This window comes from Mesorhizobium sp. ISC15 (genome assembly GCF_037162615.1).
Lineage (GTDB): Bacteria > Pseudomonadota > Alphaproteobacteria > Rhizobiales > Rhizobiaceae > Mesorhizobium > Mesorhizobium mediterraneum.
In genome coordinates, this window is sequence record NZ_JAVSPX010000001.1 from 804,785 (window position 1) to 918,925 (window position 114,141).

The 114,141-nt window shown below is 62.9% G+C and carries 101 protein-coding genes, 1 tRNA gene and 3 pseudogenes (2 of these 105 only partly in view); 53 read left to right on the forward strand and 52 right to left on the reverse strand.

What is annotated here, in order from left to right; genetic code table 11:
• The 3 genes in view from RPG13_RS04055 to RPG13_RS04065 are tightly spaced (each overlapping or abutting the next) and all read left to right on the forward strand, a layout consistent with a single transcriptional unit that may run on beyond the window.
• On the forward strand, positions 1 to 168 hold the 3' portion of the coding sequence (locus RPG13_RS04055; protein WP_337124464.1) for a restriction endonuclease subunit S. It extends 969 nt beyond the left edge of the window; only the last 168 of its 1,137 coding nucleotides appear in the window; its start codon lies off the left edge, out of view; the stop codon is at positions 166 to 168.
• A complete protein-coding gene (locus RPG13_RS04060; RefSeq protein ID WP_337124465.1) occupies positions 165 to 3,209 on the forward strand; it encodes a type I restriction endonuclease subunit R in 3,045 nt (1,014 codons plus the stop codon). The genes RPG13_RS04055 and RPG13_RS04060 overlap by 4 nt, the downstream gene beginning before the upstream one ends.
• Positions 3,209 to 3,946 (forward strand): M48 family metallopeptidase, encoded by a 738-nt coding sequence (locus RPG13_RS04065; protein ID WP_337124466.1) that lies wholly within the window; start codon positions 3,209 to 3,211, stop codon positions 3,944 to 3,946. The genes RPG13_RS04060 and RPG13_RS04065 overlap by 1 nt, the downstream gene beginning before the upstream one ends.
• Before the next feature lie 964 nt (positions 3,947 to 4,910).
• On the opposite strand, the gene RPG13_RS04070 is transcribed toward RPG13_RS04065, so the two are convergent.
• From RPG13_RS04070 to RPG13_RS04085, 4 genes are all read right to left on the reverse strand, one after another.
• The gene (locus RPG13_RS04070; RefSeq protein ID WP_337124467.1) at positions 4,911 to 6,128 is read right to left on the reverse strand and encodes a primase C-terminal domain-containing protein; all 1,218 of its coding nucleotides are present in this window, start codon (positions 6,126 to 6,128) and stop codon (positions 4,911 to 4,913) included.
• A 3-nt stretch (positions 6,129 to 6,131) separates the two neighbouring features.
• On the reverse strand, positions 6,132 to 6,425 hold the full coding sequence (locus tag RPG13_RS04075; protein WP_337124468.1) for a helix-turn-helix domain-containing protein: 294 nt from the start codon (positions 6,423 to 6,425) through the stop codon (positions 6,132 to 6,134).
• 115 nt (positions 6,426 to 6,540) lie between these two features.
• Positions 6,541 to 6,972: a hypothetical protein gene (locus RPG13_RS04080; protein WP_337124469.1), complete on the reverse strand. Its 432-nt coding sequence runs from the start codon at positions 6,970 to 6,972 to the stop codon at positions 6,541 to 6,543.
• Between the two features lie 4 nt (positions 6,973 to 6,976).
• Positions 6,977 to 8,173, reverse strand: a complete 1,197-nt coding sequence (locus RPG13_RS04085; protein ID WP_337124470.1) for a tyrosine-type recombinase/integrase — start codon at positions 8,171 to 8,173, stop codon at positions 6,977 to 6,979.
• Positions 8,174 to 8,804: 631 nt separating this feature from the next.
• Here RPG13_RS04085 and RPG13_RS04090 point away from each other — a divergent pair.
• The 3 genes from RPG13_RS04090 to RPG13_RS04100 all read left to right on the forward strand — a co-directional run bounded on the left by RPG13_RS04090 (position 8,805) and on the right by RPG13_RS04100 (position 10,746).
• Positions 8,805 to 9,521 (forward strand): pentapeptide repeat-containing protein, encoded by a 717-nt coding sequence (locus RPG13_RS04090; protein WP_095487528.1) that lies wholly within the window; start codon positions 8,805 to 8,807, stop codon positions 9,519 to 9,521.
• 189 nt (positions 9,522 to 9,710) lie between these two features.
• On the forward strand, positions 9,711 to 9,893 hold the full coding sequence (locus RPG13_RS04095) for a hypothetical protein (RefSeq protein WP_292712646.1): 183 nt from the start codon (positions 9,711 to 9,713) through the stop codon (positions 9,891 to 9,893).
• A gap of 211 nt (positions 9,894 to 10,104) precedes the next feature.
• Positions 10,105 to 10,746, forward strand: a complete 642-nt coding sequence (locus RPG13_RS04100; RefSeq protein ID WP_095487530.1) for a class I SAM-dependent methyltransferase — start codon at positions 10,105 to 10,107, stop codon at positions 10,744 to 10,746.
• A gap of 24 nt (positions 10,747 to 10,770) precedes the next feature.
• On the opposite strand, the gene RPG13_RS04105 is transcribed toward RPG13_RS04100, so the two are convergent.
• Entirely contained in the window at positions 10,771 to 11,745 is a 975-nt protein-coding gene (locus tag RPG13_RS04105; protein ID WP_292712722.1) for a Tim44 domain-containing protein, read from the reverse strand.
• Between the two features lie 184 nt (positions 11,746 to 11,929).
• On the opposite strand from RPG13_RS04105, the gene RPG13_RS04110 reads away from it, so the two are divergent.
• On the forward strand, positions 11,930 to 12,853 hold the full coding sequence (locus tag RPG13_RS04110) for an alpha/beta fold hydrolase (RefSeq protein WP_292712645.1): 924 nt from the start codon (positions 11,930 to 11,932) through the stop codon (positions 12,851 to 12,853).
• A gap of 103 nt (positions 12,854 to 12,956) precedes the next feature.
• Positions 12,957 to 13,280 carry a hypothetical protein gene (locus RPG13_RS04115; protein WP_127288342.1) on the forward strand — a complete coding sequence of 108 codons (324 nt, stop codon included), beginning with the start codon at positions 12,957 to 12,959 and terminating at the stop codon, positions 13,278 to 13,280.
• A gap of 54 nt (positions 13,281 to 13,334) precedes the next feature.
• Here the strand turns inward: RPG13_RS04115 and recQ are convergent, their stop codons facing one another.
• From recQ to uxaC, 9 genes are all read right to left on the reverse strand, one after another.
• Positions 13,335 to 15,173 (reverse strand): DNA helicase RecQ, encoded by a 1,839-nt coding sequence (gene recQ, locus RPG13_RS04120; protein ID WP_292712643.1) that lies wholly within the window; start codon positions 15,171 to 15,173, stop codon positions 13,335 to 13,337.
• A 447-nt stretch (positions 15,174 to 15,620) separates the two neighbouring features.
• Positions 15,621 to 15,959 carry a cupin domain-containing protein gene (locus RPG13_RS04125; RefSeq protein WP_095487715.1) on the reverse strand — a complete coding sequence of 113 codons (339 nt, stop codon included), beginning with the start codon at positions 15,957 to 15,959 and terminating at the stop codon, positions 15,621 to 15,623.
• A 13-nt stretch (positions 15,960 to 15,972) separates the two neighbouring features.
• The gene (gene kduD / locus RPG13_RS04130) at positions 15,973 to 16,740 is read right to left on the reverse strand and encodes a 2-dehydro-3-deoxy-D-gluconate 5-dehydrogenase KduD (RefSeq protein WP_095487547.1); all 768 of its coding nucleotides are present in this window, start codon (positions 16,738 to 16,740) and stop codon (positions 15,973 to 15,975) included.
• On the reverse strand, positions 16,737 to 17,594 hold the full coding sequence (gene kduI, locus RPG13_RS04135; RefSeq protein ID WP_292712641.1) for a 5-dehydro-4-deoxy-D-glucuronate isomerase: 858 nt from the start codon (positions 17,592 to 17,594) through the stop codon (positions 16,737 to 16,739). Before kduI ends, kduD begins: the two co-directional genes overlap by 4 nt.
• 27 nt (positions 17,595 to 17,621) lie before the next feature.
• Positions 17,622 to 18,398 (reverse strand): FadR/GntR family transcriptional regulator, encoded by a 777-nt coding sequence (locus RPG13_RS04140; protein WP_292503683.1) that lies wholly within the window; start codon positions 18,396 to 18,398, stop codon positions 17,622 to 17,624.
• A gap of 9 nt (positions 18,399 to 18,407) precedes the next feature.
• On the reverse strand, positions 18,408 to 19,688 hold the full coding sequence (locus RPG13_RS04145; RefSeq protein ID WP_128241783.1) for a TRAP transporter large permease: 1,281 nt from the start codon (positions 19,686 to 19,688) through the stop codon (positions 18,408 to 18,410).
• Between the two features lie 4 nt (positions 19,689 to 19,692).
• A complete protein-coding gene (locus RPG13_RS04150) occupies positions 19,693 to 20,220 on the reverse strand; it encodes a TRAP transporter small permease (protein WP_128241815.1) in 528 nt (175 codons plus the stop codon).
• 103 nt (positions 20,221 to 20,323) lie between these two features.
• On the reverse strand, positions 20,324 to 21,301 hold the full coding sequence (locus RPG13_RS04155) for a TRAP transporter substrate-binding protein (RefSeq protein ID WP_127206166.1): 978 nt from the start codon (positions 21,299 to 21,301) through the stop codon (positions 20,324 to 20,326).
• A 37-nt stretch (positions 21,302 to 21,338) separates the two neighbouring features.
• Positions 21,339 to 22,748: a glucuronate isomerase gene (gene uxaC / locus RPG13_RS04160; RefSeq protein WP_337124471.1), complete on the reverse strand. Its 1,410-nt coding sequence runs from the start codon at positions 22,746 to 22,748 to the stop codon at positions 21,339 to 21,341.
• Positions 22,749 to 22,908: 160 nt separating this feature from the next.
• Between uxaC and RPG13_RS04165 the strand changes: the two genes are divergently transcribed.
• The gene (locus tag RPG13_RS04165) at positions 22,909 to 24,435 is read left to right on the forward strand and encodes a mannitol dehydrogenase family protein (protein ID WP_128284724.1); all 1,527 of its coding nucleotides are present in this window, start codon (positions 22,909 to 22,911) and stop codon (positions 24,433 to 24,435) included.
• 327 nt (positions 24,436 to 24,762) lie between these two features.
• On the opposite strand, the gene RPG13_RS04170 is transcribed toward RPG13_RS04165, so the two are convergent.
• The 7 genes from RPG13_RS04170 to RPG13_RS04200 form a co-directional block, all read right to left on the reverse strand.
• Positions 24,763 to 25,170, reverse strand: a complete 408-nt coding sequence (locus tag RPG13_RS04170) for a F0F1 ATP synthase subunit epsilon (RefSeq protein ID WP_128284725.1) — start codon at positions 25,168 to 25,170, stop codon at positions 24,763 to 24,765.
• Positions 25,171 to 25,279: 109 nt separating this feature from the next.
• Complete coding sequence (gene atpD, locus RPG13_RS04175) at positions 25,280 to 26,863, reverse strand: F0F1 ATP synthase subunit beta (RefSeq protein ID WP_164897789.1); 1,584 nt, start codon at positions 26,861 to 26,863, stop codon at positions 25,280 to 25,282.
• Between the two features lie 73 nt (positions 26,864 to 26,936).
• The gene (locus RPG13_RS04180) at positions 26,937 to 27,821 is read right to left on the reverse strand and encodes a F0F1 ATP synthase subunit gamma (RefSeq protein WP_095487562.1); all 885 of its coding nucleotides are present in this window, start codon (positions 27,819 to 27,821) and stop codon (positions 26,937 to 26,939) included.
• 33 nt (positions 27,822 to 27,854) lie between these two features.
• Positions 27,855 to 29,384 (reverse strand): F0F1 ATP synthase subunit alpha, encoded by a 1,530-nt coding sequence (atpA, locus tag RPG13_RS04185; RefSeq protein ID WP_127206280.1) that lies wholly within the window; start codon positions 29,382 to 29,384, stop codon positions 27,855 to 27,857.
• Complete coding sequence (locus RPG13_RS04190) at positions 29,384 to 29,944, reverse strand: F0F1 ATP synthase subunit delta (protein WP_292723895.1); 561 nt, start codon at positions 29,942 to 29,944, stop codon at positions 29,384 to 29,386. The genes atpA and RPG13_RS04190 overlap by 1 nt, the downstream gene beginning before the upstream one ends.
• A gap of 245 nt (positions 29,945 to 30,189) precedes the next feature.
• Positions 30,190 to 30,585 (reverse strand): AGROH133_08824 family phage infection protein, encoded by a 396-nt coding sequence (locus RPG13_RS04195; RefSeq protein ID WP_127288338.1) that lies wholly within the window; start codon positions 30,583 to 30,585, stop codon positions 30,190 to 30,192.
• Positions 30,586 to 30,679: 94 nt separating this feature from the next.
• Positions 30,680 to 31,375 (reverse strand): aspartate/glutamate racemase family protein, encoded by a 696-nt coding sequence (locus tag RPG13_RS04200; RefSeq protein ID WP_127288337.1) that lies wholly within the window; start codon positions 31,373 to 31,375, stop codon positions 30,680 to 30,682.
• 67 nt (positions 31,376 to 31,442) lie between these two features.
• On the opposite strand from RPG13_RS04200, the gene RPG13_RS04205 reads away from it, so the two are divergent.
• Entirely contained in the window at positions 31,443 to 31,688 is a 246-nt protein-coding gene (locus RPG13_RS04205) for a type II toxin-antitoxin system Phd/YefM family antitoxin (RefSeq protein ID WP_095487571.1), read from the forward strand.
• The gene (locus tag RPG13_RS04210) at positions 31,685 to 32,140 is read left to right on the forward strand and encodes a type II toxin-antitoxin system VapC family toxin (protein ID WP_127206279.1); all 456 of its coding nucleotides are present in this window, start codon (positions 31,685 to 31,687) and stop codon (positions 32,138 to 32,140) included. The genes RPG13_RS04205 and RPG13_RS04210 overlap by 4 nt, the downstream gene beginning before the upstream one ends.
• An 11-nt stretch (positions 32,141 to 32,151) precedes the next feature.
• Here RPG13_RS04210 and RPG13_RS04215 read toward each other — a convergent pair whose 3' ends face one another.
• On the reverse strand, positions 32,152 to 34,335 hold the full coding sequence (locus tag RPG13_RS04215; RefSeq protein ID WP_337124472.1) for a primosomal protein N': 2,184 nt from the start codon (positions 34,333 to 34,335) through the stop codon (positions 32,152 to 32,154).
• Positions 34,336 to 34,426: 91 nt separating this feature from the next.
• Here RPG13_RS04215 and fsa point away from each other — a divergent pair, with 91 nt between their 5' ends.
• Positions 34,427 to 35,080 carry a fructose-6-phosphate aldolase gene (gene fsa / locus RPG13_RS04220; RefSeq protein WP_126104475.1) on the forward strand — a complete coding sequence of 218 codons (654 nt, stop codon included), beginning with the start codon at positions 34,427 to 34,429 and terminating at the stop codon, positions 35,078 to 35,080.
• Positions 35,081 to 35,186: 106 nt separating this feature from the next.
• Here the strand turns inward: fsa and lptE are convergent, their stop codons facing one another.
• Both lptE and leuS read right to left on the reverse strand, forming a co-directional pair.
• A complete protein-coding gene (gene lptE / locus RPG13_RS04225; protein ID WP_337124473.1) occupies positions 35,187 to 35,774 on the reverse strand; it encodes an LPS assembly lipoprotein LptE in 588 nt (195 codons plus the stop codon).
• Positions 35,761 to 38,412, reverse strand: coding sequence for a leucine--tRNA ligase (leuS, locus tag RPG13_RS04230; protein WP_292646994.1), 2,652 nt, complete (start codon positions 38,410 to 38,412; stop codon positions 35,761 to 35,763). Before leuS ends, lptE begins: the two co-directional genes overlap by 14 nt.
• Positions 38,413 to 38,557: 145 nt before the next feature.
• On the opposite strand from leuS, the gene RPG13_RS04235 reads away from it, so the two are divergent.
• The 3 genes from RPG13_RS04235 (at position 38,558) to RPG13_RS04245 (ending at position 40,901) form a co-directional block, all read left to right on the forward strand.
• Positions 38,558 to 39,220 (forward strand): YggS family pyridoxal phosphate-dependent enzyme, encoded by a 663-nt coding sequence (locus RPG13_RS04235; protein WP_128284730.1) that lies wholly within the window; start codon positions 38,558 to 38,560, stop codon positions 39,218 to 39,220.
• Positions 39,221 to 39,325: 105 nt separating this feature from the next.
• Positions 39,326 to 39,718 carry a hypothetical protein gene (locus RPG13_RS04240; protein ID WP_126104472.1) on the forward strand — a complete coding sequence of 131 codons (393 nt, stop codon included), beginning with the start codon at positions 39,326 to 39,328 and terminating at the stop codon, positions 39,716 to 39,718.
• A gap of 133 nt (positions 39,719 to 39,851) precedes the next feature.
• Positions 39,852 to 40,901, forward strand: a complete 1,050-nt coding sequence (locus RPG13_RS04245; protein ID WP_126104471.1) for an aldo/keto reductase — start codon at positions 39,852 to 39,854, stop codon at positions 40,899 to 40,901.
• A 59-nt stretch (positions 40,902 to 40,960) separates the two neighbouring features.
• On the opposite strand, the gene RPG13_RS04250 is transcribed toward RPG13_RS04245, so the two are convergent.
• Positions 40,961 to 41,869 (reverse strand): LysR family transcriptional regulator, encoded by a 909-nt coding sequence (locus RPG13_RS04250; RefSeq protein ID WP_337124474.1) that lies wholly within the window; start codon positions 41,867 to 41,869, stop codon positions 40,961 to 40,963.
• A 133-nt stretch (positions 41,870 to 42,002) separates the two neighbouring features.
• Here RPG13_RS04250 and RPG13_RS04255 point away from each other — a divergent pair, with 133 nt between their 5' ends.
• Together RPG13_RS04255 and RPG13_RS04260 are read left to right on the forward strand one after the other, a co-directional pair.
• On the forward strand, positions 42,003 to 43,184 hold the full coding sequence (locus RPG13_RS04255; RefSeq protein WP_126104469.1) for an MFS transporter: 1,182 nt from the start codon (positions 42,003 to 42,005) through the stop codon (positions 43,182 to 43,184).
• A 59-nt stretch (positions 43,185 to 43,243) separates the two neighbouring features.
• Positions 43,244 to 44,278 carry an aldo/keto reductase gene (locus RPG13_RS04260; protein ID WP_095487595.1) on the forward strand — a complete coding sequence of 345 codons (1,035 nt, stop codon included), beginning with the start codon at positions 43,244 to 43,246 and terminating at the stop codon, positions 44,276 to 44,278.
• Positions 44,279 to 44,451: 173 nt separating this feature from the next.
• Here the strand turns inward: RPG13_RS04260 and RPG13_RS04265 are convergent, their stop codons facing one another.
• A complete protein-coding gene (locus RPG13_RS04265; protein ID WP_095487597.1) occupies positions 44,452 to 44,724 on the reverse strand; it encodes an usg protein in 273 nt (90 codons plus the stop codon).
• Positions 44,725 to 45,031: 307 nt separating this feature from the next.
• Between RPG13_RS04265 and acs the strand changes: the two are divergent.
• Positions 45,032 to 46,986, forward strand: a pseudogene (acs, locus tag RPG13_RS04270) (acetate--CoA ligase).
• A gap of 318 nt (positions 46,987 to 47,304) precedes the next feature.
• Here the strand turns inward: acs and RPG13_RS04275 are convergent.
• From RPG13_RS04275 to RPG13_RS04285, 3 genes are all read right to left on the reverse strand, one after another.
• Positions 47,305 to 48,573: an SAM-dependent methyltransferase gene (locus tag RPG13_RS04275; RefSeq protein ID WP_337124475.1), complete on the reverse strand. Its 1,269-nt coding sequence runs from the start codon at positions 48,571 to 48,573 to the stop codon at positions 47,305 to 47,307.
• A 384-nt stretch (positions 48,574 to 48,957) separates the two neighbouring features.
• Entirely contained in the window at positions 48,958 to 50,319 is a 1,362-nt protein-coding gene (locus RPG13_RS04280) for a pilus assembly protein (RefSeq protein ID WP_337124476.1), read from the reverse strand.
• Positions 50,320 to 50,663: 344 nt separating this feature from the next.
• Positions 50,664 to 51,533 carry a transglutaminase-like domain-containing protein gene (locus RPG13_RS04285; protein WP_126104464.1) on the reverse strand — a complete coding sequence of 290 codons (870 nt, stop codon included), beginning with the start codon at positions 51,531 to 51,533 and terminating at the stop codon, positions 50,664 to 50,666.
• 176 nt (positions 51,534 to 51,709) lie between these two features.
• Between RPG13_RS04285 and RPG13_RS04290 the strand changes: the two genes are divergently transcribed.
• Positions 51,710 to 52,381, forward strand: coding sequence for an HAD-IA family hydrolase (locus RPG13_RS04290; RefSeq protein WP_337124477.1), 672 nt, complete (start codon positions 51,710 to 51,712; stop codon positions 52,379 to 52,381).
• Between the two features lie 22 nt (positions 52,382 to 52,403).
• Here RPG13_RS04290 and RPG13_RS04295 read toward each other — a convergent pair whose 3' ends face one another.
• Positions 52,404 to 52,643 carry a DUF1674 domain-containing protein gene (locus RPG13_RS04295; RefSeq protein ID WP_292627736.1) on the reverse strand — a complete coding sequence of 80 codons (240 nt, stop codon included), beginning with the start codon at positions 52,641 to 52,643 and terminating at the stop codon, positions 52,404 to 52,406.
• 122 nt (positions 52,644 to 52,765) lie between these two features.
• Here RPG13_RS04295 and htpX point away from each other — a divergent pair, with 122 nt between their 5' ends.
• The 4 genes from htpX to purH all read left to right on the forward strand — a co-directional run bounded on the left by htpX (position 52,766) and on the right by purH (position 58,753).
• Positions 52,766 to 53,797 (forward strand): zinc metalloprotease HtpX, encoded by a 1,032-nt coding sequence (htpX, locus tag RPG13_RS04300; protein ID WP_337124478.1) that lies wholly within the window; start codon positions 52,766 to 52,768, stop codon positions 53,795 to 53,797.
• Positions 53,788 to 55,182, forward strand: a complete 1,395-nt coding sequence (locus RPG13_RS04305; RefSeq protein WP_337124479.1) for an RsmB/NOP family class I SAM-dependent RNA methyltransferase — start codon at positions 53,788 to 53,790, stop codon at positions 55,180 to 55,182. Before htpX ends, RPG13_RS04305 begins: the two co-directional genes overlap by 10 nt.
• Positions 55,183 to 55,320: 138 nt before the next feature.
• Entirely contained in the window at positions 55,321 to 57,045 is a 1,725-nt protein-coding gene (locus tag RPG13_RS04310; protein ID WP_337124480.1) for a heparinase II/III family protein, read from the forward strand.
• 91 nt (positions 57,046 to 57,136) lie between these two features.
• A complete protein-coding gene (gene purH / locus RPG13_RS04315; RefSeq protein WP_292712614.1) occupies positions 57,137 to 58,753 on the forward strand; it encodes a bifunctional phosphoribosylaminoimidazolecarboxamide formyltransferase/IMP cyclohydrolase in 1,617 nt (538 codons plus the stop codon).
• A 206-nt stretch (positions 58,754 to 58,959) separates the two neighbouring features.
• Here the strand turns inward: purH and RPG13_RS04320 are convergent, their stop codons facing one another.
• Positions 58,960 to 60,336: an MFS transporter gene (locus RPG13_RS04320; RefSeq protein WP_292712613.1), complete on the reverse strand. Its 1,377-nt coding sequence runs from the start codon at positions 60,334 to 60,336 to the stop codon at positions 58,960 to 58,962.
• A gap of 91 nt (positions 60,337 to 60,427) precedes the next feature.
• A complete protein-coding gene (locus RPG13_RS04325) occupies positions 60,428 to 65,260 on the reverse strand; it encodes an NAD-glutamate dehydrogenase (protein ID WP_337124481.1) in 4,833 nt (1,610 codons plus the stop codon).
• A gap of 135 nt (positions 65,261 to 65,395) precedes the next feature.
• On the opposite strand from RPG13_RS04325, the gene RPG13_RS04330 reads away from it, so the two are divergent.
• On the forward strand, positions 65,396 to 65,959 hold the full coding sequence (locus tag RPG13_RS04330) for a peroxidase-related enzyme (protein WP_095487619.1): 564 nt from the start codon (positions 65,396 to 65,398) through the stop codon (positions 65,957 to 65,959).
• Between the two features lie 123 nt (positions 65,960 to 66,082).
• Positions 66,083 to 66,406 carry a YciI family protein gene (locus RPG13_RS04335; RefSeq protein ID WP_095487621.1) on the forward strand — a complete coding sequence of 108 codons (324 nt, stop codon included), beginning with the start codon at positions 66,083 to 66,085 and terminating at the stop codon, positions 66,404 to 66,406.
• Between the two features lie 9 nt (positions 66,407 to 66,415).
• On the opposite strand, the gene RPG13_RS04340 is transcribed toward RPG13_RS04335, so the two are convergent.
• Complete coding sequence (locus RPG13_RS04340; RefSeq protein WP_095487623.1) at positions 66,416 to 67,030, reverse strand: LysE family translocator; 615 nt, start codon at positions 67,028 to 67,030, stop codon at positions 66,416 to 66,418.
• 395 nt (positions 67,031 to 67,425) lie between these two features.
• On the opposite strand from RPG13_RS04340, the gene RPG13_RS04345 reads away from it, so the two are divergent.
• Entirely contained in the window at positions 67,426 to 68,052 is a 627-nt protein-coding gene (locus RPG13_RS04345) for a DUF1062 domain-containing protein (protein ID WP_292222636.1), read from the forward strand.
• A gap of 57 nt (positions 68,053 to 68,109) precedes the next feature.
• On the opposite strand, the gene typA is transcribed toward RPG13_RS04345, so the two are convergent.
• Positions 68,110 to 69,939 (reverse strand): translational GTPase TypA, encoded by a 1,830-nt coding sequence (typA, locus tag RPG13_RS04350; RefSeq protein WP_127206483.1) that lies wholly within the window; start codon positions 69,937 to 69,939, stop codon positions 68,110 to 68,112.
• Positions 69,940 to 70,139: 200 nt separating this feature from the next.
• Between typA and RPG13_RS04355 the strand changes: the two genes are divergently transcribed.
• Positions 70,140 to 70,421, forward strand: a complete 282-nt coding sequence (locus RPG13_RS04355; protein WP_095487629.1) for a hypothetical protein — start codon at positions 70,140 to 70,142, stop codon at positions 70,419 to 70,421.
• 103 nt (positions 70,422 to 70,524) lie between these two features.
• On the opposite strand, the gene RPG13_RS04360 is transcribed toward RPG13_RS04355, so the two are convergent.
• Complete coding sequence (locus tag RPG13_RS04360; protein WP_127206484.1) at positions 70,525 to 72,099, reverse strand: alkaline phosphatase D family protein; 1,575 nt, start codon at positions 72,097 to 72,099, stop codon at positions 70,525 to 70,527.
• Between the two features lie 275 nt (positions 72,100 to 72,374).
• Entirely contained in the window at positions 72,375 to 73,658 is a 1,284-nt protein-coding gene (locus RPG13_RS04365; protein WP_126104455.1) for an MFS transporter, read from the reverse strand.
• 82 nt (positions 73,659 to 73,740) lie between these two features.
• Between RPG13_RS04365 and RPG13_RS04370 the strand changes: the two genes are divergently transcribed.
• Together RPG13_RS04370 and RPG13_RS04375 are read left to right on the forward strand one after the other, a co-directional pair.
• Positions 73,741 to 74,346: a TetR/AcrR family transcriptional regulator gene (locus RPG13_RS04370; RefSeq protein ID WP_126104454.1), complete on the forward strand. Its 606-nt coding sequence runs from the start codon at positions 73,741 to 73,743 to the stop codon at positions 74,344 to 74,346.
• A 44-nt stretch (positions 74,347 to 74,390) separates the two neighbouring features.
• Positions 74,391 to 74,984, forward strand: a complete 594-nt coding sequence (locus tag RPG13_RS04375) for a hypothetical protein (protein ID WP_337124482.1) — start codon at positions 74,391 to 74,393, stop codon at positions 74,982 to 74,984.
• Between the two features lie 241 nt (positions 74,985 to 75,225).
• Here the strand turns inward: RPG13_RS04375 and ppa are convergent, their stop codons facing one another.
• The 6 genes from ppa to RPG13_RS04405 all read right to left on the reverse strand — a co-directional run bounded on the left by ppa (position 75,226) and on the right by RPG13_RS04405 (position 79,810).
• The gene (gene ppa, locus RPG13_RS04380; RefSeq protein ID WP_126104453.1) at positions 75,226 to 75,759 is read right to left on the reverse strand and encodes an inorganic diphosphatase; all 534 of its coding nucleotides are present in this window, start codon (positions 75,757 to 75,759) and stop codon (positions 75,226 to 75,228) included.
• Positions 75,760 to 75,871: 112 nt separating this feature from the next.
• Complete coding sequence (locus RPG13_RS04385; RefSeq protein WP_126104452.1) at positions 75,872 to 76,378, reverse strand: GNAT family N-acetyltransferase; 507 nt, start codon at positions 76,376 to 76,378, stop codon at positions 75,872 to 75,874.
• Positions 76,379 to 76,610: 232 nt separating this feature from the next.
• Positions 76,611 to 77,249 carry a TPM domain-containing protein gene (locus RPG13_RS04390; RefSeq protein WP_126104451.1) on the reverse strand — a complete coding sequence of 213 codons (639 nt, stop codon included), beginning with the start codon at positions 77,247 to 77,249 and terminating at the stop codon, positions 76,611 to 76,613.
• 8 nt (positions 77,250 to 77,257) lie between these two features.
• Positions 77,258 to 78,145: a TPM domain-containing protein gene (locus RPG13_RS04395; RefSeq protein WP_337124483.1), complete on the reverse strand. Its 888-nt coding sequence runs from the start codon at positions 78,143 to 78,145 to the stop codon at positions 77,258 to 77,260.
• 4 nt (positions 78,146 to 78,149) lie between these two features.
• Positions 78,150 to 79,004, reverse strand: a complete 855-nt coding sequence (locus tag RPG13_RS04400) for a TPM domain-containing protein (protein ID WP_128284745.1) — start codon at positions 79,002 to 79,004, stop codon at positions 78,150 to 78,152.
• A gap of 167 nt (positions 79,005 to 79,171) precedes the next feature.
• The gene (locus RPG13_RS04405) at positions 79,172 to 79,810 is read right to left on the reverse strand and encodes a LemA family protein (RefSeq protein ID WP_095485036.1); all 639 of its coding nucleotides are present in this window, start codon (positions 79,808 to 79,810) and stop codon (positions 79,172 to 79,174) included.
• Between the two features lie 163 nt (positions 79,811 to 79,973).
• Here RPG13_RS04405 and RPG13_RS04410 point away from each other — a divergent pair, with 163 nt between their 5' ends.
• From RPG13_RS04410 to RPG13_RS04435, 6 genes are all read left to right on the forward strand, one after another.
• Entirely contained in the window at positions 79,974 to 80,222 is a 249-nt protein-coding gene (locus tag RPG13_RS04410) for a hypothetical protein (RefSeq protein ID WP_337124484.1), read from the forward strand.
• Between the two features lie 7 nt (positions 80,223 to 80,229).
• Positions 80,230 to 81,114 (forward strand): pyridoxal kinase PdxY, encoded by an 885-nt coding sequence (gene pdxY / locus RPG13_RS04415; RefSeq protein WP_095485034.1) that lies wholly within the window; start codon positions 80,230 to 80,232, stop codon positions 81,112 to 81,114.
• Positions 81,111 to 81,905 carry a DUF429 domain-containing protein gene (locus RPG13_RS04420; protein ID WP_095485033.1) on the forward strand — a complete coding sequence of 265 codons (795 nt, stop codon included), beginning with the start codon at positions 81,111 to 81,113 and terminating at the stop codon, positions 81,903 to 81,905. The genes pdxY and RPG13_RS04420 overlap by 4 nt, the downstream gene beginning before the upstream one ends.
• Before the next feature lie 295 nt (positions 81,906 to 82,200).
• Entirely contained in the window at positions 82,201 to 82,845 is a 645-nt protein-coding gene (locus RPG13_RS04425) for a carbonic anhydrase (RefSeq protein ID WP_095485032.1), read from the forward strand.
• Between the two features lie 9 nt (positions 82,846 to 82,854).
• Positions 82,855 to 83,265, forward strand: a complete 411-nt coding sequence (locus tag RPG13_RS04430; RefSeq protein WP_095485031.1) for a hypothetical protein — start codon at positions 82,855 to 82,857, stop codon at positions 83,263 to 83,265.
• Between the two features lie 134 nt (positions 83,266 to 83,399).
• On the forward strand, positions 83,400 to 85,454 hold the full coding sequence (locus RPG13_RS04435; protein ID WP_292622676.1) for a M3 family metallopeptidase: 2,055 nt from the start codon (positions 83,400 to 83,402) through the stop codon (positions 85,452 to 85,454).
• Between the two features lie 306 nt (positions 85,455 to 85,760).
• Here RPG13_RS04435 and RPG13_RS04440 read toward each other — a convergent pair whose 3' ends face one another.
• Positions 85,761 to 86,075: a DUF167 family protein gene (locus RPG13_RS04440; protein ID WP_095485028.1), complete on the reverse strand. Its 315-nt coding sequence runs from the start codon at positions 86,073 to 86,075 to the stop codon at positions 85,761 to 85,763.
• 10 nt (positions 86,076 to 86,085) lie between these two features.
• Positions 86,086 to 86,376: a YggT family protein gene (locus RPG13_RS04445; protein WP_023800489.1), complete on the reverse strand. Its 291-nt coding sequence runs from the start codon at positions 86,374 to 86,376 to the stop codon at positions 86,086 to 86,088.
• A gap of 163 nt (positions 86,377 to 86,539) precedes the next feature.
• Here RPG13_RS04445 and RPG13_RS04450 point away from each other — a divergent pair.
• The 12 genes from RPG13_RS04450 (at position 86,540) to RPG13_RS04510 (ending at position 101,471) form a co-directional block, all read left to right on the forward strand.
• Positions 86,540 to 86,615 (forward strand) — tRNA-Ala (locus RPG13_RS04450).
• Positions 86,616 to 86,971: 356 nt separating this feature from the next.
• A complete protein-coding gene (locus RPG13_RS04455) occupies positions 86,972 to 88,417 on the forward strand; it encodes a carotenoid oxygenase family protein (protein ID WP_337124485.1) in 1,446 nt (481 codons plus the stop codon).
• A gap of 358 nt (positions 88,418 to 88,775) precedes the next feature.
• Positions 88,776 to 89,714, forward strand: coding sequence for a hypothetical protein (locus tag RPG13_RS04460; RefSeq protein ID WP_337124486.1), 939 nt, complete (start codon positions 88,776 to 88,778; stop codon positions 89,712 to 89,714).
• 1,192 nt (positions 89,715 to 90,906) lie between these two features.
• On the forward strand, positions 90,907 to 91,806 hold the full coding sequence (locus RPG13_RS04470; RefSeq protein WP_292713762.1) for a MurR/RpiR family transcriptional regulator: 900 nt from the start codon (positions 90,907 to 90,909) through the stop codon (positions 91,804 to 91,806).
• 73 nt (positions 91,807 to 91,879) lie between these two features.
• Complete coding sequence (locus tag RPG13_RS04475; RefSeq protein WP_337124487.1) at positions 91,880 to 92,662, forward strand: SDR family oxidoreductase; 783 nt, start codon at positions 91,880 to 91,882, stop codon at positions 92,660 to 92,662.
• On the forward strand, positions 92,638 to 94,197 hold the full coding sequence (locus tag RPG13_RS04480) for a mannitol dehydrogenase family protein (RefSeq protein ID WP_337124488.1): 1,560 nt from the start codon (positions 92,638 to 92,640) through the stop codon (positions 94,195 to 94,197). Before RPG13_RS04475 ends, RPG13_RS04480 begins: the two co-directional genes overlap by 25 nt.
• A gap of 19 nt (positions 94,198 to 94,216) precedes the next feature.
• Positions 94,217 to 95,131: a sugar phosphate isomerase/epimerase family protein gene (locus RPG13_RS04485; RefSeq protein WP_095485022.1), complete on the forward strand. Its 915-nt coding sequence runs from the start codon at positions 94,217 to 94,219 to the stop codon at positions 95,129 to 95,131.
• An 84-nt stretch (positions 95,132 to 95,215) separates the two neighbouring features.
• Entirely contained in the window at positions 95,216 to 96,250 is a 1,035-nt protein-coding gene (locus tag RPG13_RS04490; protein ID WP_095485021.1) for an ABC transporter substrate-binding protein, read from the forward strand.
• A 104-nt stretch (positions 96,251 to 96,354) separates the two neighbouring features.
• On the forward strand, positions 96,355 to 97,341 hold the full coding sequence (locus RPG13_RS04495; RefSeq protein ID WP_126103272.1) for an IS5 family transposase: 987 nt from the start codon (positions 96,355 to 96,357) through the stop codon (positions 97,339 to 97,341).
• Positions 97,342 to 97,718: 377 nt separating this feature from the next.
• Positions 97,719 to 99,257, forward strand: coding sequence for a sugar ABC transporter ATP-binding protein (locus RPG13_RS04500; protein WP_095485020.1), 1,539 nt, complete (start codon positions 97,719 to 97,721; stop codon positions 99,255 to 99,257).
• Entirely contained in the window at positions 99,254 to 100,225 is a 972-nt protein-coding gene (locus RPG13_RS04505) for an ABC transporter permease (protein ID WP_128243547.1), read from the forward strand. Before RPG13_RS04500 ends, RPG13_RS04505 begins: the two co-directional genes overlap by 4 nt.
• Before the next feature lie 265 nt (positions 100,226 to 100,490).
• The gene (locus RPG13_RS04510) at positions 100,491 to 101,471 is read left to right on the forward strand and encodes an ABC transporter permease (protein ID WP_337124489.1); all 981 of its coding nucleotides are present in this window, start codon (positions 100,491 to 100,493) and stop codon (positions 101,469 to 101,471) included.
• A gap of 264 nt (positions 101,472 to 101,735) precedes the next feature.
• Here the strand turns inward: RPG13_RS04510 and RPG13_RS04515 are convergent, their stop codons facing one another.
• Both RPG13_RS04515 and RPG13_RS04520 read right to left on the reverse strand, forming a co-directional pair.
• Positions 101,736 to 102,470: a class I SAM-dependent DNA methyltransferase gene (locus RPG13_RS04515; RefSeq protein WP_292501865.1), complete on the reverse strand. Its 735-nt coding sequence runs from the start codon at positions 102,468 to 102,470 to the stop codon at positions 101,736 to 101,738.
• Positions 102,471 to 102,513: 43 nt separating this feature from the next.
• Positions 102,514 to 102,885, reverse strand: coding sequence for a DUF1127 domain-containing protein (locus RPG13_RS04520; protein ID WP_292501863.1), 372 nt, complete (start codon positions 102,883 to 102,885; stop codon positions 102,514 to 102,516).
• 95 nt (positions 102,886 to 102,980) lie between these two features.
• Here RPG13_RS04520 and RPG13_RS04525 point away from each other — a divergent pair, with 95 nt between their 5' ends.
• Complete coding sequence (locus RPG13_RS04525; protein ID WP_337124490.1) at positions 102,981 to 103,787, forward strand: AraC family transcriptional regulator; 807 nt, start codon at positions 102,981 to 102,983, stop codon at positions 103,785 to 103,787.
• Between the two features lie 356 nt (positions 103,788 to 104,143).
• On the opposite strand, the gene RPG13_RS04530 is transcribed toward RPG13_RS04525, so the two are convergent.
• Positions 104,144 to 104,578: an FKBP-type peptidyl-prolyl cis-trans isomerase gene (locus RPG13_RS04530; RefSeq protein WP_126104427.1), complete on the reverse strand. Its 435-nt coding sequence runs from the start codon at positions 104,576 to 104,578 to the stop codon at positions 104,144 to 104,146.
• Between the two features lie 322 nt (positions 104,579 to 104,900).
• A pseudogene (locus RPG13_RS04535) lies at positions 104,901 to 105,092 on the reverse strand (ATP-binding protein); the annotation flags it as partial.
• Between RPG13_RS04535 and RPG13_RS04540 the strand changes: the two are divergent.
• Positions 105,088 to 105,515, forward strand: a pseudogene (locus tag RPG13_RS04540) (LysR substrate-binding domain-containing protein); the annotation flags it as partial. The pseudogenes RPG13_RS04535 and RPG13_RS04540 overlap by 5 nt on opposite strands.
• A gap of 94 nt (positions 105,516 to 105,609) precedes the next feature.
• Here the strand turns inward: RPG13_RS04540 and RPG13_RS04545 are convergent.
• Entirely contained in the window at positions 105,610 to 106,527 is a 918-nt protein-coding gene (locus RPG13_RS04545; protein WP_292625137.1) for a LysR family transcriptional regulator, read from the reverse strand.
• A 102-nt stretch (positions 106,528 to 106,629) separates the two neighbouring features.
• Between RPG13_RS04545 and RPG13_RS04550 the strand changes: the two genes are divergently transcribed.
• The gene (locus RPG13_RS04550) at positions 106,630 to 108,090 is read left to right on the forward strand and encodes an LVIVD repeat-containing protein (RefSeq protein WP_206532279.1); all 1,461 of its coding nucleotides are present in this window, start codon (positions 106,630 to 106,632) and stop codon (positions 108,088 to 108,090) included.
• A gap of 13 nt (positions 108,091 to 108,103) precedes the next feature.
• On the opposite strand, the gene ampH is transcribed toward RPG13_RS04550, so the two are convergent.
• The 3 genes from ampH to betI all read right to left on the reverse strand — a co-directional run bounded on the left by ampH (position 108,104) and on the right by betI (position 111,800).
• On the reverse strand, positions 108,104 to 109,516 hold the full coding sequence (ampH, locus tag RPG13_RS04555) for a D-alanyl-D-alanine-carboxypeptidase/endopeptidase AmpH (RefSeq protein ID WP_245461550.1): 1,413 nt from the start codon (positions 109,514 to 109,516) through the stop codon (positions 108,104 to 108,106).
• A 25-nt stretch (positions 109,517 to 109,541) separates the two neighbouring features.
• On the reverse strand, positions 109,542 to 111,041 hold the full coding sequence (locus tag RPG13_RS04560) for an ATP-binding protein (RefSeq protein ID WP_127206150.1): 1,500 nt from the start codon (positions 111,039 to 111,041) through the stop codon (positions 109,542 to 109,544).
• 138 nt (positions 111,042 to 111,179) lie between these two features.
• Complete coding sequence (betI, locus tag RPG13_RS04565; RefSeq protein ID WP_337124491.1) at positions 111,180 to 111,800, reverse strand: choline-binding transcriptional repressor BetI; 621 nt, start codon at positions 111,798 to 111,800, stop codon at positions 111,180 to 111,182.
• 129 nt (positions 111,801 to 111,929) lie between these two features.
• Between betI and choX the strand changes: the two genes are divergently transcribed.
• The 3 genes in view from choX to RPG13_RS04580 are tightly spaced (each overlapping or abutting the next) and all read left to right on the forward strand, a layout consistent with a single transcriptional unit that may run on beyond the window.
• Entirely contained in the window at positions 111,930 to 112,844 is a 915-nt protein-coding gene (gene choX, locus RPG13_RS04570) for a choline ABC transporter substrate-binding protein (RefSeq protein WP_442921383.1), read from the forward strand.
• Positions 112,841 to 113,680 (forward strand): alpha/beta fold hydrolase, encoded by an 840-nt coding sequence (locus RPG13_RS04575; protein ID WP_337124493.1) that lies wholly within the window; start codon positions 112,841 to 112,843, stop codon positions 113,678 to 113,680. Before choX ends, RPG13_RS04575 begins: the two co-directional genes overlap by 4 nt.
• Positions 113,677 to 114,141 carry the start of an amidase gene (locus RPG13_RS04580; protein ID WP_337124494.1) on the forward strand. It continues 978 nt past the right edge of the window, so 465 of the gene's 1,443 nt are visible here — the first part of the coding sequence; its start codon is at positions 113,677 to 113,679; its stop codon lies off the right edge, out of view. The genes RPG13_RS04575 and RPG13_RS04580 overlap by 4 nt, the downstream gene beginning before the upstream one ends.

Below are 114,141 nucleotides of genomic sequence, written 5' to 3' on the forward strand. Positions count from 1 at the left end.
CTTCCTCTCCCATCCATTCCAACTGGCGATCAGCAAAAATGGATCGATGCCCTGTTGATGGTCGAAGGCGTACGCAGGGTAAACCAGCGATCATTGAATGACCTGACCCGTTCAAAAGTACACATTTTGAACGACCTTCTCTCCGGTCGCGTTCGAGCGCCCGAATGAGCGAGTACCGTCTCGCCGAGAACCCCGCGCTGAATGTGCTGGCAGGAATGGGATATCAGCCGCTCTCGCCCGAAGCGGCCCTGGCGATGCGGCAGGAAGAGAACCGCGTCATCCTGAAGCCGGTGCTGATAGAGGCATTGGAGGCCCTGAACGGCATCGGCCTGGACGACGCCGAGGCGATCTACAACGACCTTGCCACCCTGTCGGACAATGAGGACTGGCAGAGAAAGCTGCGCGGCGGCTATTCGCGCCGCCTCGCCGGGAAGAACCGCGACCAACCCATTGCGCTAGTCGACTTCAAGGTTCCGTCAAACAACCGTTTCCACGTCGTCCGCCAGTTTCGCGTTGCCGCCCAGCGACCGCGCGTCGCGGACATCGTGCTGTTCGTGAACGGCATTCCCCTGGTGGTGCTAGAAGCCAAATCGCCGCTGAAGGCCACTGCCAAGGCCGGGGAAGCGTTCGAGCAGATCAAGCAGTATGAGCGCGACATTCCCCGCTTGTTCGCGTCCAATGCCTTCAACATCGTCACCGACGGCCTCGTCACGCTCTATGGGGCGACCGGGGCTTCGTCATCGTTCTATGCGCCGTGGCCCGACGCATGGCCGCGCACCCACTCCGAATTTGCCGACGATCTCGCCAAGGATTTGTGGTGCCTTGCCGAGCCGTCCCGGTTGCTCGACCTGCTCGCCCATTTCATCGTGTTCGAGACCGACCCGGAGACGGGGCGGAAGATGAAGAAGGTCTGCCGCTATCAGCAGTTCCGAGCGGTCAACAAGGCCGTCCAGCGGGTTGCTGAGGGCGTCAACCGCAAGGGGCTGGTCTGGCACACGCAAGGGTCAGGCAAGAGCCTGACGATGGTCTTCCTCGCGCTGAAGCTGAAGACCCATCTGACGCTTGACGCGCCGACGCTCGCCAATCCCAACATTCTCGTGCTGACCGACCGGATCGACCTCGACAGCCAGATCAGCAGCACGTTTGCCGCCTGCGGCCTGCCCAACCCGAAACAGGCCGGATCGGTCGCCGAGTTGCGGGAAGCCGTGGCGCGTGGCGGCAACGGGCAAATCCTGCTGTCGACCATCTTCAAGTTCGCAGGTTCCCGCGATCCGATCCCCAACTCTCAGAACTGGATCGTGCTGGTCGACGAGTGCCACCGCACGCAGGAGAAGGACCTTGGTGCCTATCTTCAGGCGACGCTACCCGACGCCCGCTTCTTTGGCTTCACTGGCACGCCAATCAAAAGCACCGACAAGGACACCTATGCCCGGTTCAGCATCGAGGGCGAGGGCTATCTCGATAAATATGGCATCGACGACGCCGTGCGCGACGGCGCGACCGTGCCAATCCTCTACGAGGGTCGAAAAACAGACTGGGCGATCAATGAGGCCGAGATCGACATATTGTTCGACCGCTGGTTCGTCGATCTGCCCGATGACAAGCGTGAGCAACTGAAGCGTAAGGGGCTGACGCTCGCAACGATCGCCAAGCACCCTGAGCGGGTCGGGCTGATCGCCTTGGACATCTGGGAGCATTTCAAGCAGGTCTGCGCCCCCGACGGCTTCAAGGCGCAGATCGTCGCCGTGGACCGCGAGGCGGTGATCCTCTACCGCGCCGCGCTTGCGAGCGTGATCGCCGCCGATCTGGTGAAGGGCGGAATGGACGAAGACGCGGCCCGGGCCAAGGCCGACGCGATGATTGCCTGCGTCTATTCCAAGAGCCAAGAGGACAACAAACCTTCCGAGGCCCCGGACGTCGCCGCCCTGCGCACTGACCTTGAACGGCACTATCTGGATGACGCCGCCGAAAAGGAGGCGAAAAAGGCGTTCAAGGCGTTTGGGCAGGAACCCAGCTTCCTGATCGTCTGCGACAAGCTGCTCACCGGCTTCGACGCGCCGATTGAGGCGGTGATGTATCTCGACAAGCCGCTTAAGGAGCACGGGCTCTTGCAGGCCATCGCCCGAACCAATCGCACCTGCTCGCTGAAGCGCCCGGACGGGATCGAGATTGCCAAGCCGCATGGCCGGATCGTCGACTATATAGGCGTCACCAGCCATCTCGACGAAGCGCTGCAATCCTATCGATCCGAGGATGTCGAGAATGCGCTGCGCGACATCGCCATCCTGCGCAACGACTTGAAGGAAGCCCACGCCCGCTACCGTTCGCAGAAGCGCGCAATGGGGCTGGAGGGCATGGATGAGAAGGCGGCGGCCTATGCCGTCGGCAAACTCGTGACGGCTGGCCGTGAGGATGAATGGTTCGACTTTCAGCGCCTCGCTCGCAATTTCATCCGCGTCTATGGCGATCTCTCACCCGATCCGGCGATCCTCGATTTCACGAACGAAGTAAAATGGGCCGCTGCCTTCCTCCGACTTGCCACGCAGGTGATCGCCAAGGACGAGAGCCTTGACCATCGCCATTACACCGGCAAGATCAGGGACATGCTGGAAGCACATGTCCATGCGACCGGCCTGTCCACCACGATCCGGCTGCGTTCGATTACCGATCCGAACTTCGCCGACGATTTTGCGACCGAGGAGAAGACGGACGCGGAGTTGCAGGAAGCGTTCGTCCGAAAATCCGCCGAGCTTCGCCGTGTCACCCGCGAACTGGTTGACAAGAACCCCGCCCAATATGGCCGTTTCTCCGAGCGCGTACTGGAGATTATCCGCCGCTTCGAGGAAGGGCAGATCGCTGCCGCTGAGGGTTTGCACGAGTTCGAAAACCTGACCGGCGGCATCAACGCCGAACAGGGCGCTCATGCCGAACTGGGCATGGACGAACGCGCCTTCTCGATCCTGCGCATCATGGAGGCACGGGCACCGGACACCGGCCACGGCACCTTACAGAATGCGGCCATTGCCATCGGAGCGATCTATGCCGGGGCGCAGGCGAGCCAGCCAGCCTTCACCTTCATGCCCCAATACCTGCGCAGTTTACGTCAGCAGGTTCGGCGCATCCTTTCCGAACATGGCATTGGCGAAACCAAGGCCATTCGAGAGGCGGTGGAAGAGTTTGCCGTCCACGCGTATGTCGGAGGCCATTGATGCCGTCGCTACGCATTGGCCGCGCCGAGATCCCCTACGAGCTTCGCCGCTCCGCAACGGCGTCGGAGCGCCGCATCACCGTGACCCCCGGCTGCGTCGAGGTGCTGGCGCTTTCCACCGATGACGATACGGCGATCAACTCATTTCTTAAACGCAAGCGACAATGGGTATTCAACACCGTCCGCGAGATGGAGCGGATCACTGCCGACCGGCATGCCGTGCCGCGCTTCATCACTGGTTCGAAGATACCCTTCCGGGGCCGCCGGATGCGGCTGACCGTCCGACGCAGCGATGGCGAGCGGATCGAGCTTACTTACCACAACGGCTTCATCATCGATCTTCCGTCATGGGTAGACGATGACGCCGACCAACTCGTCGCCAGCGAACTCAAACTGTGGCTGAAGCGGCGCGTTCGGCGTGACGTGACGGAGATCGCCGCAGGCTATAAGACCCGGTTCGGGCTTGCGCCTCGCTCGATCCGCGTCGCCGATTTCGCAAACGGCTGGGGATCATGTGGCCCCGAGGGCAACATCCTCATCAACTGGCATCTCATTTTCGCGCCGAGGAAGGTGCTGGAATATATCGTCGCCCACGAACTTGCCCATCTCCGGCATCGCTCGCACGGACCTGCGTTCTGGGATTTCCTCCGGACGGTTATGCCTGACTTCGAGGCGTCAAAAGCGTGGTTGGAAGCCAATCAGGGCAGTCTGAGTGCCGGGTTTCTGATTGTAGTCTAGTGAACAAACGGTGAAGCGTATTTCGCCGACGGGCCGGATCGTGGCCGCTGTGACGGAAGGAGACCGCATAGCGCTATTCGAACTCGCTCCGGTGACCACCTCATCCAAGTCTTCCGGGAAAGGTGTTCTGTCGAGACGGGGTATCACAACCTAATTCCCAACCTTTGACAGCGCGCAATTTCAGGGTCAGAATTTCTGATAGGGCAAGCGTTGCACCAGAGCAGAGTGAAGTGATCGATCACCCAGCGATACCGCAATGTCTTCCGGCATCGATGCTCAGAGGCTCGAACACGCTGAGAAGGTGATAACCGGGCGCCCGCTTCCGGCCTATAGATCAGGATCAACCTCTACGAAGACAAGAAAACATTGGCAGCGTTGATGGGACCCATGCGATAAGTGCAGGTTTATGAAAGATATTTAGTCGTTGAAAGGCAGTATCGCGCCGAGTGGATAGGAAGCAAACACCGGGTCAGAGTCATTGTCATGCTGACACGACGACCTGAAAGCCGTGGCTCACTAATCGGCGCAAGTTCAAAGGGTTATCGTGCGGTACACTCCGCATGTAGTGGCAAGGCTCTGGCTATCGCAAAAGACACGACGATCACCGCGTCCACCCATAAGACACTCAAAGGAGTGTCGCCGCCTCTGGGTGCCGGAAAGTTATGTGCAGGCGAAGGTCCGTGACGAATCACGGCTTCAACTCGGCCTTTGTTGCGTCCCTGAAACAAGGACGTACTTAACAAGACAAATAAAATATCCCCCAGACGAGGCCAGACAGTTACATGTCGTCAAGGGAAGACGTGGCTGCATGGCGAGTGGAAGTCGGGACAATGCCATTGCACGACGAGGCAGCCAACTACGGAAAGCAGCAGGCTACAAAGACGTCCGCGAAAGACGGTTACCATCCAGTGTCAGACCAAAGGCCGCGTTGGCATTCATTCCGTGTCACCCGATGGGCTATGGTTTAGGCGTTATGGCCCCAGTCATACTCGATCTGTGCATGAAATTCTTGCCGGACGATGCGGATGTAACCGGCACACAGGAGCTCGTCGATGCCCTTCTTGACCCTGTCTGAGCCCCAACGCAGACGCTTCGCCGTGTCTTTCTGCGGGATGGTGAACGTCTTTCTTCTCCGCGTAGTGGTCCGGGTCAACTTCAAGACACCAAGGAGTTTAAAGGCTCTGTCTGACACCTGAAAAATTTCATCCTTGTTGATCGGCAAAACAAGCACCTGCTTGCCCTTGACGAAGAGCCTGCCCTTCCGGCGATAACTCCACACGCTCTCCACAATTCCTTCGACTTCCTTGTCCTCAAGCGGTTGCAGGAAGTAGGAATTTTCACGTTGAACGGCGTCAAGAAGATTGGCTTGCGCCCGAGAATTTACCGCCAGCTTCATGGCCAGACGAAAAAGGGTGTTGTTGCGTTCGCCCTCCCGTACGGGACCAGTCGACGCAGGACGCATGACGGCAGACGAGGCGGCACGAGAAGCTGCTTTTGTCGCAATTGCGGCAAGCTGCCGGCCAAGCGCCTTCTTGCCGGTCCCCAGTTCGTCTTTCAGCCAGCGCAGAAGTTTCTCGACCTCAAGAGCATCGGTTAACGGCACCTCCGAGAGGTCCGCGTCGAAAAGACATCCCTCGGGCCACCGATAGGGTTCGCCGGTATCGGGGTGGTTGCCCCCGACCGTCGCAATTTTCCCTGCGCCAAGGATCTCGACCTTGCCTATCGAAGTGGACGCAATCGGCTCCCGTGACCGGTAAAAGAGCATCTGCCTTGGCCGCCGCCCGACCCGGACAATCGGTGTCTCGCCAAGTGCAGCAAAAGCCAAATGCATTATGCGGCGGCTGGTCGCGTCATCATCGTAATCGACATCGATGGCCACGAGTTCGCCAGTCCGGAATCCGATATTTGCTGCCGCGATTGCCGGGTTGGCAAGGAGATTGGCGATTGCGCGCTTGCCAAGCGGGCGACCTTTCCAGCGGATCATCGGCTGCTTGCCCTCCATCGGAACGGGAAGGAAACCGCTGTCGAGAGCACGCTCCGCCATTTTGCCGAAGGAATGGATTTTGGAAACCGATTGCGGCAACGGCATCGCCGCCTGTTCGATGGTTGCTGTGCGGTCACCGGAGAGCTTTGCAGCCGGACCCGGCGTGCTGTCGTGATGCAGAACAGTATCCATCGCCATGGGCTATGCCCGCCTACCCTTGGCAAGCCGGCTCTGGCTGCTGCTCACGGGGCGCGTGGCGGCCCGCCCGCGCCCCGACGTGTCGCCGGGGTTCCACTTGCCAGTCGGGCGAGTGCGGAAAAATTCTTCGAGATCTGCGCGAAGGAGGAACGTCCGCTTGCCCACTTTTCGGCGGGCAAGGACGCCATCCTTCAGCAGTTTGTAGATGAAACTCGTCGAAAGCCCTGTGGCTTCGGTAGCCTGCCTGATCGTGTAAGCGATGCGCTCAGGATGGGGAATCTCAGTGGTGGAAAACATGACCGTCCTCGATTGCTGGAGACGGTCGCCGATTATTCACACCGAACGCGGGAGGGCACCTCGCGAAAAGCAGATCAAAGCCGAGTTGAATGCAATCAATGAGAGTTCCGTTGCGTCACTTCCCGTCGATATTGTTCGACACTGCAAGGAAGTAGCGTACTGCGGCATCTGTGGATGTTTTCCTTGTTCCAAAATCTTTCATGACCTCATCAAGAGCGAGCTCGTAGGTCATGCCTTGTTGCCGGTATTGTTCAAAAGCCGAGCCAACTTCCATCCAGTCTTTAGGCCTTTCGATAACTTTCCTTCCCCGACTCTTCGTTGCAATTCGGGGATCGATTATGTCTGCAGCCAAGGCTTGCATCGCTGGAGACGCCCGTCCGCCGCGCAACATGTGTGCAACGTATTTTCGAGCGTCATGCTCACGTCCGCTACGCAGCCAGTCTCTCGCGTAAATAACATGGGCATCGGCCTTGCCGGAATGATCAGAGGCAGCGGCCAAAATCTCCTTGGCGGCGTCTGCAGCGGATTGAGATTTGTGTGTCGCCATGTTGTCAGGCCGCAAACTGAACGCCGTGTACTTTGCGCTCGGCACCGCAAAAAGCTGCCCAAGCTGCCATCAACTTCCGGCGCTTCTCCACGGCATCGGCTCGCCGATATGCCTGCTCGGTCGCATTGCCGACGCGGTGGGCAAGAGCGGCTTCGGCAACCTCACGGGGGAAGCCTGTCTCGTCGCCGGCCCAATCCCGGAACGCGGACCGGAACCCGTGAACGGTATACGCATCAGTCTTCATGCGGCGCAGCAGCATTTCCATCGCCGACGACGACAGCGGCGAATTTGGCCGCTGCCCCGGGAAGACAAACTTGGACAGACGAAGCTCATGCAGTGACTTGACGATGGCCAAGGCCGGGCTCGAAAGCGGGATCCGGTGTTCCGTGGCAGCTTTCATCCGCCCTGCCGGAATGGTCCATATCGTTTTATGGAGATCGAACTCTGACCACTCGGCACCATAGACTTCGCCGGACCGGGCAGCGGTCAGAATGAGAAATTCGAGTGCCCTCCCCGCCATGGCTTCGGCATTACGAAGACGCAGCACGAAGGCCGGCACGTCTGCATACGGCATGGCTGCATGGTGCCCTCTGGAGAGGCGCTGGCGGGCCGGGAGGACATTCTTGAGGTGACCACGCCAAAGCGCAGGGTTTGCGCCTCTGCGCCATCCTTTTGCCTTGGCAAAGTCAAGAACCCGCTCAATCCGGCCACGAAGCCGGGACGCCGTCTCGGGCTTGCTGTTCCAGATCGGCGAGAGAATTGTCAGCACGTCGTCGGTGCCAACTTCCGATACCCTTTTCGTGCGGATGGGGCCGCAATATTCGGTTAATGTCATGCGCCATTGAGTGCGGTGTTTGTCGTTCCGCCAAGATGCTTCCATCAATGCGAGAAACTTGTCGGCGCATTCGCCGAAAGTCGGTTCCGCCTCTTTTGCCTTCTCGGCAATCGGATCGCGACCTTCGGCCACTGCGGCCCGGTAGTCCGCAGCCTTTTTACGGGCGCTGGCCAGAGGAACACCGGGGTATGCGCCAAAACCCATTTCCCGCCGTTTGCCGCCTGCCGGCGTCCACATGAACAGCCATGACTTCGAACCGGACGGCGATACGTTGAGATAGAGGCCGCCACCATCGCTGTGACGGCCCGGCTTGAGAGAGTCTGACTTGATCTTGGTGTCGGAGAGTTTTTGGAGAGTTCGGGCCATTGCTTCCCCACTTTCTTCCCCATTTTCGAGTGGGGATAACGAGGGACAATGGTAGACAATGGAAGTCAAGTTGTAAAGAAAATTCACCTATTTTCAATAGGTTGGGAGACAACCCAAGACGTTGGCGGACAATAGTTAGGAGGACTCCCTCTCCGCCATATGGCATTGTTTACATTAATAAAAATCAAAGAATAGGTTGCGCGCCGCCATAAAGCCCGCCTACCGAGAACGGCGTATTCGCGGCACGTCAGCTTACGACACAAATATGCGGGGTTCATGCCTCGACCTGATAGATGGCAGAGATCAACTTCGGCCTCGCTAAGCGAAGTCGTGGGGTTCATGCGACAGCGGAATGAGGGTACGCGACTAGCCCCCGTGCCGGGTCAACCTCGCCGTCGGGAAGTACCGATCGGTGCGGACCCAAGCGGATTCACGCTTGTCGGCAGCGGACGCCGGCGGTGGCGGTCAGCACCCGAGCAGGCTCCCCATTGTTGACGTCCGCTGCGCATCTGCGGCGACCGTCGCCATGTCCTCTGCTCCCGGGTTGACGGTGGTGTAGACGAGGAGCACTCTCGAATGTCAGCAGATGTGGTCAGGTTGAGTGTCGGCGAGTAGCAGAGGTTCAGCAACAATGACTTTGAGGCGAACCAGAGCTTACGCCGCATCCGGCCTGGTTCTAGCGGTTTGCACTATGTTTGCTTGGCAGAACGCCACTGCTGCTCACAATTGCCACGCAGCCGCGACGCCTGGCGTCAATTGGCACGAGTGTGACAAGAAGCTTCTCATCCTAGAAGGACAGGACCTGAGCGGGGCGAACCTGTTCGGTGTTGATTTCACTTCGACCGACCTCAGGAACAGCAATCTCCTTGGGGCAAATCTTGAGAAGGCAACGCTTGTGCGTGCTTCCCTGGCCGACTCGACCGCCAAAGGCGCCCGGTTCGACAGAATCGAGGCCTACAGGACCGACTTCAGCCGTATGGACGCGCAGGGCGCTGTGTTTGCGAGCGCGGAAATGCAGCGCTCGAATTTCCAGGACGCCAATCTGACCAACGTTGATTTCACAAAGGCAGAATTGGGGCGTGCGCAGTTCCATAACGCCGATATCAGCGGCAGCCGCTTCTCGTTTGCCAATCTCGCACGGGCGGATTTCCGAGGAGCGACGTTCACCGCGTCGATAGACTTTGACCGCGCCTTTTTCTTTCTGACCCGTATCGAGGGCGTCGACCTTTCCAATTCGGCGGGTCTGTCCCAGTGGCAGCTCAACATGGCTTGCGGAGACGCCCGGACCGAGTTGCCTTCTGGCTTGACGAGGCCTGAAGATTGGCCCTGTCAATTCCAGCAGGAATAGTTGTCGGCAAGCGAACTGCGGCAATGCTGCACCCGACAGGATTCGAACCTTTCGGCAAGCCGCCTAACCCGAATGCCCTGCCGTTCCCGAGCGGTTGGGTTTTGCGTCTCGACATGCATGAACTCGTGCTTTCCGCATTGTTCGCAGAGGTGGCTAGTCCACCTCCTGCTCAGAAGGAAGGATCATAGCATGAGTGACATACTGATCCGCCGTCCGGATGCGATGGAGCCCGTCACGCGCCCCGGCATTATACGCCATTGGTGCCAGCATCCCGGCTGCGCCAAGAATGCGGGATGGAGCTTTGCCAAGCCGAGGCAGACGCCGCACTGGCTCTGTTTCGAGCACCGCGCCAACGGCGAGCGATATCTGTGAGGAAACCTTAATGCCCAGACAGTTGGACCCCTCCCTCTCCGCCAGTTCCGCCGAGTCTACGCTATTCTGCGAAATAACTGCCCAATCACCGCATCTAGCCGAACGAGCTTCTGCGGGACTTGACTTGAGCGGACACGACTCGCCTCAGATCATTCTTAATGCCGAACTTAATGCGGATTAGGGCGAGGCCGCGATCTGAGGAGCAGCCATCATGAGCATAGCGAGCGACGCCCGCTTCTGGGACCGCAGTTCACGGAAATACGCCATGGGCGCGATTGCGGATCAGGCCGGATATGAGCGCACGCTGGACCGGACCCGCGCCCTGTTGGGACCAGGCGACAGGGTGCTGGAGCTGGGTTGCGGAACAGGAACAACCGCGCTCCGGCTCGCGGGCGATGTTCAAAACTATCTTGCGACGGATATTTCCGCCGGAATGATCGCGATTGCCAACGAGAAACACGCCGCTGGCCCCATCCCGGCGCTTGTCTTCCGCACCGCGACCGTAGACGCGCTTGCGCCTGACGACGAGCAGTTTAACGCGGTTCTGGGATTCAACTATCTCCATATGGTCCGCGACCTGCCTGGCACTCTGCGCCGCATCCACGCCTTACTTGCAGCGGAGGGCTTGTTCATCTCCAAGACACCCTGCGTCGGCGATATGAACCCACTCATCCGGCTTGCCTTGCTGCCCGCAATGCACGCGATCGGCAAAGCACCCTATGCAGGCGTCTTTCGGGCGGCAGACCTGAGCCAGCATATCTGTGCCGCGGGCTTCGACGTTCTTGCCACCGAAAGCCACGCAACGAAGGGCAACGACAACCGTCCCTACATCGTGGCTCGCAAGAGGACGTGAGCGGCCGAGGCTGCAGCGTATCGGTCAGGGCTGCTGGATTGCTGCGAGCTTCCAGTCGCCACCGTTCTGACGTGTGAAGGTCCACAGTTCGGTCGTTTCCGTCGGCTGATCGGCTTCGCCCGCGACGATCTTGCCGCTGGCGCGATCACGCATCACGTCGAGAGACTCGTAGCGCAGCGCAGCCGTCGCGTAGTCGCGATCGTCTTCCCGCCAGCTCTCCGCAATATCGGCCTCCAACAGGCTGACGTCAGACACGTCGTTCCTGATGCCCTTTTTGGCATTATCGGCAAGTTCCTCGGACAGGTACGACACCATCTCGGGGGTCGCCAGCCGGCGCAGGCCAGCATGATCTTCGCGTCCGAACGCTTCCTGAACCTCCGTCAACCGTTGCTGGAATGTGTCGAGGTCGGCCGGCGTCATTGTGATTTCATCGGAGGCTTGAGCCGTCCGGCCAAATCCAGACCCGATGCCTGGAATGGGGAAAGACGACACGTCGCCCGTCTCGGGCTGGCCTGCCGCGTTTCGCCCGAAGTTGCCCATGCTCCGCGGAACACCGGCCATGGCGGGCGCTTGGTTGCGTGCCGATTGCGACCGGAAAAAGCGGATGGCCAACATGATCGCGCCGCCGATCAGCAGACCTTGAAGCAGCAGGCCCAACATGCCAGCCAAGCCGCCGAACCCTTGACCCAAAAGAAGTCCGATCAGACCGCCGAGCAGCAGGCCACGCATCATCGAACCGCCGAGGCCGCTGAAGATCCCTGGTCGTTGGGATGCCGGCGTCTGGCGGGCCGCATTGTTCGTCGCGGGCGTCATCGAGCGCTCGACCGGCGCGGCCGGCTGTGGCGCCGTCCTCGTCGGCGGGACCGACTGGAAAGTGCGCGTGCCGCGGCTGCCGAAGCTGCCGCCACGGCGCGCCTCGGCGTAATCGGCCGTGACCATGGAAAGTGCCAGGAACAGTCCTGCAAACAAAACTGCAAACCGGCTCGAACGCGAAATCATCATAGCAAACCCTTAAGCGACACTCTTGCCGCTCATATGGGGTGCGCCGATCGAAATATCAGTGACCCGCACCAGCCATTGAGGAGAAATTCCGTTACCGCCTCTCCACCAGGCACGGCAGCTGACGTGATCCTTCTGCTAAATTGTGCGTTGTTGCCTGAGGGCACGCCGAGGGAGACGAACAATGTTTGCAGGTTTCAGCGCCACCAGCTTGCAACTGGACGAGACGACCATTTTCGCAAGGGTCGGCGGAACGGGTCCGCCGCTGCTGCTACTTCATGGTTTTCCCGAGACACATCTGATGTGGAGAGATATCGCCACAGCATTGGCGCCCCGCTTTACGGTGATCGCCGCCGATCTTCGAGGCTACGGGCAAAGCGGGTGTCCGATTTCCTCTGCCGATCATAGTCCATACGCCAAACGCGCCATGGCCGGCGACATGGTTCAAGTCATGAAGCGGCTGGGGTTTGAGCAGTTCATGGTTGCCGGACATGATCGCGGCGGGCGGGTCGCCTATCGCCTGGCGCTCGACCATCCCGGCGAAATCTCCAAAGTCGCCGTCCTCGACGTCATCCCCACCGCCGCCGCGTGGGATAGGGCGGACGCCAGGCTGGCTCTGAGCTTCTGGCCCTGGAGCCTTCTTGCGCAACCGGAGCCTCTGCCGGAGCGACTGATAGGCGCGGCGCCCGATGCCATCGTCGACAATGCGATTGTGCAGTGGGGGTCGCCGGCAGAAATGTTCTCTGCGGAGGTCAGGGACGCCTATGTCGATGCGCTTCGCGATGCCGTTCATGTTCATGCGATATGCGAAGAGTATCGGGCCGCTGCCATGATCGATCGTGAACATGACGCGCTGGACCAGGCAAACGGTCGTCGCATCGAGTGTCCGCTCCTGGCGCTATGGAGTAGCGAAGGCGCCGTGGAGAACTGGTATGCGGAGGAAGGCGGGCCGCTGGCTATTTGGAGAAAATGGGCCGACAGCGTTGAAGGAAGCCCTGTCCCAGGCGGGCACTTCTTTCCAGAAGAGCATCCTCACCAGACCGCAGCGGCTCTCTCGAAATTCTTCGAGGATAATAGGGGGAATGACGCGTCGAACAGAGTATTGTAGACGTCATATGCGTCCGTTACTCAGAACCTCGGGAGCGCTCCGCGGCTCGAGATCGAGAACCCTCTGATATTCGCCCGTCGGCGTCAAACCTGCTTGATAAAAAATGAAGGCGATCACTGCAGCCACGCTTCTGATAGGCAGCTTCGTATTTGTCGGAGGTTGCGCATCGCCCTTCCACGCATCTTTCGATGCCGCGAAATACGACAAGATGAGCTGTGTCGAACTCAACGTAGCCATGGGCGAAGTTTCCAAGGAGATGTCGGCGACAGCGATCACCCGGGGCAAAGTCGCGAAAACCAATATTCCGGATTGGCTATGGGGAGCCCGGCGTGTCGCCTCTACCGTCACTGCCCGCCAGAGCGCGAGAATCGAGCGCTTGCGGCAGCAGGAGGCTGCGATCGCGGCGGTGAGACGAAGCAAGTGCTGATTGCGGCGCCGGAGTGGTCTGGTGGCTGTCGGCATGATCGCGTTGATACAGCCCTCAGCCCGATGCCCCGGATTGGTGCGCGGCGATCGCGCTCAGAAAAATCTGACCGAATTCCCTAAGCTTCGCGGCGCCGACACCGTTGACTGCGGCGAAGGCGTCGAGGTCGCGCGGGCAGCGTTCGGCCATGTCGATCAGTGTGCGATCGGAGAAGATCACGAAGGCCGGCACCTGGCGCTCCCGGGCGAGACGCAGCCGTACCGCCTTGAGCGTGGCCAAGAGAGCGGTATCCAGGTCTTCCGTGCCCGCGGCAGCATCGGGACGTGTCTTGCCGCGCGGTGCGCGGTTCCGCACCTCTACGCGATACCGGAACGGGACATCGCCACGGGCCAGCTCACGGCCCTTTTCGGCGATGGCGAGGCCGCCATGGCCGCCTGAGTCCAATGTCAGAAACCCTCCCGCGACGAGCTGGCGGACCAGCGACAGCCACACGTCCTTCTTGTGCGCCACACCGGTCCCGAAGCTGGCAAGCCTGTGATGGTTCTTGGCCAGGACCTTCTCGGTTTCGTGGCCGAGCAGAACATCGACGACATGGGCAGCACCAAAGCGCTCGCCGGTCTGGGCGATGGCCGCGAGGATGATCCGTGCCTCCGCCTCGCCATCCGCATGCGGCGTCTGGTCAAGGCAATTGTCGCAATTGCCGCAAGGCATTGCTGTTTCGCCGAAGTAGCCAAGCAGGATCTGGCGGCGGCACTGGGCCGTTTCGCAATAGCCGATCAGCGTATCGAGGCGGCCATGCGCGCGCCTTTTATGCTCCGCCGGTGCGTCCTCGTCTTCGATGAAAAGCCGGCGCATGCGGATATCGCCGAGACCGAAGAGCATATGTGCCTCGGCAGCCCGCCCGTCGCGGCCCGCGCGCCCAATTTCCTGATAGTACGCTTCGAGGCTGCCGGGCAGATCGGTATGGAAGACATAGGCGACGTCAGGCTTGTCGATCCCCATGCCGAAGGCGATGGTCGCCACCATCACCACGCCGGACAAGGTCATGAAAGCGTTTTGATTTGCTTCACGCGCGTCCTTGCTCATGCCGGCGTGGTAGGCCAGCGCGCGCACGCCGTTCTTCTCGAGGAACGCCGCTATCTCCTCGGTCTTCTTGCGCGACAGGCAATAGACGATCCCGCTACGGCCGGCATGACGCTCTACGAAGCTCAGCAATTGGCGCTTGCCGTCCTGCTTGGGCTCGATGCCAAGCTTGATGTTCGGCCGGTCGAAACCCAGCACCAGGGTTTCGACGCGCCCGGCGAACAGCTGCGCAGCGATGTCGGTGCGTGTCGCCTCGTCCGCTGTCGCCGTCAGCGCAATGATCGGCACGTCAGGGAAAATGTCGCGCAGCCGCGACAACTCCTCGTATTCGCGCCGGAACGCCGGGCCCCATTGCGAGATGCAATGCGCCTCGTCGACGGCGATCAGCCGGATGTCGAGCCTGGCCAGTGCCTCGAGCATCCGCGCGGTCATGAGCCGCTCCGGCGCAAGATAGAGCAGGCGCGTCTGGCCCGCCGCAACGCGGCGCCATGCGGCGACATTGGCATCGCGGTCGAGTGAGGAATTGATCGTATCGGCCGCCACGCCGGCAAGACGCAATGCGGCGACCTGGTCCTGCATCAACGCCACCAGGGGCGAAACGACGATGGTGAGCCCGCCCAGGACCAGCGCCGGGACCTGATAGCAGAGCGATTTGCCAGCGCCGGTCGGCATCACAGCCAGCACATGACGCCCGGCCAGCAGTGCCTCCGTCACAGCGTCCTGGCCGGGACGAAAATCGTCGAAGCCGAACACGTCCTTCAGGACGCGCCGCTTGGGATCCTCCGCCGGGACGCTCGCCGTCGATACGTGCATCAGGGAATTTCTACGATCGGCGCCGCCTGAAAAGGCAAGGTGGGAACGGCCAGGAGCAGCGGCGACGTGACCTGCCGAAGCTCCCCGACGAATCTCCAGGTGACTGCCTTGACCGCGGTTTCGAACACTTGATCCCCCTTCAAGCCCTGTCTCCGTCGGCGCCAACTGAAAGAATATCTCCCTCATTGGCGGATATGGGATCGTGATTCCAGCCCCTATTCGCTTTGGCTGTGAATATCGCGTCGACTCTGGCCGGTTAATCCTATCTTCATCATAATTCGGCAGGTTCAGGTTCTGCGGTGATGTTTTGAGTACCGCGGCGCCACAAGCGCCCAGGCAACACGCCCGCGTCTCTCCGGAGGCGCGGGCTTTTCGTTTGCGGGATATGCTGGAAGCGCCTGCCCCCTCGGCCGGACACACGCCGCGATGACCTGCCTTCGCTCGCCCTCAGTCGATAAAATCGGCGCGGTGCGGCGTAAAGCTGTCGACCAGGCGCCCGGCCTCGAGCGCCCTGACGCCATGAACCAGGTTGGAAGGGACAATGAAGCTGCTTCCCGTCTCCAGGATCTCGGTCCTGCCGTCGATGGTGACCTCGAAGCGGCCTTCGGCGACGTAGCTCGCCTGGACATGCGGGTGCGAATGCAGCGCGCCGACACCGTCCTTGTCGAACCCGAACTCGACCATCATCAGTTCGTCCGTGTGCAGCAGCACACGCCTGCGATTGCCGTCCGGCGTCGGCGTCCATGCGCCCTCGCCGGCGTGCGAGAAGATCTTCGTTCCGGTCATCGCCAAATCCTCCTCATCGCGCCAGCCAGCCGCCGTCCACCGGCACCACCGCGCCATGCATATAGTTGGACGCCGGCGCCAGCAGGAAGACAGCCGCGTCGCCGATGTCTTCCGGACCGCCCCAGCGCCCGGCCGGAATGCGCGCCAGAATGGCGGCGCTGCGGTCTGGATCGGCACGCAGCGCCTCGGTGTTGTTGGTTTCGATATAGCCGGGCGCAATGCCGTTGACGTTGATGCCTTTCGACGCCCATTCGCAGGCGAGCAATCGGGTGATGCCGAGCACGCCGTGTTTCGAGGCGGTATAGGAGGCGACGCGGATGCCGCCCTGAAAGCTGAGCATCGACGCGATGTTGACGATCTTGCCGCGCCGCCCCGGATCGGCAAGCACGCGCCGGGCAAAGCTCTGGCCGAGAAAAAAGACCGTCTTCAGATTGACGTCCGTGACGTCGTCCCAATCGGCTTCCGTCAGATCGACGGCGTCGGCGCGCCGAATGATGCCGGCATTGTTGACCAGCCCATCGAGCGGCCCGGTTTCGTCCCAGACGCGATCGAGCATCGCCTGGGCGGCGGCATGATCGGCAAGATCGCAGCGTTCCGCCTCGAAGCGTCCGCCCACCGCCGCGACCTTTTCCGCCGTCTCGTCCATCGCCGAACGGCCGACGCCGACCACAGCACCACCGGCGCGCGCGATCGACAGGGCGATGCCTTGACCGATGCCGGTGTTGGCGCCGGTGACAAGGATGCGCTTGCCGGCGAGGCTGAAAGCCGAGAGGTCGCTCACCGCAGCTCTTCCATCGCTACCGGATCGACATCGGTATAGTCGACATTGTCGCCGGCCATCGCCCAGATGAAGGCGTAGTTGGAGGTGCCGGCGCCCGAATGGATCGACCATCCCGGCGACAGCACCGCTTCTTCATTGCGCATGACGAGGTGGCGGGTCTCGTCCGGTTCGCCCATGAAATGGAACACGCGCGCCGCTTCCGGTAGGTCGAAATAGAGGTAGGCCTCCATGCGTCGGTCATGCACATGGCACGGCATGGTGTTCCAGACCGAGCCTGACGCAAGCTGGGTCATGCCGACGACGAGCTGGCAGGTCTTCACGCCTCCGGCATGGATGAACTGGAAGATCGAGCGCTCGTTGCAGGTCGCCTGGCTGCCGAGGTCGAGCCGCTTGGCATCGCCGATGCGGATCAGCTGGCTGGGATGGCTCTGATGCGCCGGCGCGCTGAGTAGATAGAACTTGGCCGGCTCGGCCGGATTGACTGAGGCGAACGACACCTCATTGGCGCCCATGCCGAGATACAGCATGTCGCGCGGCTGCAGCTCGTAGGATTGGCCGCTCGCCTTCACCATGCCGGCGCCGCCTATGTTGACGGCGATCATTTCGCGGCGATCGAGAAAGTTCTTGGTCCCGGTCGGCTTGATCGCCTCCAGCGGCAGCGGCGTGCCCGCGGGCATGGCGCCGCCGACGATCATGCGGTCGTAATGCGTGTAGGTCAGGCCGATGCGGCCTAACTGGAACAGGCCTTCGATCAGGAAATTGTGACGAAGTTCGTCCGTCCCCATCGCCGCGGCGGTAACAGGGTCGATGGCGACGCGCGAGGTGAAGTCCGTGTGATTGTCAGTGTGATTCATTGCTGTCCCATTGGGCTGCCTCATTGGTCATTCGGTTGCCGCGGCCTTGACCGACTCGGCATAAAAACTTTGACGTGCGTGCAGCCGCTCACGATAGCGCTGCTGGCTAGCGGTGAGATGCGCGCGCATGGCCTCGCGCGCGGACTCGGCATCGCCTGCCGTGATCGCGTTCAGGATCACCAGATGCTCGCCTTGCAATCCCCGCTGGTAGACGTCGGATTGGGCGAGCTCGGTGGACCACGGTGACGTCACGTCGCAAGGAATGGCGCGCCGGCCGAGCACGTCGAGCATCTCGACATAGAACGGATTGTTGGTGGCGCTGGCGATCGCGCGGTGGAAGGCAAGGTCGGCCGGACCCGTCGGCTCGCTGTTCAAGAGCAGCCTCTCGAACTCGAAGAACGCCTCCTGGATCGCCGCTTCCTGCGCGGCATTGCGACGGATAGCGGCGAGCCCGGCGGATTCGATCTCGATCGCCAGGCGCACCTCGAGCACGTTGAGCGCGATCGAATCCTTGCTGCCCATGTCCGCGGCCAGCGCACCGAACATCGTCGAGATATGCTCGGTGACGAAGACACCGGCGCCCTGGCGCGGCTCAACCAGACCGTCGGCAGCGAGCTTGGCCAGCGCTTCGCGGATGACGGTGCGGCTGACCCCGAAGGTTTCGGTCAGCTGACCCTCGGTCGGCAGCTTTTGGCCTGGCTGGATCTCGCCCGCCTGCAACTGCTTGCGGATCGCCGTTACCACGGTCTCCGACAGCTTGGGCTTGCGTTCGACCTTCAGGCTGATCGCCGTATCCGATGCCATTGCCAACCCCTACTTGAAGACGCTCGGCAGCCATAGCGAGATGGCCGGAATGTAAGTGACGAGCCCCAGCACCACGAGGCCTGCCCCATAGAATGGCCAGATCGAGCGCATCGCTTCCCAGACGGATATCTTGCCGACCGCGCACGCCACGAACTGCACGGCGCCCACCGGCGGCGTGTTCAGCCCGATGCCGAAGTTGAGGATCATGATGACGCCGAAATGCACCGGATCGACGCCGTAGGCCTGTGCCACGGGCAGGAAGATCGGCGTGCAGATGATGATCGTCGGCCCCATGTCCATGAAGGTGCCGAGGAACAGCATCAAGACGTTGAGCAGGAGAAGCACGACCAGCGGATCTTCCGAGATCGCGTTCATCGAGGCTATGAGCGCCGCCGGCACTTTCAGGAAGGCCATCAACCACGAGAACGCCGCCGCCATGCCGATGATGAGCAGCACCATGGCCGTGGTGCGCACGGCGCCATGGGTGGCATGAACGAAACCTTCCCAAGTCATCTGCCGGTAAACGAGGACGGTAACGAGCAGCGCATAGATGACGGCGATGCAGGAACTCTCGGTGGCCGTGAAAATACCCGATCGCACGCCGCCGAAGATGATCGCGATCAGCAGCAGGCCGGGCACCGCGACAGCGAAGAGATGCGCGACGGCGGCGAAACCCGGAAACGGCTCGGTCGGATAGCCGCGGGAGCGCGCCACGAAATAGGCGGTGACCATCAGTGCCAGGGCCAAAAGCAGGCCCGGGATGATGCCGGCCGTGAACAGGTCGGCGATCGAGATCTTTCCGCCTGCCGAGATCGAGTAGATGATCATGTTGTGCGACGGCGGCAGGAGCAACGCGATCAGCGCCGCCATCGACGTGACGTTGACGGCGTAGTCCGCTCCATATCCACGCGCCTTCATCTGCGGGATCATCAAACCGCCGACCGCTGCCGCCTCCGCCACCGCGGAGCCCGAAATGCCGCCGAACAGTGTAGCGGTCGCGATGTTGACCTGCCCGAGACCGCCACGCATGTGGCCGACGAGCGAGCCGGCGAAGGCGACGATCTTGCTGGCGATGCCGCCGCGCACCATCAAGTCGCCGGCGTAGATGAAAAACGGAATGGCCAGCAGCGAAAAGACGCTCATGCCGGAATTCAGGCGCTGGAACACGATGAGCGGCGGCAGGCCCATGTAGAGGACTGTGGCAAAGCTTGCGACGCCGAGGCAGAAAGCGATCGGCGTGCCGATAAGCATCAGAACGGTGAAGACGCCGAAGAGTATCCAGAGTTCCATGGCGTCAGACCTTCACATTCGCTGTGTCGAGTTCGGCTGCGACTTCCGCCGGCGGCAGTTCATCGAGCGCATCGTCGATCGGCGCACCGGAGAGGCGAAGCACGATCCGCTCCAGCGTGAAAAGCACGATGAGCGCGCCTCCCGCGACAAGCGGGACGTAGTCCCAGCCCCCTGATATGCCGAGCGACGGCAAGGTGGCGCCCCAGGTCAAGGCGACCAGCTGGCTGCCATACCAGATCATGCCGATGCCGAAGGCGAGCGCGACGAGGTCCGAGATCATCCTCAGCCAACGCTTGCCGCTTTTCGGCAGCACGTAGAGCAGGACGTCGAAGCCGAGGTGATAGTTCTCGCGCACGCCGACGGCGGCGCCGAGGAAAATGAACCAGCTCATCAGCATCACCGAGCCCTGCTCGGTCCAGCTCGGCGAGCGGTTCAGAACATAGCGGCCGAACACCTGCCAGGCGACGAAGGCGGTCATCAGCACCAGCCCGATGCCGGCGATCCACAGCGCCGCCGTGCTGACGCGCGACATCACGCGCGCGATGCCGGCAAGGGGCGGTCTCTGTTCTGGGCTGAAGGTCACCGGTTCTCTCCGCAAGAGGATGGCGGCGCGGAATGCCCGCGCCGCCGCTTGATCACTGCGCGGCCTTGATGGCCTCGACCATGGCCTTCAGCTTGTCGTCCTTGACGTGCTTCTCGTAGACCGGGCCCATCGCGTCGATGAAGGGCTGCTTGTCCGGCGTCGTGATCTGCGAACCGGCCGCCTCGACCTTGGCACGCGATTCCTTGACCTTGGCGGCCCACAGCTCACGCTGCTTGGCGACGCTTTCCTTGGCCGCCGCCTTGAAGATCGCCTGGTCTTCCGGCGTCAGCTTGTCCCAGCTCGACTTCGCCATGACGAAGGCTTCCGGCACCATCGTGTGCTCGTCGAGCGAATAGAACTTGGCCACTTCCGCATGCTTGGCGGTATCGTAGCTCGGAAAATTATTCTCCGCGCCGTCAATGACCCCGGTCTCGATCGCCGAATACACCTCGCCATACGGCATCGGCGTCGCGTTGGCGCCGAGTGCCGCCACCATGTCGACGAAGATGTCGGACTGGATGACGCGGAACTTCATGCCGGCCAGATCGGCTACAGAGTTGATCGGCTTCTTCGAATTGTAGAAGGAGCGCGCGCCGCCGTCATAGAAGGCAAGCAGCACCAGCCCGACCTGTTCGAACGCCGCCGCGATCTGGTCGCCGACCGCTCCGTCAATGACCTTGTGCATATGGTCTTCCGAGCGGAAGATGTAGGGCAGCGAAGGCACGGTGGTTTCGGGAATAAGCCCGTTGAACGGCGCCATCGAGACGCGGTTGAGGTCGATCACGCCGGAGCGCACCTGCTCGATCGTGTCCTTTTCCTCGCCGAGCTGCGCGGAATGATAAAGCTCGACCGTATAGCGGCCGGCCGTCCGCTCCTTCACAAGCTCGCCGAAATATTTGACCGCCTCGACCGTCGGATAGCCGTCCGGATGCGTGTCGGACGAGCGCAGAACCGTCTGGGCGCTTGCCGTTCCAGCCATCAGTGCGGCGGCAAGCAGCGTAGCTCCCGCCAGTCTAGAAAAATGCAGCATTGGTTTCCTCCCGTTTGAACGATGGCGGCAAGCGCCGTTAGAGCCGGTACGCCTTTTTTGCGAGCGTATAGGCAAGATCCTGCGCCAACTCGTGCGCCTCTTCCTCGCGGAGCCGGTGCTCGGCGACGAGACGCGCAAGAAAGGCGCAATCGACCCGACGCGCCACATCGTGGCGAGCTGGGATGGATGGAAAAGCGCGGGTATCGTCGTTGAAGCCGACGGTGTTGTAGAAGCCGGCCGTCTCGGTCGTCATCTCGCGGAACCGGCGCATGCCCTCCGGGCTGTCGTGGAACCACCAGGCCGGCCCGAGTTTCAGCGCCGGGTAGACGCCGGCGAGCGGCGCCAGCTCGCGCGCATAGCTGGTCTCGTCCAGCGTGAAGAGGATGATGGTAAGGTCGCGCTCCAGCCCGACGCAGTCGAGCAGCGGCTTCAGCGCCGTCACATAGTCGGTTCTGGTCGGGATATCGAAACCCTTGTCCCTGCCGAACCTCTGGAAGACGGCAGGCGAGTGATTGCGAAAGGAGCCGGGATGGATTTGCAAGACAAGCCCATCGTCGCGGCTCATCTTGGCCATCTCGGTCAGCATCTGGGCACGAAACAGTTTTCGCTCGCGCTCGTCATCCGAGCCCCGGCGGATGCGGTTGAACAGCTCCTGCGCGGCGGCATCCGACAGATTGGCGGTCTCCGCCGTTGGATGGCCGTGATCCGACGCGGTCGCGCCGAAACTCTTGAAGAAGGCTCGTCTCTGGCGCTGCGCATCGAGATAGCCGGCCCAGTTACCGGTATCGCAGCCGGTGATTTCTCCGAGCTGGTCGAGATTGGCCGAAAACCCTTCGAAATCGGGATCGACGACCGCGTCCGGCCGATAGGCGGTGACGACGCGCCCATCCCAGCCGCTGTCGCGGATCATCTGGTGCCATTTGAGATCGTCGAGCGCGCCTTCGGTCGTCGCGATGACCTCAATGTTGAAGCGCTCGAACAGCGCTCGGGGGCGAAAATTCTCCCACTGCAGCAAGGTCGCGATCATGTCGTAATGGCGGTCGGCGGTTGCGGCCGTCAGCGGCTCTTCGATGCCGAACAGATGGGCAAGCACATGGTCGAACCACAGCCGCGTCGGCGTGCCGCGGAACAGGTAATAGTGCTCGGCGAACCGCCGCCAGATCGTCCTGCCGTCGGTCTCCACCGGTGAGCCGTCGAGCGTTGGCACTCCGAGATCCTCAAGGCGAACGCCCTGGCTGAACAGCATGCGGAAGATGTAATGGTCCGGCACAACAAGCAATTGCGCCGGATCGGCAAACGCCTCGTTGAGCGCATACCAGCGCGGATCGGTGTGACCATGCGGGCTGACGATCGGCAGGTTCTTCACGCCGGCGTAAAGATCGCGGGCAAGCGAAAGCGGACGCGTCTCCGATGGAAACAGCAAATCCGGATCGGTCAGCACGGCCACATCAATCCTCCCAATACGGCAATCGGTAGGATCGGAAAGAAGTTATGTCAACATACAAAAATCGGGTTGTTATATGATGACTTGATGGCGGTGACCCATTGTGCAGGATGGAAACGGATGTTACGCCGCTGCCAGCCACGCTCCGGACGATCGCCGCACCATGACCAACAGACGCCTTTCCAACAGCACGCTGCAGGCATTGCCGGCCCCCGTCGCGATCCCCCGATACGATCGCGACCAGATCGTGCCAGGTATCGTCCATCTCGGCGTCGGCGCGTTCCACCGCGCTCATCAGGCAGCCTATGTCGACGACTGCCTGGCGGCGGGAGAGACGGATTGGGGCATTGTCGGCGTCTCGCTGCGCAGCGCCGACACACGCGACGCGCTGGCGCCGCAGGACGGGCTCTACACGCTGGCGGTCAGAAGCAGCGACAGTGAAAGCCTGCGCGTCGTCGGCTCGATCCTGTCGATGCTGGTGGCTCCGGAGGATTCCGGCGCGGTGCTGGCCGCGCTGACCGATCCGCGCACCTCGATCGTCACGCTGACGATCACCGAAAAAGCCTATCTCAGGGCGGCGGGCGGCGGGCTGGACACAGCTCATCCCGACATCGTCCATGATTTGGCGAACCCGCAAATGCCGCGAACGGCGCATGGTTTCCTGACCGAGTCGCTTGCGCGCCGCCGTGCCGCCGGCATCCGGCCATTCACCGTGCTCTGCTGCGACAATCTCCCGGCCAATGGCGCCACGCTGCACAGGCTGCTGGTCGAATTCGCCGCGCTACGCGGTACCAGGCTCGCCACTTCAGGCGATGCCAGGCTCGCCACTTCAGGCGATGCCGATCTCGCCCGCCATATCGCCGACGAGGTGGCGTTTCCGTCGAGCATGGTCGATCGCATCGTGCCGGCGACCACCGATGCCGACCGGACACGGATATCAGGCCAGCTCGGCGTCGAAGACGCGTGGCCGGTGATGACCGAGCCATTCTGCCAATGGGTGGTCGAAGACGATTTCCCGGCGGGCAGGCCGGCCTGGGAAAAGTTCGGCGTCACCATGGTCGGTGATGTCGGGCCGTTCGAGGACATGAAGCTCAGGCTGCTCAACGGCTCGCATTCGGCCATCGCCTATCTCGGCCTGCTCAGCGGATATGAGACGGTCGACCGCGCCTTTGCCGATCCGGCGATCCGTCAATTCGTCGACGGATTATGGGCCGAGGCCATCCCGACGCTGCCGCAGGACGCCGGGCTAGACACGACCGACTACACGGCTCAACTCGCTAAGCGCTATTCGAACACCGCGCTTGCCCACCGGACGGCGCAGATCGCCAATGACGGCAGCCAGAAACTGCCGCAGCGCATCGTTGCCTCGGCCACGGAGCGGCTGAGTGCCGGTGCCCCGCCCGCGCATCTGATGCTGGTGGTGGCCGCCTGGATCGCCGCTTGCGAGGCGCGCGGCAAATCCCTGCCGGAAAATCATTTCACCGATCCGCTCGACTTGGCCCTGGCCGCACTCGGCACTCGGCAGCTATCGGCTGGCGAAGCGGTTGCGGCGGTGTTCGACCTGGCCGGCTTCGCCAAGGGCGGTGCTGAGCGCCTGACGCTGATCGACCTGGCGGCCGCCCATCTCGAACGGTTGCGGCAAGGCGGAGTGGCCTTCGCCCTCGCCGCACTCGGCATACGGAGCGAATGAACCTAGGGGACCTAGCGCTGGCTAGGATCGGATTGCGGAGGTCGGCGGGACAGCGCCCCCCTCTGTCCTGCCGGACATCTCCCCCACAAGGGGGGAGATTGGCAGCTCTGATGCCAGCGCCAGTTCTGCAATGTTGGAGATTTGCGAAAGCCGCAGTGACGGCCGATCTCCCCACCCGTGGGGGAGATGTCCGGCAGGACAGAGGGGGCCGCGAAGGAACGCGACGGAAGCTTTATCCTGGGCCGTCCTACTCTTGGCCGATGTCGTAGCATAAATCCCAGGACCTACGCTCCGCTTCGCCCTGAATGGCGAGGGATAGCCCAGCCTCTATGCCGGCAGGATGGCGCCTTCGAGTGTGGTGAGCTGGCTAAGGAACTGCTCGGCCTTGGTACGGGTCTGATCGTCCTTGGCGTCGGCGGCGTCTTCCCTGGCTTCCTGGATGCGGCGGGCAAGGTCGGCGCGGTCGATGTCGCCGACGGCTACCGCCGATTCTGCCAGCAACGTGCAGCCAGCCGGAACGATGTCGGCAAAGCCGCCGAACACGACGTAGCGTTCTTCCTTGCCGGCGGCGGTCTTCACCGTGACGACACCCGGCTTGATCGTGGTCATGACCGGCGCGTGATGCGCCATGACAGTCATTTCGCCTTCGGCGCCCGGAATGACGACGGATTCGACCTGCTCGGAAACCAGCAGGCGCTCCGGCGAGACCAGTTCGAATTTGAAAGCTTCAGCCATGTCAATTTAGTGAGTAGGGAATAGTGAGTAGGGAGTAGGGAGAGGACAATTGTCCCGATCACCCGGCTGCTATTCACTACTGACTACTGACTACTCCCTATTGCCTTGATTACGCCGCTTCAGCCGCCAGGCGCTGAGCCTTCTCGACCGCTTCCTCGATGCCGCCGACCATGTAGAAGGCGGCCTCCGGCAGATGGTCGTAGTCGCCGTTGCAGAGGCCCTTGAAGCCCTTGATGGTGTCGGCGAGATCGACCAGCTTGCCCGGCGCGCCGGTGAACACTTCGGCGACGAAGAAGGGCTGCGACAGGAAGCGCTCGATCTTGCGGGCGCGGGCGACCGTCTGCTTGTCCTCTTCCGACAGCTCGTCCATGCCCAGGATGGCGATGATGTCCTGCAGCGACTTGTAGCGCTGAAGGATCGACTGCACCTGACGGGCCACCTGGTAGTGCTCTTCGCCGACGACCATCGGGTCGAGCATGCGCGAGGTCGAATCGAGCGGATCGACGGCCGGATAGATGCCCTTTTCCGAGATCGCGCGGTTGAGCACGGTCGTCGCGTCGAGGTGGGCGAAAGAGGTCGCCGGCGCCGGGTCGGTCAGATCGTCGGCCGGCACGTAGATCGCCTGCACGGAGGTGATCGAGCCCTTGGTCGTCGTCGTGATGCGTTCCTGCAGCGCGCCCATGTCGGTGGCCAGCGTCGGCTGGTAGCCCACGGCCGAAGGAATACGTCCGAGCAGCGCCGACACTTCCGAACCCGCTTGCGTGAAGCGGAAGATGTTGTCGACAAAGAACAGCACGTCCTGGCCCTGGTCGCGGAAATATTCGGCGACCGTCAGACCGGTCAGACCGACGCGGGCGCGCGCGCCCGGCGGCTCGTTCATCTGGCCATAGACGAGCGCCGCTTTTGAGCCTTCGCCGCCGCCCTTCTTGTTGACGCCGGACTCGATGAACTCATGGTAGAGGTCGTTTCCTTCGCGGGTGCGCTCACCGACGCCGGCGAACACCGAGAAGCCGCCATGCGCCTTGGCGACGTTGTTGATCAGTTCCTGGATCAGCACCGTCTTGCCAACGCCGGCGCCGCCGAACAGGCCGATCTTGCCGCCGCGGGCATAAGGCGCAAGCAGGTCGAGTACCTTGATGCCGGTGACCAGGATCTGCGCTTCCGTCGACTGCTCGACATAGGTCGGGGCCGGCTGGTGGATGGAGCGCATCTCGATGCCGTCGACCGGGCCTGCCTCGTCGACCGGCTCGCCGATGACGTTGATGATGCGGCCGAGCATGCCCGGGCCGACCGGCACGGTGATCGGCGCGCCTGTGTCATAGACGTCCTGGCCGCGAACCAGACCTTCAGTCGAGTCCATGGCGATGCAGCGCACGGTGTTCTCGCCGAGATGCTGGGCCACCTCGAGCACGAGGCGATTGCCGACATTGGATGTTTCCAGCGCGTTCAGGATCGCCGGCAGATGTTCGCCGAACTGCACGTCGACAACGGCGCCGATGACCTGGCGAACCTTGCCGGCCAAGCCAGTCTTCTTGATGGCGACGGTCGGCGCCTTCGCCGCAACAGCCTTGGCGGGCGCGGCCGCCTTCTTGGCCGGAGCCGCCTTTGCTGCCGCTGCCGGAGCCTTTGCCGGTGCTGCCGCCTTCGCGGCGGTCTTCGGGGCCGCCTTCTGGGGGGTCGCTGCTTTCGCCATCGTCTTTACCCTTTTCGTCTCTTTGTTTCTCACGCGATCCGCTTGAAGGTCACAGACCTTCGTGGGAGCACGCCTAGAGCGCCTCGGCGCCCGAAATGATTTCGATCAATTCCTTGGTGATCTGCGCCTGCCGCTGGCGGTTGTAGGTGATCGACAACTTGTTGATCATGTCGCCGGCGTTGCGTGTCGCATTATCCATGGCGCTCATCTTGGCACCCATCTCGCCGGCCGCATTTTCGAGCAGCGCACGGAAAACCTGCACGGAGATGTTGCGCGGGATGAGGTCGGAGAGGATTTCGCCCGGCTCCGGCTCGTATTCATAGACGGCATTGCCGCCGTCCGTCGTCTCGGCGGCAGCCGAAGCCACACCTGCCGGGATGATCTGCTGGGTCGTCGGGACTTGGCTGATCACCGACTTGAACTGCGAATAGAACAGCGTGCAGATGTCGAAGCCGCCCTCGTTGAAGAGCTGGATGACTTTCTTGGCAATGGCATCGGCATTGACGAAGCCGAGCGTCTTCACTTCGCGCAGGTCTACGCGCTCGATGATCAGCTCCGCGTAGTCGCGGCGCAGGATGTCGAACCCTTTTTTGCCGACGCAGATGATCTTGACCTTTTTGCCGTTGGCCAGAAGCTTGCGGATGTGGTCGCGGGCGAAGCGTGCGATCTGCGAATTGAAGCCGCCGCACAGACCACGCTCGGCAGTGCAGACGACGAGCAGATGCACGTCGTCCTTGCCGGTGCCGGTCATCAGCGCCGGGGCCTCGCCGCCGCCGCCGATCGCCTGGGTGATGTTGGCCAGCACTGCGCCCATGCGCTCCGAATAGGGGCGCGCGGCCTCCGCCGCCTCTTGCGCGCGGCGCAGCTTCGCCGCGGCGACCATCTGCATCGCCTTGGTGATCTTCTGCGTCGCCTTGACCGAGGCGATACGGTTACGAAGGTCTTTTAATGAAGGCATGCTTCAAACCTGATCCCGTCCGTCCGGCTTCGTTCAAGCGAAGGTCTTGGCGAAGGTGTCGATCTCCGCCTTCAGCTTGGCGCGTAGATCGTCCGACAGCGCCTTCTCCTTGCGGATACCGTCGAGCACCTCCTTGCCGGCCGAGCGCATGTGGCTGAGCAAGCCATGCTCGAACTTGCTGACCTGGTCGATCGCCAGCTTGTCGAGATAGCCGTTGACGCCGGCGAAGATCACCGCGACCTGTTCCTCGACCTTGAGCGGCGAGAATTGCGGCTGCTTCAGGAGTTCGGTCAGGCGCGCACCGCGGTTGAGCAGGCGCTGCGTGGCGGCGTCGAGGTCGGAGCCGAACTGAGCGAAGGCCGCCATTTCGCGGTACTGCGCGAGCTCGCCCTTGATCGAGCCGGCGACCTGCTTCATCGCCTTGATCTGCGCCGAGGAGCCGACGCGCGACACCGACAGGCCGACATTGACTGCCGGGCGGACGCCCTGGAAGAACAGATTGGTTTCCAGGAAGATCTGGCCGTCGGTGATCGAGATGACGTTGGTTGGGATGTAGGCCGACACGTCGTTGGCCTGGGTCTCGATGATCGGCAACGCCGTCAGCGAACCGCCGCCATTGTCGTCATTGAGCTTGGCGGCCCGCTCCAGAAGACGCGAATGCAGATAGAAGACGTCGCCCGGATAGGCTTCGCGGCCAGGCGGGCGGCGCAGCAGCAGCGACATCTGGCGGTAGGCGACGGCCTGCTTCGACAGATCGTCATAGCTGATCAGCGCATGCATGCCGTTGTCGCGGAAATACTCGCCCATGGTGCAGGCGGTGAACGGCGCCAGGAACTGCATCGGCGCCGGATCGGAAGCGGTAGCGGCGACGATGATCGAATAGTCGAGCGCGCCGCGCTCTTCGAGAACTTTCACGAACTGCGCGACGGTCGAGCGCTTCTGGCCGACGGCGACGTAGACGCAATAGAGCTTTTCCTTCTCCGGCCCGTGATCGTGCACCGATTTTTGGTTGAGCATCGTGTCGAGGATGATCGCGGTCTTGCCGGTCTGGCGATCGCCGATGACCAGCTCGCGCTGGCCGCGGCCGACCGGGATCAGCGCGTCGATGGCCTTGAGGCCGGTCGACATCGGCTCGTTCACCGATTTGCGCGGAATGATGCCGGGCGCCTTGACGTCGACGCGCTTGCGCTCGGTCGCCTGGATCGGCCCCTTGCCGTCGATCGGATTGCCGAGCGCGTCGACGACGCGGCCGAGCAGGCCCATGCCGACAGGCGTATCGACGATGGCGCCGGTGCGCTTGACAATGTCGCCTTCCTTGATGTCGCGGTCGGCGCCAAAGATGACGACGCCGACATTGTCGGCTTCGAGGTTGAGCGCCATGCCGCGGATGCCGCCGGGGAACTCGACCATCTCGCCGGCTTGGACATTGTCGAGGCCGTAGACGCGGGCGATGCCGTCACCGACGGACAGAACCTGGCCGACTTCGGAGACCTCGGCCTCCTTGCCGAAATTCTTGATCTGGTCTTTCAGAATTGCGGAAATTTCCGCGGCGCGGATGTCCATCAGCCGACCTCTTTCAGTGCAAGCTTGAGCGAATTGAGTTTGGTTTTGAGCGACGTATCGATCTGGCGCGAGCCTATCTTGACCACCAGCCCGCCGAGCAGCGACGGATCGACGGTCACGGTGATCGCGACATCCTTGCCGGCAACGCTTTTCAGCGCCGCCTTCAGCTCGGTTTGCTGAGCCGCCGTCAGCGCATGCGCCGAGGTGACTTCAGCGGCGGTCTCGCCACGATGCTCGGCGGCGATCTGGCGGAAAGCCTTGATCATGCCAGGGATGGCGAACAGCCGGCGGTTCTGGGCGACGACGCGCAGGAAATTTCCGGTGAGGCCGGTGATCCCTGCCTTGTCGGCGATCGCCGCAATGGCCCTGGCCTGGTCCTCGCTGGAGAACACCGGACTATTGATCAGACGGGTGAGGTCGGCACTGTCTTCGAGCATCGTCGCGAAACTGTTGAGGTCAGCCTCAACCTTAGCAACCGAGTTTGCCTGCAGCGCGAGCTCGAACAGCGAACCCGCATAGCGTTCTGCAACACCTGAGATTGGCGATGACGATTGGGCCACGGACCGTCTTTTCTCTTGTCTGACAGGCCGCAGATTATTGGCGCGAGCGAGAACTCTGGCTAAATCTTTGACCTTACTGCATTTTTCCAAGCACGGAGGCGCGGCTTCCGCTATCCCCGGCCGAAAGTCGATTGCCGTCTAGCACAGGCATTTTAAGACCGCAATGCGTCGTCCTGCATGGTTTTAGGCACTATTGTCGCATCTGGCGGCCGAGCTTAGCGACTGGCCCCGAATTAGCCTTTGATTCAAGGCACAAAGCCGAAGGCGAAGGCAAGCGGCAGTGCCGCCAACGCCAGTTCCACCACAATTGAAACCCAGTTGAAAGGCGTGTTGGCGCCATCCGACATCATCGACAGCAGCCGGCCGAAGGCGGTGAACAGCCAGGAAAAGCCAAGCGCCATGTAGAGCAGCGGCTGCGCCAGCAGAATGCAGCACAGGCTAACGCCGAGATAGAAGCCCGACATCCTGCCACGCCCTTCGGCGATCGCCGCCGCCTTCTCGGGCTTGACCTGCAGCCGCAGGATGCGGAAGGCCAGCCCCGGCGCCAGGAACAGCAGCAGGCCGAACAGCAAGGTCACAACGGCGCTCGACCATGCCAGCCACTCGCCCTGGCTCATCGGCCACGGAAACGCAAATTCCATCTTGTCCCCTCGTAAATGGCTGTTCGAAATTTCGGGCATTCTAGCGAAGGAAGAAACATGCGCCAGATGGCGCCGGCAATTTGCGAAAAGCGCATCAACCCAGCGCGAATTCGACCGCCGCCTCGGCATGGATGCGCGTCGTATCGAACACAGGAATGTCGAAGTCCGGCTGGCCGATCAGCATGGTGATCTCGGTACACCCCATGATGACGCCGTCGATCTTTTCGTCGCGCCGCAGGCGAGCGATTTCACCAACGTAGGCCGCCTTTGATTCGGTACTGATGATGCCCTGGCAAAGTTCGTCGTAGATCACGCGATGAACCATATCCCGCCCGGCTTGATCAGGCACCACCGGTTGAAGTCCGTATTTGTCGGTGAGCCGGCCCTTGTAGAAATCCTGTTCCATGGTGAAGCGCGTCGCCAGCAGCGCCGGCCGCTTGACGCCGGCCTGGCTGATCGCAACGGCGGTGGCGTCGGCGATGTGGATGAGCGGTATCGACACCGCCGTCTGCACCGTGTCGGCCAGCTTGTGCATGGTGTTGGTGCAGATCAGCAGCCCTTCGGCGCCGGCTGCTTCCAGCTTGCGCGCGGCGTCGACCAGCCGAACGCCCGCCCCCTGCCAGTCGCCAGCGTGCTGCCGTTCGGCGATCTCGGCGAAGTCGAACGACCACAGCAGCAGTTTCGCCGAATGCAGCCCACCCAGCCGCTCGCGCACGATCTCGTTGAGCAGGCGGTAGTAGATCGCTGTCGATTCCCAGCTCATGCCGCCGATGAGGCCAAGGGTTTTCATGATGGGCTGTTCCTTTTCCTGTGCGATTCCTATATTGTGACCACATGAGACCACAAGGAGTTCTCGCATGAAGACAATGCAGCTACGAGAAGCGAAGGCGAGCCTTTCCGTGCTCGTGGCGGCGGCGGCGAATGGCGAGCCTACTGTCATTACCAAGCACGGCAAGCCGACAGCCATGGTTGTACCGATCGATGAGGGACGGAAGCTCTATCCGCAAAACAGCCAAAAAGACTTCGTGGATTTCCTGCTTCAATACCCAGGTGGCATCGAGCTTGAGCGGAACGAATCGCCATCGCGGGAAGTCGAGTTTTGAGCGACTATCTGCTTGATACGTCTTTTCTCTCGGCCTTTGCACCTGGCCGCACTCCGATTCCTCAACATGTGCAGAAGTGGATTGCTGAACAACGGGAGCGTGGCTCCTGGCATATGTCGTCGATCGTAATTCTAGAGGTGGAAAGAGGCATCGCGAAACTGAAGCGGTCAGGCGGACATGCGAAGGTGGAACGCATTAGCCGCTGGTTCGAAAGTTTACTTATCGAATTTGACCAGCGCATACTCCCCGTCGATGTTGCAATCGCGCGAGAAGCCGGACGACTGGAAGACGCAACTATCGCACGAGGTGTCAATCCGGGCTTGGCTGATGTCTTGATCGCAGCGACTGCTCGTTTGAACGGCCTGTCTGTCTTGACAGCCAATGTCCGGCATTTCGCCATCCTCGATGTACCGTACCTGAACCCATTCGCCGAGGGCGGGCCAAGGGCTTAATTCTTCGCCCATCACAAAAAGCTCTGCGGGTCGATGTCGACCTGCACACGCACCGAGCCCCGTATCTTCGGTCCCTCGGCCAGCATGGCTCGGATGAACCCTTGCATGTCAGCGCGCCGCTCGCCCTGGATCAGAAGGCGAAAGCGATGGCGGCCGCCGATCAGCGACAGCGGCGCCTCGGCCGGTCCGAGCACGAACAGGTCGCTTGCCTGCGGTGCGGCACGCCGCAGGCCGCGGGCGTGCCCTTCGGCTTCCGCCCGCGTCGCCGCACTGACGATGACGCCGGCGAGCCGGCCGAAAGGCGGCAGCGCCGCTCGTTCACGTTCCGTGATCTCGCGCTCGTAAAAAGCCTCGGCGTCGCCGGAGACGATCGCCCGCATCACCGGGTGGTCGGGCTGGAAGGTCTGCAGCAGGCCAAGGCTTTTCTTGCCGGTTCTTCCGGCGCGGCCCGTCACCTGGCTGAGCAGTTGGAAGGTGCGCTCGGCGGCGCGCGGATCGCCATTGGCAAGACCGAGATCGGCGTCGACCACGCCGACCAGCGTCATGTTGGGGAAATTGTGACCCTTGGCGACAAGCTGCGTGCCGATGACGATGTCGGCCTCGCCATTGGCGATGGCTTCAAGCTCCAGCCTCAGCCGCCGCACACCGCCCATCAGGTCGGACGACAGCACGATGGTTCGGGCGTCGGGGAAATGCGCAACGACCTCTTCGGCGATGCGCTCGACGCCCGGCCCGCAGGCGACCAGATGATCGAGCGTGCCGCATTCCGGGCAGGCCTCGGGACGGCGTTCATTGTGCCCGCAATGGTGGCAGACGAGCTGGCCGCGAAAGCGATGCTCGACCAGCCAGGCCGAGCAGACCGGGCAGCCGAAGCGGTGACCGCAGACCCGGCACAGCGTCAGCGGCGCATAGCCGCGCCGGTTGAGGAACAGCAGCGATTGTTCCTTTTTCTCCAGTGTCTGGCGCATATGGCCAAGCAGCACCGGCGACAGGAAGCCGCCGCGTGCCGGCGGGGCGCGGCGCATGTCGATCGTCTTCAGGTCGGGAAGGGCCGCCTCGGCAAAGCGCGCCGCAAGCACCGCCCTGTCATAGCGCCCCTGGCTCGCATTGACCCGGCTTTCGACCGACGGCGTCGCCGAGGCAAGCACGACCGGAAAGCCGCCGATATGGCCGCGCACCACCGCCATGTCGCGGGCGTTGTAGAAGACGCGGTCTTCCTGCTTGTAGGCGGGGTCGTGCTCCTCGTCGACGACGATCAGCCCGAGTTCCCGGAACGGTAGGAACAGCGCCGAACGCGCGCCGGCAACGACGCGCACTCCACCTTCCGCCACCTGCCGCCAGACACGCTCGCGCATCCTTGGCGGCAGGTCCGAATGCCATTCCGCCGGCTTGGCGCCGAATCGCTCCTGGAAGCGCTCGAGGAAGGCGTGGGTCAGCGCGATCTCCGGCAGCAGGATCAGCACCTGCTTGCCACGGTCGAGCGCCGCCACCACCGCCTCGAAATAGACCTCCGTCTTGCCGGACCCGGTCACGCCGTCGAGCAGCGTGACGCCGAATGCGCCGGCCGCGACATTGGTGCGCAGCATGGCGGCCGCATCGCTCTGGTCCGGCATCAGCGAAGGCTGGGCGTAGCCCGGGTCGGGTGCTGCGACCACCGGTCGCGGCGGGATCATGACCGTCTCGAACACGCCTTGCGCTTTCAGCCCGTCGATGACGGTCGACGAAACGCCGGCCGCATGCGCCAGCCCGGACCGCGTCCAGGCAAGCCCGCCTTCGGCTGTTTCCAGCACGCGCATCCGCGCACCCGTCATCCGATCGGGTTTGGCAAAGGTGCGTTGCAACCCTTCGATCCACGGTTCCGGGTCGAAGGCCTCCGGCGCCCGCAGCAGCATGCGCGCCACCATGCCGGGCGGCGACAGCGTGTATTGCGCGATCCAGTCGACGAAGCGGCGCATGGCGCGGTCGATCGGCGGGCAGTCGAAGACCTGCTCGATCGGGCGCAGTTTTTTGGCATCGACCTTTTCGACGGCGCCGTCCCAGACGATGCCCGCAACCTGGCGCGGGCCGAGCGGCACGCGCACGATCGAGCCCGGCACCACGCGCATGCCGGCGGGCACGGCATAGGTGTAGGGCCGCTCGGCGGGCATCGGCACCAGCACTGGCGCGGCTGCGACAAAGGGCGAATCTTCGATCATGAGGCGTGACCTTGCCCCGACTTTCGTCTAGATCAAAGTCCGACCCCAAATGTGCATGACATGCACATGAAAAAATCTTCAGGAGACCGTCATGAAATTTTTTGTCGACACCGCCGATGTCAAGGAAATCCGTGAGCTGAACGATTTGGGGCTGCTCGACGGCGTTACCACCAATCCTTCGCTGATCCTCAAATCCGGCGGCAAGATCGCTGACGTCACCAGAGAGATCTGCGAGATCGTCAAGGGCCCGGTCTCGGCCGAAGTCGTCGCCACCGAATACAAGGACATGATGGCGGAGGCCAAGATCCTGGCCAGGATCGCCGACAATGTCTGCATCAAGGTGCCGCTGACGCTCGACGGCCTGAGAGCCTGTAAGGATATCCGGTCGGACGGCCGCATGGTCAATGTCACGCTCTGCTTCTCGGCCACCCAGGCGCTGCTCGCCGCCAAGGCCGGCGCCTCCTTCATCTCGCCCTTCGTCGGCCGCATCGACGACACCGGCTGGGATGGCATGGAACTGATCTCGGACATCCGCACCATCTACGACAATTATGATTTCCAGACCGAGATCCTGACCGCTTCGGTGCGCACGGTGAACCATGTCAAGCAGGCCGCGCTGATCGGCGCCGACGTCATCACCGCGCCGCCGGCGACGCTAAAGGCGCTGGTCAAGCACCCGCTGACCGACAAGGGCCTGGAGCAATTCCTCGCCGACTGGGCCAAGACCGGCCAGAAGATCGGCTGAAATCAAGACGCCGCGTTCATGAAAAAAGGCCGAGCAATCGGCCTTTTTTGTGCGCCAGCAAGCGGCTGTGGGCGAGAACCGGAACGTCTTGATCGAGGCCGGAAAGTTAACCCGCCACCGTCTTGCCGTGCTTGACCAGATCCTGGGCGATCGACAGGCGCAGCAGCTCCGCCAGTTCGCGCGCTGCGCGGTTCTCGGCGTCGATTTGCGCCCGGTAGGAGGCAAACTCCTGACGGGGCTTGTCGAAGGACGACGCTATCGAGCGCCGGCCGGTCGCGATGGTCGTGCCGGTCTTGGCGTCGGTCAGCACATAGTTCGCGGTCAGTGTCACCGTGCCCGCCGTTGGCTCGTCCTCATCGGTCGTGACCTGCACAATTGCAGCGGATTCAACAAGTTCGGTAACGCCGAGATCGAGCGAATAGGCAGGCGAAGCCGGCTCCCCCGCACCCTGGCCGAGCGCGAAGATCAGGTTGTTGCGGACCTGCTGAGCGTAGCGGGTGTTGACCGGCTTGACCGAGATGGACCCGAGTTCGGCGGCAGCGCCGACTTGCGACCCGGCCGACAGCGGCGCGCTCGAATAGAGCGGGCGCACCGTGCAGGCTGAAACCAGCGCAACCGAAGCGACCAGGCCGCAAAGCGCTGCGCGGCGCAGCAAATGCGTCACTTCTGTCTTCCCTAAGTCAGGCAACGACATTGACGATCCTCTGCGGGACGATGATCACTTTGCGCGGCGCCTTACCTTCGAGCGCTTTCTGCACGAAGTCGAGAGCCAGAACCGCTTTTTCGACCGCACCTTGGTCCGCGTCGCGGGCAATTGTCAAATCGCCGCGCTTCTTGCCGTTGACCTGGACCGGCAGCACGATCTCGCTGTCGACGACGAGCGACGGATCGTAGACCGGCCAGGGCCGTTCGGCGACCAGATCGGTGCCGCCGAGCGTCTGCCAGCATTCCTCGGCCAGATGCGGCATGACCGGCGCGATCAGATGCACAAGGATGTCGACGGCTTGCCGGCAGGCACCTTTCAGCGCCGCACCGGCCTTGCCTTCGGCCACCTCGTTGAGCGGCGTTGTGAGCGCATTGGCGAGCTCGTAGATGCGGGCGATGGCGCGGTTGAAGGCGAGCTTTTCGATATCCTCGCCGACGGATTTCAGGATCTTATGCGCGGCCTTGGAAACAGTCCCCGCCTCGCCCTCCTCCGCCGCTGCCGGTTGGGTGCCGGCAAGCGATTCGGCGGCCGTCGACACCAGGCGCCAGATGCGCTGGATGAAGCGATGCGCGCCGGCCGCACCTTCGTCGGTCCATTCGACGTCGCGCTCGGGCGGCGAGTCCGACAGCATGAACCAGCGCGCGGTGTCGGCGCCGTAGCCGTCGGTGATCTCTTCCGGGCTCACCGTGTTCTTCTTCGACTTCGACATTTTTTCGAGCGGGCCGATTACAGCCTCTTCGCCGGTCGCGATTTCGATGGCGCGGCGCTTGCCGTCGACGTCCTCCAGCCGCACCTCGCTGGGCGCAAGCCAGCGGCTGTTCGACCCACTGCCGACCCGATAGGTCTCGTGCACCACCATGCCTTGCGTGAACAGTCCCCTGAACGGCTCGGCGAGATCGACATGGCCGGTCTCGCGCATGGCGCGGGTGAAGAAGCGCGAATAGAGCAGGTGCAGGATGGCGTGCTCGATGCCGCCAATATACTGATCGACCGGCAGCCATTCAGTCGCTGCCTTGGGATCGGTCGGGTCGTTCGCCCAGGGCGCGGTGAAGCGCGCGAAATACCACGACGAATCGACGAACGTGTCCATCGTGTCGGTTTCGCGGCGTGCATCCTTGCCGCATTGCGGGCATTTGACATGCCGCCATGTCGGATGGCGGTCGAGCGGATTGCCCGGCCGGTCGAACTCGATATCGTCCGGCAGCCTGACCGGCAGGTCCGCCTTCGGCACCGGCACCACGCCGCAATCCTCGCAATGGATCATCGGGATCGGGCAGCCCCAGTAGCGCTGGCGCGAAATGCCCCAGTCGCGCAGGCGGAAGTTCACCTTGCGCTCGGCCATCGGCCGGTTGCCGATGGTCTTTTGTTCCAGCAGCTTCGCCACCTCGTCGAACGCCTGATCCGGCTTCATGCCGTCGAGGAAGCGCGAATTGATCATCACGCCGTCGCCGACATAGGCCTCGTCAATGATCTGGAAGTTTCCTTGATTCTCGCCTTCCGGCATCACCACCGGGATGACCGGCAGGCCGTATTTGTTGGCGAAGTCGAGATCTCGCTGGTCACCGGATGGACAGCCGAAGATGGCGCCGGTGCCGTATTCCATCAGCACGAAATTGGCGACGTAGACAGGCAGCGTCCAGTTGGCGTCGAATGGGTGAACGACGCGGATACCGGTATCGAAACCCTTCTTCTCGGCCGTCTCCAGTGCCGCTACCGAAGTGCCCATGTGGCGAACCTCGTCGATGAACTTGGCCAGCGCCGGGTTGCTTTCGGCCGCCTTCTTCGCCAGCGGATGATCAGCTGCGACCGCCATGAAGGAGGCGCCGAAGATGGTGTCGGGCCGCGTCGTGTAGACCTCCAGCTCATCTTCGCCGTCGATCACCTTGCCAGTAGCTGGGCCAGTAGCTGGGGTGGCCAGCGGCCAGCGGATCAGCAGGCCTTCCGAACGGCCGATCCAGTTCGCCTGCATCAGCTTCACTTTTTCCGGCCAGTCGTCGAGGCCTTCGAGCGAGTCCAGCAGATCCTGCGCATAGTCGGTGATCTTGAAGAACCACTGCGTCAGCTCGCGCTGCTCGACCAGCGCGCCCGAGCGCCAGCCGCGTCCGTCGATGACCTGCTCGTTGGCAAGCACCGTCATGTCCTCCGGATCCCAGTTGACCTTGGAGGATTTGCGCGTCACCAGACCCTTCTCGACAAAATCGAGGAACAGCATCTGCTGGCGATGGTAATAGTCGACATCGCAGGTGGCGAATTCGCGTGCCCAGTCGAGCGACAGGCCCATGACCTTGAGCTGCTCGCGCATGACGGCGATGTTCTGATAGGTCCAGTCCTTGGGATGGACCTTGTTCTGCATGGCCGCGTTCTCGGCCGGCATGCCGAAGGCGTCCCAGCCCATCGGGTGCAGCACGTTGAAACCCTTGGCCCGCTTGTAGCGCGCCACCACGTCGCCCATCGTGTAGTTACGGGTATGGCCGATATGGATGCGCCCCGACGGATAGGGGAACATCTCCAGCACGTAGTATTTCGGGCGCGGGTCGTCGTTGTCAGCCTCGAACAGCTTCTTGGCGTCCCAGGCCTTCTGCCATTTGGGCTCTGATGCGCGCGGGTTGTATCGTTCGGTTGCCATCGGATGTTTTTCACTTAAAAGCATGCGCGAACGGCCGGACAATGCCCGGCGGCTCAGGAAATGTCGTCGCGGTGTTCACCATGGATTGCCGGACCCGTCAACTGCGGCGGTCCGGCGAGTATCAAAACTAGAGGCAGATATAGGCATGACGAGCGCCGTCGAACAGTTTTTCACGGTCAAGGCGAAGATCGCCGCTGCCGAGCGCGAGGCGGGACGGCAGGCCGGCGCGGTGACGCTAGTCGCGGTCTCGAAGACCTTCGACGCCAACGATATCCGCCCGGTCATCGAGGCCGGCCAGCGTATCTTCGGCGAGAACCGCGTCCAGGAAGCACAAGGAAAATGGCCGGCGCTGAAGGAAGCTTTCCCCGACATCGAGCTGCATCTTATCGGTCCGCTGCAATCGAACAAGGCGAAGGAAGCGGTCGCGCTGTTCGATGTCATCGAGTCGGTCGACCGCGAGAAAATCGCCGCCGAACTCGCCAAGGAAATCGCCAGACTGGGCCGGTCTCCAAAACTCTACGTTCAGGTCAACACCGGTTCGGAACCGCAAAAGGCCGGGATCGAACCGCGGGAAGCCGTCGCGTTCGTCGCGCGCTGCCGTACGGTTCACGGCCTCGCCATCGAAGGTCTGATGTGCATTCCGCCGGCCGACGAGAATCCCGGTCCGCATTTCGCGTTGCTGGAGAAACTTGGGCTTGAGGCCGGCGTCGAAAAGCTCTCCATGGGCATGTCCGGCGATTACGAGACGGCGATCGCCTTCGGCGCAACCAGCGTCAGGGTCGGCTCGGCGATCTTCGGAGCCAGGTAGCCGCGTCATAGCACCGCATTGCGAGGCCTAAGCCGTGCGCTAGCTCCGAGGGAGAACCCGAGCGACCAACCATGGCCGTTCCTTTGCAATGCGAAGGAGGGCAACATGAGCAAAGAACGCGTTCCCCATAACCGATATGTCTCCGACGGGCTGCACCCGCACGTCTATCTGGCGATGGTCGGGCTTGCCGCGTGGTACGCGCTGTCGGCCTGGATAGGCTTCGGCGACGGCGGCTATACCGATTATCTTCTCGTCGTCATGACCGGATTCATCATCATCTCGGTCGCGTTGCCGGCCTTTGCCGGGCGCGTCTGGCTTCGACACCATCACCGGAGCGACACAGCCGCCCACAGCTTCGAGGACTGGATCGCTGGCGAATTCGACACCGGACAAGGTCGCGTGAGCGCCAAGACCGCGCTGGTCGAGCTTCTCCTGCCGCTCGCCGCAGTCGCCTTCGGCATGACGGCCTTTGCGATCATGGCGCGCCTGGCTGGTTGAGGCGGCGCCTTTTGCTGTTCGTAACGGCAGCGGCCTTTCCGCCAGGCCGGAAATTCGTTCTGCGGAGAGACTTGAAACGAAACGTTTCGTTCCTATTTGCCAGACGTCACCACCAAATTTCCGGAGCCGCACCATGCGCTACAATCAACTTGGAAACACGGGGATGTTCGTCTCCGAACTTTGCCTCGGCACCATGACCTTCGGCGCCGCTGGCGAAAACGCCCAATGGGGCCTGATCGCTAGCCTCGACCAGGATGGCGTCGACAGGATCGTCGAGCGCTCGCTCGCCGCCGGCGTCAATTTCTTCGACACGGCGGACGTCTATTCCTTCGGCGCATCGGAACGGCTTCTCGGCCAGTCGCTGAGGAATCTCGGTATCAAGCGGCAGGATGTGATCATCGCCACCAAAGCCCATGGCGCCATGGGCGACGGCCCCAACCAGCGCGGTTCCTCGCGCGGCCACATCATGGATTCGGTCGAGGGCAGTCTCGAGCGGCTACAGCTCGACCATATTGATCTCTACCAGCTTCACGGCACCGACACGGTGACGCCGATCGACGAGACGCTGCGGGCGCTCGACGATCTGGTTGCCAGCGGCAAGGTCCGCTATGTCGGCGTTTCGAACTGGGCAGCCTGGCGCATCGCCAAGGCACTCGGCATTGCCGACCGTAAAGGCTTTGCCCGTTTCGAGACCGTCCAGTCCTATTACTCGATCGCCGGTCGCGACTTGGAGCGCGAGATCGTGCCGCTGCTCGACGAAGAGAAGCTTGGACTGATGGTCTGGTCGCCGATGGCGGGCGGTCTGCTCTCCGGCAAATACGGACCCGGCGCGCCCGGTAATGGCGAGGGCCGCCGCGCCAGCTTCAATTTCCCGCCGGTCAATGAGGATCGCGCCTGGGCGGCGGTCGCCGTCATGCGCGAGATCGCCGGCAAGCACGGCGTCAGCGTCGCAACGGTCGCGCTGGGCTATGTGCTGGCCAAACCCTTCGTGATGAGCGTGATCATCGGCGCCAGCCGCATGGAGCAACTCGAACAGAACCTTGCCGCCACCGAATTGAAGCTCGATACCGAGGATCTTGTTCGCCTCGACGAGGTCAGCGCTCTGCCGGCCGAATATCCGGGCTGGATGCTCGAGCGTCAGGCGGCTGGCCGGCGGCCGGCGCCCTTTGCGCCGAAAAAATAATTCAATCTCACCTTCGATTGATGTTTCGGGAGCCGGCAGACTCCCGATCTTCTTTGGGCTCAGGACAACCGGACAGTCTCGACCAAAAAGTCGAGAAAGGCCCGCACCCGCGCCGGCAAGTGCTTGCCCTGGCCGACATAGACGGCATGGGTGAGCTCCTCATCGCCGGGGTTGAAGTCCTCCAGAAGCGGTACCAGCCGCCCGGCGGCGATGTCGGGCTCCACATGCCAGCGCGCCAGCCGGGCGATGCCCGCTCCGGAGAGCGCCATCAGCCGCATCGCCTCGCCATCGCTGACCAGCGCATTTCCGGTGATCGGGACGACAATGGTCTCGCCGGCTGCGCCGACGAAAGGCCAGCCGTCGATATGGCGCACGAAGCAGAAACCCATCCGGTTGTGACGATCGAGATCGGCCGGCGTTCGGGGCGTGCCATGCGTCCTGAGGTAGGATGGCGCGGCGACGACGACCACCGGACTTTGCCCGAGCTTGCGGGCGACCAACCGTGATTCGCCGAGCGGCCCGGCGCGGATCGCGACATCGGCGCGCTCCTCCAACAGGTCGATGACACTGTCGGTCAAAACCAGATCGACGGCGATTTCCGAATAGCGTTCGAGGAAGCGCGGCAAAAGCGGGATCAGCCGGTGCTGCCCGAACGGCACGTAGCTGTTGACGCGCAGCCGCCCACGCGGGGCGGCACCGGCCGCCGCCTCGCGCTCGGCTGCCGCCATGTCGGCCAGGATGCGCACGCCGCTGCCGAAGAAGGCCGCCCCCTCAGGTGTCAGTTGCAGCTTGCGCGTCGAACGGCTGACCAGGCGCGCGCCAAGACGGGCCTCAAGGCGCGCAATCAGCTTGCTCACCGCCGACGGCGTCATCCGCAAGGCGCGAGCGGCGGCCGAAAAGCTGCCCGCCTCGACGACGCGGACGAACACTTCGATCTCGCCGGAGCGGTTGATGTCGGGTCTCGCCATTCGTGAATCTATTTCACAGACAATGTGCCCGACGCAAGGCTGGTTCACAGCACATCGCGACACGATCTTCCGGGACGGGGCGTGGGAAGACACGGCGTCCCATCAAACGACCGCGATCGAAGTGGGAACCGCCATGCCTCTTGCTCTTTATGCCCTCGCCGCCGGTGCCTTCGGCATCGGTGTCACCGAATTCGTCATCATGGGCCTGCTGCTCGACGTCAGCACCGATCTCGGCGTCTCGATCTCGGCCGCCGGCCAGCTGATTTCCGGCTATGCGCTGGGCGTCGTCATCGGCGCGCCGCTGCTGACCATCGCCACCGGCCGCTGGCCGCGCAAAACCGTGCTTCTGGCGCTGATGGCGATCTTCACGCTGGGCAACCTCGCCTGTGCGCTCGCCCCCGACTACTGGACACTGATGGGTGCCCGCGTGCTCACCGCCTTTGCCCACGGCACCTTCTTCGGCGTCGGCTCCGTCGTTGCGACCGGGCTGGTAGCGCCCAACAAGAAGGCCTCGGCGATCGCCCTGATGTTCACCGGCCTGACCATTGCCAACATCCTCGGCGTGCCCTTCGGCACATGGCTCGGCCAGGCCTTCGGCTGGCGGGCGACCTTCTGGGCTGTAACCCTTGTCGGCATCGTCGCCTTCGCCATCATTCTCCTGCTGGTGCCGCGCAGCCAGACAGAGCCGGAGAAGAGCGACCTGCGCGGCGATCTCGCCGTGCTCGGCCGCGCGCCGGTTCTGCTTGGTTTCGCCACCACCGTGCTTGGCTATGCCGGCGTCTTCGCCGTCTTCACCTATATCGCCCCCTTGCTGACCGAGATCACCGGTTTTGAGGAAGCAGCCGTGTCGCCGATCCTGCTTGTCTTCGGCGGCGGCCTCATCGCCGGCAATCTCGCCGGCGGCAAATTCGCCGACCGCTGGCTGGTGCCTTCGGTTCTCGGCAGTCTCGTCGTGCTGGCGCTGGTGCTCGGCTCGATGACCTTCGCCCTGCACAGCCAGGCAATGGCCGTCATCTATGTCGGCCTGCTCGGCGCCGCCGCCTTCGCCACTGTGGCGCCGCTGCAGATGTGGGTGCTGGAGAAAGCGCAAGGCGCCGGCCAGAGCCTCGCCTCGTCCTTCAACATCGCCGCCTTCAATCTCGGCAACGCCGCCGGCGCCTGGCTCGGCGGCATGGTCATCGCCCATGGTCCCGGCCTCGGCGCCGTCACCTGGGTCGCGGCCCTGCTGCCGCTCTCGGCGCTGGCCGTGGCGGCACTGGCGCTTCGCCTCGACCAAAATACCGTCCTCGCCACACCGGAAATCGTGCGGTCATAGGTCGGCAAACCTCAATCACTCTTCAAAAAACTCATCCGACATCATCAAGGAGCAAAACCATGGACTATCGACGTCTAGGCGCCTCGGGCCTGAAGGTCCCGGCACTCTCGTTCGGCGCTGGAACCTTCGGCGGTTCAGGCCCGCTGTTCGGCGCCTGGGGCAACAGCGATGCGACGGAAGCGCGGCGGCTAATCGATATCTGCCTCGAGGCCGGCGTCAACCTGTTCGATACCGCCGACGTCTATTCGAACGGCGCCTCCGAAGAAGTGCTCGGCGCGGCCATCAAGGGCCGCCGTGATGCCGTGCTGATCTCGACCAAGACCTCGCTGCCGATGGGCGACGGACCCAACGATGCCGGTTCCTCCCGTTCGCGTCTCATCAAAGCCGTCGAGGACGCGCTCAAGCGTCTCGGCACCGATTACATCGACCTGCTGCAACTGCATGCTTTCGACGCCGCAACGCCGATCGAGGAGGTGCTGTCGACGCTGGACAGTCTCGTGCGCGCCGGCAAGCTGCGCTATGTCGGCGTTTCCAACTTCTCCGGCTGGCAGGTGATGAAATCGCTCGGCCTGGCGGATAAGCATGGCTACCCGCGCTACGTCGCCCATCAGGTCTATTATTCGCTGGTCGGGCGCGACTATGAATGGGAGTTGATGCCGCTCGGTCTCGACCAGGGTGTCGGTGCGCTGGTGTGGAGCCCGCTCGGTTGGGGCCGCCTGACCGGCAAGATCCGCCGCGGCGAGCCACTGCCGGAAAAAAGCCGGTTGCACGACACCGCGAGCTTCGGGCCGCCGGTCGATGACGAACATCTCTACCGGGTCGTCGATGCGCTCGACACTGTCGCCCAGGAAACCGGCAAGACCGTGCCGCAGATCGCCATCAACTGGTTGCTGCAGCGGCCGACCGTCGCCTCTGTCATTGTCGGCGCGCGCAACGAGCAGCAGCTGCGCCAGAACCTCGGCGCAGTCGGTTGGTCATTGACATCAGACCAGATGAAGAAGCTCGACGCAGCAAGCGAAGTCACCGCGCCCTATCCGTATTTTCCGTATCGCCGGCAGGAAGGTTTTGCCAGGCTCAGCCCGCCTGCGGTTTGACCCCGCTCGATACATCAAGTGCCCCGGGGACAGGGCATGTTGAGATTCAGGTCAGGGCGCGCCGAGAATGGTGGCTTCCGAGAACCGGAGCGGAGCGTACTTAAAGTACGTGAGCACCGGAAGCGCAGGAAACCGCCATTCGCAGGCCGGCCTCACCTGAATATCGACATGCCCTAATGCAGCACGAACTCGCCGTCGACTTTGTGCCACTCATTCGGCGCGATCAGCTTCTGGTGCGTATAGCTCACCGAATGCAGCGGGCCATCGAGCTTGGTCTGCCAGAACTCGATGAACCGGATCAGCACCGGAAATTTCGGAGCGATGTCGTAGTCCTGCCAGATGAAGCTCTGCAGCAGATGCGGATGATCGGGAAAATGATAAAGAATCTTGGCCGTGGTCAAGCCATATCCCCTAAGCATCAGGTCCATTTCGGATTGGTCGCGCATTTCGATCCTCTGGGTTGATTCTCCTTTCCTCCCAATGCGAAATTGTGCGCGCTATTTGCTTAATCGTCTATTGATATTTCGTGGTTGAAGCCGGGTTTACTATGCAAAATCATAAAGTTAGCAGCCGTCAACCCCGAGTGCTGACAACGGTGGGAAAAGCTTCTGCGGCATCCCGCCGCGCAAATCCAACGTCTAATGTTGCCGTCACCGCGGAACTGTTAATAATGCGCGCGAATTCGCGGTCGCTTCGCCGTGATGCCGACGGCGGTCAAGCCGGGCGGCCTGGTTTCGGGAGGAAAGTGAAGAAATGTCCGAGGTTCATGTCCATCGCGTCCAGCCGGCGTGGAAGAAGAATGCGCTGATCGACAATGACACCTATTTGAAATGGTACGCCGACAGCGTGAAGAACCCGGACAAGTTCTGGGGCAAGCACGGCAAGCGCATCGACTGGTTCAAGCCCTACAGCAAGGTCAAGAACACCTCCTTCGACGGCAAGGTCTCGATCAAATGGTTCGAGGACGGCGAGACCAATGTCTCATGGAACTGCATCGACCGGCATCTGAAGAAGCGCGGCGACCAGACTGCCATCATCTGGGAAGGCGACAACCCCTACGACGACAGGAAGATCACCTATAACGAGCTCTACGCGCATGTCTGCCGGCTCGCCAATGTGATGAAGAAGCACGGCGTTAGGAAAGGCGACCGCGTCACCATCTATATGCCGATGATCCCGGAAGCCGCTTATGCGATGCTTGCCTGCACACGCATCGGCGCCATCCATTCGGTGGTCTTCGGCGGCTTCTCACCGGACGCGCTGGCCGGCCGCATCGACGACTGCAAGTCGACCTTCGTCATCACCGCCGACGAGGGCCTGCGCGGCGGCAAGCCGATCCCGTTGAAGGATAATACCGACAAGGCGATCGAGATCGCCGCCAAGGCCGGAACGAAAGTCGAGAAGGTCGTGGTGGTGCGCCGCACCGGCGGCAAGACCGGCTGGGTGGCCGGACGCGACGTCTGGTACCACGACGAGGTCGCGACGGTTAAGGCGGAATGCAAGCCGGAGAAGATGAAGGCAGAGGACCCGCTGTTCATCCTTTACACGTCGGGTTCGACCGGCAAGCCGAAGGGCGTGCTGCACACCACGGCGGGCTATCTCGTCTATGTCTCGATGACCCACCAACATGTCTTCGACTATCATGACGGCGACATCTACTGGTGCACGGCCGATGTCGGCTGGGTCACCGGCCACAGCTATATCGTCTACGGGCCGCTCGCCAACGGCGCCACCACACTGATGTTCGAAGGCGTGCCGAACTACCCGTCGCAGTCCCGCTTCTGGGAGGTCATCGACAAACACAAGGTCAATATCTTCTACACCGCGCCGACGGCGTTGCGCGCGCTGATGGGCGCCGGCGACGCCCATGTCGCCAGGACGTCGCGAAAGTCGCTGCGTGTGCTCGGCACGGTCGGCGAGCCGATCAATCCGGAGGCCTGGGAGTGGTATTTCAACGTCGTCGGCAACGGCAAGGTGCCGATCGTCGACACATGGTGGCAGACCGAGACGGGCGGCATCCTGATCACGCCTCTGCCCGGCGCCACCCACCTTAAGGCAGGTTCCGCGACGCGGCCGTTCTTCGGCGTGAAGCCGGAACTGGTGGACGGCGACGGCAAGGTGCTGGAAGGTGTTGCCAGCGGCAACCTCTGCATCGCCGATTCATGGCCAGGCCAGATGCGCACCGTCTATGGCGACCACGAGCGTTTCGAACAGACCTATTTTTCGAGCTATAAGGGCAAATACTTTACCGGCGACGGCTGCCGCCGCGACGCCGATGGCTACTACTGGATCACCGGCCGCGTCGACGACGTCATCAATGTCTCCGGCCACCGCATGGGCACGGCCGAGGTCGAATCCGCGCTGGTTTCGCACGAGAAAGTCTCGGAAGCTGCCGTCGTCGGCTATCCGCACGACATCAAGGGCCAGGGCATCTACTGTTACGTCACGCTGATGGCAGGCGAGAAGCCGAGCGAGGAGCTGCGCAAGGAACTTGTCGCCCATGTCCGCAAAGACTCGGCGCCATCGCCACGCCCGACAAGATCCAGTTCGCTCCCGGCCTGCCGAAGACCCGTTCGGGCAAGATCATGCGGCGCATCCTGCGCAAGATCGCCGAGGACGATTTCGCCGCGCTCGGCGATACCTCGACGCTGGCCGATCCGGCGGTCGTCGACGACCTCGTCGCCAACCGGCAAAACAAGAGGGCTTGATGCAGGCAGCAACCGCCACAACGTGCGCAAATCTCGGCGTCTACTGCTTGGTCGACCGGCCGGCCCGTGTCGAGAGATGATGCGGTTCGTTTAGGCGGTGCAGAACATTTGAGATGAGGGCGGGACAGCGCCCCTCTCTCCTGCCGGACATCTCCCCCACTTGGGGGGAGATCGGCAGTTCGGGCGCCGCGCCCAGAATACCACGCCGGCGATTGGCGAAAGCCGTGGTGACGGCCAATCTCCCTCCTTGTGGGGGAGATGTCCGGCAGGACAGAGGGGGGCGCGAAGGATCGCGGCAGAACGCAACATGTGTGCTGATCATCGATACAAATCCGCTCGCGTCGGCGGCAGACCGCTTGGACCCCGCGCCCGCTTGGTGACGACGGTCTGGAAAATCTGCGCCGAGGCGCGTTCGAAAGTGATCGAACAGCCGGTGAGATAAAGCAGCCAGAGGCGCGCCTTGGCTTCGCCGACCTCGGCGATCGCTTCGTCGAAGCGTGCGTGCAGGCGCTCGGCCCACAGGCGGCAGGTGCGGGCGTAGTGCTCGCGCAAATTCTCGACATCGTAGACGAGGAAGCCGTGCGCTTCGAGATTGCCGAGCGTCATCCCGATCGTGTCGAGCTCGCCGCCGGGAAAGATGTATTTGATCAACGCCTTGAATTCCGGGCCCTTGCGCAAGGTCTTCTTGATGCTGCCCTTGTCGCGCCGGGTGATGGCGTGGTGCAGATAGATGCCGCCCGGCTTGAGCAGGCGATGGATGGTCGAGAAATAGGCGGCGTGGTTGGCGAGGCCCAGATGCTCGAACATGCCGATCGACGATATCTTGTCGAAGGAGCCGGACAGCTCGGCGTAGGATTTTATCTCGATGGTGATGCGATCCTCCAGCCCCTCGGCGCGGATGCGCTCGCGGGCGAGTTGGGTCTGGGCTTCCGACAGCGAGACGCCGAGGCCGACGACACCGTAATTTTTCGCGGCATGGATGAGCATGGCTCCCCAGCCGCAGCCGATGTCGAGCAGCCTTTCGCCCGGCTTCAGCCGGAGCTTGCGGCAGATGTGGTCGAGCTTGTCTTTCTGCGCCTGGTCGATGCTATTGGCGAAATCGGTGAAATAGCCGCAGCTATAGACCATGCGTTCATCGAGGAAGAGCCGGTAGAAGGCGTTCGAAATATCATAGTGGTGCTGAATCGCTTGCCTGTTCGACCCGCTGACGAAGGGGTTGCGCCCGGAAAGGTTGGTCCGCGCCGCCATCTGCTTTCTCGAAAACAGCACGGCCGGCAAGTCCCGCAAGATCGCGAGTTTCGGCAATGTCTTTAGCTTCGTCCTGAGCTTGCCTTGCGAAGGCAGGGCGTAGAAATCGAACAGCGATCCGCCTTCCACGTCGATTGTCTTGGAAATCCACATTTCGATCAGCGTCGAAAGGGACGGCCGGCGGATCACCTGCCAGACGATGTCCTGGTCATTGATGGTGAGCACAGGGCCGGTGACCGGCCCGATCCGCTCGCCGGTCCACAGCCTGACCGCGAAACCCGGCTTCAGCGTTTCGATAGCCGTTCGAACAATCCGTGCTGCCTTGTCGGCTGCCTCCATTCCCGTCCTCTCATGCTCAGCACGCTGGCGGTCCGGCGCCGACTTTGCCTGTCCGATCGGATAGTCGCAAGCCGCTAGCGACAAGCTCGCACGGCATTTTCACCATGGCGCCTTGCCATTTGCGGATCGACACCCCATCATGAGGGCGTGTTCAACAAATCGAAAGGAGGTGATCCGATGTCGAGTGATTTCGTTTTCCAGAACGTGGCCTCAGCGGATTGCACTTTCGGGAAGCAGTCTTCCCGTTAAGGCGCGAGATGCGCGGCTGGCGACGTAAAACGTCGCCGCCATGGGCCGCGCCATGGACGGAAACACGGAAGGCCGCCGGCTTCGAAAGAAGCGGCGGCCTTTTCCTTGTTCTGGACCCCGTTTGGTCAATGCCCTCTACTTGGTCAGTGCCAGGCTTTCGATGTTGCGCGCTATGTCCTGGAAAGCCTGATTGAGTTCCGTCCCGTTGGCGGCCTGATAGAAGTGCTTGATCTTGGCGGTATCCGGGCTCGCGCAATTCTGCAGTGTCGCCTGGGCATTCTCCTCGTTGAGATCGAAACCGATGGTGAAGATTTCGATGCCCTTGTCGCGCATGGCGGTACACAGCGTCTTGGCTGCCGTGCGAGTCGGTTCCTTGCCGGCATCATTGTAGACCTCACCGACAGTGCTGGCGTCGAAATAGGACAGGTTAAACTCGCCGTCGGTCATCAGGATCGCGATTTTGGCGACCTTTTTCGGATCCGCCTTGGCCGGCCGCTGCGAAGCATTCATCACGCTGCCCCAGTTTTCCGAAAGCATGTACCAGGTCCACTGCACGCCGATATGGCCCGCGGTGCCGCCCGACGCGACAAAGTTCTTGATGACGTTCTTGAGCGCCGTGGCGTCCGCCGTCAGCGGCTTCAACGCGGCGGCCGGGCAGGCAGCCGTGCCGGTCTGCCAGGCGAAGGACGACAACAGGTAGTCGCGATTGACCATGCTGACATCGGGACCGGCATCCGAATATTGATAGGTGCCCTTGCGCTCGGTGGCGCAATTGTCCGGACGCGTTAAGCCGGAGACGTACTGTACGGCGCCATTGCCGGGCGCCTGCTTGCGCTGGCTGGTCGAGGTTTCGACATAGACGCTGCTGCCGGCAAGCGCGCCGGCATTCACCGAATTGGCGTAGGGCACGATGGAGACTCGCACCCGTGGCTTGGCGGGGTCCTGACCGCTCAGGAAGCTGTCGACCGCGTTCGCCGCAGCCGTCCTCAGATCGATGATTTTCTGGCCCGCCATCGACCCTGTGACGTCGAGCATCATCGCCACTTCGATCGTCTTGTCCGAATAGACCGCCGTCGTCGATGCGGCAACGCGCTTCATATCACCCATGCTGAAAATCGGAAAATAAAGGCCGACATCGACATGGACGTCCGCCTGGACCGTCTTGGCGATTTTGTCGACTGTCAATTTGTCGAGGACGATCTGGTCAGCGCTCAGGATGCCCGCTTGGCTGTTGGCGTTGAGAAAGGCCTGCACCGATGTGTTGGCATCGGCCTCCTTGATAACGCCGGTCGTCAGGTCGCGCGCCGTCGAGGTCACCGCCGCATCGACCACGCCTTGCAGGCTCGACTTGGCGTTGGAGAGCTGGGAGACGTTGACGGCAAAGCCGGCGCCCAGTGCCAGCACCGACGCGACGATGCCGAACAGAACCGCAAAATTTCCGCTGCGATCCTTGGCAAAGCCGCCGATCGCGTCAACAAGACCCCCAAAATGCCGCATGCTTCCGCCTCCATTCGCCAACGACATCGAGGTCGTGTGAAGGCGCATTGCAGGAATCCGGCCGGATGGCACCGCCAAGGGACCAACAGCCAACGGCTCATTGTCAAACCATTGTTTCTGCTTGGTTTGGGAATGCGACAGGGTGAACAACCGGTAAACGGCAAGCCGCTGCGGCAGTTTCGTTTACGAAATGCTTACCATGATCCCGCCGTGTGCCGTGGAGCACAAGAACTCGGTCCCGATCCGGCACAGACGGGCTGTGCCGAAGCGGATCAGGCTCACCAGATCTGTAGAACAGCCCCGGATGATAGTAACAGCGGGACGCACGCCGTTCGCCTGCGCTTCTATGCCAGCATCTGCGCGCTGACGGTCCTGTCGACGCCGCGATGGGGCGGGTTGAACAAGTTGCTTTCCTGCTCGTAGGTCCAGACCTTGAACAGCCCAAGCCGGTGCGGGCCGAAACTGTGCAGCAGCGGCACATCTGTCGCGTCGCGGCCGCGCGCGATGACGATGCGGCCGATCCTCGGCATGTTGTGGCGGGGGTCGAACGTGTACCATTTGCCATCGAGGAACACTTCCAGCCACGCCGAAAAATCCATCGGTGCCGGGTCGAGCGGCACGCCGATGTCGCCGAGATAACCGTTCACATAGCGGGCGGGGATGTTCATGCAGCGGCAGAGCGTGATCGCCAGATGAGCGAAGTCGCGGCAGACGCCGACGCGCTCTTCATGCGCCTGCGCCGCCGTGCGTGTCGGGCGCGCATAGCCGTAGCCGAACGACAGACGGTTGTGGACATAGTCGACGATCGCCTGCACCCGCGCCCAACCGGATGGAACAGGGCCGAAAACCTGCCAGGCCAATCCGCCTAGGTGGTCGGTCTCGCAATAGCGGCTGCCGAGCAGATAGCAGAGCACTTCGTCGGGCAACTCCGCCACCGGCACTTCCCTGGCCAGTAGGTTGACCTCGTCGGCCTCGCCGCTGTCCTCGACGACGGCGTCGTAGAGAATGCGAAAGCCGCCGCCAGGCGCCGTGAAGCGACGGCAGGTGTTGCCATAAAGGTCGTGATAGAGCCTGGTTGGGACGGCCGGCGAGGTCAGCACGCGCGTCTGCCGCTTGATGTCTGCCTGCCGCTCCTTGTGGATCTCGAGCAGCGAAATCACCGGGGTGGCTTCCGCACAGTCGATGGCGATTTCGTAGCCGAGCCGAATCAGCATCGCGGTTCCACCCCTTTTTGAGCATCGCGGAAGACAGTCTGGTGAACGCGAGACGGCTCGCCGTGGTTCCCTGGCATTGTCGAAAACGCGGCCTCGCGCCTTCCCATGCAGCCGACGCGACGTTACGGTCGATCGACAGGCTTTGATCTCTCCGAAACAACCTCCCGGGATAGCAGATGTTCGCAGGCAAAAAATTCGCAGCCTTCCTGTTCGACATGGACGGCACAGTGGTCAATTCGATTGCCGCGGCAGAAAGGGTATGGGCAGATTGGGCACACCGGCAAGGTCTCGACGTTGCTGCATTCCTGCCGACGATCCACGGCGTGCGGGCGATTGAGACCATAGCTCGACTGGCGCTTCCAGGCGTCGACCCGATGCGCGAAGCCGATGCGCTTCTGAAGGCCGAGGTGGCCGATATCGACGGCATCCTTCCGATCGCCGGCGCCGCGGCGTTTCTGGCGTCGCTGCCGCCCGAGCGCTGGGCCATCGTCACCTCTGCGCCGCGCGAGCTGGCTCTCCTGCGCATCGCGGCCGCCGGCATCCCGCTTCCCGCCGTCCTTGTCGCGGCCGAGGACGTTTCCCACGGCAAGCCGGCGCCCGATTGCTTCCGGCTGGCGGCCGAGCGGCTGGGCGTCGATGCGCGCGACTGCCTCGTTTTCGAAGATGCGCCCGCCGGAATATCGGCGGCCGAGGCGGCAGGTGCTGCGGTCATGGTGATCAGCGCCACGCACCAGCATCCGCTGCAAACGCCGCATGCCACAATCGCCGGTTACGACGCGATCGGCATCGCTGTTGACGACCGCGGCTGGATCGCCCTCGAGCCGGAGCGCGCCGCCGAGGTCTGCTAAGCCTCAAGTATCAGGGTCGTGCCTAGAAATCGCTGGTCAGGCCCTTGACCTCCCAATCGCCATAGCGGCCGGGCTCCTTGCCGCCACGACCGCCGATCTCCCGGGGCATCGCGGCTTCCTGCTGGCGGTAGTGTTCGCGCCGTGCTTCCGCTTCCGCCAAGGCGCGGCGGGCTGCCGGCGTCAGCGTCTTTCGAGGCGCGTCGTAGGTGGGGTCGGCATTTGTATTGCTGGTTTCGGCTGTATTGCTGGATTCGTCGATCATGCGATATTCCCGACAGAGAAACCGGCGCCAATTGAAACAGGGGCCAGTGTTTCCCATCATATAGCGATGAGCCGACAAGGATCGACCCCTTTTACGCAGCGCCGGCAGAAACGGAGCAGACGATGAACACACTTCGCACCGCCATGCTTTTGGCCGCGATGACCGCGCTGTTCATGGGCGTCGGCTATCTGATCGGCGGATCGGGCGGCATGGTGATCGCCTTGCTGATTGCCGCCGGCATGAACCTGTTCAGCTATTGGAACGCCGACAAGATGGTGCTGTCGATGCACCGCGCGGTCGAGGTCGACGAAAGGAATGCGCCGGAATATTACGCCATCGTGCAGAGCCTCGCCAGACAGGCCGGCCTGCCGATGCCGAAAACCTATCTGATCGACAACCCGCAGCCCAACGCCTTCGCCACCGGCCGCAACCCGCAGAACGCCGCGGTCGCCGCCACCACCGGACTGTTGCAGCAACTGTCGCCTGAAGAAGTCGCCGCGGTGATGGCGCACGAGCTCGCCCATGTGCAGCACCGCGACACGCTGACCATGACGATCGTCGCCACGCTTGCCGGCGCGATCTCGATGCTCGGCAATTTCGCCTTCTTTTTCGGCGGCAACCGCGACAGCAACAATCCGTTCGGCTTTGTCGGCGTGCTGGTGGCGATGATCGTGGCGCCCTTTGCTGCGATGATCGTGCAGATGGCGATCAGTCGTACCCGCGAATACGAGGCCGACCGGCGCGGCGCCGAAATAGCCGGAAACCCGCTTTGGCTTGCCTCGGCCCTTGACAAGATCGCCTGTGGCGCCGAACGCATCCGCAACCCGGATGCCGAGCGCAATCCGGCGACCGCCCACCTCTTCATCATCAATCCTCTTTCCGGCGAGCGCATGGACAGTCTGTTTTCCACCCACCCGAATACCGATAACCGCATCGCGGCCCTGCAGGCGATGGCGCGGGACATGGCGGTCGGTGGCGGATCCGCCCAGTCGCGGCCGCAAGCTCCGATGCCAGATCAGGCCGGCGATCAGCAGCCTTCGGGCCCGTGGGAGCAGGCAGCACAGCAGCCTGAGCAGCCGGCGGCGCAACCGGCCCGGCCGAAATCCAATCCCTGGGGCCGCAATCCGACCGGACCCAAGGGTCCGTGGTCGTGAGCGAAGCGAAACGCCGGCACCGAATTTCAGGCGATCATGAAAACAATGCGGTGAGCCCCGGCGAGCCCGTTGCCGGTCTCGCCGCGCGCAAGGCGGCCGCACGGCTGCTTGCTGCCGTCATCGACGCGAGGACGCCGCTTGACGGGCTGACCGACCATGAGAACGGCCATCCGCAATACAAGGCGCTGGACCTGCGCGACCGGGCGCTGGTGCGTGCCATACTGGTCACTGCGCTGCGCTTCCGCATGACCATATCAGGGCTGCTGGCCCGCCGCCTGGAAAAGCCGCTGCCGCCCAATGCCACCGCGCTTTCGCATATTCTGCATGTGGCGGCGGCACAGATCCTGTTCCTCGACATTCCCGACAGCGCCGCCGTCGACCTTGCCGTGACCCACGCCAAGTCCGATCCGCGCACGGTGCGCTTCTCCGGTCTCGTCAACGGTGTGCTGCGCACGCTGGCGCGGTCCAAGCAGGCCGAGCTGGCTGCAGCGCTTGCCGCTACCGACGAAGCGCCAAAATGGTTTTCCGACCGGCTGAAGGCCGCCTATGGCACTGAGAAAGCCAGGCAAATTCTCGCTGCCCACAGATACGAGGCGCCGGTCGATTTCACCGTCAAGTCCGATCCCGCGTTGTGGGCCGAGCGGCTTGGCGGCATCGCGCTGCCGACTGGCACAGTGCGGGTGGAAAAGCTCAGCGCCTCCGTCACCGAGTTGCCAGGCTTCGAAGATGGCGCCTGGTGGGTTCAGGATGCCGCGGCAAGCCTTCCGGCCCGGCTCTTCGGCGACATAAAGGGTTTGCGCGTCGCCGATCTCTGTGCCGCCCCAGGCGGCAAGACCGCCCAGCTGATACTTGGCGGCGCCAAGGTCACCGCGATCGATTCCTCAAAAAACCGGTTGGCGCGGCTCTCGCAGAATCTCGAGCGGCTCGGCCTGTCCGCAGAGATCGTTCAGGCCGATCTGCTCAAATATGAGCCGAAGGAACTGTTCGACGCCGTCCTCCTCGACGCGCCCTGCTCTTCGACCGGCACGGTGCGGCGGCATCCCGACGTGCCTTGGACGAAGACCGCGGCCGACGTCGAAAAGCTCGCCGATCTGCAGCGAAGGCTACTCGCCCGCGCCGTCACCCTGGTCAGGCCCGGCGGGCGCATCGTCTTTTCCAACTGTTCGCTCGACCCGCTCGAAGGCGAGGCGCTTCACCGCGCGTTCCTCGCCGGGACGGCTGATATCGTCGACGATCCGCTCCGCCCGGGAGAGATCGCCGGCATCGATCCGTTCCTGACGCCGCAAGGCACGCTGCGCACCACGCCCGCCGATCTCGATCTCGGCTCACCGGAACGGTCCGGCCTAGACGGCTTCTTCGCCGCCCGGATGCGCAGAGCCGGCTAATGCTAAAAATTTGACGACTATTTAGGTTGAATCCTGCGGAAAACAGGCTGAACTCCAAAGCTTCCGATGAATTCGCCTTCGCATAAGTTCTTGAATCATATAAACTTGTCTTCGGCTTGAGGGCTATGAGGAGGGCTTTTGGCGATCGCTGCCGGCAGCACGACACGTCTATGGACGCTTGTCGCGAAGGAGTTTTGGCGCAAGACGCGCCGGCGCCTGCGCGCCGGGCCGGTCTATCGCTGGCGCTACTCCGGCCGCACGCCGGAACGCGTTTTGATCGCTCCGCCGGACCTGCGCCTGGCCGACCCCCAGATCGCGCTGGAGATCTACTATGGCCGCTATCCGCTGTCGGGACATCTGGTCGAGACCGGCGGCAAATCGCCCTTCCAGATCGCCGTGCCCAATCCCGGATGGCAAAAGGCCCTGCACGGTTTTCGCTGGCTGCGCCATATGCGCGCCGCCGGCACCGAGCTTGCCGCCGCCAACGCGCGCGCGCTGGTCTCCGACTGGATCACCATCCATGGCAGCCAAATTTCCGGTGTCGCCTGGGAGCCCGGCACGACGGCCAAGCGCGTCATCGCCTGGCTGCAGCATTCCTCGGTGGTGCTGCAGGGCGCTGAATTTCCCTTTTACCGGGCATTCCTGAAATCGCTGGCCGTGCAGATCCGCTATCTCAGGGCGATGGCACGCGAGATGCCGGACGGCAAGGACAGGCTGCGCGCCCGCATCGCGCTTGCCTTTGCCGCTTTGTCGCTACCGGCGCCGGCATCGGCTTTGCGCGGCGCGACCCGCAACCTGGCCGAAGAGCTTGACCGTCAGATTCTGCCGGATGGCGGCCATATTTCCCGCAATCCGATGACCGTGCTTGAAATCCTCGCCGACCTTCTGCCGTTGCGCCAGACTTATGCCAATCAAGCCGAGACGCCGCCGGCGGCGCTGATGGGCGCCATCGACCGTATGCTGCCGGCGCTGCGCTTCTTTCGCCACCAGGACGGCAGCCTCGCCCGCTTCAACGGCATGGGCGCGACCATCCACGACCGCATCGCCACCATTCTGCGCCACGACGACACCGCCGGCGCGCCGTTGCTGCACGCGCCACATTCGGGCTACGAACGCCTCTCCATGGGCGGCGTCACCGTGGTCGCCGATACCGGCCTGCCACCGCCCATCGACGTTTCCAACGCGGCGCACGCCGGATGCCTGGCCTTCGAGCTGTCGTCCGGCCGCCAGCATTATGTCGTCAACGCTGGCGTCGACACCTATGGCGCCGCCGAATTCAGGCCGCTTGCCCGCGCCACGGCCGCCCACTCGACCGCCACCATCAACGACACCTCGTCGGCGCGTTTCAGCCATTCGCTGCGCGTCAACGATCTCCTCGGCACGCCGTTGATCGGCGGCCCGCAGCATGTGCCTTGCAAACGCACCGACCAGCCGGGCAGCCAGGGTTTCCTGGCCCGTCACGACGGCTATGTCGCGCGCTTCGGCTTGCTGCATGAGCGCGAGCTGAAATTGTCGACGAACGGCAACGTGCTCGCCGGCAGGGACCGTTTTCAGCGGCCCGGCAATGCCGCGATCCGCAACAATGGCCGCGATTTCGTCACGGTGCGCTTCCACATCCATCCCGACATAGGCCTGCTTCAGGACGAGCACGACCGCCTGGTGCTGGCCGCTGACCAGGCCGACACCTGGGTGTTCACCTGTACCGAGGTGGCGCCCGAGGTCGAGGAATCCATCTATTTCGCCGGTCTTGGCGGCCCGCGCCGCAGCCGGCAGATCGTGCTGGCCTTCAGGGCATCGGAGGTTTCCGAAGTCCATTGGCAACTGACGCGAACGGTCATCGCCGGTCATCCGGAAAAAAGCTGAGACTGCGGCTAGCCTCGCAGTTTGATTTCCAGGTCTCATGTGCTACGGCGCGCGGACACTTTCCCAACCAGCCGTGAAAGGCCGCCAGCCCATGGCCGTCGCCGCCAAGAACATTCCCGAGCCCGATCTCGTTCCCGTGCGTCGCGCGCTGCTCTCCGTTTTCGACAAGACCGGGCTCCTCGATCTCGCGCGGGCGCTGGCCGCGGCGGGTGTCGAGCTGGTCTCCACCGGCGGCACGGCAAAGGCGATCGCTGAGGCAGGCATGGCCGTCCGCGACGTCTCTGAGCTTACCGGCTTTCCAGAGATCATGGACGGCCGCGTCAAGACGCTGCATCCGTCGGTGCATGGCGCGCTGCTTGGCGTGCGCGACGATCCCGAACACGCGGCGGCGATGCGCGATCATGGCATCGAGCCTATCGATCTCGTCGTCTCCAATCTCTACCCTTTCGAGGATGTCCGCCGCTCCGGGGCCGCTTACGCCTCGATCGTCGAGAACATCGACATAGGCGGCCCGGCGATGATCCGCGCTTCGGCCAAGAACCACGCTTATGTCGCCATCGTCACCGATCCCGAGGACTATGCCTCGGTGCTCAACGCTCTGGAGATGAATTTCGGCTCGCTCTCGCTGGATTTCCGCAAGAAGCTGGCGGCCAAGGCCTTTGCCCGCACTGCCAGCTATGATGCGGCGATCTCCGGCTGGTTCGCCGAGGCGCTGGAGATCGAGCATCCCACCTGGCGCGCCTTCGGCGGCAGACTGGACCAGGTGATGCGCTACGGCGAGAACCCGCATCAGGGCGCCGGCTTCTACATCGATGGCGACAAGCGGCCGGGCGTCGCGACGGCGCGCCAGCTTCAGGGCAAGCAGCTTTCCTACAACAACATCAACGACACCGACGCCGCCTTCGAGCTGGTTGGCGAGTTCGATCCGGCCCGCTCCGCCACCGTCGCCATCATCAAGCACGCCAACCCGTGCGGCGTCGCCGAGGGCACTTCGCTGAAGGCGGCCTACGCCAAGGCGCTTGCCTGCGATCCGGTCTCGGCCTTTGGCGGCATTGTCGCGATGAACCGTATTCTCGATGCCGAGGCCGCCGAGGAGGTCGTGAAAACCTTCACCGAGGTCATCATCGCGCCGGGCGCCTCGGAAGAAGCTATCCGCATCGTCGCCGCCAAGAAGAATCTACGCTTGCTTGTCACCGGCGGCCTGCCCGATCCGCGCTCGGCCGGCACCACCGTGAAATCCGTTTCCGGCGGGTTGCTCGTCCAGGGCCGCGACAATGCGGTGGTCGACGACCTCGACCTGAAAGTGGTGACCAGGCGCGCGCCGACGCCGGCCGAAATGGCCGATCTCAAATTCGCTTTCCGCGTCGCAAAGCACGTCAAGTCGAACGCCATCGTCTATGTCAGAGATGGCGCCACCGTCGGCATCGGCGCCGGCCAGATGAGCCGGGTCGATTCCTCGCGCATCGCCGCCCGCAAGGCGCTCGACGCGGCCGAGGCTGCCGGCCTGGCCGAGCCGCTGACCAAAGGTTCTGTTGTCGCGTCAGACGCGTTCTTTCCCTTCGCCGACGGGCTCCTGTCGGCGATCGAAGCCGGCGCTACGGCCGTCATCCAGCCGGGCGGCTCGATGCGCGACGACGATGTCATCGCCGCCGCCGACGCGCACGGTATCGCCATGGTGTTTACCGGCGTCAGGCATTTCAGGCACTGAGCCCTTCTTCCCTTCTCCCCCTGTGGGAGAAGGTGGCCGAGCGAAGCTCGGTCGGATGAGGGGTGCTGGCAGGATCGTTGCGACGAAGACGTAAGCGCTTCAAATCCCTTGATGTTTCAGGTTGAGTTTCTTCCAACACCCCTCATCCGTCTCGGCGCTACGCGCCGATCCACCTTCTCCCACAAGGGGAGAAGGGAAAGGCGCCCCTACGCCGCCGGCTGGTCCGCCGGATAAGGCGTGCGAATCAAGATCGCTAGGCCGACGCCGAGGAACAGCACGATTGCCGCCATGCCGAGCCGCGCCGAGCCGCTGGCCAGCGTGATCGTCGCCACCATGAACGGCGCAGCAAAACTCGTAGCCCGTCCGGCCAACGCATAGATGCCGAAATAGCGGCCCGATTCGGCAGCGGTGACGCTGCGCGCCATATAGGAGCGCGACGATGCCTGCACCGGTCCGAAGGCAAGCCCGATCAGCAGACCAAAGAAGATGTAGGCTTTTTCCGCCGGTGTACCGAACAATCCGCCGCTATCGGCTCCAGGCATCATCCAGGCACCGAACAGCGTATAGCCTGGCCCGGTCGAGACGATGCCGATCGTCGCGATGCTGAGCAGGACAAGCGAAATCATCACTATGGTCTTGGAGCCAAGCGCCGTGTCGAGGCGTGCGGCAATGAGGCAACCGACGATGGCGACGACGTTGAGGATGATGCCGAACAGGCCTATCTCGGTGATCGACCAGTGGAACATCGCCGCCGCAAAGGCACCCCCCAACGCAAGCAACGCATTGACGCCGTCCTGATAGATCATGCGGGCGACGAGAAAGCGGAAGATGCCGCTACGCCTGCGTATTTCGGTCAGTGTCGATTTCAGTTCCGACAGCCCCTCGCGCACCGCCGGTCGTAAGGGAATGCCCTTCACCGCATCCGGTGTGAAGAAGAACATTGGCAGAATGAACAGGAAATACCAGGCTGCTGAGAGGGGTCCGGTCGCCCGTGCGTCCTCGCCGAGTTTCGGATCAAGCCCGAGGATTGGATTGAAGCCGAGGAGCGTCTTGCCGGTTTCCGGCGAGCTGGCCATGAAAGCGACGACGAAGATCAGCGCGATCATGCCGCCGAGATAGCCAAGACCCCATGCCATATTCGAGATTCGGCCGATTTCGCTCTTCGGCACCAGACGCGGCATCATCGAATCGTTGAACACGGTTGAGAATTCGGCGGCAACGGAGGCCAGCGAGAACAACGCTACCACAAGAAACAGATTGGAGCCGGGGGCGGCGAGCCACAGCAGGCCAAGACTGGTGATCTTGATTGCGGCGAACAAAGCAATCCAGGGTTTGCGTGGGCCGGTCTGGTCGGCGATCGAGCCGAGGATCGGCGACAGCACGGCGATGACCAGCCCGGCTGCGGCGATGCCGTAACCCCATGCCGCCTGGCCTGTCTCCGGATCGCTCGCCATGCGCGAGACGAAGTAGGGTCCGAAGATGAAGGTGGTGATGACCGTGAAGAACGGCTGCGCCGCCCAGTCGAACAGCATCCATCCCCAGATGCCGCGTCCCGATGCCCGCTGCACTGCTATTTCGGCCATATACCCTCCCGCAAACGGCGCCCCGGAGCGGTCGCCGCTTCGCTCTATAGCGCAGTTTTTGCCGGCAATCCCGCGCGATGTGGAAGACTTCTCACATCCCCATCAGATCGCTGATCAGGCCCGATGCCACCGACAGCCGCGACACGGAGATGTCGCCGCCTTCGGTCAGCGCCTGCAGCCGCTCGCGGATACGCACGACTCGTTCCCCGCCCGCCTCCAGCCACGCCGCCACCGGGTCCGCCGCCCCGGCATGGCCGGTCAGCGCCGCCACCGCGATGCCGCGCCTGGCCGCGCCGATTGTGTCGGTGGCACGGGAAAGAGCCAATTGATCGTAGTAGTCGGACGGCGCGATAGAGCGCGCCGCGTCCTCGACGCGCGGAATGCGGAAGGCATCGCTGACAGCGAAAAACGCTTTCGCGGCGACGACGATGTCGGCATTCGCCGTTCGGGCCGTCAGCGCGATGTCAGGGACGACGCCCGCCACATCGGTCAGCGCCAGCTGTTCGGCCAGCCTTTCGGGCGCGCCGCCCTTGGCTAGACCATGCCGCCGCTCCTCGATCCACTCGCGCGAGAAGGCCGGCAGCAGTGAAACGAGCTTCGGCTCCAGTGCTTTGCGCGCGTCCTGCAATTCGGCGATCCGTTCGCCGAGCGGTGCGGTGCCGGTATCGTTCTTGAGATACCAGCCGCTGGCCACATAAGTAAGCCGGCTAACGGTCTGATAAAGGTCGAGCTGCACCTGTCCGTCGATCTGATTGTCGAGCGCGTCGATCTGGCGATAGAGCGCCGGCAATCCGAAGCCGTCGCGCACCAAGGCGAAGGTCCGGACCACGTCGGCCGCGCTGCGGCCGGTCGCTTCCTGCAGCCTGTTGACGAAGGATGGACCGCCGCGATTGACCAGGTCGTTGGCGACGACACGGGCGATGATTTCGCGGCGCAGGCGATGGCCATGGATCTCGGCCGCGTATTTCTTCGCCATACGGTCCGGAAAATAACCCATCAGGTCACGGTCGAAATGCAGATCGTCCGGCACGTCGCTGGCGACAATGTCGGAAAACAGCACGATCTTGGCATAGGCCAACAGCACGCCGAGCTCGGCCCTGGTCAACGGCTCACCGCGCGCCTCACGCTCGGCAAGAGCTGCCGGCGAAGGCAGCGTCTCCACCGCGCGGTCGAGCAGGCCGCGCGCCTCGAGCGCTGCCATGAAACGGCTCTGATGGGCGATGTCGGCGAGGCCGCGCTTGCGGGCAAGGGACAGCGCCAGCGTCTGCTCGTAATTGTTGGACAGCACCAGCGCGCTTACCTCGTCGGTCATCTCGGCAAGCAGCTTGTTGCGCACCGGGCGGGTAAGCGCCCCCTTGCGCATGGCGGAAGCCAGCGCGATCTTGATGTTGACCTCGACATCGGAGCAGTTGACGCCGCCCGAATTGTCGATGGCGTCGGAATTGCAGCGACCGCCATTCAGCCCGAACTCGATGCGGGCCCGCTGCGTCACGCCGAGATTGGCGCCCTCGCCGATGACCTTGGCGCGCACGTCGAGCGCGGTCACCCGAATAGCATCGTTGGCGCGATCGCCGACATCCTGGTTGGTTTCCGTCGATGCCCTCAGATACGTGCCGATGCCGCCGAACCACAAAAGGTCGACCGGCGCCTTGAGGATCGCGCTCATGATCTCGACCGGCGAGGCGGTTGTCTTGCCGAGGCCGATCGCCGCGGCCGCGGCCGGCGGCAGCGTGATCGACTTCTGGCTGCGCGAGACGATGACGCCGCCTTCCGACAGTTTTGTCTTGTCGTAGTCCTGCCAGCTCGAACGAGCGAGGGCGAACATGCGCCGGCGCTCGGCCATCGAAGCCGCCATATCGGGATCGGGATCAATGAAGATGTCGCGATGGTCGAAGGCGGCGATCAGCCGGGTCTTCTCGGACAGGAGCATGCCGTTGCCGAACACGTCGCCCGACATGTCGCCGACGCCGACAACGGTGAAGGGTGTGGTCTGGATATCGCGGTTCATCTCGCGGAAATGCCGCTTGACCGCTTCCCAGGCGCCCTTGGCGGTGATGCCCATCTTTTTATGGTCGTAGCCGGCCGAGCCGCCGCTGGCGAAGGCGTCGTCGAGCCAGAAGCCATGCTTCTCGCTGATGGCATTGGCGGTGTCGGAGAAGGTCGCCGTGCCCTTGTCGGCGGCGACGACGAAATAGGGATCGTCCTCGTCGCGCCTGATCACACCGGCAGGCGGGATAACGTCGTCGATGCCGATATTGTCGGTGATCGACAACAGGCTGGAGACGTAATTCTTGTAGGCGGACGCGCCGGCTTCGAAGATGGCGTCGCGGCCGGCGCCCATCGGCAACTTCTTCGGATAGAAGCCGCCCTTGGCGCCAACCGGCACGATTACCGCATTCTTGACCTGCTGCGCCTTGACCAAGCCGAGCACCTCGGTGCGATAGTCCTGGGCGCGGTCCGACCAACGCAGACCGCCGCGGGCGACCGGGCCGAAGCGCAGGTGCACGCCCTCGACCTCGGAACCGTAGACGAAGATCTCCCGCCACGGCCGCGGCGCCGGCAGGCCGTCGACCGCCTGCGAATCGAGCTTGATCGCCAGCGACTGGCCCTTCTCTTTCATATCGGGGACGAAATGATTGGTGCGTAGCGAGGCTTCGATCAGGTTGAGGTAGCGACGGATGATGGTGTCGTCATCGATGTTGGGAACCTCCTCCAACGCATCCCTGATCTTGGCCTTGAGGTGCTTGGCCGCGACCACCCCTTCCGTCTCCGCCGTCGGTCCGAGGCGGGCAACGAACAGCTCGTGCAGGCCACGCGCGATTTCCGGATAGCGGTTGAGCGCGGCGGCAATGAAATCCTGGCTCTGCGGGATCCCGGCCTGCTGCAGATAGCGGCCATAGGCACGCAGGATGGTGACCTCGCCCGACCACAGGCCGGCGGTCTGGGCAAGGCCGTTATAGCCGTCATTGTCGATGTCGCCGCGCCAGACGGAAAGGAACGCGTCCTCGAACAGCGCGCCGCGGTCGTCAAGGTCGATCGGCTTGCCGTAGCTGTTTTCGAGCTCCATGTCGTGGATGAAGACCATGCCCGGCTGATCACTATTGATCATGCCCGGCTGATCACTATTGATCATGCCGGAAGCATCGTCGCCGACCTCGAAGGTGCGCTCGCTGATAACGCGGAAACCGATGTTCTCCAGCACCGGCACCCGTCGCGACAGCGCCACCGGGCTGCCATGGTGATAGATCTTCAGCGCCGCCTGATGCGGTTCCTGGTCGACATGGCGGTAGTAGTCGATGGCGATCGGATTGGCCGCGCTGATCCTGGCGATGCGCCCGGCATCGGCCAATGCCTCAGCCGGCGAGAAGCTGTCGCGATAGCTTCCCGAGAAGCGCGCGGCGATCGCCGTGAGCGTCGCATCGGCGCCGGTCTCGGCCGCGGTCTCGCGCAGAATGTCGTCCCAGGTCCGCACGATGGCGCGGATCGCTGCCTCGATCGTCGCCTGGTCGATCTTCGGCGTTCTGCCGCCGGAACGGCCGATGATGAAATGGACGCGCGCCAGTCCGCCTTCCGGAAAGGCGGGATAGTAGGCCGACAGCCGGCCTTCGAACACCGTCTTCAGATAGGTGCCGATCTTCTCGCGCACGATGCTATCGTAGCGGTCGCGCGGCACGAAGACGAGGATCGAGACGAAGCGGTCGAACTGGTCGACGCGCACCAGCGCCCTGACGCGCGGCCGCTCGATCAGCCCCAGAAGCGCTTCGGCGTGCTTGCGCAGGACCGGCACCGGAACTTGGAACAACTCGTCGCGCGGATAGCTCTCCAGCACGTTGATCAGTGCCTTGCCGGAGTGATCTTCAGGGTTGAAACCGGATTTGGCGATGATCGTTTCGGCTTTCGACCTGAGATAGGGGATTTTCATCACCGAGCGCGTATAGGCCGTCGAGGTGAACAGGCCGACGATGCGCAGCTCGCCCGAAAGCACGCCCTTGGCGGTGTAGGTCTTGACGCCGATGTAGTCGAGATAGATGCGGCGGTGCACCGACGATTTGGCGTTGGCCTTGGTGACGATCAGCGGTTCCGGCCCATGCAGGAAGGCGCGGATTTCCGGCGTCGTCGTCACCGCTTCGGTGCCGCGCCGCAGCACCAGCACGTCGGGATCGGAGAGGATGCCGAGGCCAGGCTTTTCGGTGCGCTCCAGCGTGCCGCTCTTCTCGCCGCCGGTGTATTTGAACTCGCGCATGCCGAGAAAGGTGAAATTGTCGTCGCGCAACCATTCGAGGAGGGCGATCGCTTCGGTGACGTGGGCCTTGTCGAGCGGCACCGGAGCGTAGCGGAACTCCGAGATTGCCTGGTCGAGGCGGGCCAGCATCGGCTTCCAGTCGGTGACAGCGGCGCGCACCTGGTCCAATATTTTCTTCAGCCGTCCGGCCAATGCCTCGGCCTGCTCGGCCGAAAGACGGCCGATATGGACGTGGATGACGCTCAAGCGTTCATGGCTGTGATCGCCCTTGGCAAAGCCACCATCACCGAGGATTTCGTCGACGCCGCTCTTGCCGTGCCTGACGACGATGACCGGATGGGTAACCAGCAGCGGTTCGCCGGCGCTCTCGGAGATCTCGCCGAGGATGGAATCGAACAGGAACGGCATGTTGTCATTGACGACAGTGATCACGGTCATTGGCCTGCCCTGGCGGACGACACCGGAATCGACCTCTATGGCGACGACGCAATCGCCCTTCTTGTGCCTGGCGACAGCGCGGCCGGCAAGATCGGCGGCGCGTTCGAGGTCGGCGACATCATAGGCGGCGACATCTTCGGCCGGCGCGCGGGCCAGCAGGTAGTCGGCAAGCCTGCCGGACTTTTCGCTGCCCTTGGCCGTGCTCAACTTTTTCAACTGGCTTGCGGATTTCAGGCCGGCCATGTCGCTAATCCCTCCCGTCATATGTTTTGCAACTATGGTAGCAGATGACCGGTACTTGGCGACAAAGGTTTGACGGCTTGCGACGAAATGTCGGAATTCGCCGGTGGGTCACCGAAAATAAGGAGAAAATCCGCCATGACTGACAAAATCACTGCACTCGATCTCGCACCCGCGGAGCGGAGCGAAGCGACAAAAGCCTATTTCGCCAAATGCGAGGAGAAGCTCGGCCTCGTTCCCAATGTGCTTTTGGCCTACGCTTTCGACGAGACGAAGCTGCGTGCCTTCACCGATATGTACAACGAGCTGATGCTGGGCCAATCCGGCCTGTCGAAGCTGGAGCGCGAGATGATCGCGGTGGCCGTCTCCTCCATCAACCACTGCTATTATTGCCTCGCCGCCCATGGCGCGGCGGTGCGCCAGCTTTCAGGGGACCCGGCCTTCGGCGAGATGATGGTGATGAATTTCCGCGCCGCCGATCTTTCCGCGAGACAGAAGGCGATGCTCGAATTCGCGGTGAAGCTGACCGAGCAACCGGCGAAGATCGTCGAAGCCGACCGGGCAGCGCTGCGTGAAGCTGGCTTTTCCGACCGCGACATCTGGGACATCGCCTCGACCGCCGCCTTCTTCAACATGTCGAACCGGGTGGCAGCGGCAGTCGACATGCGGCCGAACGATGAATACCACGCGATGGCGCGGTGATGTGCGAGTCATCTGTATATTAGCTATCGCGCATTCTCGTTGCGTCTTTGCCGGTTTGGTCCGATGATCGCTCCTGCGGCGTGACCGCATGCCGGTTCGATGCCGCGATCAAGGGAGGAGACCATGGCGAAGTTTCTCTACGTCTATCACGGCTCGGGCAAGATGCCGACCGACGAGGCCGAGCGGAAAGCAGCGATGGATGCCTGGAACGGCTGGTACGGCAAGCTTGGCTCGGCCGTTGTCGACGGCGGCAATCCGGTCGGCATGTCGAAGACCGTGCTGCCCGGCGGCAAGGTCGAGAACAATGGCGGCAGCAATCCGACCGCCGGCTATACAATCATCGAAGCGAAAGACATCGACGATGCCGTCGCCAAAGCCAAGGATTGTCCTATCCTGACGGACCCGGGTTTCAGCGTCGAGATCGCGCCGATCATCGAAATGAGTTGACGCGCCGGCTCAGGACCGCGCCGCGATCGCCGCCGCAGCGCCGGCCATGGTGCCAGCGCTGACGCGGTTGGCGATCTTCATCGCCCGCTTGCTCTTCAACAGCTTTCGCGCCTGCGCTGCCGCCAGCACCCAGGCGAGATCGATGGCGACCAGAACCACGGCCATGGTCAGCGTCAGCTCGACCCAGCCGACGACCGTCACCGAGGCGAGATCGATGATGGTCGGCAGCAGCGCCAGATAGAACATCATGATCTTGGGATTGCCGAGTGTCACCGCCATCCCGGCAAAGAACAGTTTGATGGCCGACTCCTCGCGCGGCATCTCGCCCTCACGCGCCTCGACCGGGGCAGTCCACATCTTCCAGGCGAGGTAGGCGAGATAGGCGACGCCGACCCATTTCAGCACGACGAAGGCAAGATGGAAGGTCTGCGCCACCACCGCCAGTCCGAACACCGCCAGCGACAGCCAGATGCCCTCACCGATCCACATGGCGAGCAGGAACGGGAACACGTCGCGAAAGCCCTTTGCGATGACCCGCGCCACCAGAGCGGCAATCGAGGGGCCGGGCGAGCCAGCGGCGACGAAAAGGGCGGCGGCGAAGATCAGAAGCGAGGTGAAGTGCATGACCGGGATCTTTGCTTGGGACGTTGATCGCTCGATATTAGCGCAAGTGCCCCCGCGGCGGTAGCATCGATAATAGAAGGGGCTTGTCGACCCGGCGCGTCGCAGCTAGAAGTTTCGTCCCGACACATTTTTGAGCTTCACTTTGCCTACGTAACCGCCGGTCTCGTCAACTCCCCCGACACAATGCATGGCGCCGCTTTTCGCGGCGTCTGTTTCATATCATGTGTTCCTCAGGGTGGCGGTTCGAGACCGGTTTGGCACTGCTGAACCGCTGTCGCGCACAATCACCCGCGACACCTGATTTCGACCACCGCAGTCTCTCGCCACGCCGTGCCCGCATGGGCATCTCGACATCGCCGATCTGACGAACTTCCCGACGGGAAGGGCTTTTCGGCATGTCTTCGATACTGCGTATCCGCTGGGCGATCGCACCCAAAACCGCACCTCGACCTCACATCAACTGCAATCGCTGCGGCGCCTTCAAGGCGTACCACAGCAGCGGGAAATTCCGCGTCAATGCCAATGGCAAACGCATCGATGCGTGGCTGATCTACCGATGCATCGATTGCGACAATTCCTGGAATTTCGGCATTCTGGAGCGGTGCAACCGCCGCGACATCGAGCCTGTGCTGCTGCAGGCGCTCGAAAGCAACGACCCGGCCCTGGCGCGTCGCCATGCCTTCGATATTGTCGCACTGCGAAGCAGGATCGGGCGAGTCGAGGAGTTTCCCGAAGCCGCCGTTCATAAGGAGGTGCTCGGCGACAGGCCGGAAAACACCACCGCTCTCGAACTCCAGCTCGGGCTGGAGATGCCGACAGCGCTGCGGCTCGACCGGTTGCTCGCCGGTGAACTCGGCATCTCGCGATCGCGGCTTCAGGCTTGGGACGAGAAGCGATTGCTGGTCGTTGGTCCGGACGGGGCCAAAGCCTTGCGCAAGCCGGCACGCGCGGGAACGGCGATCCGCATCGATCTGGCCGGCGAAACCGACCGCGACGCCATCATCTCGGCCGCCGGCGGGTAAAGCAAAAGGGAGGGAGCAATGCTCCCTCCCTCGATAATTGTTTCCGGAGAAAAAAGCTTACGCCGCGCCGACCACTTTCGCCGACTTCTCAAAACGCTTGCGCTCGTTCGGGTCGAGGTAGAGCTTGCGCAGGCGGATGGTCTTCGGCGTCACCTCGACCAGCTCGTCGTCCTGGATCCAGGCCAGCGCGCGTTCCAGCGTCATGCGGATCGGCGGCGTCAGTTTCACCGCTTCGTCCTTGCCGGCGGCGCGGATGTTGGTCAGCTTCTTGCCCTTCAGCACGTTCACTTCGAGGTCGTTGTCGCGTGAATGGATGCCGATGATCATGCCCTGATAGACTTTGACGCCCGGATCGATGACCATCGGGCCGCGGTCTTCCAGGTTCCACATGGCATAGGCGACCGATTCACCCTGTTCATTGGAGATCAGCACGCCGTTGGTGCGGCCCGGCAGCTCGCCCTTGTAGGGCTCGTAGGCATGGAACAGCCGGTTCATGACAGCGGTGCCGCGCGTGTCGGTCAACAGCTCCGACTGGTAGCCGATCAGGCCGCGCGTCGGCGCGTGGAAGACGATGCGCTGGCGGTTGCCGCCTGACGGGCGCAGCTCGACCATCTCGGCCTTGCGCTCCGACATCTTCTGCACGACGACACCGGCGTGCTCCTCGTCGACGTCGATAACGACTTCCTCGACCGGCTCCAGCAATTCGCCATTGTCGCCTTTCTGCATGACGACGCGCGGACGCGACACGGCAATCTCAAAACCTTCGCGGCGCATCGTCTCGATCAGCACGGCAAGCTGCAATTCGCCTCGCCCGGAGACGAAGAACGAATCCTTATCAGGCGATTCCTCGATCTTCAGCGCGACATTGCCTTCGGCCTCGCGCAGCAGGCGGTCGCGGATGACGCGGCTGGTCACCTTGTCGCCTTCGGTGCCAGCCAACGGGCTGTCGTTGACGAGGAACGACATCGTCACGGTCGGCGGATCGATCGGCTGCGCATGCAGCGGCTCGGTCACCGACAGGTCGCAGAACGTGTCGGCGACGGTTCCTTTCGACAGGCCGGCAATGGCGACGATGTCGCCCGCCTGCGCCTCGTCGATCGGCTGGCGCTCGAGCCCGCGGAAAGCCAGGATCTTCGAGATGCGGCCGGTTTCGACCTGGGTGCCGTCATGGTGCAGCACCTTGACCGCCTGGTTGGATTTCAGCGTGCCGGATTCGATGCGGCCGGTGATGATGCGGCCGAGGAACGGATTGGCCTCCAGGATGGTGCCGATCATCCGGAACGGGCCGGGATGAACGGTCGGCGCCGGCACGTGCTTGATGACGAGGTCGAACAGCGGCGAGAGGCCCTGGTCCTTCGGCCCTTCGGGGTTTTCCGAGACCCAGCCGTCGCGGCCTGAACCGTAAAGGATCGGGAAGTCGAGTTGCTCGTCGGTCGCGTCGAGCGCTGCAAACAGGTCGAACACTTCGTTGACCACCTCGACATGGCGGGCGTCCGGCCGGTCGATCTTGTTGATGACGACGATCGGCTTCAACCCGACCTTGAGCGCCTTGCCGACGACGAATTTGGTCTGTGGCATCGGCCCTTCGGCGGCGTCGACCAGCACGATGGCCGAATCCACCATCGACAGGATGCGCTCCACCTCGCCGCCGAAATCGGCGTGGCCGGGGGTGTCGACGATGTTGATGCGGGTATCCTTCCAGTCGACCGACGTCGCCTTGGCCAGGATGGTGATGCCGCGTTCTTTTTCGAGATCGTTCGAATCCATGGCGCGTTCGGCGACGCGCTGGTTGTCGCGGAACGAGCCGGACTGCTTCAGGAGCTGGTCGACGAGGGTGGTTTTTCCATGGTCGACGTGCGCGATGATCGCGATATTACGAATTTTCATGTTGTGGTCTCGGGAGCGTTGCAGGCAGCAGGCCAAAAGGCGCTGCCTCTTTCGGTTGGGCGGCTCATACAGGGTTTTTCGCAATTGCGAAAGAGGAGGCGTGCCACCAAATACATGGTCACCAAATCTTAAGCGTCTTGGTGTGAAATGAAATTATTAACCAAAGCGGAACCTTTCAGGGTCGGGACAGTTCAAATTTCATGACCAATACGGGCATCAGATACCGGCCAATCCTTGCATGGGCAGCCCTCGCCGTTCTGCTTGCGGCAGGCGCGGCGCAGTCGGCCGCGACGCTGAAGGAGACGCCGCCTGCCCTGCCGTCCGATACGCGTTCGGCGGAGCAGTTGTTTGCCGATGCGCCCGATGGCGTCGACCCGGTAGTGACCGGGCCGGTTAGCGCCGCCTTCAAGCAGAGACAGGAAAATGCCGGCTGCGACAGCGCGGTCTGGCCTAAGATTCCAACCGTCTGCTATCCGGACTAGAGCCTGATCCATCCCGACAGAATCGGGATGGGGCTCTATCTTCTTGTTTGACCATGATCTTCTCCGAAAACCGATTCCCACTTTTTCGGGATCATGGTTTGGCTCACGCCGATCGCACCGGATCGAGCGCGACCTTGTAGAGTTCATTGTCGTCGCGGTCCATAAGCCGCACAGTCATCTGTTCAGTGGCGCCGTCGATATCGACGAGGCCGAAGAACTGCAGGCCGGCCGACGGTGGCAGGTTCTGCCCCTGCTCGGCAGTTGGCGCCTTGATGAATTTCAGCTCCGGGCCGAAGGTCATGTCGAAATCATTGGGTCCATACGTGCCGGCATGGAGCGGACCCGAGACGAACTCCCAGAACGGATTGAAGTCCTGGAACTGCGCCTTGTCTGGATTGTAGTAGTGGGCCGCCGTGTAGTGCACGTCGGCGGTCAGCCAGACGGTGTTGCTGATACCAGCGTTCTTTATGTAGCGAAGGAGGTCGGCAATTTCCAGCTCGCGGCCCTTGGCCGGGCCATTGTCGCCATTGCTGACGGCCTCGGCGCCGGCCTTCTTGGTGGCGTCGTTCCAGACGACGAGACCGAGCGGCATGTCGGCGGCGATGATTTTCCAGGTTGCGTTGGAGTTTGCCAGTTCGCGCTTCAGCCATTTGGTCTGCTGTTCGCCGAGAATGCGCGATTGCGGGGTCATCGTATCCTGCATGCCAAGGCCATTGGCGCCGCGATAGGAACGCATGTCGAGGAAGAACACGTCGAGCAGCGGCCCGTAGGCGATCTTGCGATAGACGCGGCCCGGTTCCGACGGCTCGTAGCGGATCGTCGTCATCTCGTGGAAGGCGCGTGCCGCGCGTGCCGCCAGCACATGGATGTTTTTTTCCGAGTAGCGGTCGTCGGCGCTCAGGTCCTTCGAATCCGACCAGTTGTTCACCACCTCGTGGTCGTCCCACTGGTAGAAGGTCGGGCAGATGGCGTTGAGCCCCAGCACATGTCCGTCCATCAAATTGTATTTCCACTGGCCCCGGTACTCGTCCAGCGTCTCGGCAACCTTGCGCTTTTCGTCGATGAGGACGGTGTTCTTCCACTTGCCGCCACCGGGAATGTCGACCTCGTCCTTCATCGCGCCGTCGGCGTAGATGGTGTCGCCGGAATGCAGGAAGAAGTCGGGCGTGTGCTTGCCGATCGTGGCATAGGTCTTCATGCCGGTGTCGTCGATGCCCCAACCCTGGCCGGCGGTATCGCCCGACCAGGCGAACCGGATGTCACGCTTCGAGGCCGGCGCCGTGCGGAAGCGGCCGACGATCGGCTCGGAGACGGCGTTGATGTCGGCGAGATCGGCCGCTGTCATGCGGTAGAATATATCCTGATCCGAGGCGAGGTCGGTGAGCAGCCGTTTTACCGTGTAATCGCTGGCCGGCGACGTATCGAGCGGCGCAAGGCGGACGGCGTTGGCGAAATTCTCCGTCGAGGAGACTTCAAACACGACGCGCGACGGGCGATCGGTGCGCGTCCAGACCATGCCACTGGTGGCGTCGACGTCGCCTGACTGGACACCATGGGTGAAGGCCGGCCGCTGATTGGCGCGGGAATAGTAGGGCAGCGCGAGGCCCGAGGCGCCGATGAGGCCAACGGCGCTCGCCGACGTGACGAAAGCGCGCCGCGTCATCGAAATTTTGTTCATGGCTGTCTCCTGGATGGCGTTGAACGTCGCCGCCAAGGTCCAGGGTCAATGTTTCAGGCACATCTCGAAACCATGAAGGTTTGATAACAATGGACAGGTGATCTCCCCCCTTGAGGGGGAGATGTCGCCGAAGGCGACAGAGGGGGTCGTCTCGCGTGAAGCGCCAACCTCCTGCGTCTGCGATAAGGGGCCGAGCCCGGTCGGACCGACCCCCTCTGGCCGCGTCGCGGCCATCTCCCCCTCAAGGGGGGAGATTAGCGCTCGGCCGTCGCAGCTCAAGCCGCCTGCGGTTCCGGGTTGAAGGCCGGACGGCTGGTGTTGATCAACAGCGAGATGCAGGCTGCGGCTATTGCCGTCATGCCGGCGATGAGGAAGGCGAGCTCGTAATTGCCCTGCAATTCGCGCATCGTGCCGCCGAAGAAGGCGGCGGTCGCCGCACCCACCTGATGGCCGGCGACGATCCAACCAAAGACGATCGGTCCACTACGATCACCGAACGCCTCGTTCGACAGCCTGAGCGTCGGCGGCACGGTGGCGATCCAGTCCAATCCATAGAGCACGGCGAAAATGATCAGGCTGGTCGACGAGAAGCCGGAATAAGGCAGATAGATCAGCGACAAGCCGCGAATGCCATAATAGACGCCGAGCAGCTTGCGCGGGTCGAAGCGGTCGGTGAGCCAGCCCGACAGCGTCGTGCCGATCAGGTCGAAGATGCCCATCAGCGACAGCAGGCCGGCAGCTTGCACTTGGCCGATGCCCATGTCGCCGCAAAACGCGATCAGGTGCGTGCCGACCAGGCCATTGGTGGTGAAACCGCAGATGAAGAAGGTCGCGAACAGATACCAGAACACGCGAGTGCCGGCGGCACGGCGCAGCGTGCTGAGCGTGTGCGTGAGAAAATTGCCCTGCGAGGCCGGTGGAACCGGCGGCACGTCGTCGGCGTCAGCACCGTAGCGCACCATGCCGATCGAAGCTGGACGCTCCGGCACCAGCAGCCAGACCAGCGGCACCAGGCAAGCGGTGGCCACCGCAATGGCGATGGCGACCGGCTTCCAGCCGCCCGACTGGGCGAGCGCGGCGAGCAGTGGCAGGAACACCAGCAGGCCGGTGGCGGCGGAGGCCGACATCAGTCCCATCACCAGGCCGCGATTGGTTTTGAACCAGCGGTTGACGATGGTGGCGCCAAGCACCGTGGCGACCGCGCCCGAACCGACGCCGGAGAATACGCCCCAGGTGAGAAGCAGGTGCCACGGCTCGGTCATCAACAGGCTGAGCGCCGTCGAGCCCGACATCACCACCAGCGATGCCAGCAGCGTGCGGCGCAGCCCGACCCGTTCCATCAGTGCCGCGGCAAACGGCCCGGTCAGGCCGTAGAGGAAGATGCCGATGGCCGCGGCGAGCGAGACGACATCGCGCCGCCAGCCGAAACTCTCCTCCAGCGGCAGCATCATGACGGCCGGCGCCGACCGCAGGCCCGCCGCGATCAGCAGGCAAAGGAAAATGACGGCAACCACGACGAAAGCGTAGCGCTGGCCAAACGGGCGGGATTGAGCTATCATGTTACTGACCGGTACGTTGCAGTTACACCGAGGTATACGTACCGATCGGTAACATTGTCAAGCAGGCCACGGCACGTCCTAGATGAAAAGCATTGAACCAACGATCAAAGCGGATGAAGTGACACCGCCCCGCGCCGGCGAGAAAATCCTTCGCGTTGCCCGCGACCTATTCTACCGGCAAGGCATCAGGGCGATCGGCGTCGACGAGATCGTGCGGCGTGCCGGCGTCACCAAGCCCAGCCTCTATCGCAGCTTTCCCTCCAAGGACGAATTGGCCGCGTCCTATCTCCGGCAATACGACCTCGAGTTCTGGGCCCGCTTCGACGAGGCAGTGGCTGCCCATCCCGGCGATCCGCGCGCGCAGATCGCCGCATTCCTGACCCGCATCGGCAAGCGCACGCAAAGACCAGACTATCGCGGCTGCGGCATGACCAATGCGGCGGTCGAGTATCCCGAGCACGGCCATCCGGCCCGCGTGGTGAGCGAGGCCAACAAGCAGGAACTGCGACGACGCCTGCGCGCCATGGCGGCGGCAATGGGTGCCGGCGACGCCGACACGCTGGGCGACGGGCTGCTGCTCCTGATCGAGGGCGCCTATATCAGCGGCCAGCTGTTCGGTGCCGGCGGACCGGCAAAATCGGTGGCCCGGAACGCCGACCTGCTGATCGAAGCGAGCTTGCAGAAATAGCGTTTGACGATACGCTACGGCAGCCCGAAACGGAGTTGCCTGCGATGCGAGCCCTTTTGATGATTTCGCTAGCCCTCGCCGGCCTCTGCCAGACCGCCCAGGCCGGCGACATTTCCAGTGCCTACACCGATCTCGACTCGAAGAAGGACTGCGTGACTTATGCGCAGGCCGAGGAAGGCGATGGCGACTGGGCCAGTCTCGTCTGTTCGGGCTATCGCGGCTACCCAGTGCTGATCTCTTACGACGACGCCCGGGAATCGCTGTTCTATGGTTTTCCGCCCAGCGACATGACCACGGTCTGGGAAAGTTTTGTCGGGCTTAATTCGGCTGGACCAAAGCTCGAGTGGCGCATCGAGACGAACGGCGACCTCGCCATTCCCTTCGCGGTCATCCACCGTCGCTCGATCAGCGATCCCGAGGGGGAGAACAAACCGACCGAGGTGCTGGTCGTCGCCAAGGTCTCCCAGCCGGAGAAGTACGAGGGCTGCACCGTCGGACTGGTGCTGGCCACCGGCAATCCCGCAGCCAACGATGAGGCGCGCAAGCTCGCCGACGAGAAGGCACGGACCTTTGCCTGCGGCAAGGACAAGCGCGCGATGATCGGCGACGTGCCCGCTTTTGGCCGCGTCGACAATTAGTGGGGGTGAGGAAGAGCGTAGCAATGGCCGCCCTTCGGCGATCCTTCACGCCCCCTCTGTCCTGCCGGACATCTCCCCCACAAGGAGGGAGATCGGCTACCATCTTGGCTTTCGCCAATTCCAACGCTGAAAGAGAGACGGGGCGGCGAAGCTGCCAATCTCCCCCCAAGTAGGGGAGATGCCCGGTAGGGCAGAGGGGGCGCTGTCCCGCCGACGTCTCGCAATTTTGAAAGCGCTGGGCCTACTTGCTTGCCTTGGCCCGCTCGATCGCCTCGACGATCATCTTCTTGGCGTAGGCGGCATCGTGCCAGCCCTCGATCTTGACCCATTTGCCGGGTTCGAGATCCTTGTAGTGCTCGAAGAAATGCTGCACCTGCTGGCGGGTGATGTCGGGTAGGTGCGTGTATTCGGTGACGTTCTCGTAGCGCAGCGTCAGCTTGGGCGAAGGCACCGCGATGATCTTTTCGTCCAGACCGGAATTGTCCTCCATCACCAGCACGCCGATCGGCCGCACATTGATGACGCAGCCTGGCACCAGCGCGCGCGTGTTGCAGACCAGCACGTCGATCGGGTCGCCGTCACCCGACAGCGTGTGCGGCACGAAGCCGTAATTGCCGGGATAGCGCATCGAGGTATGCAGGAAGCGGTCGACGAACAGCGTGCCGGCCTCCTTGTCCATCTCATACTTGATCGGCTCGCCGCCGATCGGCACCTCGATGATGACGTTGACGTCCTCCGGCGGGTTCTTTCCGATGGCGATGGCTTCGATACGCATGGCTTTTGTCCCTCTTTCGATTGGAAACCGATAGCGGGCGGGGGCGCATGGTGCAATGCGGCGAATGGTACTGAAAACAGCTGAGGGTGTTAGCGAGAGGAGTGTCGAACCGTCATTCCCAGATGAAGGCGACCTTCTTCAGCGCCTTCTGCTCGAAGACCTCGACGCCCTCGGCGACGTCGCGGCCGCCGGCGCCGGCATAGAAGGTGAGCGCGTTCTGATTGTCCTCCAGCGCCCACACCACCATGCCTTTCAGCCCGTGGTCAGCCAGTCGCGCCCGTGCGGCTGAGAATAGCCGGCTGCCGAGCCCGATGCCCTGATATTCCGGGCGCACGTAAAGTTCGTAGATCTCGCCCTGCTGCTTGAGCTCGCGGGCGCGGTTCTTGCCGATCGTGGCATAGCCGGCGATCTTGCCGCCGATCTCGACGACCAGAACGGTGGCCGCACGACGGATGGCGTTCGCCCACCACTCGGCGCCGCGGCGGTTGATCATCGATGTCAGCGTGCGATGCGGGATGATGCCGGCATAGGCGCCGCGCCAGGCCAGCAGGTGCACGTCGGCGATGGCGCTTGCGTCGCGCGGCTCGGCTTTCCTGATATCGATGCTCAGCGTATTCATGATTGGTTAACCATAAACCCGCATCGCCCGATTGCAAGAGTCCGGTAAGCGGCTCCCCCCGCTTTCGCACAGGCCATCGGAAGACCCGCGAGCCTGTCTGAAAATGCGCTCTGCCGAGGCGGATGGCGTGGTTTTCGAGAACCGAAGCGCAGCGGACATTTGGGTCCGTGAGCATCGGAAGCGCAGAAAACTGCGTCAGGCGTCCGGCAGAGTAGCGTTTACAGGCAGGCTCTCAGATTTCGACCAGATGATCGTCGAGCTCGTTGCTGTCGCCGTAAGAAACCGGGAAATGCTCGGCCAGCACCGCGCCCGTCGCTTCGATTGCCTTGATGAAGCCGTCGGCGAGACGATCGTCGCCGGCATGCGCGGTAAGGTCGCGGACGACGCTGTCCCAGACGTCTTGGCCGACACGGCTGTCGATGCCGCTGTCGGCGACCACCTCGGCGTAGCGCTCGGCAATGGAGACGAAGACCAGCACGCCGGTGCGCGCCGTGGTGCGATGGACGTTGCGGGCGAGGAACTGCTTTATCGCATTGGCGTGCGCGGCCTGGTAGCGCAGCCGCCTCGGCACCAGATGGATGCGCAAGCCGGGCAGCGCCCACAACAGGCCAAGCACCGAGGCCAGCGCCAGAAGCTGTGCGATGACGAAATGCGGCAAGCGGATCGACAGCCACCACGCTTCCAGCCCGTAACTGACGGCGAGGCTGACGACGAGCATGGCCAGCGTCGCCATGAACGCGGCCGGAAAGAAATAGCTGTCGCTGGCATAGGCCACGACGCAGTAGATTTCGCCGTCGGTCTTTGTCTCGGCGGCGCGGATCGCTTTGGCGATGCGGTCATGATCCTCGGGGCTGATCGGTCTTGTTGCCATGTTGTGTCTCACCAGCTTCCTGAAGAACCGCCACCGCCGGACGAGCCGCCGCCGCCCGAAAAGCCGCCGCCACCCGACGACCAGCCACTACCGGAACTTCCCGATGACCAGCCGCCGCCGGACGAAGTACTCGTTGTCCAGACGCCGCCGCCCGTGCGCGCATAGCCTGACCTTTGGCCATAGCGAAACGTCATGCCCAGCCATTTATACACGCCCGGCGACAACTTGGTGCCGAAGATCGGCGGCAGGACCGCCATCGCCAGGCCGCCTAAGAACAGCGTCGCCCACACGATGATGAACAGCGCCACGATGGGATCGACGGAACTGTTGTCGGCCGGATTGCGGATCCCGCGAGATTCCAGCTCTTCGGGATTGCCTTCCAGCACCATGACCATGTCGTCGACGGCCTTACTGATGCCGCCGGAGAAGTCGCCGGCGCGGAAGGCCGGCACCATGTCGTTTTCGATGATCAGCTTGGTGTGCAGGTCGGTCAGCGTGCCTTCCAGCCCGTAGCCGACCTCGATGCGCATCTTGCGGTCGTTCGGCGCCACCAGCAAAAGCACGCCATTGTCCTCGCCGGCCTGGCCGAGCTTCCAGGCGCGAAACAGCCGGTTGGCGTAGGGCTCGATCTCCTCGCCGTCGAGGCTATCGATCGTCGCGACGACGATCTGGTCCGAGCTCTTGGCCTCGAAATCCGCGAGCTTCCGGGTCAGCGCCGCCTTCGTCGCGGCATCGATGATCCCGGCATTGTCGACGACCCGCCCGGTCAGGGCAGGCAATTCGGCGGCAAGCGCGGTAAAGCCGGCAAGCAGCAGCACCGCCATGGCCACCAGGGCAGCGCCGATCGTCGCGGCGAAGCGGCCGGAAGCTGGTGGACGGATGGCGCGTCTTGTCATGTCGTCACCAGCTTCCCGATGAGCCGCCGCCGCCGGACGAGCCACCGCCGCCGGAAAAGCCGCCACCGCCTGAACCCGACGACCATCCCCCGCCGGAACTTCCCGACCAGCCGCTGGAAGACCGCCGGCTCGGCTCGAAGGTCATGCCCAGCCAGCGATAGCGGCCAGGACCGATCTTCTGGCCGAAGATCGGCGGCAGGATGGAGGCGGCGATGCTGCCGAAGAAGATGATCGCCCAGATGCTTATGAAGATCGCAAAGAACAGATCGTCGGTGTTGAATGGCGCCTGCTGGTTGCGGGTCCCGCGCGCTTCCAGCTCTTCCGGATTGCCTTCCAGCACCATGACCATGTCGTCGACGGCCTTGGCTATGCCGCCGGAGAAGTCGCCAGCGCGGAAGGCTGGCACCATGTCGTTTTCGATGATCAGCTTGGTGTGCAGGTCGGTCAGCGTGCCTTCCAGCCCGTAGCCGACCTCGATGCGCATCTTGCGGTCGTTCTGGGCGACCAGCAAAAGCACGCCATTGTCCTCACCGGCCTGGCCGAGCTTCCAGGCGCGAAACAGCCGGTTGGCGTAGGGTTCGATCTCCTCGCCGTCGAGGCTATCGATCGTCGCGACGACGATCTGGTCAGAGCCCTTTGCCTCGAAATCTGCGAGCTTCCGGGTCAGCGCCGCCTTGGTCGCGGCATCGATGATCCCGGCATTGTCGACGACCCGCCCGGTCAGTGCAGGCAGTTCGGCGGCGAGCGCGGTGAGGGGGAGGAAGAGGCTAAGGCAAAGCAGAACTAGAGTGACGCCTAGAAGCGAGAGGTTGCCACTCCGTCGCGCCCCCCTCTGTCCTGCCGGACATCTCCCCCTCAAGGGGGGAGATTGGATGTCATTCCTGCCTTCGCCAATCTCCAACGTTGCAAGATTGGCGGCGGGGTCGAAGCTGCAAATCTCCCCCCTTGAGGGGGAGATGTCCGGCAGGACAGAGGGGGGTGCTACGGAGTGCAAGGCCAATAGGGACCACGCTCACCAGCTGTTCGTCACCCGCCCTGCGTCGTGCCGAAATCGACCTTCGGCGTCTGCATCTTGTCTTCCTCAATGGTGAAGTTGGCGAACGGCTGATTGCCGCGGAACCACAGGGTTGCCCAAATCACCGACGGGAAGGTCTTCAGCGTCAGATTGTACTCCTGCACCGCCTGGATATAGTCGCGGCGGGCGACCGCGATGCGGTTTTCGGTGCCTTCGAGCTGCGCCTGCAGCGCCAGAAAATTCTGGTTGGCCTTGAGGTCGGGATAATTCTCCACCACTGCCAGCAACCGCGACAGCGCGCTGGTCAGGCCGGCCTGGCTGTCCTGAAAATTCTTGACGGCCTCCGGATTGCTCAGCGTTTCCGGCGTCACCGTCACTTGCGTCGCCTTGGCGCGCGCCTCGACCACCGCATCGAGCGTATCCTTCTCGTGCGCGGCATAGCCCTTGACCGTCTCGACCAGATTGGGAATGAGATCGGCGCGACGCTGGTACTGGTTCAGCACCTGGCTCCATGCGGCCTTGGCGTTTTCCTCCGCCGTCGGGATGGTGTTGTAGCCACAGCCGGCAAGCAGCGGCAGCACGATCGCCATCATCAGCAAGGCTGGCAGGTTGCGGAAGACGAAAGGGGAGGAAAGACGCTGGGCAAGCATGGTAAGATCCCTCAATAAGACTGACAGGCGAAGCATTACCACAATCCGCGCGCAAGAACATGACCTCCGCCCGGAAGCGTTACTGGTTCTTTATCATTCGCTGCAAGGCCCTGTGATTGGCCGGGCGAACGGGTTAAAGTCGCCGCGAAAACAGGACATCGCCATGGCGGGACGCCAGGACAGCGACGACGAATCGCGCCGCATCATCGAGCGCGTGGCACGTGAGACCGACCCGGGCGGCACCTCGTTCATTGCGCGGACCGCGAAGGGCGCGCGCGATCACGTCGCAGCAGTGGATGCCGACCAGTCGGACCCGATCGAATATTGGGGCACGCGCATTGGCCGGGCGCTAGGGCTCATTATCGCCATTGGCCTGTTGATCTGGCTCGTGCTTTTCATCATCCAAAGTTAGGAATCCCGTGAGCACCGAAGAACACGACGCGCCGCGCGCGGTCATCGTCATTTCCAGCCATGTCGCGCGCGGCTCGGTCGGCAACCGCGCCGCGGTCTTTGCGCTGGAGACGCTGGGCTTTCCGGTGTGGGCGGTGCCGACCGTCATCCTGCCTTGGCATCCGGGCCATGGACGGGCGACGCGCATCGTGCCGCCACTCGATCAATTCAAGGCGCTGATGGCCGATCTCGAGCGCGCGCCGTGGCTTGGCGAGGTCGGCGCGGTGCTGTCCGGCTATCTCGGCGAAGGCGGCCAAGCCGATGCCGTCGCCTCGCTGGTCGGCGCGGTCAAGGCGAAGACGCCGGATGCCATCTATATCTGCGATCCGGTGATGGGCGATTCGGGCGGGCTCTATGTGCCGGAGGCGACCGCCATCGCCATGCGCGACCGGCTGATGCCGATCGCCGACATCGCCACGCCCAACCGCTACGAGCTGGAATGGATGGCGGGAGCGCCGCTGCCCGACCTGAAAGCGGTGATGGCGGCCGCCCTTCATGCCGGGCCACCGGCCATGCTGGTCACTTCGGCGCCGGCGATGATGGCCGGCGGCACCGGCAATCTGCTGCTCAACGGCAACCAGGCGCTGCTGGCCGAGCATCGCCTCATCGACAAGCCGCCCAATGGGCTCGGCGACCTGACGGCGGCCGTCTACCTGGCGCGCATCCTGTCCGGCCAGCCAGCGGTCAAGGCACTGCAGTCGACCACGGCGGCGGTCTACGAGATCCTGGCGCGCACCGCCAAGCGCGGCGGCGACGAATTGCAGCTCGAAACCGACGCTCAGAGCCTGTCGCACCCGATGGCGATGGTGCAGCTTCGCCATCTCCTGCATCCGGGGCGGGACAAAAGAGCGTGACTTCGGACGGCAGCCGCGTCCTTGTCGGTGTCGACGGCTGCAAGGCCGGCTGGATCGCCGTTCGCCGCGATCCCGGTTCGACACCTCGTAACCCGGGTGCTGCGCCCTCGGTAGCCGTTTTCCCCAGCTTCGCAGCACTGCTCGACGCATTGCCGGTCGATGCGACGGTCGCCGTCGACATGCCGATCGGCCTGCCGGAACTTTCGCAAAAGGGCGGTCGCGGGCCGGAGGCGCTGGTGCGGCCGCTGCTTGGTAACAGGCAGTCCAGCGTCTTCGCCATTCCTTCGCGTGCCGCGCTTTACGCGCATACGGATGGCTTCACCACGATCGAGGCCTGGTATGCCGCGCATCGCCAGGCGAGCGAAGTGGCGAAGGCGACCTCCGATCCGCCGCGCGGCGTCTCGATCCAGGCCTTCGGCATCTTTACCAAGATCCGCGAGATCGATGCCGTGCTGATCGCGCGTCCCGAACTGCGCAGCCGCGTCTTCGAATCGCATCCGGAAGTCGCCTTCTGCCGGTTGAATGGCGATCAGGCGATGTGTTTGCCGAAGAAGATCAAGGGCGCCATCAACCCGGCCGGCATGGCGGAACGCAAGGCGCTGCTTTGCCGGCACGGTTATCTCAGGGACTTTCTCGACCGGACGCCGCCGCGAGGCGCTGCTGCCGACGACTTTCTCGACGCCGCAGTGATGATGCTGATCGCCGGCCGCATCGCCGGCGGCGAGGCAAGGCCGTTTCCGGATCCGCCGCTCGCCGACCGTTTTGGCATCCCTGTGGCGATCTGGGCATGAATTTCCTCGCCTCATCTATCGGCAAGGCAATCGCATTGGGCGAAGGCCCCTCGTCCGGCCCTTTCGGGCCACCTTCTCCCCGCCGGGGAGAAGAGGCTGGCACCGGCGCTTGCGACCTCTTCTCCCCTGGGGGAGAAGGTGGCCGTAGCGAAGCGGAGGCCGGATGAGGGGGCCTTCCAGCATGGCAACCACGTCCTCTGCGATTCGGCATTGCTCGCGACCGGCTTTTGCCGCTAGAGCCTTCCTGACTTAAAAAGAGCTGCCGCCTAACCCGGAAAGGCTCCAGACGCCGCCCATGCCTCATCTCCCTGATCATCTGCTCACCGGCTATCGCAATTTCATGAGCGGCCGCTATCTCGCCGAAAGCGGGCGCTATCGCTCGCTCGCTCGCGAGGGCCAGTCCCCCGAAACGATGATCGTCGCTTGCTGCGACTCCCGCGCGGCTCCCGAGGCGATCTTCGACGCTGGCCCCGGCGAGCTCTTCGTGCTGCGCAATGTCGGCAATCTGGTGCCGCCCTATGCGCCCGACGACCAGTTCCACTCGACCTCGGCGGCGCTCGAGTTTGCCGTGCAGAGCCTCAAGGTGAAGAACATCGTGGTGATGGGCCATGGCCGCTGCGGCGGCATCCGCGCGGCACTCGACAGCACGGCCGCGCCCTTGTCGCCCGGCGACTTCATCGGCAAATGGATGAGCCTGATTGCGCCGGCGGCCGAGACCGTGTCCTCCAGCACCTTCATGACGGCGACGGAGCGCCAGACCGCGCTGGAGCGCATTTCGATCCGCTATTCGATCGCCAATCTCAGGACCTTTCCCTGCGTCTCGATCCTGGAAGGCAAGGGACGGCTGTCGCTGCACGGCGCCTGGTTCGACATCTCGACCGGCGAGCTCTGGGTGATGAACAAGGAGACCGGTGACTTCGAGAGGCCGGAGATGACATAGGAGGATTGCATGGTATGCCGTTCGATCGCTTTGGCCGCAGCGGCGCTGCTGTTTTCAATCGTATCCGCCCGCGCCGACGACGGCGCGCTCATCGGCCGCTGGTATGCGGCGCTGCTGGTCGCCGATCGCACGGAATTGTCGGACCTGCTTGCCGATGACGTCCGGATTAAACTCGACGACCTCGGCGTCGTCCAGACCAAGCAGGAGTTCATCGCCTCGATCGACGAATGGAAAGGCGCTGTCGCCGGAGCCGAGATCCGGCATCGGATCGAGAAGACCGAAGGCGGCGTCACCACGGTGATCGCCTGCTATGATTTTCCCAAAAACGACATGCTGATGCAGGAAACCTTCGCCATCACCGACAACCAAATCACCGCCAGTTCGCAGGCGGCGATCGCGGAAAACTGCGACGGCTACTGAGAGGGTAGCAGCTGCGATATTGCGTGCGGCAAGCCAGCGCCTTACATCGGTGATGATCCCGCCCTGCCTCTACAGCCACTCAGCGAAAGCTCTCCCACTCAGCGAAAGCCCCCTCTCTCAGCGAAAGACTGTCCATGCCGTCCACAAAAGCCGTCGACCTCGCCGCCCATCCGCTGACCACCTGGCAAGGGCCGCTCGGCCTGCCCGATTTCACCCGCATCGGCGACGGCGATTTTTCCGGGGTTTTCGATGCGGCATTGAAGGCGCATGAGACCGAGATCGAGGCAATATCAGGCAATGCCGAGACACCGACCGTCGAGAATACACTCGCCGCACTGGAGCTTGGCGGCGAGGCGCTCGACCATGTTTCGTCGATCTTCTGGTGCCGGGCCGGCGCTCACACCAACGAGGCGATCCAGGCGCTGGAGCGCGAGATCTCGCCAAAGATGTCGCGGCATTTCTCGGCGATCTCCATGAATGAGAGGCTGTTCGCCCGTATCGACGATCTCTACCAGCGCCGGGAAACCCTGAAGCTCGATGCCGAAACGCTGCGGGTGTTGGAAAAGACCTGGAAAGGCTTTGTCCGCTCCGGCGCCAAACTCGACGCCGAGGGCAAGAAGCGGCTGGCGTCGATCAACGAGGAACTGTCGTCGCTCGGCACGACGTTCGGCCAAAACCTGCTTGCCGACGAGCGCGACTGGGCGCTGTTCCTCGACGAGGCCGACCTTGCCGGCCTGCCCGAATTCCTGAAAAGCGCGATGGCGGAGGCCGCCGAGATGCGCGGCCAGAAGGGCCGCTATGCCGTCACCTTGTCGCGCTCGATCTACGAGCCGTTCTCGACCTTCTCCGAGCGCCGCGACTTGCGCGAGATCGCCTTCCGCGCCTTTACCATGCGCGGCCAGAATGGCGGCGCCACCGACAACACAACGGTAGTGCGCGATATGCTGCGCCTGCGCGCCGAAAAGGCGAAGCTGCTCGGCTACGCCTCCTTCGCCGCGCTGAAGCTCGACGACACCATGGCAAAGACGCCGGAGGCCGTGCACACGCTGCTCGACCCGGTCTGGGAAAAAGCCTTGGAAAAGGCCGCAAGCGACCAGACCGAGTTGCAGCGGCTGGCGGCCGAGGCCGGCAGCAACGAAAAATTCGCTGCCTGGGACTGGCGCTTCTATCAGGAGAAGCTGCGCGCCGAGAAGTTCGCCTTCGACGAGGCCGAGCTGAAGCCCTATCTGCAGCTCGACCGCGTCATCGATGCCTGTTTCGACGTAGCGACACGATTGTTCGGCATCACCTTCGAGGAGAAGAAAGGCATCGCCACCTGGCATCCGGACGCGCGTGTTTTCGTCGTCAGGAATGCAGATGGCAGCGAGCGCGGTCTGTTCCTGGCCGATTATTTCGCGCGGCCCTCGAAACGCTCGGGCGCCTGGATGAGCGCGCTGAAATCCGGCTACAAGCTTGGCCATGGCTCCAAGCCCGTCATCTACAACATCATGAATTTCGCCAAGCCGCCGGAAGGCGAGGCCGCGCTGTTGTCGGTCGACGAGGCAAAGACCCTGTTCCACGAATTCGGTCATGCCCTGCATGGCATGCTGACGGACGTCACCTGGCCGTCGGTCGCGGGCACCTCGGTCAGCCGCGATTTCGTCGAGCTGCCCTCGCAGCTCTACGAGCACTGGCTGACCGTGCCGGCGGTGCTGGAAAAGCATGCGCTGCATGTGAAGACCGGCAAGCCGATGCCGAAGGCGCTGGTCGACAAGATGCTGGCGGCGCGCACGTTTGGCGCCGGCTTCGCAACGGTCGAATTCACCGCGTCGGCGCTGGTCGACATGGCCTACCATGCGCGGCCGGATGCGCCGGACCAGCCGCTTCGTTTCGAAACCGAAACGCTCGAGAAGCTCGATATGCCCGACACCATCGCCATGCGCCATCGCACCCCGCAATTCGGGCACATATTTTCCGGTGACGGCTATTCGGCCGGCTACTATTCCTACATGTGGTCGGAGGTGCTCGACGCCGACGCCTTCGCCGCCTTCGAGGAAACAGGCGACCCGTTCAATCCGGCGCTGGCCGAGCGGCTCAGAAAGAACGTCTATGCCGCCGGCGGCTCGAAGGACGCGGAAGAACTCTACACCGCCTTCCGCGGCAAGATGCCGTCGCCCGAAGCGATGATGGTCAAGCGCGGGCTGGTCTGAACAACGAAGCTGCCAATCTCACCCCTTGTGGGCAGGGCTATGGCAGGTGGAAAGCCACGGCTTTCGCTCTACGATGCACCCCCACCCCTAACCCCTTCCCACAAGGGGGAAGGAGACTTCCGCTAGCGCTGACCTCGACAAATTGCCTGCCTTTCGGCACCAAAGTGGAGGCGCGCGGCAGCGTTCCCTCCCCCTTGTGGGGAGGGTTAGGGTGGGGGTCCATCTTCGCAAGAATCCAAATGCGACTGCCTGCCCCTCGGAGGGGAGATGTCCGGCGGGACGGGGCGCGCGAAGGAATGAGATGCCTCAAGCGCTGCTGAGCGCCTCGATGGCTTTCGCCAGCGTAGCCGGATCGCCAAGGATGCGCAGCGTCTTCAGCCGGGCCGTGCCGCCGGCGACGACCGAAACGGCCGATCGCGGCACTCCCAGCGCCTTGGCGACCAGCCGTTCGAGCGTTTGATTGGCGGCGCCGTTTTCCGGCACGGCGCGGACGCGAGCCTTCAGATGGCTTCGCCCGTCTGCCGAAATCTCGATGCCTTCGAGCTTGTCCATCGCCGCTTTCGGCGTCAGCCGGACGAATAGGTCGACGCCGTCGTTACGTGGGCGAAACGGCCCAGTCATCGAATGGCCGTCAGACGACCAGCGGCGCCACCGTGGTGAGCAGGAACTGCCGGAGGAAGAACAGGATCAGAAGCAGGATGATCGGCGAAATGTCGATCCCGCCGAGGTCGGGCAAGAAGCGGCGGATCGGCCGCAGCGCCGGCTCGGTCAGCCGGAAGAGCATGTTGCTGACGCTATCGACGAACTGGTTGCGCGAGTTGACGACGTTGAAGGCGTAGAGCCACGAGAAAATCGCCGAAGCGATGATGATCCACCAATAAATGTCAAGCGCCAGGACAATGGTCTGAATGAGGGCTATCATGCCGGTCTCCGATTGTTGCCGACATGTAGCCATTACGGGCGAAAGCGGCAAGAGCCGCTGTCCGCGGCAGGCCACGTCGATGGCTCGCCGCGCGGCTTTTTTGGGCAAAACGCCGTCTTGACAGGAAACCGCCACGCCCGATAAATGCGCCCATCCGCTGGACGGGGCTGTAGCTCAGCTGGGAGAGCGCGTCGTTCGCAATGACGAGGTCAGGAGTTCGATCCTCCTCAGCTCCACCAGCGGGATATCCCAAATATCTGATTTCGCTGCCAGCGAACGGTTTTTCCGTTGGCTGGGGCTGTGGTTCGCTCAGCCGGTCATCCCTTGTCCGGCACGGCGGCAGTTGCATACGGGCGGATGACGAAGGTTCACCGCCGCGCCGACGGCCTATGACGCCCAGGATCGTGCCATACCCGGTTCTGTCTGGATCACAAACAAGATCGGCGACCTGCTGGCGAGGCTGATTGATCCCGCTGCGTCAGGAACTTGGCAGGAAGTTGGTCCGGCTCTACGGCTCGGATGCGAAACATCGGCGACGCTGACGCGTTTAGCGGCAGGAGGGCGGAGGCATCAGGCAAAGCGAAAGAGGCTGAAAATGCCAGAAGCGAATGGCCGTTACGCACTGGGCTTCACCACACTCGAACAGGAGGTCGATCAACTGCCGTTGCAGGTGGAAGGCGAATTGCCGGCATGGCTGACCGGCAGTCTGATCCGGACCGGGCCTGCGAAATTCGAGGTGGGTCGGCAAGCCTATACGCATTGGTTCGACGGGCTCGCCATGCTCCACGCCTTCGACTTCAGCGATGGCGCGGTCCGCTATTCCAACCGCTTCATCCGCTCGCAATCCTATTGCGAGGCGATGGAGAAGGGCCGCATCGCACGCGGCGAATTCATGACTGATCCGTGCCGCACGATCTTTGGCCGCGTCATGGCGATCTTCAATCCGAAGCTGACCGACAATGCGAATGTCAATGTGTCGGTGTTGGCCGGCGAGATCGTGGCGCTGACCGAGACGCCGATGCCGATCCGCTTCGATCCGCACACGCTCAAAACGCACGGACGGCTCCAATTCAGTCGAGCGATCAGCGGGCAGATCTCGACTGCGCACCCGCACAGCGACGGCGAGCGCGGCTACTCGTACGTCATCGAGATGGGGCGCCGCAGCACGTATCGCCTGTTCGTCGACGAAAGCGGCATGCAGCGTGTCCTGGCCGAATTGCCCGTCGATCGGCCGAGCTACATGCATTCCTTCGGCATGTCGGAACGCTATTTGGTGCTGACGGAGTTTCCGCTTCGGGTGAACCCGCTCAAGCTCGTCTTCTCAGGCAGACCCTTCATCACAAACTATCGCTGGCAACCGAAGTTCGGCACCGTATTCACAGTGATCGATAAGTCGACCGGCGCTTTCGCCGCCCGTGCCAGGGCGTCGTCGTGCTTCTGCTTTCACCACGTCAATGCCTTCGAGGCGGACGGCGCGCTGCTGGTGGACCTCCTCGCCTATCCCGATGCGAGAATCATCGACGAGCTGCGCCTCGACCGGCTGCGCTCCGGAGCGCAGGTCAACCCGACCTCGACCTTGACGCGGTACCGCATTCCGCTCGACGGTAATCCTTCTGCGACTATCGAGATCGAGCCGGAACCGCTCTGCGACACGCGCATCGAGTTGCCGCGCATCGACTATTCCCGCCGCGCAGGCAGACCGTATCGCTGCGTATGGGGAACAGGGCAAAGTGAACCGGACAGTTTCCTCGACACCATAGCCAAGGTCGAGCTTTCAGCCACCGCGCCGGCGACCGTGACGACCTGGGCCGAACCGGGCTGCTATGCTGGCGAGCCTGTTTTTGTGGCGCGGCCAGCGGGCGGAGAGGAAGACGATGGCGTCCTCCTGTCCGTCGTGCTCGATGTCGGCGCCGGCAGGTCGTTCCTGCTTGTGCTAGACGCCGCGACGCTTGCCGAACTCGCCCGGGCCTCAGTCCCGCATCACATTCCCTTTGGCTTTCATGGCATCTATTTTGCGCCCCCGGATCGATTTGCGCGCTGACCGATGCCAAGTGCCGGCCACTGCACAGAACTCCTTCACCGGTGAAATCGCTGCTGCATGGGGCCCCATCGACGATATCGGGCATGGGCCGCGCGCGGCCCGTCGCTTCATCACAATGAAGGGCGACATTCGCAGGCGTCTACGGGATCATCCTGTCCGGGGGGTAAAATAAGGAACACCGCGGATGGCAGCAGTAGGTCTTTACAGATGCCCGAGGAATCCACCTTGGGCCTGTGTGCTGGAAGGGGCGAAAGGCAGCTACATCGCAGAGAACCTTTACCGCGAAGGTGGCTATCAGCCGGACGTCGACATGTGTCCGTCCCGCTAGGTAGGCGGCCATCTTGAGGAGTCTCCCATCGTGAAGATTTCGTCCACATTTCGTTCAGTCGCGGTTGCCGTCATCGCCGCCGCGGGAGTCAGCATTGCCAGCGCCGCGCAACTCAAGGAGGGTGTGCAGACGCCGCCCGGCGAGCATGAAATGGCTTTACGCCGCGAATTGGCCGCAGCACGCGCGGAGCTAGACGTCATGCAGCGCGAGGCACGTGACGCAAGCGCCCATGCACACGCACTGGCGGCTAAGCAAGCACAAATCCTAAAAGAGCAGCAGCAAATAGACGAAGCGCTGGAGACGGCGCAGCGCGTTATCGAAGACTTTAGGGCCGAAGCCATTCTCTGGGACCGCGAGAAGGCCGCCGGAGCGCACCCCTCTATGGAAGCCTCTCAGGTTGCTGCGAAGCAAGCGCTTGATGAGGAGAGGCACAAGGTTGAACTCCTGGAACAAGAACTCACCACGGCTCGCCAAACTATCGACGCTCTTAAGACAGGCGCAAACCTGGCCGCGGTCGAGAAGACCAACGCCATAAAAGACCGATCGGTGGTCGAGACCGCTCTAAAGCAAGCTGGAGAAGCACTCGAACTGGAACGCGAACGAGCAGATTCAGCTGCGCGCGACCTCGATATTGTTCGCAAGGAACGCGACGCTTCAAAGCAGATCTCGGCAGAGTTGAGTGCGGTGCTGGAGAAAGAGCGTGAAAGGGCTATCGGTCTAGGCCGCAGCCTCAGTGCCGCGCGTGAGGCGATCGACATCGTCAAGGATAAGAGTCGCACTGCGGCTTTGGAGCGCGCGCCGAAATCACGTACCCCACTTGCAAGTACGCTATCGCGTTCGGGCGCCCAACCAGCCCGTAAACCGGGCTTGCCGAAAAAACGGAAAGTGAAGGCAAAAAAGTCACCACATCCTGTTCTGCCGGCAACCATCGCTCTTCCCGCCGCATTGCTCCCGACCCGACCACTGTGAAGCTCGACCTATGCCAGTGAAGACTAGTGAGCGAAATGTATGCCGCAGGGGAGTATCACAATGAAAAAGTACGTCGCAGCCGTGTTGACGATCGGGATCGCAATCGGGCCTGCCTCGGCTCTTGACGCAGGTTTAGGCGGTAAGGCCGGCGGCCTCGGGGTCGGTGCCGGAGTGAGCGCCAGCTCGCAAGGCGCATCTGTGGGGGTGGGCACGAGCGTCGACGGTGTGGGTGGAGCAAACGTTGGAGTTTCGGTCGGCGCAGGATCACTCGACGCAGGCGTTAGCCCTTCGACGGGTGTCGGCGTGGGCGACGATCCGTCCGCCGAAAACGGAACGAGTACCGCTCCCGGTAGTCCGGCCGCAGTCACGGCAGCCACTGCCTCTGCCAAGACCGGCAAGCAATCGATCGCCCTGCCACCCGCTCTCAGGCCTTCCAAAGCCGGTGAGGGTGACTCCACGAAGGGGTATCCCTTTGGATCTTTGAGACCACTGAAAGCGAAACCCGGTACGCCAGCTGCGGTCGTGCGAGCCTGCCGCGCGGCGATCATATCCGCTGCGACGCCGCTTGGCGCCGTCCGTGTCCACGCGGTAAGCGCAGGCGCCTTGCGTCAACGTCGGAGCGCACTCACGGCGCCGATCGAGGTGCGAATAGACTACACAAGACAAGGGGGCATCGAAGTTCGGCGGGCGCGGGTCGGCTGTCACCTTGATGCGGCGGGCAGGGTCACCGCAGTGAAATAACACCAACAGGCATTTTGGGGTCCGAGAACAATGCGCCCGGCCACCAGCGTGAACTGGTCGTCGAGCCGCATGGCCGACCGCCAAGCGTTGGCGCGTCGATCCGTCAGCGATTGAATAGACCACTATAGGGCGCCCGCCACTATTTTCGAACATTAATTCCAATTTCTGTTTTGCAAAACGATCGTGCCACGCTAGCGTGAAGTTCGGGAGGACATTCGGATGACGAAGCGCGTGGCAGTCGCCCGGGAAAGTCCCTGTGATACTGCCCTAGGAGTACCCCCACCCCTAACCCCTCCCCACAAGGGGGAGGGGAACTCTGTTGCGCGCCATTCGCTTATTTCTCGATCTGAAACAAAGCAATTTGCCGCCGTAAGCGCCTGCGGAAATCCCCCTCCCCCTGTGGGGAGGGGTTAGGGGTGGGGGTCGCTTCGCACATGCCTCGGCTCATGGCATGAACGCGAGCAAAGCATCCGGACGGTCTATTGCCGACGAGGCGGCGACCCGCAAGCGCGGCCGGTCGCTTGCCGCGCTCGGCTATACCAAGCCGCAGACCTACGAAGAACTGCGCGCCGTATTGTCGTCCGGCACCGTCCATTTTCCGAAACGCCTGCGCCAGGTTGCCATCTTCCTGTGGCAGCATCCGAGCGACGTCGCGCTTGGCACGATCGCGCAGGTCGCCGAGCAGGCCGGTGTGCAGCCCTCGACGCTTGTTCGTTTTGCGCAGATCTTCGGCTATGCCGGCTTTTCCGATTTCCAGAGTCTTTTCAAGGAGCATGTCAAAGGCTCCTGGCCCGAAGGCCGGGCGCGCGACGGACAAGAACGGGCGGCCACCGAGCCCAACGCCAATCTGCATTTTCTCAACGGCATGGTCGGCGCCTCGCAGGCTTCGCTCGGCCGCATCGACAATAACTTCGACATTGCCAGCTTCGAGCGCATGGTCGATCTGCTGGCTTCCGCTGACCTGATTTATGTGATCGGCAGCAAACGCGCCTTTCCCGTCACCACCTATCTCTCGCTCACTCTGTCGCAACAGGGCGTGCGCAACGTGCTGGTCGACAATGTCGGTTCCACCGCGCTTGACCAGGTCGGCTGCATCGGCAAGCGCGACGTCGTGCTGGCGGTATCCTTCAGCCCCTACAACTCGATCACGCCGGACCTCGTCGCTGTCGCCCATGAGCGAAAGGCGCGCATCGTCACCATCACCGACAGCACGTTTTCTCCCCTGGTCAAGCTGTCGGATACATGGCTGGAAGTGGTTGAGTCCGACTTTGCCGGCTTCCGCTCGCTTGCCGCTTCGCTCGCCGTCGGCATGGCCCTTGTCCACGGTGTTGTCGCGCGCCGCACGACCTGAGACGGATACGATTGACTATCGGGAATTGGTGTTCCATATCTAGAAAAATAGAAACTTTATTCCGGGAGGAGGAATGGAGCTTCGGCTAGACGACAAGGTGGTGCTGGTCACCGGCGCGACGCAAGGCATTGGCCGGGCGATCGCCGAGACGCTGGCGCACTCAGGCGCCGGCGGCCTGCTGGTCACCGGCCGCGAGCCGGTGCGTGGCGCTGAAGTCGCCGCAGCGCTTTCAGAGATAGGCACGCCGACCGCTTTCGTCGCAGCCGATCTGGCGGACCCCGAGGCGCCGGCGCAACTGGTGAAGGCGTGCATTTCCCGTTTCGGGCGCATCGACGCGCTGGTCAACGCCGCCGGCCTGACCAACCGCGCCTCGTTTCTCGATGCCGGCCTCGACGACTGGGCGGCGCTGTTCGCCGTCAACGTGCGGGCGCCATTCTTCCTGATGCAGGCGGCCATCGCGCAGATGATCAAGCAAGGTCAAGGCGGCGCCATCGTCAACATCCTGTCGATCAACGCGCATTGCGGCTCGCCCGAACTCGCCGTCTATTCCGCCACCAAGGGCGCGCTCGCCACCCTCACCCGCAACGCCGCCAACGCGCACCGCTTCGACCGCATCCGCGTCAACGGCATCAATGTCGGCTGGACCGACACCCCGGCCGAACGCATCATGCAGGCGCAGACGCTGGGCCACGGCCCAGGCTGGCTCGACGCCGCCAATGCGTCGCAGCCTTTCGGGAGGCTGCTGGCGGCCGACGAAGTGGCGAACCTTGCCGTGTTCCTGCTCTCCGACGCCTCCGGGCCGATGACCGGCGCCCTGATCGACCAGGAGCAATGGGTCGTCGGGGCGAACCGGTGAGCGCTTCAACGCCCCCCGAAACGCTCGGCCCAGAGCTCATTAGCCGGCTTTCTTCCTCCGTCCAAAAACCATCCTATGATCGGGCCGCACTTGTCCCGGGGATGGCTCATATCGGTGTCGGCGCCTTCCACCGCTGCCACCAGGCGGAATACACCGACGATCTTCTTTCGCGCCGTTTCGATCGCTGGGGCGTGGTCGGCATCAACATCCGCGCACCATACTTGTCGGAAACGCTGGGCAGGCAGGGCGGCCTCTACACGCGCCTGATCCGCGAAGACAGCCAAGTCGAGGCGCGAATCATCGGCAGCATCGTCAGGGTTGTCGACAGCCAGGAGAGTGCGGCACCCGCGATCGACGTGCTGGCTTCCGCCGGCATCGAGATGGTCACGATGACCGTGACGGAGAAAGGCTATTGCCACATCCCGTCCAGCGGCGCGTTGGATCTGGCGCACCCGGACGTCGTCCACGATCTCGCCAATCCACTGGAACCGCGAAGCGTGCCGGGCATTCTGGCGCGGGCGCTTGAATTGCGCATGGCCTCGCACAGCCGTCCGGTGACGCTGCTCTCCTGCGACAACATCCCGACCAACGGCATCATCCTGGAGAACGTCGTGCAGGCTTTGGCCAGCCGGCGCGGCAATGGCCTGTCGGACTGGATCGCGGCCAACGTCGCCTTTCCCTCGGCCATGGTCGACCGCATCGCGCCAGCGACCTCTGAGGCCGATATCGAGACCGTGGAGCAGCATTTCGGCTACCGCGATGCCGCCGTCGTCGTCGGCGAGCCGTTCCGGCAATGGGTGATCGAGCAGAAATTCGCCGGCCGCGTGCCGCGATGGGACCGGGTTGGCGCGACGTTCGTCGGCGACGTCACCCCCTTCGAGCACCTCAAGATGCGGGTGCTCAACGGCGCCCAGACCACGCTTGCCTATCTCGGAGTGCTGGCGGGCCTGGAGCACACGTCGGATGCCATCGCCGACCCGCTGCTCGCCGCCTTCGTCCGGCACATGCTGATCGACGAGACGCTGCCGACCTTGATGCCGATGCCCGGCGTCTCGCCGGAAGCCTATGTCGAGCAAAGCCTCGCTCGTCTGCGCAATACAGCGATCCGCCATCGCAACCACCAGATCGCCACCGACGGCTCGCAAAAGATCGTGCAGCGGCTTCTCAACCCGATCCGCGACCGGTTGCGGCGCGGCGAAAGCATCGCGCTCTTGTCGGTCCCGGTCGCAGGCTGGATGGCCTATCTGATCCGCTCCTCGGCACGCTTCGGCAAGCGCTGGCCGGTGTCCGATCCCTATGCCGATAGGATCGCCGGCATTGCCGACTCGGTCGGCACCGACACGAAGGCCTTGGCAGCCGCGATCCTTGCCATCGACACGATCTTCGATCCGGAGCTTGCCGCAAATGGCGATTTCCGCAGGGCTATCACATCAGCCCTCGACGGCCTGCTCTCAGACAACCCGATGGCAGTCGTCAGGCGAAGTTTGGAACAACCCGAGGTTGCCCGGTTGAAGCGGCCCGCACAATCGGCATAGTAAGGGGAAGGGAGGCAATATGAAGCTCGGACTGCTCACCGCACCGTTTGCGGACACCTCGCTTGGCGAGGTTTCCGACTGGGCAAGCTCGGCCGGCTTCGAGGCGCTGGAGATCGCCTGCTGGCCGAAATCCTCCGGCGGCGCCCGGCGCTATGCCGGCACCAGCCATATCGATGCCGCCTCGACATCGGCCTCGCAGGCCAAGGAAATCGTCGCCTCGTTGGCGGAGAAGAACCTGACTGTGTCGGGCCTCGGCTATTACCCCAATCCGCTGCACCCTGATGCGGCGCATCGCGCGGCGATCATCGACCATCTGAAGAAGGTGATCGTGCTGGCGAGCCATATGGGCGTGCCTGTCGTCAACACCTTCTGCGGCGGCGACGCTTCGAAAACCATCGACGCCAACTGGCAAGAGGCGCTCAAGGTCTGGCCCGCCATAACAGCCCATGCGCGAGACCATAGCGTGAAGCTCGCCTTTGAAAACTGCCCGATGATCTTCAGCTATGACGAGTGGCCGGGCGGGCACAACATCGCCTATTCGCCCTATATCTGGCGCCGCATCCTTGAAGCCTGGGGCGGCGATGTCGGCATGAACTTCGACCCGTCGCATCTGGTCTGGCAGATGATCGACCAGGCCCGTTTCATCAGAGAATTCGGTCCGTACATGCTGCATGTCCATGCCAAGGACCTGATGATCGATCCTGATGGACTTTACGAGCGCGGCATCCTCTCGGCCGGCATAGGCTGGCAGGTGCCGCGCATGCCGGGGCTCGGCGATGTCGACTGGAATGTGATCTTCTCCGGTCTCTATCGCGCAGGGTATGACGGGCCTGTTATCATCGAGCACGAGGACCGGCGGTTTGAGGGGAGCGACGACAACGTCAAGCGGGGTTTTCTACTCGCCCGCGACGTGCTGCGCCCCTTCGTGAAGTGACGGCGCAAACAGCTTGGCTTTGATCCTGTCTCAGGTCGACAGGATCAGGCCCTGAAACTGAAAACATTGTGGAGGAAGACTGAAATGAAAAAACTTTTGACCATAGTCCCGCTGCTTGCCGGCGCGGCCTTCATGGCTTCGGTGGGCGTCTCGTCCGCTGAAGCCAAATACACGATCGGCATTTCCAACACCGTGCAGGGCAATGGCTGGCGCGAGGAGATGATCTGCGCGATGAAGGCCCAGGCGCTCGCCTCCGGCGAGGTGACCAAGCTGAACATCGCCCACCGCAACACCGACGCTGCCGGTCAGCTCGAGGACATCCGCAACCTGATCAGCGCCAAGGTCAACGCCATCGTCGTCAACCCGGCCGATCCAGCCGGCATCAAGTCAGCCCTGGAGGAAGCCACCAAGGCCGGCATCGTCGTCGTCGCCGTCGACCAGGCGGTCACCGAGCCGTCGGCCTACATCATCTCCAACAACCAGGAACAATACGCCTATCTCGGCGCCAAATGGCTGTTCCAGCAGATGGGCGGCAAGGGCGACGTCGTCTACATGCGCGGCGCCGCCGGCGCCTCGGCCGACAGCGACCGCGACAAGGGCTTCAAGAAGGCGCTTGCCGAATTCCCCGATGTGAAGGTCGTGCACGAGGTCTTCACCGGCTGGCAGCAGGATCAGGGCAAGCAGCAAATCCTCGACTTCATCGCCACCGGATCGCCGTTCAACGGCATCTGGACCTCGGGCATCGACAATGTGATCGTCGATGCGCTGGTCGAGTCGCAGACGCCGCTGGTGCCAGTGGTCGGCGCCGACAATGCCGGCTTCGTCGGCCAGTTGAACTCGGTCGAAGGCCTTGTCGGGGCGGCGGTGACCAATCCCGGCTCGATCGGCGGCGCCGGCGTGACGCTGGCTCTCCAGATCCTGAACGGCAAGAAGCCGGCGGAGCAGACCGTGCTGGTCGAGCCGCAGCTATGGGAGAACGCCACCGAAGAGGGCAAGGCCAAGCTGAAGGGCGCGGCCGATCCGTCGCTGAGCCCGGAATGGCCGGTCTCGATCTCCATCCCGGACTGGACCACCTACACCAAGGACCAGATCATCGCCTGCAAGGGCCCGGGCGAGTAATCGCAGGCTTGACGAGCCGCGCTTCTGCCTTCTCCCCTTGTGAGACCTTTGCACAGAAGCCGAACGGTGATTCTGTGGTGAAGGTTGGAGCAGGGAGATTCGGGATGGCGGATCGTGTTTTGGGTCAGTTGAGTCTGGCGGACGGTCTGGCGGCGTCGGATGAGACGATTTTCGACCTAGTATCGAAGGAACTGGACTGGGCGCCGATCCGAACATTGCTGGGTCAGCGCAGCGGTCCTGGCTCGGGCAACACCAGCTATCCGGCGGAACCGCTGGTGCGCTGTCTTTTGCTGGGCATGTGGCATGGGCTGAGCGATCCGGCGCTTGAGGCGCAGATCCGGGACCGATTGTCGTTCCGCCGCTTTGCCGGTTTCAGCCTTTCGGACCGCACGCCCGACCATTCGACACTGTGGCGCTTCCGCGAGGAGCTGACGCGTGAGCGACTGATCGACAAGGTCTTTGAGGAGATCAACCGTCAGCTGGAGGAGAAGGGCCTGATCGTCAAGCGCGGCACCTTGGTCGATGCCACGTTCCTGCAGGCTCGTGGCCGTCCGCCCAAGCAGCCGAAAAAGGGCCACCAAGGTCCGGTCAAGCCGTCGGCCGACAAGGATGCGCGTTGGGGCAAGAAGGGCAAGAAGAGCACCTTCGGCTACAAGATGCACATCGGCGTCGACCAGGAGCACACCTTGATCCGGCGTGTCGAGGCGAGCGACGCCTCGGTCACCGACACCGAGCCGGCCGACCAGTTGATCTGCGGCGACGAGAAGGCGGCCTATGGCGATCAAGCCTATTACACCCACGCCCGCCATGCCCGGCTCGCCGCCGCCAACATTAAGGACCGGCTGATGCGGCGGCCCAACAAGCATCACCCCGAGTTGCCGCCGCGCCACAAGCTGCGCAACCGGCTGATCGCCAAGGTGCGGGCGGCAGTGGAGCGGCCTTTCGCCGTGTTCAAGGAGCGTTACGGCATGCGACGCCTGCGCTTCTTCAACCTCGCCACCAACCGCACGCAGTGCATACTGGCCGCCTGCGCTTACAATCTGCGCACCATGATTGGCGTCCTCTATCCACCCGATGAGAGGCGGACATGAGGGAGGAGTGCGTCCACAATCCGGCAGGATGGCTGCCTAAACCGACAAAGGCCCCGCAAGGGCCGCGGAAAACCGCTCTGCCGGCCTTCAAAAAGGCCCTCACTGACCACCGAAATCCACTTCGCTCCCCGTGCAAAGCCCTCCTTGTGGGAGAAGGTGGATCGGCGCGCAGCGCCGAGACGGATGAGGGGTGCTGGAAGGAATGAGGCGTTGGTGTTCCCTGGAACACCCCTCATCCGACCTCGCTTCGCGAGGCCACCTTCTCCCACAAGGGGAGAAGGGAGGGTCGCTGTTTCGGCCGGCATCGTCAACCGTAGACGGCCAACCGATCATGGCTCCATAACATTTGGAAAGCTTGGAACGAGAGCAACGCGATTTTGACCACCAATCCCCTCCTGGACGCCACCGGCGTCGTGAAGACCTACGGCGCCGTGGTGGCGTTGCGCAATGCGTCGCTGTCGGTGCTGCCGGGTGAGGTTCACGCGCTGATGGGCGCCAACGGCGCCGGCAAATCGACGCTCGTAAAAATCCTGACCGGCGCCATCCGCGCCGATGCCGGGCATATCCTGATCCGCGGCGAAGCCCGCGACGTGCGCTCGCCCGCCGATGCGCGCCGCGCCGGCCTGCTTCCCGTCTATCAGGAACCATCGCTCATCCCGGATCTCGATGTCGCCTCCAACCTTCGCTTGACCGGCACGCCGGTCGAGCCATTCCGCGCCTGGGTGCGCGAGCTGGGCATTCCCGACCTCGACATACGCGACATCGCGCGCGACATCCCGCTGGCCGTACTGCGCGTGCTCGATCTGGCGCGCGCTCTTGCCGTCGAGCCCGACGTTTTGCTGCTCGACGAGATGACCGCAGCACTTCCGGCAAACCTTGCCGAAAAGGTGCTTGAAGTCGTTCGCCGCCAGGGCGACAGCGGTCGTTCGGTGATCTTCATTTCCCACCGTTTTGTCGAGATATCGGCACTTTGCGACCGCGCCACGGTGCTTCGCGACGGCGAGACCGTCGGCGTCGTCGACATCGAGCCGGGTGTCGAGGAGCGCATCGTCGAGATGATGCTCGGCGCCAGGATCGAAAAGACGCGGGTGACGTCGCGCCAGGCCAGCCAGGCCGCTTCGCCTGGGGATAGCCGTCCGCGCCTCGGCGTGGCGAACCTTCGTGTCGGCACCAAGCTCAACGACGTCTCGTTCGATCTGGCGAATGGCGAGGTCGCGGGCGTCGTCGCGCTTGAGGGCCAAGGCCAGGACGAGCTCTTCGCCGCCCTCGCCGGCTCCATCCGCCCGTCCGGCGGCACCATCGAGGTGGACGGGCAGCCGGTCAGGTTCGCGCATCCGGCGGATGCGATTCGCGCCGGCATCGCCTATGTGCCCGGCGACCGCACCGAAGCTCTGACCATGCAGCGCTCGGTGCGCGAAAACATCGCGCTCCCGTTCAGCGCCGCCTTGCGCAATTGGGGGCCGATCAACATGCGGCAGGAAGGCTCCAGGGTCGTCAGTGCGATCGAGCGTCTGCAGATCGACACGCGCGCCCAGCGCGAGGTGCAGCGCCTGTCCGGCGGCAACCAGCAGAAGGTGACGATCGCCCGCTGGATCGCCGCAGAAGCACAGACCGTCCTCTGCTTCGACCCGACGCGCGGCATCGATGTCGGCACCAAGCAGGAGATCTACAAGCTGCTGCGCGAACTCGCCGACCAGGGCAAGTCGGTGCTGTTCTATACATCCGAGCTCGAGGAGGTGCAGCGTGTCTGCGATCGCGTCATCGTCATCTTTGGGGGGCGCGTCGTCGATGTCTTCCCCGTCGAGCTCGCCGACGAGCCGGCGCTGATGCGCGCCGCTTACGGCTTGCCCCGCGGCGCCAAGGAGGATGTCGGCATTCTTGCCGATATCCATTCAAGCCCGGTGGCGAAACCTTGACCCGCCTCGTCCGCCGTCAGGGCTGGGTCGCCGGCCTGCTCGTCCTGTTCGTGGTCCTGTTGGTGATCACCAGGCTGATCCAGCCGGGCTATGGCAGCGGCGATTTCGGCTCGCTGGTGCGCGCGGTGCTGCCTTACGCCTTTGCCGTGGCCGCCCAGACGATTGTCGTCATCGCCGGCGGCATCGATCTTTCCGTCGGCGCCATGATGGCGCTGACCAGCGTCACCGCCGCCTCGATGATGGACGGCGCCAGCGAGGAATACGCGCTTTTCGTCGTGCCGTTCGTGCTGGCCATGGGCCTGGTGCTCGGCGCCGTCAACGGCATGCTGATCGTCGTCACCCGCGTGCCCGATATCGTCGTCACGCTGGCCACCCTCTTCGTTCTGCAGGGCGCGGCCCTGCTCGTCCTCGGTGCGCCCGGCGGCGCGGTGGCCGAATGGCTGAGGGCGACCATCATCGGCACCGTCCCGATTCCGGGGCTGCCCGGGATCTCTGCCTGGATACCGAAGGCGCTGGTCCTGCTTGTCGTCTGCCTTTGCATCATCTGGATACCGCTCAAGCGCTCGAAGCTCGGCCTCTCGATCTACGCCATCGGCAGCAGCGAGCTGGCGGCATTTCGCAGCGGCGTGCCCGTCGCGCGCACCAAGATCATCGCCTACGCCCTGTCGGGGCTTTTCGGCGCCATGGGCGGGCTGGCGCTGACCATGAGCACTGGCATCGGCGCCCCCATTCCCGGCCCTTATCTTCTTGCCAGCGTGGCTGCGGTGGTGCTCGGCGGCGTCGCACTTGGCGGCGGCAAGGGCGGACTGCTCGGCCCGATCGTCGCGGTCTTCGTGCTGCGCCTGGTGCGCACCGACCTGACGCTTCTGGCCATCGATCCCAACGTCACCGCAATCATCGAGGGCGCGATCATGGTCGCCGTTGTGATGTTCGGCGCCTTCATCACCATGCGGAGCCGGCAATCATGAGCAATGCCGTGACGCTGGCAGATCGGCATGAGCGTAGCGATCCTTCGCGCCCCCCTCTGTCCTGCCGGACATCTCCCCCTCTTGGGGGGAGATTGGCCGTCGCTACGGTTTTCGCCAATCTCCGAAGGTGCAAGAAGGGCGCCGAGTGTGAAGCTGCCAATCTCCCCCCAAGAGGGGGAGATGTCCGGCAGGACAGAGGGGGGCGCCGTAGAGCACCATCCTCTCCCGGCACCAACATCGCGCCACCCCAATTGCGAGCAATCTCATGAGCATATCAGCGATCCAACCCGTCCCCTTCGGCCGCCGCCTCAAGCGCTTCATGGCCGACCGGCCGCTGATCCCGCTGATCATCCTGCTGGTCATGCTGGTGGTGATCCTGCAGATCCTGCGCCCCGGCATCGTCAACGAGCGCTGGCTCGCCAACACGGTCAAGTTCGCCATCCCGCTGGCAATCCTCGCCGGCTGCCAGACCATGACCATGCTGACCGGCGGCATCGACCTGTCGGTCGGCACCGTGGCGACGATGAGCGCCTTCATCATGGCGACGCAGGTCGTCAATCATGACCCGGCGGTGGCGATCCTCATCGCCTTGGTGCCGGCGGTGCTCATCGGCCTGGTCAACGGCATCGGCGTCGGCGTCTTTCGCGTGCACCCGCTGATCATGACGCTCGGCACCAGCCTGATCGGCACCGGCTGCCTGCAGGTCTACCAGCGAACCGTCATCGCTTCAGGCGCCAAGATTCCGCCGTTCCTGGCCTGGCTGGGCACTGGCCTGACCTATGGCGTGCCCAACGCGCTGCTGCTGTTCGTGCCCATCGCCGTCCTCATCGTCTTCACCTTGAACCGCACCGGCTTCGGCCGTCTGCTTTACGCGGTCGGCGACAATGAAGGGGCGGCACGCCTGTCCGGCGTCCGCTATTGGCAGGTGATCACAGCGCTCTACGTCATCTCGAGCGTGCTCGCCGGCATCACCGGTCTGCTCTATATCGGCTTGATCAAGGCGCCGTCGCTGTCGCTGGCCGAGCCGCTGGTGCTGCCTTCGGTGGCAGCGGCCGTGATCGGCGGAACCTCGATCTTCGGCGGCCGCGGCGGCTACACCGGCACGATCATCGGCGCGCTGATCCTCACCGTGCTGACGACGCTGCTGACCATCCTGCAGATGCCCGAAGGCGCGCGGCGGTTTCTGTTCGGGCTGATCGTGTTGTTCGTGACGGCGGCTTATTTGCGGATTATCGAGGATCGGTAGGGGAACCGCTGGAGCCGGGGCTGCTTTTGACCGAAGCAGACTCTCGCAAACGGAGCCGTGCATGACAGCTTTGCGCCTAATGTCGGTCGTTTGGGCTGGCTTCAACATATCCTGAAAGCGGACACGCCAACGATAAAGCCAAGATGCAGGAGATGCTCTCGTTGCCTGCTGCGTGTGACCGGAAGCAGCGGCATGGCGTTGAAAGCGGCCGGCTTCCCATCGGCGCGTTGCGGACGAGGGTGATGACGCTTCGCTCCACGCGTCCTAACCTTCAACCTTCTGCCAGACGGAGACATGTTTATCGCTGACCTGCGTGAACAGCTCCTTTTTCCAGCCGCCCCAACGCTCTTTGAGCCTTAAACCAGCCAGTCGCGCCATAAGATCGAATTCAGCTGGCCAGGCATAACGAAACGGTACTGAGAATCGCTTATAGCTTCCGTCACGGAGCCAGATGTGATGGGACGAGAAATTCTGGTTCACCACGTCGTACTCGTCGACGCCCCAATGCGTTTCGCCGTGGTCGAACGCCAGGATCGTCTCGCCAACCGGCAGCCGCTGAAGCGGTGGCACGCCGACCTCAATCAGGAAGTGTCCACCAGGTTCGAGATGCGCGGCTGCGTTCCGGAAGCAGGCGAGCTGAGCGTCCTGCGATGTCAGGTTGTTTATCGTATTGAAAACCAGATAGACGAGTGAGAACCGTCTCGCGACATCCGTCGTTACCATATCGCCGATCGCTACCGAGATCTCCGCGCCTCCTTCTTTAGCGCGAAGGCGAGACACCATCGGCCTCGAAAGCTCGATGCCTTCCACCTGCACCCCTTTCCGCGCGAGAGGAAGTGCGATGCGTCCGGTTCCGATCGCGAATTCCAAGGCGCGCCCGCCTCCTGCGAGCTCGGCCAGGAGATCAACGGCCGGCTCAATCACCTCTGGCGCAGAGATGCCTTTATCATCATCGTAGGTCGCAGCGATCTTCTCGTCGAAAAGCCCGTCATCATGCATTCTGTCTGCCTCTCTGGTAACGCTTGTTTCAAGACCGACGGCGCTATCGCGTTGACCGCGGCTTCGTGGGCATCGCATTAATTCGTGAGCCGTCGCGAAAGGGATCAGCTTCCACCCATCCGCTCGGGGCATGGGATTCCCCGCAGGCAAGCGCATCCATGGCAGCGGCCGGTGATCTGTTTCGTCGCTCGCTGGCTGCGACGGTGCCAGTCCAAGCGAACTCGCGAATATCGCGACGCGCAGTACCTATGTCCGCCAGATCACGATCCGATAGTCGGTGTAGTGCGTGTTCGGTCTCGCTCCGTTGCCACCAGCCCACAACGACGGAGGCTCCGAACCTCAAAGCTGGTAGCTTCGTCAGAAGGCCGCGGGCAAGGCGATCCGGGATTTCGGCTATTTGGAATTCCAGTGTCATGACTTTCGTCCAAGTTGTGCTGAGTTAATGCCAACCTAGTGAATTGCCGTCAGACGTGTTATCGGCAGTCTGACAAATTATGTCTCTGAGCCGCCATGATTGCCCGCGACAACCTGATCAACGTTCATTTGCCGGAAGACGGGTTCGGAGATTATTCGCATACCGCTGTCGCTCAGGGCGGAGCAGAGCCCGCCGGGCGGACCTACGCTTTTCATACGCACCACCGGGCGCAGCTTTTCCAGATCGTGCGGGGTTCGCTGAGGCTGGAGACCGAGCGGGGTTACTTCATCATCCCACCCGAACGCGCCGTGTTCGTCCCGTCCGGGGTCCTCCACGAGGTGACCTACCTGCAGGAGACGGAGCGCAGCTATCTCTTTTTCCGCCCCGACGCGGTGGCGAGCCTGTCACCGGAAGTCTCCGTGATCGGTACGACGCGGCTCCTGCGCGAGCTAATCCTGGCGTTTCTGGAAATACCTCGCGCGGACGCGGGCAGCCTCCCCGCCGAACGACTTGTGGCAGTCATTCTCGACCAGCTCCAGACGAGTCCGGTCGCACCGTTGTCTCTCCCGTTGCCGGCATCCGAACGCCTCCGGGACATCGCCGCAGACATGCGGAATGAGCCGGGCGCAGATTGGCCCCTCGATGAGCTTGCGTCACGTGCGGCCATGTCCCCACGTAGCTTCCAGCGTCACTTCCAATCTGAGACAGGGATGAGTTTCCGCGCCTGGCGACAGCAGGCGAAATTGCTGAAATCGGTGGAGTGGCTCGCCGGTGGCCGAAGCGTCGGCGACATCGCTTTCGCACTCGGCTACTCAGGCCCCAGCGCCTTCATCGCGGTTTTTCGGGCGGCCTTCGGTGCCTCTCCCGGAAAATACTTCCAAGACACGCCTCTGGAGCTGTGATTCACCGGATGCCCGCCGCGGCTTACCGCGTAAGTCTGCCTTCTTGGCCTCGCTCTCCAGAACCTGCCAGTCCCCTTCCGGCCCAAATGTAGCCGTTCAACACGCATCATTGGAACGTCTGCTTGTGGCGCTACCTGTGCATTCCGGAACGAGAAATTCGAAGGCTGGCCGCTGACATCCATTGAGCGGCCGGAAAGTCGCATTAGATGCAGTGTCGAACCTTACGAATGTCGCCACGGTTTTGGCGATCGCCTAAGCGCGGAAAGCAGAGCGGCAGGTGGCACAAACCGCCGAAACCTCCGGCGGAAGTCCGTCACCCGAAATCATAGCCACCACGGCCTTGGCCGCATGGATACCTACGCCGCCTGAACGATCTCGACCAGTTCAACGTCGAACACCAGATCCTTTCCGGCTAGCGGATGATTGCCGTCGAGCTTGACGCTGGCGTCGTCGACGCCGACGACCGTCACCTGCATGGGGCGCCCTTCGGTGGTTCTGGCCTGCAATCGAGTACCGATATCGACATTGATGTTGTCCGGCACCCTGGCGCGGTCGACGGTCATGACCGCTTCGGGGCGGTGGGGGCCATAAGCGGCGTCGGCGGGAATGGTGACGGTGCTTTTCGCGCCGACCTCCATGCCCTCGACATGGGTCTCAAGGCCGGGGATCACTTGCCCTTCACCGAGCTTGAATTGCAGCGGTTCGCTGCCGGAAGAATCGAATTGAGTGCCGTCGGCTAGACGTCCAGTATAATTGATGCGCACGGTGTCGCCATTCTTGGCCTGTGTCATGGCAGTCATCCTTTGGGAGTTTTTGAGGGACCGGCCAGAGTTCACGGGTCCCGTTTTCGATCATTCACGCACTAAGGTGCGCGGCGCGAAACTCTAAAACTAGGGACTTGGCGGCCGATGTAAACCCACATTGCCGATTGAGCCACCTGCGTTAAAGACAGGTCGCGGAGACAGACTGGGATCTGTTCGCCAAGGGCGGGCATTTTTCGAGCATGTCGTGGCGACAGAGATTGCGAAGACTCTGATCGACCACCCACCCGGGCGGCTTTTAGCGCTTTGCTGATGTTGAGCCACGTCAGCTTTCGCCCAAACCGCATCAGCCTCACACCGCCAAGCTCCCCTGCTCCACCTCCGCGGCACCGGGATCCCCCGGTGCCGTCGCCCAGGCCAATTCCACCAGCGTCACCGTCCGCCGGCCAACCCCATCAAGCTGGCACACGATCAGCCCCTGCTCCTCGATATAGGTCAAGAGCCGCCGGGCGCGGCGCAGCGAGTGCGAGCCATAGGCGCGGGCGTTTCTCCGCGACCGCCTGGTCGTCGTGGCGAGCCCGAATGTTCCTCGCACGACCGGTGGACGCGCCGCTCCTGCCGTTGGACGCGGCGCAGGCGATCGGCAAACATGGCACGTGAAGACACCCGCTGGCCGGTCAACAATTAGAATCGAGCCGGTCCTCGCTTTGTCAACGCTCATCATGGTCCGGGATGCGGTGCGAGCCGGCGTCGGTGCAAGACGTCTTCCCATTTCGTTGGTGAGCCACGGCTTGGCTGACGGCACACTGGTAAATTGGGGGATATCGACGGCCCCGAGATCGCTCTCTGGACGCTCTACCCATCTCGGCGGCTGCTCAGCGCGCGGGTGTCGGCGTGCTTGGACTTTCTAAAACAAGCCTTCCCAAATGGAACGCCGGACGAACTAGCCGCCTATATTGGCAGGTGATGGCCGAACTCGCTTTCGGGCGTAGAGAGTCCTCTGCAACAAAAAACGACGGAAGCTGAGAAGCGCTTTGCCAGCGTCATGGATGAGCCCCACGTCACATGCCGGCCTGCTTAGCAAAATGTTCTGGAACTATGCCTGTCGTCTCGCGCACGATGTCGAGGAATGCCTTTAGCACAGGCGAAGGCTGTTCGCGCCGATAGATGACTGACGTATCGATCGACAGGTTTCGGCCCCGAATAGGTCGATAGACGACGCCGGATCGCTGCAGATTCTCGAGACAGGCAGGCAGCAGCGAGACGCCAAGCCCAACAGATACAAGTCCGATGATCGTTTGCTTGGGCGTTGCTTCCCGCACGATCCTCGGGCTGAAGCCGGATGAACGGCACAGCCCGACAATCTCGTCATAGAGGGACGGATTGATGCTGCGCGGGAACTGAATCAGTGCTTCCTGAGCCAAGTCAGCCAGCGCGATCTCGGTCTCTGAGGCTAACCAATGTGTTTCCGGCAAGGCCACGATCAGCGGTTCGACCAATATGCTTTCGGCTTGAAGGGCGTTGTGAACGACGGGAGGGTGGACAAAGCCAATGTCGAGCTGCCGTTCGGCTACCAGTTTTATTTGATTGGGAATGCGCAGATCGGTCAGGCTCAACGCGACCTCGGGATAACATTCGGTGAATCGCTGAACGACAGCTGGCACCACACTATAGATGGCGGCATCGATAAATCCGACTGACAGATGGCCGGTTTCGCCACGACCGGCTTTGCGGGCAAGCTCGACGGCTTGCCCGGTCTGATGAAGGACTGCTCTCGCTTCTTCGAGAAACACCCGGCCGGCCTCGGTCAGTTCGACCTTGCGTTTGGTGCGCTCCAGCAGGCGCACGCCTATGACCTGTTCCAACTGCTGGATCTGCTTGGTGAGAGGGGGTTGGGAGATATGCAGGCGCGCTGCGGCGCGCCCGAAATGCAACTCTTCGGCGACAGCTACGAAGGACTGCATCAGCTTGTGATCCATCTCTTAATTTCCAGAATCGAATTAATCGCTCTCCAATCAATATTGGACAGAAATATTGAAAATCGCAAAGCTTAGGCAGTCACAAATCTGGGAGATATGCTCTTGAGGAATGCCGAGATTTCTCGCCGCCAGATGTTGAAAGCTCCACTTGTTGGTGCGGCGATTGCCACCGCATCTCAATCCGGTCTTGTCTGTGAGGCGCTTGCACAGCCAGTTCCTGCTGCCTCGCCGGCGCCCCCTGGCGCCTTCGCCCATCATGTCGAAGCAATCGGCTATACCGATCTCGATCATCGCCCTGCCTTCAAGATGGCGATCCGGCAGGTCGGCGAGCGCTGGTATCTTTATACCGGACACTTCTGGCACTCTGGCTGGAGCATCGTCGACGTGACCAATCCGGCGAAGCCTGAGGTCGTCAAGTTCGTGCCCTATCCGGGCACGAACACCTGGACGCTGCAGATCGATTTGTCCGGCGATACGATGGTGACGGCCCTCGAAAAACCTTTCGCGAATTTCGGCGGTGACCCCGACGCGGCTTTTGGCGAAGGGGTCCTGATCTGGGATATCGCTGATCCCGTCAATCCGAAACAACTCGGTCATTACCGGACCGGAGGCAACGGCACGCACCGCAACCTCTATCCCGGCGGGCGTTATGTTCATCTTGCCGCCGGCATGCCCGGTTACAAGGGTAACATCTACGTCATTCTCGATATCTCGGACCGCGCCAATCCACGCGAGGTCGGACGCTGGTGGGTGCCGGGCCAGCACGAGGCCGGCGGGGAGAGCTTCCCATCGGCCGAACCCGCAGCAGCATCACAGGAGGCGTCGGACCGCTACCGGCTACGACTGCGGCCGCAATGCATGTGCGGCGCCTTCTGCGCCAGCACGGGCGAGGACATATCGCTGCATGGCCCGCCCTACGTCGTCGGCGACCTTGTGTATCTGCCTTATGGCGCGGCTGGGATCATCGTGCTCGACATCAGTGACGTCTCGCAGCCGAAGCAGATCAGCAGCCTGAGCTTCAGTCCGCCCTTTCATTCCCGTTTCGGCGTGCACGGCGTGCTGCCGATACCCGAGCGGGGCATCGCCTTCGCCAATTCGGAGAACGTCACTTATGGACGCGGCCCTATGCATCACGCGTCGATCGTCGATATTTCCGACCCTGCCGAACCGTTCTTGCTGTCGCTGTTGCCGGAGCCCGTGCCGCCCGAAGGCGCTTCCTATTCGGACTTCACCACGCGCGGCGGCTGGCGCGGGCCGCACAACATCAACCACCACCAACATCATCCCGACGTCGAGAAACAGGGCGATTTGTTCTACATCGCGCATTTCAACGCCGGGCTCAGAATTTACGATGTTTCGAACACACGGCTTCCGCGTGAGGTCGGCTATTTCATTCCACCGGAACCCACCCGGCGCTACGGACCAATGCCTGAAGACAAGCTGGTGCTGCAGACCGAGGATGTCGTCGTGGACCGTCGCGGCTTCATCTACATCAGCGACAAGAACCAGGGCCTCTGGATACTCCGCTATACCGGCCCAAAGCCGGAGGGGGCCGCGCCATGAAGCAGCGCGAAAATCAGCGTGGAGCGATCTCTGCGACGAGATCGTTCGTCGTCTTGACCCCAGCCATGAAGCCGGCGGCATTGAATTCGTTCATGACGAAGAAAGCGCCGACGCCGCGTGTCGGTGCAATCGCAACATAGAGAAACATCCCTTGCAGGCCGCCGCTCTTCTGGAGGATGAGCGGGCGATGCTCGTTGGGGAGCATGATGACCCATCCGAGACCCATGGCGTCCATCGGGCCGCCGTCATCCAGCCCCACCACCGACGCGAGCCCGTCCCGGTACAAAAAAGCCGCGTGGTTCAAAAGCCGCAACTCGGCGTCGGCCGCGGAAGGCTTGTTGTCCACATGCCAGTTCATCCAGCGCAGCAGATCGTCCGCGGTCGAGTACAATCCACCGGCGCACTCCATGGCTGTGCTCGTCGGCACGATGGGCAGGGGGCTGCCGCCGAAGTTATGGCCCTGCATCAGGCGCGGCTCGTCCGCCGGTCTTGGGTTGAAAACCGTGTCTTTCATGCCGAGTGGATCGAGGACACGCTCCCGCAGGACCTCGGCATAGGGCTTTCCAGAGACATTCGCGAGCGCCGCCCCGAGGAGGTCGTATCCGAAGTTCGAATAGAGAACGGCGGTGCCCGGCGCGAATAGCAGCGGATTGTCCTTGAGGGCGGCAATCTGCGCCTCTTTGGTGTTCGTCGAGAAGGGGTCGGAGGGGGGCGCCTCGGCCACTGGCACCTCCCGCGGAAGGCCGGAAGCTTGCGCGACGAGATCGATCAGGCGGAGGGCGCGGCCATCCTTCTCAGGGAGCGTGACGTCCCAGCCAAGGCGATCCTGCAGCCGGTCGGTGAGCTGTACCTTGCCGTCGATCGCCAGCGAGGAAAGCACGCTGCCGCAGAACACTTTGCTCACGGACGCGATGCGGAACATTGTGTCGCCGTCCGGCACTTTTTCACTCCCGTCGGCAATCTTGCCGAAACCGGCCAAGGCCGTCTCGCCGTTGCGCACGGCGCCGAAGATCAGGCCAGGCACCTCGGTGGAGAGATACAGGATCGTGCCGTTGAACTGCACCGCTTCTGTCAGCAGTCTGTCCTCGGCATGTCCATAAGAGGGAACGGCTGCGATTGCCGTCAAAGCGACGGCCATAAGTCGGCGCGATCGAGACAAACGCATTGCCGAAATCCTTTGATAAAGCTGCAGAATAAAATCTTCGGAAAAAGGGCCGCCGCGTAGTATCTTACCATCTCTCCAGAAGCAGGAGATGTCAACAGAATGAACCGAAGGGGTAATCGGCGGCGGCAGCGTAGTTTCGGCAGATATTTGCGCTACAGTCCTGCCGTATTTCTTGTACTTCGTCAGTTGATCGGGGCTGATCTCTAAAAGACTCGCCGCTGTACCTACCGCTCGGTCATACATCGCCTTGACGCGTGGCATTCCCCTTGCACGCTAGACCATCCCCTCAGACCGCCAAACTCCCCTGCTCCACCTCCGCGGCACCGGGATCCCCCGGTGCCGTCGCCCAGGCCAATTCCACCAGCGTCACCGTCCGCCGGCCAACCCCGTCAAGCTGGCAGACGATCAGCCCCTGCTCCTCGATATAGGTCAGCAGGCGCCGGGCGCGGCGCAGCGAGTGCGAGCCATAGGCGCGGGCGATCGCCGCGTCGCTCGGGCAGGGCCAGCCCTCCTTCGCGGCGCGGGCGATCATCATGAACACGCCTTGCATGTCCTCGGGCAGCAGCGAGGCGCGCACCGAGACATCCTGCCACGCATCATCCCCTGCCATGTCGGAGCCCAGCCCGGCGCGGGCGCGCGTCAGCATGCGGCGGAAGGCGGGCAGGTCCGGCACAACCGAGGCGAGACCCTCGATCCGGCAGCGGACCACGAATTCCTGGTAAAGCACGCCGATGACACGGAAGCCCGCATCGGGTTGCGCCAGCACGGCGCGCAGGACACGGTCCACGCGCTCCCGCCGCTCCGCCAAATCCTCGGCGCTGATCGGCGGCTCCACCGGTTCGGGGCGGATTTCCAGCGCCGCCGATTTCGCCGCCATCAGCTGATCGAGCAGGTCCGGCGACGACCGGCGCTGCGGCCGGACCGTTTCCGGCGGCGGGGCTGCCAGGATGATCGCGCGGGCATCCTCCAACGCCGATTCCGGCAGCGGCATCAGGCGCGGGGTGCCATTGCGCGGGCTTGTGTCGGTCGGGCCGATGCGCAGCCCCAGCGGACGGCGCGACAGCGCCGGGCCCAGCGCCATGAATTGCCCGCGCTCCAGGTCGCGAAAAGCCTCCGCCTGTCGCCGCTCCATGCCGAGAAGGTCGGCGGCGCGCGCCATGTCGATATCGAGAAAAGTTCGACCCATGAGGAAATTGGAAGCCTCGGCGGCGACGTTCTTGGCGAGCTTGGCCAGTCGCTGGGTGGCGATGATGCCGGCAAGCCCGCGTTTGCGGCCACGGCACATCAGATTAGTCATGGCGCCGAGCGAGAGTTTGCGCGCCTCGTCCGACACCTCGCCCGCCACGGCCGGTGCGAACAGCTGCGCCTCGTCCACCACCACCAGCATCGGGTACCAGTGGTCGCGGGCGACCTCGAAAAGCCCGCCGAGAAAGGCGGCGGCGCGCCGCATCTGGTTCTCGGCGTCGAGCCCCTCGAGATTGAGCACCGTGGAGACGCGGTGGATGCGCGCGCGCTCGCCGGCGCTCTGCAGGCCGCGCTCGGTATGCTCCTCGGCATCGATCACCAGATGACCGAAACGGTCGCCCAGCGACACGAAGTCGCCTTCGGGGTCGATGATGGTCTGCTGCACCCAGGGCGCGCTCTGCTCCAGCAGCCGGCGCAGCAGATGCGATTTGCCGGAGCCCGAATTGCCCTGCACCAAAAGGCGGGTCGCCAGCAGCTCCTCAAGATCCAGCGCCGCCGGGGCGCCTGCGGTCGTGTGGCCCATCTCGATCGCAACGGTCATGTCTCGACTCTCCTTGGGGAGAGGGCTTATCAACCGCATCGCGGCCCGTCGAGCGCGCATGGCCGACCGCTCGCTGTTGCGCACAAGCTGGACGAATGCGGATGGAGCGCAACCATCAGGCGCCGGCTAGCTGGCCTTCTAGGCGCCAACCGATGCAGGCCGCGTGGCCGGCGGCAATTCGGAACTTGCCAGCCGCGCGGCGACATAGTCCTTGACCTGGCGCAGCGCGTAGTCGCGCGAAACGCTGCCGGGTTGCAGGCCAAGCCGCAGCCATAGCCCGTCGATCAGCGTGGTGATGCCGAAAGCGATATCGTTTGCGTCAGCTTCGACAACAAGGCCACGCAGGCCGGACAGCAAATTCGAACGCATCCGGCTGTGGATCACACGCTGAATGCGCTTCAATTTTTCATCGCGCGGCACCTCCGCACATAGTGAGAGCCACGCATGACAAAGCGACGGCTGGAAGAAATGCAGCTCGAAATTGCCGTCGATCACGGCGTCGAGCCTTTCCATAGGCGTATGCGCGCCTTTCAGCCGCGCCACCACCGCATCACGCAGCACCAGATTCGACTCGCGCATCGCGTGTTCGAACAGCTCTCGCTTATCCCTAAAATAATGCAGGACGATGCCCTTCGACGCGCCGGCCTGCGCCGCGACCTTTTCGATCGTCGCGCCGGCTATGCCTTCCCGCTGAAGCACGGCGAATGCTGCCTGACGCAGCTCCTTGCGGCGGATGTCGCTGAGGCGAGTGAGTTTCATGATTGTTCCCGATGCAAAAGCATATTGACATTCTAGTCCACCGAGATCAATAATTGACCAGTGGGACAATAATCAGACCAAATGGTCAACACGGGAGATATCGAAATGCTTCGCACCTTTCTTCTCAGCATGCCCTTGTGTGTTCTGGCGCTTGCGCCGCAGGTGAGCCAGGCCGCGGAACCGGAACAATGCGGAGCCGTCCGCATGGCCGAGCCTGGCTGGAACGATCTCGCCTTCACCACCGGTGTCGCTTCCGTGCTGTTCGACGCTCTCGGCTACAAGCCGCAGAGCACCCTGCTTGGCATAGACGTCATCTATGCCGCTTTGAAGAACAATGATCTCGACGTCTTCCTCGGCTATTGGGACCCGGCCATGGCCGCAAATTTTGCGCCGTACAAGCAGGATAGCTCGGTCGAGACCGTCCACATCAATCTCGAAGGCGCCAAATACACATTTGCCGTTCCAACCTATGTCTGGGAAGCAGGCGTCAAGGACGTGGCCGACCTCAAGAAGTTCGCCGACAAATTCGGAAACAAGATGTACGGCATCGAACCTGGATCGAACCAGTTGATGATGGACGCCATCGCCGACCCGAGCCTGGGTCTGAACGGATGGGAAGTAGTCGAGTCGAGCGAAGCCGGCATGTTGTCGGAAGTCGGATATCGGATAAAGGAAAAGAACTTCATCGTCTTCCAGGGGTGGGCGCCGCATCCGATGAACACGATGTACGATTTCAAATATCTGACCGGCGGCGACAAATTCTACGGACCCAATTTTGGCGCGGCGACCGTCAGCACCCAGGTGCGCAAGGGCTATCTGGAAGCCTGTCCGAACGCAGCGCAGCTCTTGAGGAACCTCAGCTTCGACATCGACTTCGAGAATACCGGCATGGGCTACCTGATCAATGACGGCATGGCGCCGCTCGATGCCGCGCAGAAGGCAATATCGGAAAATGAGGCAAGGCTCGACGCCTGGCTGCAAGGCGTTACCACCTTCGACGGCAAGCCGGCGCTCGACGCCGTGAAGGCAAAGCTCGGCCTGTGAACTCAGTAACGCAGGAGGGATGGGCCGGCCGCAAGCGAAGTGTCGCTATCGGCGGGACCGCCATGGCCTATATCGAGATCGGCGGCGCCGAGCCGCCGCTTGTCCTCATTCACGGCTTTACCGATACGAGCCGCAGTTTTTCCCTGCTCGTGCCCTATCTGGAAGGCCGCCGCCTGATCATCCCGGACCTGCGCGGGCACGGCGCCTCGCAGGCCGGGACGAGCGGCCTCGGGCCGGCCGATTTCGCCGACGATCTTGCCGCACTCATTGCCAGGCTGCAGCTCGTGCAGCCGGTTCTGGTGGGCCACTCTCTGGGCAGCATGATTGCGATCGAGATGGTTGCACGGCATCCGGCTTTGGCCGGTGGACTGGTGCTGCTTGCGGGCACGCTGCAGCCCGCAATCCCCGATGCCCATCCGATGGTCGTCGGGGTGCAATCGCTGCGCGACCCGATATCGCCGACGGACCCGTTCTATGCCTATTGGCACGCCTGCGAGGCGGATGTTCCACGCGACTTCCTCGCAATGGCGGCGGCGGAGGCGTCGACCATGCCCGCGCCACGCTGGCGCGCCATACTGGAGCAGGTGCGCCGCACCGATCTCACGGCGGCTGCGCGAAGCGTCAAGGTCGATACGTTGATCGTAAACGGCGGGCGCGACCCGCTGTTCGACAGCATGCATCGGCAGCGGCTGGTGGAAGCCTTTCGCACCGCCGCAGTCGTCGAAGCCGCCGATTGTGGCCACAACCCGCACTGGGAGGATCCGGCCCTGATCGCCCAGCTGATCTCTGCACATTTTCCGGCACACAAAGAGCCGAGGCAAATGAGCCAGCCATGAAGCTGCAGGAATATGCGGCGCTCGATGCCGTTGCGCTGTCCGAACATGTTCGCTCCGGCGACCTGTCCGCTGCCGAGGTCGTTGAGGCGGCAATCGAGGCTATCGCAAAGATCAATCCTGTCCTCAACGCAGTGACACTGGTCGATGTCGAAGGCGCTCGCTCCAGCGCAAGGAGCCTGGATCGAAGCGCTCGCTTAGCCGGCGTTCCTTTCCTCATAAAGGATACCGGTATCCACACGGCGGACTGGCCGACAACGCATTCCTCCGCCTATTTCAGGGATGCCGCGCCCAAGCCCGATAGCGAGATCGTTCGGCGATGGCGGACGGCCGGCCTGGTCTTCCTGGGAAAAACGAACACGCCGGAATATGCCAACGACTTCGTGACCGAGCCGGCCTTCCGCGGGTCGACACTCAATCCCTGGGATCTGACGATCACGGCTGGCGGGTCAAGCGGCGGGGCT

Excerpts from the sequence above, each read along its gene's own strand:
- RPG13_RS04060 (WP_337124465.1), top strand. The coding sequence starts at position 165 with ATGAGCGAGTACCGTCTCGCCGAGAACCCCGCGCTGAATGTGCTGGCA.
- RPG13_RS04065 (WP_337124466.1), top strand. The coding sequence starts at position 3,209 with ATGCCGTCGCTACGCATTGGCCGCGCCGAGATCCCCTACGAGCTTCGC.
- RPG13_RS04070 (WP_337124467.1), bottom strand. The coding sequence starts at position 6,128 with ATGGCGATGGATACTGTTCTGCATCACGACAGCACGCCGGGTCCGGCT.
- RPG13_RS04075 (WP_337124468.1), bottom strand. The coding sequence starts at position 6,425 with ATGTTTTCCACCACTGAGATTCCCCATCCTGAGCGCATCGCTTACACG.
- RPG13_RS04080 (WP_337124469.1), bottom strand. The coding sequence starts at position 6,972 with ATGGCGACACACAAATCTCAATCCGCTGCAGACGCCGCCAAGGAGATT.
- RPG13_RS04085 (WP_337124470.1), bottom strand. The coding sequence starts at position 8,173 with ATGGCCCGAACTCTCCAAAAACTCTCCGACACCAAGATCAAGTCAGAC.
- RPG13_RS04090 (WP_095487528.1), top strand. The coding sequence starts at position 8,805 with ATGACTTTGAGGCGAACCAGAGCTTACGCCGCATCCGGCCTGGTTCTA.
- RPG13_RS04095 (WP_292712646.1), top strand. The coding sequence starts at position 9,711 with ATGAGTGACATACTGATCCGCCGTCCGGATGCGATGGAGCCCGTCACG.
- RPG13_RS04100 (WP_095487530.1), top strand. The coding sequence starts at position 10,105 with ATGAGCATAGCGAGCGACGCCCGCTTCTGGGACCGCAGTTCACGGAAA.
- RPG13_RS04105 (WP_292712722.1), bottom strand. The coding sequence starts at position 11,745 with ATGATTTCGCGTTCGAGCCGGTTTGCAGTTTTGTTTGCAGGACTGTTC.
- RPG13_RS04110 (WP_292712645.1), top strand. The coding sequence starts at position 11,930 with ATGTTTGCAGGTTTCAGCGCCACCAGCTTGCAACTGGACGAGACGACC.
- RPG13_RS04115 (WP_127288342.1), top strand. The coding sequence starts at position 12,957 with ATGAAGGCGATCACTGCAGCCACGCTTCTGATAGGCAGCTTCGTATTT.
- recQ (WP_292712643.1), bottom strand. The coding sequence starts at position 15,173 with ATGCACGTATCGACGGCGAGCGTCCCGGCGGAGGATCCCAAGCGGCGC.
- RPG13_RS04125 (WP_095487715.1), bottom strand. The coding sequence starts at position 15,959 with ATGACCGGAACGAAGATCTTCTCGCACGCCGGCGAGGGCGCATGGACG.
- kduI (WP_292712641.1), bottom strand. The coding sequence starts at position 17,594 with ATGAATCACACTGACAATCACACGGACTTCACCTCGCGCGTCGCCATC.
- RPG13_RS04140 (WP_292503683.1), bottom strand. The coding sequence starts at position 18,398 with ATGGCATCGGATACGGCGATCAGCCTGAAGGTCGAACGCAAGCCCAAG.
- RPG13_RS04145 (WP_128241783.1), bottom strand. The coding sequence starts at position 19,688 with ATGGAACTCTGGATACTCTTCGGCGTCTTCACCGTTCTGATGCTTATC.
- RPG13_RS04150 (WP_128241815.1), bottom strand. The coding sequence starts at position 20,220 with ATGTCGCGCGTCAGCACGGCGGCGCTGTGGATCGCCGGCATCGGGCTG.
- RPG13_RS04155 (WP_127206166.1), bottom strand. The coding sequence starts at position 21,301 with ATGCTGCATTTTTCTAGACTGGCGGGAGCTACGCTGCTTGCCGCCGCA.
- RPG13_RS04165 (WP_128284724.1), top strand. The coding sequence starts at position 22,909 with ATGACCAACAGACGCCTTTCCAACAGCACGCTGCAGGCATTGCCGGCC.
- RPG13_RS04170 (WP_128284725.1), bottom strand. The coding sequence starts at position 25,170 with ATGGCTGAAGCTTTCAAATTCGAACTGGTCTCGCCGGAGCGCCTGCTG.
- atpD (WP_164897789.1), bottom strand. The coding sequence starts at position 26,863 with ATGGCGAAAGCAGCGACCCCCCAGAAGGCGGCCCCGAAGACCGCCGCG.
- RPG13_RS04180 (WP_095487562.1), bottom strand. The coding sequence starts at position 27,821 with ATGCCTTCATTAAAAGACCTTCGTAACCGTATCGCCTCGGTCAAGGCG.
- atpA (WP_127206280.1), bottom strand. The coding sequence starts at position 29,384 with ATGGACATCCGCGCCGCGGAAATTTCCGCAATTCTGAAAGACCAGATC.
- RPG13_RS04195 (WP_127288338.1), bottom strand. The coding sequence starts at position 30,585 with ATGGAATTTGCGTTTCCGTGGCCGATGAGCCAGGGCGAGTGGCTGGCA.
- RPG13_RS04200 (WP_127288337.1), bottom strand. The coding sequence starts at position 31,375 with ATGAAAACCCTTGGCCTCATCGGCGGCATGAGCTGGGAATCGACAGCG.
- RPG13_RS04205 (WP_095487571.1), top strand. The coding sequence starts at position 31,443 with ATGAAGACAATGCAGCTACGAGAAGCGAAGGCGAGCCTTTCCGTGCTC.
- RPG13_RS04215 (WP_337124472.1), bottom strand. The coding sequence starts at position 34,335 with ATGATCGAAGATTCGCCCTTTGTCGCAGCCGCGCCAGTGCTGGTGCCG.
- fsa (WP_126104475.1), top strand. The coding sequence starts at position 34,427 with ATGAAATTTTTTGTCGACACCGCCGATGTCAAGGAAATCCGTGAGCTG.
- lptE (WP_337124473.1), bottom strand. The coding sequence starts at position 35,774 with ATGTCGTTGCCTGACTTAGGGAAGACAGAAGTGACGCATTTGCTGCGC.
- leuS (WP_292646994.1), bottom strand. The coding sequence starts at position 38,412 with ATGGCAACCGAACGATACAACCCGCGCGCATCAGAGCCCAAATGGCAG.
- RPG13_RS04235 (WP_128284730.1), top strand. The coding sequence starts at position 38,558 with ATGACGAGCGCCGTCGAACAGTTTTTCACGGTCAAGGCGAAGATCGCC.
- RPG13_RS04240 (WP_126104472.1), top strand. The coding sequence starts at position 39,326 with ATGAGCAAAGAACGCGTTCCCCATAACCGATATGTCTCCGACGGGCTG.
- RPG13_RS04245 (WP_126104471.1), top strand. The coding sequence starts at position 39,852 with ATGCGCTACAATCAACTTGGAAACACGGGGATGTTCGTCTCCGAACTT.
- RPG13_RS04250 (WP_337124474.1), bottom strand. The coding sequence starts at position 41,869 with ATGGCGAGACCCGACATCAACCGCTCCGGCGAGATCGAAGTGTTCGTC.
- RPG13_RS04255 (WP_126104469.1), top strand. The coding sequence starts at position 42,003 with ATGCCTCTTGCTCTTTATGCCCTCGCCGCCGGTGCCTTCGGCATCGGT.
- RPG13_RS04260 (WP_095487595.1), top strand. The coding sequence starts at position 43,244 with ATGGACTATCGACGTCTAGGCGCCTCGGGCCTGAAGGTCCCGGCACTC.
- RPG13_RS04265 (WP_095487597.1), bottom strand. The coding sequence starts at position 44,724 with ATGCGCGACCAATCCGAAATGGACCTGATGCTTAGGGGATATGGCTTG.
- RPG13_RS04275 (WP_337124475.1), bottom strand. The coding sequence starts at position 48,573 with ATGGAGGCAGCCGACAAGGCAGCACGGATTGTTCGAACGGCTATCGAA.
- RPG13_RS04280 (WP_337124476.1), bottom strand. The coding sequence starts at position 50,319 with ATGCGGCATTTTGGGGGTCTTGTTGACGCGATCGGCGGCTTTGCCAAG.
- RPG13_RS04285 (WP_126104464.1), bottom strand. The coding sequence starts at position 51,533 with ATGCTGATTCGGCTCGGCTACGAAATCGCCATCGACTGTGCGGAAGCC.
- RPG13_RS04290 (WP_337124477.1), top strand. The coding sequence starts at position 51,710 with ATGTTCGCAGGCAAAAAATTCGCAGCCTTCCTGTTCGACATGGACGGC.
- RPG13_RS04295 (WP_292627736.1), bottom strand. The coding sequence starts at position 52,643 with ATGATCGACGAATCCAGCAATACAGCCGAAACCAGCAATACAAATGCC.
- htpX (WP_337124478.1), top strand. The coding sequence starts at position 52,766 with ATGAACACACTTCGCACCGCCATGCTTTTGGCCGCGATGACCGCGCTG.
- purH (WP_292712614.1), top strand. The coding sequence starts at position 57,137 with ATGGCCGTCGCCGCCAAGAACATTCCCGAGCCCGATCTCGTTCCCGTG.
- RPG13_RS04320 (WP_292712613.1), bottom strand. The coding sequence starts at position 60,336 with ATGGCCGAAATAGCAGTGCAGCGGGCATCGGGACGCGGCATCTGGGGA.
- RPG13_RS04325 (WP_337124481.1), bottom strand. The coding sequence starts at position 65,260 with ATGGCCGGCCTGAAATCCGCAAGCCAGTTGAAAAAGTTGAGCACGGCC.
- RPG13_RS04330 (WP_095487619.1), top strand. The coding sequence starts at position 65,396 with ATGACTGACAAAATCACTGCACTCGATCTCGCACCCGCGGAGCGGAGC.
- RPG13_RS04335 (WP_095487621.1), top strand. The coding sequence starts at position 66,083 with ATGGCGAAGTTTCTCTACGTCTATCACGGCTCGGGCAAGATGCCGACC.
- RPG13_RS04340 (WP_095487623.1), bottom strand. The coding sequence starts at position 67,030 with ATGCACTTCACCTCGCTTCTGATCTTCGCCGCCGCCCTTTTCGTCGCC.
- RPG13_RS04345 (WP_292222636.1), top strand. The coding sequence starts at position 67,426 with ATGTCTTCGATACTGCGTATCCGCTGGGCGATCGCACCCAAAACCGCA.
- typA (WP_127206483.1), bottom strand. The coding sequence starts at position 69,939 with ATGAAAATTCGTAATATCGCGATCATCGCGCACGTCGACCATGGAAAA.
- RPG13_RS04355 (WP_095487629.1), top strand. The coding sequence starts at position 70,140 with ATGACCAATACGGGCATCAGATACCGGCCAATCCTTGCATGGGCAGCC.
- RPG13_RS04360 (WP_127206484.1), bottom strand. The coding sequence starts at position 72,099 with ATGAACAAAATTTCGATGACGCGGCGCGCTTTCGTCACGTCGGCGAGC.
- RPG13_RS04365 (WP_126104455.1), bottom strand. The coding sequence starts at position 73,658 with ATGATAGCTCAATCCCGCCCGTTTGGCCAGCGCTACGCTTTCGTCGTG.
- RPG13_RS04370 (WP_126104454.1), top strand. The coding sequence starts at position 73,741 with ATGAAAAGCATTGAACCAACGATCAAAGCGGATGAAGTGACACCGCCC.
- RPG13_RS04375 (WP_337124482.1), top strand. The coding sequence starts at position 74,391 with ATGCGAGCCCTTTTGATGATTTCGCTAGCCCTCGCCGGCCTCTGCCAG.
- ppa (WP_126104453.1), bottom strand. The coding sequence starts at position 75,759 with ATGCGTATCGAAGCCATCGCCATCGGAAAGAACCCGCCGGAGGACGTC.
- RPG13_RS04385 (WP_126104452.1), bottom strand. The coding sequence starts at position 76,378 with ATGAATACGCTGAGCATCGATATCAGGAAAGCCGAGCCGCGCGACGCA.
- RPG13_RS04390 (WP_126104451.1), bottom strand. The coding sequence starts at position 77,249 with ATGGCAACAAGACCGATCAGCCCCGAGGATCATGACCGCATCGCCAAA.
- RPG13_RS04395 (WP_337124483.1), bottom strand. The coding sequence starts at position 78,145 with ATGACAAGACGCGCCATCCGTCCACCAGCTTCCGGCCGCTTCGCCGCG.
- RPG13_RS04405 (WP_095485036.1), bottom strand. The coding sequence starts at position 79,810 with ATGCTTGCCCAGCGTCTTTCCTCCCCTTTCGTCTTCCGCAACCTGCCA.
- RPG13_RS04410 (WP_337124484.1), top strand. The coding sequence starts at position 79,974 with ATGGCGGGACGCCAGGACAGCGACGACGAATCGCGCCGCATCATCGAG.
- RPG13_RS04425 (WP_095485032.1), top strand. The coding sequence starts at position 82,201 with ATGCCTCATCTCCCTGATCATCTGCTCACCGGCTATCGCAATTTCATG.
- RPG13_RS04430 (WP_095485031.1), top strand. The coding sequence starts at position 82,855 with ATGGTATGCCGTTCGATCGCTTTGGCCGCAGCGGCGCTGCTGTTTTCA.
- RPG13_RS04435 (WP_292622676.1), top strand. The coding sequence starts at position 83,400 with ATGCCGTCCACAAAAGCCGTCGACCTCGCCGCCCATCCGCTGACCACC.
- RPG13_RS04440 (WP_095485028.1), bottom strand. The coding sequence starts at position 86,075 with ATGACTGGGCCGTTTCGCCCACGTAACGACGGCGTCGACCTATTCGTC.
- RPG13_RS04445 (WP_023800489.1), bottom strand. The coding sequence starts at position 86,376 with ATGATAGCCCTCATTCAGACCATTGTCCTGGCGCTTGACATTTATTGG.
- RPG13_RS04455 (WP_337124485.1), top strand. The coding sequence starts at position 86,972 with ATGCCAGAAGCGAATGGCCGTTACGCACTGGGCTTCACCACACTCGAA.
- RPG13_RS04470 (WP_292713762.1), top strand. The coding sequence starts at position 90,907 with ATGAACGCGAGCAAAGCATCCGGACGGTCTATTGCCGACGAGGCGGCG.
- RPG13_RS04475 (WP_337124487.1), top strand. The coding sequence starts at position 91,880 with ATGGAGCTTCGGCTAGACGACAAGGTGGTGCTGGTCACCGGCGCGACG.
- RPG13_RS04480 (WP_337124488.1), top strand. The coding sequence starts at position 92,638 with ATGGGTCGTCGGGGCGAACCGGTGAGCGCTTCAACGCCCCCCGAAACG.
- RPG13_RS04485 (WP_095485022.1), top strand. The coding sequence starts at position 94,217 with ATGAAGCTCGGACTGCTCACCGCACCGTTTGCGGACACCTCGCTTGGC.
- RPG13_RS04490 (WP_095485021.1), top strand. The coding sequence starts at position 95,216 with ATGAAAAAACTTTTGACCATAGTCCCGCTGCTTGCCGGCGCGGCCTTC.
- RPG13_RS04495 (WP_126103272.1), top strand. The coding sequence starts at position 96,355 with ATGGCGGATCGTGTTTTGGGTCAGTTGAGTCTGGCGGACGGTCTGGCG.
- RPG13_RS04510 (WP_337124489.1), top strand. The coding sequence starts at position 100,491 with ATGAGCATATCAGCGATCCAACCCGTCCCCTTCGGCCGCCGCCTCAAG.
- RPG13_RS04515 (WP_292501865.1), bottom strand. The coding sequence starts at position 102,470 with ATGCATGATGACGGGCTTTTCGACGAGAAGATCGCTGCGACCTACGAT.
- RPG13_RS04520 (WP_292501863.1), bottom strand. The coding sequence starts at position 102,885 with ATGACACTGGAATTCCAAATAGCCGAAATCCCGGATCGCCTTGCCCGC.
- RPG13_RS04525 (WP_337124490.1), top strand. The coding sequence starts at position 102,981 with ATGATTGCCCGCGACAACCTGATCAACGTTCATTTGCCGGAAGACGGG.
- RPG13_RS04530 (WP_126104427.1), bottom strand. The coding sequence starts at position 104,578 with ATGACACAGGCCAAGAATGGCGACACCGTGCGCATCAATTATACTGGA.
- RPG13_RS04545 (WP_292625137.1), bottom strand. The coding sequence starts at position 106,527 with ATGGATCACAAGCTGATGCAGTCCTTCGTAGCTGTCGCCGAAGAGTTG.
- ampH (WP_245461550.1), bottom strand. The coding sequence starts at position 109,516 with ATGCCACGCGTCAAGGCGATGTATGACCGAGCGGTAGGTACAGCGGCG.
- RPG13_RS04560 (WP_127206150.1), bottom strand. The coding sequence starts at position 111,041 with ATGACCGTTGCGATCGAGATGGGCCACACGACCGCAGGCGCCCCGGCG.
- betI (WP_337124491.1), bottom strand. The coding sequence starts at position 111,800 with ATGAAACTCACTCGCCTCAGCGACATCCGCCGCAAGGAGCTGCGTCAG.
- choX (WP_442921383.1), top strand. The coding sequence starts at position 111,930 with ATGCCCTTGTGTGTTCTGGCGCTTGCGCCGCAGGTGAGCCAGGCCGCG.